Raw genomic sequence first — 115,343 nt, 5'->3', positions numbered from 1 at the left:
TCGACCTGGCCGGGTCGGTGATTCCGGCGCGTTATGCCGAAGGGCGCATGGCCACGGTGGCGGTCAATGAATTTATTTTCAAGCAGCCGGTGCGGGTCGGGGACATCCTGTCGTTCTTTTCAGAATTGACGCGGGTGGGCCGGACGTCCATGACAGTCAAGGTCGAGGTCTACGCCGAGCGCTTTCGCTCGCAGGGGCGCTACATCAAGGTCACCGAAGCCAGCCTGACCTATGTGGCTATCGACGACAACGGCCAGCCGCGGCCGGTGCCGCCCTCCTCGTTGCCACGTCCTGCTTGAGGGTTGCTATATTTTTTATAGCTGAGAGCGCAGGCACTAAAAGGGCCAGCGGCCATTTTTGTTCCTAAAACTCGCCGTGGCGGCCCTGGCCGCCGGCAAAACGTGTGGCGCCGCGCAATCCCTCATCCAGACAGGCTTTGCCGCGGTCCCACTCCTGCTTGAGCGCCTGCGCCATGGGCAGATCCCATTGGGTGTACGCGCTTTGCCGGTCAGCCAGCATGGTGATTTGCGGAAATGCCGCCAACTGATGGGCCAGTGCCACTGCCGCGTCGCGCGCCGAGCCGCTCGCAACCACCCGGTTGCACAGGCCCATCTGCAGCGCCTCAGCGGCTTCAACTCTGCGGCCCGTGAGGATCAGGTCCATCGCGTGCCCCATCCCGATCAGTCGCGGCAGGCGCACCGTGCCGCCATCGATCAGCGGCACGCCAAAGCGCCGGCAGTACACGCCAAAGTAGGCATCCTCGTCCATCACCCGCATGTCACACCACAACGCCAGCTCCATACCGCCCGCTACGGCCGCACCACTGATGGCAGCGATCACAGGTTTGGACATATGCAAGCGGGACGGCCCCATCGGTCCGGGCGGCTGGCTGTCCGTGGCCTGAAAGTCAAGGTCGGCAAACACCTCTGCCCGGCCCTCCGGTGCGGCCCGCAGCATTCTGGCGCCGGCCTGCAAATCCCAGCCCGCGCAAAAATGACCGTTGGCGCCGTGAAACACGGCGACCCGAGCTGAGTCATCGGCGTCAAACGCCAGGAAAGCTTCGTACAAGGCGCGCGCATGGTCGCTGTCCACAGCGTTGCGCACATCGGCCCGGTCCAGCGTTACCACGGTCACATCGCCGTCTTTTTCAACATGTACTGTCATGAGTTCTCTCCCCACCAGCCGACTCGCGGCGTATTCAGGCATTGCGCCAGCTCATCGTCGCTGACATTGATTTCCATGCGCAGCAAAGCGGCCGCCATGGACTTGCCCAGGTTATCCAGACGAAGGTTTCGTGCGCCGCCACCCTGCAGTGCATCGTGCAGCACCAGCTTGACAGCCAGGATGTTGGGCAGGCACCAGCAATCAACCTGCCCCGGCAACCAGGGCGCAAAGTGCGCCTGCACTCGCGCAGCTGTGACCTCACGAGCCAGTACGGCGTAACCCGCTGCATTCCAGGCAAACACGCCAAAGTCCACCCAGTCGGCCTTGTCACCACTGCGCGCATGCGCGAGTTTTGCCAGCTGGATTTTTTGGGTGGGGGCCGTCATGTCTGCACCATCTCTACCTGCGTCTGTGATTCGACAACGCTTCTGTCTATCAAGGCCGGCCAGATGCCCAATAGTTCACTGGTGTTGTGCAAGCCGTGAAAGCCGCAGCTGTAGGCCGGGCCACTCAAGCCCATCCACGGGAAGAGTCGGCCAAAACCATCAGCGGCCTTTTTGTCATTGGTGCGCAGCACCATGCGGACCCACACCTCGTTCAGATCAGCCAGCGCCTGCGCATCCGGCATGGGCGCCAGTGCGCCGTGGGCGGAGTTGAGACCCGGAAGTTCGACAAACAGCGCTTCATGCGGTACAGCCTTGTCGGCAAGTTGTGTCTTGACCATCCCGATTGCAGCCAGAGCCTTGTCATACGCATCGGGCCAGCTGAAGCCCCAGGTAACCTCCGCCTTGAATCCGTCGCGGTATCCGCCCACCACCTTGAGCTGCTCAGGACGCGGATGGCCCGTAGCACCTGTCACGCGGACCTGGTCTTGTCCCAGATCTTCCAGCTTGATGGTAGACAGGTCCAGCACCACATCGGGAGATAAATAGGCATGCGGGTTGTGCACTTCGTAGAGCAACTGCTGGCGCACGGTGTCAAAGTTGAGGCGCCCACCGGTACCCGGGGCTTTGGTGATCAGTGCCGTGCCATCCCCGTCCACTTCCGCAATCGGGTAACCAATATGCGCCAGATCCGGAATGGCCTTCCATGCCTGCAGGCTGCCGAAGTTGCCGCCGCTGCCCTGGCCCGAGCATTCCAGCAGGTGGCCCACGGCAAGCCCCTGCGCGAGCCGGTTGAGGTCAGTGGGCGTGGCGCTGCTATCGCCGTCCCCCAGGTTCCACTTGAACTCATGCACCAGCGGCCCAAGAAACAAGGCGGCATCCGCCACACGCCCGGTAATGACAATATCGGCGCCCTGCTCCAGGGCCGTCACGATAGGCCGCGCACCCAGATAGGCGTTGGCAAAAACCATGCGATCGCTGACCGAATCGAACGGCGCACCGTTAAACATATGCGCCGGCGCCAGCATTTTGAGTTGCGGCAACACGCCATTTTCTGTCACCACGGCGACGCGCGCCTGCCAGCCTTTTGCCAAAAAAGCGGCCTTGATTGTAGCGGCGGCACCCGCCGGATTGAGGCCCCCGGCGTTGCAAATAAATCGCACCCCCAGCCTCTTCATCGCCGGCCATAAATGGACCAGCATGGGCACCACGTCCCTAGCGTAGCCGAGGGAAATATCGCGTTGCAAATCCTTCTGCAAGATGGCCAGCGTGAGCTCGGAAAGGTGGTCGCTGGCGACGTACTGAACACCCCCTTTTTCGATGCTCGCAAGCACCGGTTCCCACGCGTCTCCGTAGAAACCCAACCCGGCACCAATCCGGATTGATTTTTTCATTGAATGCAGCTCATGATCTACACCGTCTGGATTACACAAACCGGACCTCAGGGTTAAACCGGATCAAAAATCCGCGCTCCCCGCATCCCAAATATTTAATTATTTTCACAAAGCATGTGCTTTGTGAAAATTGATTGTGGAGCAAAAGTGCAGGTATTGCAATTAATCATCAGCGGCATAGCGCAAGGCTGTATCTACGGGCTTATTGCCCTGGGTTTCGTTCTCATCTACAAAGCCACGGAAACCGTCAGCTTCGCCCAGGGCGAGCTGATGATGCTGGGCGCCTTTGGCGGGCTGGCATGCATGACCATGCTGGGCTTTCCGTACTGGCTTGCCGTGGTGAGCTCAATCATCGGCATGGCTCTCTTCGGCGTGCTGCTGGAGCGGCTGGTCATTCGGCCCATCCTCGGTCAGCCGGCCTTTTCCATCGTCATGCTGACCATAGGCGTGGGCTACACCGCACGCGGACTGATCACCATGATCCCCGGCATTGGCACCGAGACCCACACCCTGCCCGTGCCCTACAAAGACCAGATCTGGAACGTGGGTGCCCTGGTTCTCAATGTGGAGCAGATGGCCGTCATCGGCAGCACGGCCTTGTTATGCCTGGTGCTGTTTGCATTGTTCAAATACAGCAAGCTCGGCATCGCCATGCAGGCGTCATCGCAAAACCAGCTGGCCGCCTACTACATGGGCATCCCGGTCAAGCGGCTCAACGGTCTTGTGTGGGGTCTGGCCTCAGCCGTCGCGGCCATCGCCGGGCTGCTCCTCGCACCTATTACCTTTGTCCACGCCAACATGGGTTTCATCGGCCTGAAGGCCTTCCCGGCAGCAGTTGTGGGCGGCTTCGGCAGCCTGCCCGGCGCCATCGTGGGCGGCCTGGTTATTGGCATCGTCGAGTCGCTGGCCGGTTTTTACGCGCCTGACGGCATCAAGGACATCGCTGCCTACGTGGTGGTTCTCATCATGCTGATGGTCAAGCCAAGCGGCTTGTTCGGCGAAAAATTGCGGAAAAAAGTATGAATGTGGCCCCCACGCTTGTCGCTTCGCGTACTACGCTGCCCTTTCATCAAAAAAGCGGGGCTCGTTTCCTAGGGGCGGCCCGTCGGAAAATTGTTCGCACTCACCTTTGCAGAACGCATAACAAATCATGAGATTCATTTTCAAAACTGACTACGGGCAAGACATCAATCTTGCCAAACACGGCGGACACTTGTTCTGGTACGGCGCACTCCTGCTCCTGCTGATCGCCGCCCCCTGGCTGTTTGCCGAGTATTGGCTGGCACAGCTGACTTTCATCATGATCTATTCGATCGCCGGCCTCGGACTCATGCTGCTTGCCGGGTTCACGGGTTTGTTCTCACTTGGCCATGCAGCCTTCCTCGGCGTTGGCGCCTACACGCAGGCGGTGATGACCAACGCCGGCGTTCCCTTCCCGATTGCACTGGCGTGCGCAGCAGGTTTATCCGCCGCGGTCGGCCTGGTAGTCGGTTTGCCGGCGCTGCGCGTCAAGGGCATTTATCTCGGCATGGCCACGCTGTCGTTTGGTTTTATTGTTGAAGAAGTGTTTGCCCGCTGGGAAAGCGTCACCGGCGGGAACTCGGGCATCCACATCAAGGCGCCCGACATCTTTGGCTGGAAGCTCAGCAGCGGCGAAGAGTTTTATTTCCTCTGTCTGGTGCTCACCGTCGGCTCGACGCTGGTCATCCTGAATCTTTTGCGTTCTCCGACCGGACGGGCCTTTGTCGCGATTCGCGATTCCGAGATTTCGGCGCAAAGCATGGGCATCCATCTGGCCCGCTACAAAACGATGTCGTTTGCGCTGTCGGCTGCACTGGCGGGTATCGCCGGCGCACTGTATGCACACAAGTTGCAGTTCATCTCGCCGGATCAGTTCAACATCCTGCAATCGATTGAGCTGCTGCTCTTGATCGTGGTGGGCGGTGTCGGGTCGGTGCATGGCGCTTTCCTGGGAGCCATCTTTTTGATTTCGATGCCGCAAGCCATTGCGTTGACCAAAGACTATTTGCCCGCCGCCATCGGCCAGGCGCCAGGTTTGCAGGGCGTGGTCTACGGCATGGTGCTGATCGCTTTTGTCTTGTTTGAACCGCTGGGTCTGTATGGCCGCTGGCTGAAAGTGCGGACCTATCTGCAGACCTTTCCGTTCTACCGAAAAGGCATGTTCAAGCGTCAAAAGTCCTTCCAGAAATCAGAGCGCCTGAAATGAGTGAAATCATCCTCTCCGCAAGAAATCTCAGCGTCCGCTTTGGCGGTGTGCTGGCCGTCAACAATGTCAGCTTCGACGTCAAGCAGGGCGAAGTCTTCACCCTGATAGGCCCGAACGGCGCCGGCAAGACCACGGTCTTTAACCTCATCAGTCGCATCTACACGCCCACCACCGGCGAGATTGACTACATGGGCGCCAAGCTGACCGATCAGCAGCCACACCAGATCGCATCGCTGGGCATTGCACGCACTTTTCAAAACATTGAACTGTTTGAACATGCAACGGTGTTGCACAACCTGCTGATCGGGCGGCACACACACCGCAAAACCGGACTGTGGAGCGAAATCTTCTTTACCAAAAAGACCCGCGATGCGGAGTTGCAGGCGCGTGAAAAAGCCGAGCAAATCATCGACTTTCTGGACCTTCAGCACTACCGCGACTCTTACGTCGCCGGCCTGCCCTACGGTGTCCGCAAGGTGGTGGAGCTGGCACGGGCCCTGTGCACCGAGCCCAAACTGCTGCTGCTGGATGAACCCTCATCCGGCCTCAACGTTGAAGAAACCGGCGACATGGCCTTCTGGATTCAGGACATCAAGAATGAATTGGGAATCACCGTGCTGATGGTCGAACACGACATGACCCTGGTCTCTAAGGTGTCGGACCGCGTGCTGGCCATGAACCAGGGCGAAGTGCTGGCCATGGGCACACCACGTGAAGTGCAAAACGACCCCGGCGTGATCGAAGCCTACCTCGGCTCCATTGACGATGTGTCATCCCTGCGGAGGAAAGCAGCATGAGCGCCTTGCCACCTCCTGTCAGTGATCAGCCTGTGCTCAAGCTGCTGAATGTTGAAAGCTCGTATGGCCCCATCAAGGCCATACGCGGCGTCAGCCTGCAAGTGCGGCGCGGAGAAATCGCCACCGTGTTGGGCTCCAACGGTGCAGGCAAATCCACCATTCTCAAAACCATTTCCGGGATCATTGACCCGCGCAAGGGCTCGATCGAGTTCAAGGGCGGCAACATCACTGCGCAGGACCCGGCTTACATCGTGCAACAAGGGCTGAGTCATGTGCCAGAGGGGCGCGAAGTATTCCCGTTGCTGAGCGTGCGCGATAACCTCCTGATGGGCGCTTACACCCGCAAGGACCGCGACGGTGTCGCACGCGACATCGAGGCCGTGTATGGCTACTTCCCCATCCTTCGCGAGCGTGCGCTGCAGGATGCCGGCCTGCTGTCGGGCGGTCAGCAACAGATGTTGTCGATCTCCCGCGCGCTGATGGCCTCGCCCGACCTGATTCTGCTGGACGAACCCAGCCTGGGCCTTTCGCCCAAGCTGACCAAGGAGATCTTCGAGATTGTGGTGCGCATCAACCGCGAGCGCGGCACCACCATTCTGCTGGTCGAGCAAAACGCCAACATGGCGCTGAATGCCTCCGACTACGGTTATGTACTGGAGACCGGCCGCATCGTGATGGAAGACACCTGCGCCCGTCTGCGCGAGAAGGACGACATCAAGGAGTTCTACCTCGGCATGAAAGAAGACGGTGTGCGCAGCGAGCGTCGCTGGAAGAAGAAGAAAAATTGGCGGTGATCATGTACCCACGAGCTGAATTTTCCTGCCTGTGTCATTGCGGACTGAATCCGCAATCCACGTCCCCTGAACCACATTTGCACGCGCGGCATGGATCCCGGATCAAGTCCGGGATGACAGCCCTGTGGAGAAACGTATGAGCAATCTTTGGGATCTTTCCCACATCCAGCCTGAAACCCGCGTGGTGCTCGAAGGTGAAACCATTCCCGCCTTGTTCTGGAACGGCGTCAAGCAACGTCAGGACAAGGTCTGGATGCGGCAGAAAAAACTGGGCATCTGGCGCAGCTGGAGCTGGAACCAGACAGGTGAGGCGGTGCGGGAAATTTCCGCCGGGCTGATCGGTCTGGGCTTTGCACCGGGCGAGTGCGCCTCCATTCTCTCCAACACCGTGATCGAATGGGTGCTGGCCGATCTGGCCGTGCTCAGTTGCGGCGGTGTTGCCAATGGGATTTATCCCACCGACGCGGCGTCTCAAGTGCAGTACCTCTGCACAGACTCGCGCACCACCGTGCTGTTTGTAGAAGACGATGAGCAGCTCGACAAAGCGCTTGAAGTGCGCAGTCAACTACCCGGCCTCCGCAAAATTGTGGTCATTGACATGGAAGGCCTGCGCGATCTGAATGACCCGGATGTCATCAGCCTTGCTGCTTTGCGAGCTTTGGGCCGCGACCATCTGGCCAAGCATCCCGATGCGGTTGAAGCGCGTGTCAAAGCTTGCCGTCCTGAAGACCTGGCTATCCTGGTCTACACATCAGGCACAACCGGCAAGCCCAAAGGCGCCATGCACAACCACAAGGGCCTGGTCTTTACCGCGCGCGGTTACAACACACTGGTGGCTCAGGACGAAAACGATGAGCGCATGTGTTTTCTGCCGCTGTGCCACATTGCCGAGCGCATGGGTGGTGAGTATTTCGCGCTGTACACCGGTGCCAGACTCAATTTTGTCGAAAACCCCGAGACCATCCCGGAAAATGTGCGGGAAATCGCGCCCACTGTTTTTACTGCGGTACCCCGGGTCTGGGAAAAGTTTTACTCGGGCGTGATGATCTCGCTTAAGGAAGCCAGCCGCCTCCAACAAGCTGCCTACGCATGGGGCATTGGGGTTGGCAGTGAGATTGCTGACCTGGTCATGGCCGGAAAGTCGGTGAGCGGCGTGCTGAAACTCAAGTTCACGATTGCGCGCTGGATCGCGCTGGACAATGCGCGCAAGTTGATTGGCATCCACAGAGCCCGCTTCTGCGTGACTGGCGCCGCGCCCATCTCGCCGGAACTGGTCAAGTGGTACATGTCACTCGGGGTCCCCATGCTCGAAGTCTGGGGCATGACCGAAACCTGCGGCGCTTCAACCGGCGTGCCCGCAACCCGCATGAAACCCGGCTCCATCGGCCCGGCTGCGGGCTTTAACGAAGTCAGGCTGGACCCAGCCACCGGCGAAATTTTGGTGCGTGGGCCCAACGTGTTCATGGGTTATCTGAACCTGCCTGAAAAAACCCGGGAAACCATTGACGCGGACGGATGGTTGCATACGGGCGACGTTGGCGTGATGGATGAGGAAGGGTTTTTTCGCATCACCGACCGCATGAACGACATCATCATCACCGCTGGTGGCAAAAACATCACGCCGAGCGAGCTGGAAAACGAACTCAAGTTTTCGCCCTACATCACCGATGCGGTGGTGATTGGCGACAAAAAAGCCTATCTCACGGTCATCATCATGATTGACCAGGAAAACGTGGAGAAGTTTGCACAGGACAGTGACATACCGTTCAGCAACTATGCGAGCCTGACCAAAGCGCCGCAAGTGCAAGAGCTGATCCAGACCGAGATAGACCGTGTGAACAAAAAGTTTGCACGCGTTGAGCAAATCAAGAAATTTTTCCTGCTTGACACCCAGCTATCCGCTGAGGATGAAGAGCTCACGCCAACGATGAAGCTTAAACGCAAGCTCGTGCAGCAAAAATACGCGCCTCAGATCGAGGCCATGTACCGCTAGTCTTTCGCATCTCTTCTTCAACCCTCGTCACAGAAATACCCTTATGAAATTCAAATCAACAGCTGTTGTGGTTGCCCTGACCCTGGGCGCCACCTTGTCTTTCGCCCAAACGCAGGGCGTGACCAAAACCGAAATCACCCTGGGCTCAATCCAGGATTTGTCTGGGCCGGTTGCCGGTTTTGGCAAACAGATTCGCTCCGGCATGCAGATGCGCGTCGATGAACTCAACGAGCAGAGCGGCGTCAACGGCCGCAAAGTCAAACTGCTGGTTGAAGACTCCGGTTACGACCCGAGGAAAGCGATCCTGGCCGCTCAAAAGCTGGTTAACCAGGACAAGATTTTCATGATGGTGGGCCACATCGGTACCGCGCAAAATCTGGCCGCGATGCCTGTCCAGTTTGAAAAGAATGTGATCAACTTCTTCCCGATCACGGCAGCACGCGAGATGTACGAGCCTTTTCACAAGCTCAAGTACGCCTTCGCAGCAACGTACTACGACCAGATCCGCATTGCCGCGCCCAAACTGGCGAAAGACAGAAACATCAAAAATGCCTGCATCATTTACCAAGACGACGAATTCGGGCTGGAAGTGCTTCGTGGTGCCGAGGTGGGACTCAAGACCATAGGCTTGGAGTTTGTAGAGAAAACTTCCTTCAAGCGCAACGCCACTGACTTTTCATCCCAGGTTGCCAAGATGAAGGCTTCGGGCTGCGAGATGGTGGTCCTCGGAACCATTATTCGGGAAACCATTGGCACGATCGGCGAGTCGCGCAAAACCGGCTTCAACCCCTTGTTCCTGGGTTCCAGCGCTGCCTACACTGACCTGATTCACAAATTGGGCGGTAAGGCTATGGACGGTCTGTTTGCAACCATGACCTCCCAGCACCCGTACCTCGACGCCGCTGAGCAGCCCGTTCGCCATTGGGCCAACAAATACAAGACCAAGTTCAACGAAGATCCGACCGTGTTCTCCGTGTATGGCTACGCAGCCATCGACGCCTTCCTTCGCGGAGCCCAAAAAGCGGGTAGCGACCTGACGACCGAGAGTTTTATCAAAGCCATGGACACCATGGTGGTCCCGCGTGACATGTTTGGCACTGCTGAGGCAACGTTCAGCCCAACCAAGCGCCTGGGCAACAACTTTTCCCGGCTTTCGCAGATTCAGGACGGCCGCTGGAAAGTGGTGTCCGAGTATGTTGCGTTCAATGGTCTGCGCGTGGTGCAGCAAAAAGACGGAAGCTTCAAGATGTCGGCTGATCAATTCAAGAATTAAGACCATTGACCTTCGTCCGCAGCATCAGGTGCAACCCTGATGCTCGTGCGGGCTACGCGAGAAAAAGACCGCACTGGAGCGGTCTTTTTTTTCGCACCTTTGCCAGACCTTTACACACTCGTTAGTGAATACGCCAGCTTGACACCGGCGGGCGAACGTTAAGAATACTTGGTGCAAACCCATTCGTTCTACAGGAGACATCCATGAGTTTTAAATTCACCGTGGCACTTGCCGCACTCGCGCTCAGCGCTGGTCATGCAAGCGCCCAGCAGGGCGTGAGCAAAACCGAAATTAAGCTGGGCTCAATTCAGGATCTGTCGGGCCCGATTGCCGGCTTTGGCAAACAGGCCCGTCTGGGCATGCTGCTGCGCGTTGACGAGATCAACGAGCAAGGCGGCATCAACGGCCGCAAGCTGAAAATCATTGTGGAAGACTCCGCTTATGATCCGAAAAAAGCTGTGCTTGCCGCGCAGAAACTGGTCAACCAGGACAAGATTTTCATGATGGTGGGACACATCGGCACGGCGCAAAACCTGGCCGCCATGCCGGTGCAGTTTGACAAAAACGTGATCAACTTCTTTCCGATCACCGCCGCGCGCGAAATGTACGAGCCTTTTCACAAGCTCAAATATTCATACGCCGCCACTTACTTTGACCAGATGCGCAACGCAACGCCAAAACTGGTCAAGGAAAAAAACCTGAAAAAGGTTTGCACCATGTATCAGGACGACGAGTTCGGCCTGGAGGTCATGCGGGGTGGTGAGGCCGGTCTGAAATCAATTGGTATGGAGTTCGCCGAGAAGACAACGTATAAGCGCGGCGCCACTGATTTTTCTTCGCAAGTCGCCAAAATGAAATCGTCTGGCTGCGAGATGGTGATCCTGGGAACCATCATCCGCGAAACCATAGGCGCTATCGGGGAATCGCGTAAAACTGGTTTCAACCCAGTGTTCCTAGGCTCCAGCGCCGCTTATACCGATCTGATCCACAAGCTGGGCGGCAAGGCGATGGACGGACTGTACGCCGCCATGACGGTGCAGAACCCCTACCTTGATGAAGCTTCACAACCTCTGCGCTTTTGGGCCAACAAGTACAAGACCAAATTCAATGAAGACCCAACCGTGTTCTCGGTTTACGGCTACAGCATCATTGATGCCTTTGCCAAGGTGGCACAGAAGACCGGCAATAACCTGAACACGCAAAGTTTCATCAAGGTGATGGATACCACCACCATCCCACCGGATATTTTCGGCAGCGCGCCGCAGACTTTCTCGCCTACCAAGCGCCTGGGCAGTGATGTGTCACGTCTGTCACAGATCACCGACGGCAAATGGAAGCCGGTGTCTGATTACATGAAATAAGCGCCTGCCTGGCGCTTGCCAAGAGAAGCCACCTGCGGGTGGCTTTTTTCATGACACGATGTACGCACCCGCCCCGGTTGAGAGCAGCTTGCCGTCTGCTCCTACAAACTCCATGCGTGTGCTGGCTACCCGCGACCCCAGGCGCATGACCTCGGCGCGCAACTCGAAATGCGTACCTATTCCGGGACGTAAATAGTCCACGCGGAGGTCAATGGTTCCGAGTTTCCCGAAACGGTGCAGACGTTGCTCGATGGTGTCGTCCATGTGGCGCGCGCCGATGGCGGCCATCACGGCGAGACCGCCCATGGCGTCGAGCCCGGCGCTGATCACCCCGCCGTGGATGCGGTTGTGGGCGTAGTGGCCTATCAAATGTTCCGCCATGGCGATGCGTGCCGTCACGCGATCGGGCTTGAGCGAAGTGATGGTTAAACCAAGAACCTTGTTGAAGGATATTTTCTCTTCGAAGACCAGCTTCAGTCCGGCGATGAACTCGGGTTCAAATTCGACAGGCAGCGCTGCTCCCGTTTGCGATGATTTGGTCATAGGCCCAATTGTCGTGCAGCCAGGTCTTTCATGATTTCCTCGGCACCGCCGCCTATCATCATGACCTTGACCTCGCGGTAAATACGTTCGCTTTTGGTGCCGCGCATAAAACCCATGCCGCCCAGGATTTGCACGGCCTGATCCGCGCAAAACTGCATGGTTTGCGTCGCGTGGTTCTTCAGCATGCAGACATGCGCAATCCAGTCAGATCCCTGATCCCCTGCGTCAGCCCTGTCAGCCACTGCGTCCACCCAGGCCTGGGTCGAAGCGATGCGCATCTGCATGTCCACCAGTTTGTGACGAATCACCTGGTGCTCCACCAATGCCCGGCCAAACGTTTTTCTTTGGCGCGCCCATTCTGCTGCTTCGTCGTAACAGGCCTGCGCAAAACCCAGCGACGCCGCTGCCAGCGCCAGACGTTCCCCGTTGAAATTGCCCATGATGATTCTGAACCCGGCGCCCTCTTCACCCAGCAAATGGCTTGCTGGCACGCGCACGCCGTCAAACCGCAGCTGCGCTGTGTCGGAGCACCACCAGCCCATCTTTTTCAAAGGGCTCCGGGTCAGTCCTGCGCTGTCACCTCGCACAACCAGCATGGAGATACCGCCAGAACCTTTGGTGCCAGCCTCACCCGTGCGCACAGCAACCGTGATGAAATCGGCGCGCATGCCAGACGTGATAAACACCTTTTCGCCATCGATCACGTAGTCATCACCCTCGCGTCGTGCGGTGGTGCGCAGGGCAGCCACGTCCGAACCCCCGCCCGACTCGGTGATTGCCAGCGCGGCAATTTTTTCGCCGCGCAGCACGGGCGTCACCACGGCCTGCTGTAGCGCCGCGGATCCAGAGGCCAGTACCGGGGGCAGGGCGATGTTGTGCGAGAAGAGGCTGGCCATCACGCCGCCGCTGCCGCCATAACGGCACAAGGCCAGCGTCATGGCAATGCGTAACCGCCACGACGCAGGCGCACCACCCAGTGCCTCCGGATAGCCCAGGCCGAGCAAACCCAGTTCAGCCGCACGGCCATAAAGTGCCAGCGGAAACTCCCCTGCTTCATCCCACTTTTCGACATGAGGAGCGATTTCGCTCAAAGCAAAGCGCTTAACGGTCGTGTAGATATCGGCTGCCAGGCCAGGATCCTCTGTTGGCTCGTGCGTGTGATCATTCATGGCTCAAACCTCAGCAAAACCTGGCCGGTCGCAACCTGTTGCCCGAGCTCAACGGAGATGCCGGCCACAACGGCGTCATGCGTTGCGCAAATGGCGTGCTCCAGTTTCATGGACTCGATCACCAGCAAGCTGTCACCGCGCCGGACCGTCCCGCCGACATCTGCTTTTAGCGCAATCAGTTTGCCATTAAACGGCGCCCTGAGGTCCAGTGCCTTGCCGCCCGATGCTGTGCCCGCGGGTGGTTTGAGGCTGACGTCACTCAAGCGCAAATCCGTTATGCCAGTTTGCACATGCCAGGTCCCGCGGCCGACCTGGACACCCTGCACCAGATGACGAACTCCATCAACACAGACCATTACCTGGGCATCGGCCAGACGCTGGCAACTGGCGGAATGTTCCTGAGCGTCAAACAGGACATCCAGCAAGCCTCCGCCTGTTTCTGTCACCCTCAAGGCATGCACCTGACCGTCATGCTCGACGCGCACCGCCCGGGTAAAAGGCGCGGGCAAGCTCACCGCGGCACCAGCGCCGTTTCCAAAGTGTGCCGCGAGAGAAGCAGGCAGCAGTACGTGTACTTGCCGCTCTTTCACCGACGCACGGATCTCGCCACCGTGCACGGCCAAAAAGGGAATCAGGGCACTACCATCACGAAAAACTGGATGGTCCAGACAAGTGGCCAGCAATGCGCGGTTTGTCGGCAGGCCCAACACCTGCGTACCGGCCAGCGCGGTCAACATCTGTTCAACAGCTTCGCCCCGGGTGGAAGCGTGCACGATCAATTTTCCGAGCATGGAATCGTAAAACGGTGTGACCTCTTGCCCCGCATAAATCGCATGGTCGAAGCGCGCGTGCAGCGGTTCGGAAAAGTGCAGCACCCGCCCGGCGTGGGGCGAAAAGTCGTCGTCTTCAGCGCATAGGCGCACCTCAACCGCGTGGCCGCGAAAGACCACGTTATCCTGACTCAGCGGCAACACTTCCCCCTGCGCTACCCGCAACTGCCACTCGACCAGATCCAGACCTGTCACAGCCTCAGTCACCGGGTGTTCAACCTGCAATCGCGTATTCATCTCCATCAAAAAGAAGTCGCCGGTTTCGTCCAGAAGAAATTCGACGGTTCCCGCACCCACGTACCCAGCGGCCTTTGCCAGGGCCACTGCGCAGTCGCCCATGCGTTTGCGCAAGTCAGCACTGACAGCCGGACTCGGTGACTCTTCAATCAATTTCTGGTGGCGCCGCTGCAGCGAGCAATCACGCTCCCCCAAATGGATGTAATTGCCGTGGGAATCAGCAAACACCTGCACCTCAACGTGGCGGGGTTGGAGCAGTGCGCGCTCCAGCAGCAGCTCGCTGCTGCCGAAAGACGACAGGGCTTCTGACCGAGCACTGTCAAGTGCCGTCTGCAAACCCGTGGCGTCCATCACCAGTCGCATACCCCGGCCGCCGCCGCCCGCCGTGGCCTTGACCATCAATGGATAACCGATAGCCTCAGCCTCGGTTATCAGGCGCAAATCAGACTGGTCTGCGCCTTGGTAGCCAGGCAGGCAAGGCACCTTCATTTGAAGCGCAATGTCCTTGGCGCCGGCCTTGTTGCCCAAGGCGCGAATCGCTGAAGGTGGAGGACCGACCCAGATCAAGCCGGCGTCGATCACGGCTTGCGCAAAATCCGGGTTCTCGCTCAAAAAACCGTAGCCCGGATGAACCGCGTCTGCGCCGGATGCCTTCGCAGCTGCCAGCAACTTGTCGATGCGCAGATAGGAGTCAGCAGACAGAGAGCCATCTAGTGCCACCGCACTGTCCGCTTCCTTCACATGCAAAGCCTCTTTGTCCGCATCGGAATAAACCGCCACCGTTGGCATGCCCATGCGCCTGGCGGTGCGCATGATGCGCCGCGCGATCTCGCCGCGATTGGCGACCAGTAAACGGCGTATGGTTGAAGACGTCATGCCGCCCACCCCGGCTTGCGCTTGCCCGAAAAGGCAGACAACCCTTCGGCTGCTTCGGGATTTCTGAGATTTGCTACGAATTTGATAGCTGCTTGCGCCTGAAAATCATGGGCGGAAGGCCGATTCAGCATATAAAGCAAGGCCTTGGTATGCGCTACGGCGCCCGGCGCTGCACGGCGTAAAGCGCTGATGCGGCCAGCTACTGCGGTTGGCAGGTCATCGTTCACCTCATCGACCAGCCCCATCGTCATCGCCTGCTGCGCTGAAAGTTTGTCACCGGACAGCATCAACTGACGTGCTGCCCTGTCGCCCAGGCGCTGGTGTACAACCGGTGCAATCTGGGCGGGCACCACCCCCAGGGTCACCTCCGGCGCGGCAAACACGGCTGCCGGTGTGGCCAGCACAAAATCAGCGCAACACACCAGTCCCAGCCCGCCGCCCATGGCAGGCCCGTCGACCGCGACCAGCAGTATTTGCGGCAAGGCGCACAGGGCGTTGAGCAGGGTGCCAAAACCTTCGTTGATGGCGATCAATGGATCGGTCTGGCCGTGGGGCATCGCCCGGCCTATGGCCGAAGAAAAATCGCCCAGACTGCCGCCTGCGCAGAATGAGCCACCCGCGCCCTGCAAAATGACAAACCTCAATGCAGCGTCTTTGGCGGCACGTTCACATGCGGCAAGCAGTTCTTGCGCAAGCTCCTGGGTCAACGCATTTCGCGTGGCTGGGTCATGAAGCGTCCAGTGTTCAATCTCACCGGCCCGATGTATTTGCAGCTTGTCATTCATGGGTCATTGACCTCAAGCTGCAGGCTTTTTGGTCTTTGCCAGGCCCATGTACTTGGCAATGATGCCCATCATCACTTCGTCGGCGCCGCCACCTATGGATGCAAGCCTCCCGTCCCTGAACATGCGTGCCACCTTGTTTTCGAGGGTGTAACCCATGCCACCCCAGAACTGCAGGCAGGTGTCGGGCACCAGGCGGTTCAGGCGCCCGGCCTTGAGCTTGGCCATGGAGGCCAGCTCGGTGACGTCCTGCCCCTGCACATACAGCTCGCCGGCACGGTGGGTCATCGCGCGCAGGCTCTCCACTTCGGTTTTCATCTCTGCGAGTTTGAACTGCACCCATTGCTGGTCTGCCAGGGTCGCGCCGAAAAGCTGTCTTTCGTGCGCCCACTCCACGGTCCAGTCCACACAATTGGTCAGGGACTGGATGCAGCTGGCCGCGCACCACAGGCGTTCCTCCTGAAACTGCATCATCTGGTACATAAAGCCCGATCCCTCGGCACCTATCAGGTTGCGCTGGGGCACACGCACCTCGTCAAAATAGATCAAGCCCGTGTCGCTGGAGTGCATGCCGATTTTCCGGATCTTTTTGCCGACCTCTATGCCTTTGCGCAGTTTGCCGTTCTCACGCATGGGCACCATCACGAGGCTTTTGTTTTTGTGGGACGGGCCTTCACCTGTGTTGACCAGCATGCACATCCAGTCGGCCTGCAGGCTGTTGGTGATCCACATTTTTTGCCCGGTGATGACATAGTCGTCGCCGTCCTTGCGCGCATGGCTTTTGATGGACGCCACGTCGCTCCCTGCCCCGGGCTCGCTCACGCCAATGCAGCCGACCATATCGCCGGCAATGGCAGGGGCGAGAAACTCGCGCTTGAGGTCTTCACTGCCAAACCGGGCGAGCGCCGGGGTGCACATGTCCGTCTGCACACCGATGGCCATGGGCACGCCACCACAATCAATATGGCCCAATGCCTCAGCCATTGCCATGCTGTAGGAATAGTCCAGCCCGGCGCCGCTGTACGCCTCAGGTTTGGTCAGGCCCAGCAGACCCAGATTCCCGAGTTTTTTAAACACTTCGTGCGCCGGGAAAATTTCGGCGGCTTCCCACTCGTCGACATGGGGGTTGATCTCTGCGTCGATGAAACGCTTGAGCGTCTTCTGGATTTCAAGGTGTTCGTGGGTGTATTGCATTTTCTTTGTCTCCTGTATGGGTTGTCATCCCGGACGCGATCCGGGATCCATGGTGGTGCACCCACATGGATGCCGGGTCGAGCCGGCATGACAACTGATGTCTCACATTCGCGCGACCCCAAACTGCATGGGCCTGAGTTGACGCGCGTCTGCTTCTGCACACATGGCCAGGCACTGCCCCAACACAGCGCGCGTATCACGCGGGTCAATCACGCCGTCATCGAGCAACAACCCCGAGGTGTAGAAAGCATCGGCCTGCGCTTCAAACAAGGCCACGATCTTGTCGAACTGGACCTGCGACTGCGCCGCATCAATGGCGATGCCTTTGCGGGTCATGGCGGCCTCGGTAACGATCTGCATGGTCCGTGCAGCCTGCTCGCCACCCATCACCGCCGTTTTGGCGCTGGGCCAGCTGAACAGAAAGCGCGGTGCATAGCCGCGACCACACATGCCGTAGTTGCCTGCGCCAAACGACGCGCCGCACTGAATGGTGATTTGCGGGACCGTGGCGTTGGTCACCGCCTGGATCATCTTGGAGCCGTGTTTGATCATGCCGCCCTGCTCGCTGTCCTTGCCAACCATATAGCCCGTGGTGTTCTGCAGGTAAACAATGGGCTGGCCCAGCTGGCAGCAACGCTGGATGAAATGTGTCGCCTTGTTGGCGCCAGCCACGTCAATTGGGCCGTTGTTGCTGATGATGCCCACGGCATGGCCGTTGATCGAAGCCTGGACGCAGAGCGTGGCCGCGCCGTACAGCGGCTTGAATTCCAGCATGTCAGAGTTGTCCACCAGCCGCGCTATCACCTCGCGCATGTCCACCGGCTGGCGCAGGTCGTCAGCCATCAAGCCAAGCAGCTCGTCCGCGTCAAATGCGGGTGGCAACGGCATCACTCCTGAATGAATAGCAGAAGATGTCCATCCCAAATGGGCAACATGCTCTTTTGCCAGACCAATGGCATGCCGGTCGTCCTCAGCCAGGCTTTCGCCCAGGCCCGACACCGTGGCATGCATCTCTGCGCCGCCCAGTTCTTCTTCGGTTGCGACTTCGCCAGTGGCCGCCATCAACAGAGGTGGCCCAGCGAGGAAAGCACGCGAACGGCCGCGTACCAGAACTACAACGTCGCTCAAGCCCGGCATGTAGGCGCCGCCTGCGGTGCCCGAGCCGTGCTGAATCGTCAGCACGGGAATGCCAGCCGCTGACAAGCGGGCCAGGTTGCGAAACAGTGCGCCGCCATGCACAAAACCTTCGACCCGGTAACGCATCAGGTTGGCGCCAGCGCTTTCCACGAGATGAATAAAAGGCAGTTTGTTCTGCAGCGCAATCTCCTGCACACGCAAAATCTTCTCCAGTCCCATGGGCTGGATGGCTCCCGCTTCAATACCCGAGTCGCTGGCCACCACCATGCAACGCACGCCTTCGATAAAGCCGATGCCCGCAACCACGCCTCCACCAGGGATGGACTGCGCAGGATCCGTGGTGTCCTGCATGAAGCCGGCGAGCGAGCAGAGGGGCAAATAGGGTGCGCCCGGGTCCAGCAAAAAACCCACCCGCTCGCGCGGCAAAAGCTGTCCGCGTTTGTCGAACACGGCGCGGGATTTGGCTGAGGCTTGCGCGGCGTGCGCTTCAAGACTGCGCAGCGCGGCGATACGCTCCAGCATGGCATGGCGCCGCTGCTGCGCCAACGCGCCCTGTGCATTCCAGCTCGACTGAAAAATACTCACGACGAAAAAACCCTGGGCGTGGTCGCCAGGTGAAAGCCGTCAAACGGCCTGATCGCTTCACGTTGCAAAGCTTCTGCATCCGGCAAACGCATGGGCCAACCCATACGTGCCTGCGGCCTTGCACCATCCACACGCAACACGCTGCCGCTGATGAAACTGGCCGCCGGGCTGAGCAAAAACACAATCGCCGCAGATGCCTCTGCCTCTGTGCCAAAACGGCCCAGCGGTACGGTTTTGCGCATCTCGCGCAGCATTTCGCCCGCTTCAGGCGGGTAGTGGTCCATGCCGCTGGACGCAATGTAGCCGGGCGCCACCGCATTGACCCGCACGCCGCTGTGCGCCCACTCGGCCGCAGCCGTCTCGGTAAAACTGACCATGCCTGCACGCGCCGCGCCACTGTGGCCCATGCTCGGCATCGACCCCCAGATGTCGGCCACCATATTGACAACACTGCCGCCGTGCGCGGCCATGGACTGCAAATAACATTCACGGGCCATCAAAAACCCGCCGGTCAGGTTGGTATTGATGACCGCCTCCCACCCTTTGGCACTAATTTTGTCCAGCGGGGTGATGTATTGGCCGCCAGCATTGTTGACGAGTCCGTCAACGCGACCATGCGCGGCGACGATCGCCGCAACCGTGGTTTGTACCGATGCCTCCTGACGAATGTCACAGGGGTGAAAACTTACACGCCCACCGCCGGCAACAATTTCTCCGGCCACGTCGTGAAGCTTTTCAAGCTTGCGCCCGATCAGCACCACGTCCGCACCCAGCGCAGCCAGCTCATGCGCGGTGCAGCGGCCTATGCCGGAGCCGCCGCCTGTGACCACCATTACCTTGCCAGCAAACAGCCCGGGCGCAAATACGGAACGGTAAGTCATGGTGTGTGCTTTCTGGTTGCTTTCAGCTCGGGAGCGCTGGCCATGAAGAGTGACATGGCCGCCTCGGCGAGTTCATCTAGTGAGGCACCCTTTTTGGCGTCAAACCATTGCACGGACCAATTCAGAGCACCAAAGATCAGCAGGCGGGCCAGCTTGACGGGCGCCTTGAGCTGCCCCTGCTTGTGCAACGCCTGCAACACAGGCTCCCAGCGCGCCTCATAGTCACCCTGCAAACGCGCCAGCGCGGTGCGCTGCTTGGCAGTGATTGAGCGTGACTCATACAGCATCACCGGAATGAAATCGCTGCCTGGCCCGAGCAGAACATCAAAGTGATTGCGGATCAACACCTGGAGCAGCGCCAACGCGTCGGGTGCCGAGGCGGCTGCGACGTCCAGCGCCGCCGCCTGCCGCGCGATGGCGTTGCGCATGCCTTCGTCCATGACCGCATGCAACAACGCGCCCTTGCTTTTGAAGTGATAAAAAGGTGAGCCGCTGTGCATGCCCACGGCCGCGGCAATGTCGCGTGTGCTGGTCGCCTCAAAGCCCTTGCGACGAAACAAGCGCGCTGCGGCATTGACCAGCTCGACCCGGCGGTTGCCATCGTCGCGCTCATCGATCGTCTTGCGCGGTCGGCCGCGCGGCCGCTTTTCGGCGGCTGGCGCGGCAGATGCAGCGGCAGTAGGGGTGCGGTCGGCAGCGCGGCTGCGCGCAAGGGGTTTTTCCATGGACAAGACCATACCAAACCCGGCTATTTTTAGCAAGCACCTGCTTTGTAAAAATAGAAGTGCCGTAGGCGTGAGCCGTAGTGCCCTGGCTGGTAATGGATTGCAGGCGCCGGCGGGTGACTACACTGGAGCCATTCCCACATACCAACCCAGAACGATTGATGGACTTTTTCATGATGGCGCTGCTGATCGCAGTCGGCGCATACGCACTCAAATCGGGCTACGAACGCAAACGTATCGCCTTGCTTGGCCGGCATCTTGGCCAATATGAGATTGAAAAGCTCATGGAAAGCCTGACCGAGGGTTACATGCGCGCGCTTAACGAGAAAGACCCGCAGCGCCGGGATAGCATATGGAACCTGCAGGCAGCGACTGAGACCAAACTATGCGAACAGTTCAACAACTTCGTCGCCGGCTTTTCTCAAGTGGACGGCGCCGATGCGCGCGTGAGCAAGCTGCCGGTGAATTTTCCGTATGCAGAGCGTCTTTTTCCGGCACTCACCTTCGATTTGCGCCTGGGCCTGCTGGTTCATGCCGAGGGGATCACCCGCGCCGCGCAAAACAAAGCTGAGCAGCCCTTCAAGACCAAGGCCTTTACCCTGTCCGCCGAAATGTTTTTGATGCAGCACACCTGCCACTGGTTTTGCAAATCCAGAACCGTTGCTTCAGCCCGCTTGCTGGCCCGCCACCAAACCTCGTACGCACAGGTACTGGCCTCCGTGGCACCCGAAACGCGCCGGGCCTATCTGGAACTGACGGAGTCATAAGGCCTGCGTGTTCCCAAGCAGGCGCTCAGTTTTCAACGGCCTGCTCATGACTGCCGTATTTATGGCGCGACCAGGCCACCAGGGCTTTGCCCGCCAGGCCTTTCAGCCCCTCCTGCTTCCACGGCGCATAGGCGTCCTCCGGGCCGCGCCCCAGACGCGACTTCTGCAAACGCTCGCCACGTCCGTAAAACTCTCTGAAACTCATGAGCAAGGGATGCCAGCGGTCAGGATCTACCCGGTGCTCATGCCCGTCCATGAGGATGTCCGGGTGAGCATGCACCTTCACGATGCGCACTTCAACACACACCGCAGGCACACCCATGCGCGGGTCCTTGCGCGCGAAAGGACGGATGTCCTCAACCACAGCTTCCAGTTGGACCGGGCACTCCTGCGCACGCAGGGGCGCAACAGCCTCCGATGCCTGCGGCGTCAAACCGCTGGCAGCAAACTTGTTGTTCTCATGGCGATAGCCCAGCAGCTTTTTATGTACGGGCACCGAGTGGCTGCCGGTGGTGAGCGCAAGCCGGTTGACGGCCTCCACCATGCTGTCGCTCGGCAGATTCAGCACACACTGCCCGGAGCGCCGGAGGTTCCCGGTTGTTTTTGAGCTGGCATCCAGGCCCAGCATGCAACTCCAGCCCAGCCACCAGGCCGAAGACATAGGCGCGAGGTTGCTGCTGCCGTCTTCATTGAGGGTACTGATCAGCACAACGGGCGTGCCCCAGTACTGGATGGCGGGTTCTATGAGGTGATGCATGGCGGTGTCCATAAAGCTTGCAAAAGGAAAAGCGCAAGCTTAGGTTGCCACCGTCAGATCGACTCGCTGCTTTCGGACCTGTTGTTGCAAACCTCAGCTCAGCCCGCGAGCCCGCACCAGCAGCAGCTCCCGTTCACGAACATTACGCGCCATTGCCGCAGCCCGCTCAAACTCTGCCCGCGCCTCATCGTTGCGGCCCAGTTTGGCGAGCAGGTCGCCCCGCACACTGGGCAGCCATTGGTAAGCCTGTAGCGCCGGCGCGTCGCGCAAGGCGTCAACAATGGCAAGCCCGGCGGCCGGACCTTGCGCCATACCGACAGCGACGGCGCGATTGATCTCCACCACCGGCGAAGGCGCCACATGCGCCAGCTCTCCGTACAGGGAAGCGATGCGCGCCCAATCCGTTGCGTCCCCCGTGGGAGCGCGCGCATGGCAGGCAGCGATTTCAGCCTGCAGCACATAAGGACCACGTGCGCCCCCCAATGCAGCGGCACGCTCCAGCGCACGCAAGCCGCGACGGATCAACAGGCGGTCCCAGCGGCTGCGGTCTTGATCAAGCAGCAGTACCGGGCGGCCCGCTGCGTCAACCCGCGCTGCGGTACGCGACGCCTGCAATTCCATCAACGCGATCAGCCCCAGCGCCTCGGCCTCGTCGGGCGCAAGCTCTGCCTGCATGCGGCCCAGGCGCAGCGCCTCGTCGGTGAGCGCGGGGCGCATCCAGTCGTCCCCCGCGGTGGCGGTATAACCTTCGTTGAAGACCAGGTAGACCACCTCGAGGACAGAAGCAAGGCGATCGCCCAGGGACTCAGCACGCGGCAGCTCGAAAGGCACCTGCCCATCCTTCAGTGTGCGTTTGGCGCGGGTGATGCGCTGCGCGATCGTCGGCTCTGGCACCAGAAACGCGCGCGCAATTTCATGGGTGGTCAGCCCACCCAACAGCTTCAGGGTGAGGGCTACACGGGCGTCTGTAGAAAGCACCGGGTGACAGGCGGTAAAAATCAGCCGCAGCAGGTCGTCACAAATGTCATCCTGCCGCGCCGCATCAAGGGCGTCTACAAAATCTGGCACCACGGTAGCCTCCAGTGCCTCCATGTCGCTTCCAATCTGCTCCAGCTTGCCTTGCAAGACCTTGTCGCGGCGCAGCCAGTCCAGCGCACGGTTTTTGGCGGTGGCTATCAACCAGGCTCCAGGGTTATCTGGCACGCCGTCCGTGGGCCAATGCTCAAGCGCAGACACTAGGGCGTCCTGCGCCAGCTCTTCAGCCAGGCCAATGTCACGCACCATGCGGGCCACCACCGCAACGATCTTCGCTGACTCCATGCGCCAGACCGCTGCAATCGCCTGGTGCGTGGCCGAGTGCATCAGGCTTGCTGCGGCGTGGCCGGTGCGGCGGACATGTCCATGTATGCAAGCTCCCAGATATGTCCATCGAGGTCCTCAAAACCATGGGCGTACATGAAGCCGTGGTCCTGCGGCGCGTTGGGCGCTTTGCCCCCGGCAGCCAGCGCCTTGCGCACCATCTCGTCCACGCCGGCACGGCTTTCGCACGAGAGGCACAGCAGCACTTCTGTGGTCTTGCTGGTGTCGGCAATCGACTTTTTTGTGAATGTCTGGAAAAAACTTTCGACTAGCAGCATCACGTAGATGCTGCCCTCCTGCACCACCATGCAGGCGCCCTGCTCGTTGGTGAACTGTGGGTTAAAGCTGTAACCCAGCGCGCCGAAAAAGGCTTTCGAACGCTCCATGTTCTTGATGGGAAGATTGATGAAGATTTGCTGTGACATGTGAATTCCTTGTAAGTGTGAAAGAGCTATCTGGATTTTCTTAAGCCTGACTCAGGGCATCAATCTGGCGAAATCGCTCAACCTGCGCGCCTGGCTCAAAGTCGTCCAGCTCATAAAGCTGGCGCACCTCAATCACAGCCGACGCGTTTTCGCCCACCGGATTGGGGTAGCGGCGGGACCATTCCAGAGCCTCCTCGCGCGACCGGACCTGGATCGTCGTGAAACCCGCAATCAACTCCTTGGATTCTGTAAATGGGCCATCAATCACCGTTCGTTTCTGGCCCGCGTAGTGAATGCGCCAGCCCTTGCGGCTGGGTTGCAGGCCACTGCCGTCCAGCAGCACGCCGGCCTTGGCCAACTCTTCGTGGTAATCGGCCATGGCGGCCATCAACTTTTCGTCTGGTGACTGCGGTGCCGTTTCCGCCTCAAATTCGGGCGTGGACTTGATGATGATCATGAATCGCATAAGGTGCTCCTTCGTTGGGTTTGGAAAAGACTAAAAACCGGTCTTCACTCCCACGACGAACAGCTTCGGGCGAAATCGACATCGCCCCGCGAAGAAAACGTAACTAGGCGAAACACGGCCCGAGCGCACGCACCTCCACCGTCGCCCATTCTGCCGCCGGGCATTGGCTGGCAATGGCCAAGGCCTCCTCCCGCGTCTTGCAATCCAGCAGGAAAAATCCGCCCACCATCTCTTTGGCTTCGGCGAACGGGCCATCCACCACCTGCGCCCTGCCCGCACCGACCTGCACCCGCGCAGCGCCACCGTCCTGCGACGCAAGGGATTCGGCCGCCACCAACAGGCCCCGCTGTTTTAAATCTGCAGCAAAGTCCATCATGCGCCCATAGACGGCCCGTCCTTCTGCTTCTCCTCTGGTCTGCCTTTGGCCAACGGGTTCGTGAATCAGCAGCATGTAGCTCATGGGGCATTCTCTCGTTACTATGAATTTGATAGCAATGTATCGATATTCCGTCTGGGCAAACCAGCTATTTCATCATATTTTTTATGTGCGCACTGACATGGCAGGCCCGTTGATCCTGCCACGCGGCGCCCACTGTCGGATCTAGTTTCGCAGGCTTGAGCTTGCGTCCATCGGTATGCGGACGAAAAAGGCAGTTTCACCATCTTCGCTGCGGGCGCCGATATCTCCGTTATGTGCCCTCGCTACCTGGCGGGCGATATGAAGCCCCAATCCAAGCCCTACATCTGCGCTTAAACCGCTGTTGAGGCCGCTGTTGAGGCCGCGCTTCAGGGGATCAAACAGTCCCTGCAAGGTAAGAGTGTCCAGCGGTGCGCCTTCATTGCGGACTTCGAAGTGGATTTCGTCGTCCTCGCCTGACAACGCGATCACGATGGGAGCGTCTGGCTTGCCGTATTTGATGGCATTGACCACCAGGTTGCTCAAAAGGCGTCGCAGACTCGGGCCATCCCAAATGCCTTTAGTGGGTCCCTGCACAACCACGTCCAGCTGTCTCTCGGGGTAGGCCGCACGGAGCTGTTCCACCTCGTCGGCAAACAGGGTCGCCATGTTCTGCGGTGACGGCGCCAGAACCAGCCCGAGGCCCAGGGTGGCCCGGTTGTACTCAATCAGGTCGTCCAGCAAGTTCTTCATGCGTGACCCGCTGTCAATCAGGCGCCGGGCGGCGGCGGAAACGGACTCACCAGCGTTCAATCTCAACAGGTATTGCGCAGTCAGTTGCATGGCCTGCAGAGGTGTGCGCATGTCATGGCTCAAGGTGCTTAAAAACAGCCGGCGGCTTTCTTCCAGCCTTTCAGCGAAAAATTTGATGGACTCGGCCAGTGCCTGGTCTATGGCTTCGTTAAACCTGATCACGTCGCCCAGATCGGGGGCGTCGGGATGCAAGGCCTCCATCCACAAACGCAGCACACTGGCGCGCAAGGCTCGGTACTCGCTGGCCATCTGTCCAATGTCAAACCCGCTCTTGGCCCGCAACCAGCCGTGTGTTTCTGCGGCTGTCTCGGAAGCTTCTGGCAGCGCGGGCGCATCGCCTAAAGACTTTTCATCCCGCTCGGCGTCGGATTGGGGCGCCGCAATGTCTTTAAGAACCGCTTCAAGGATCTGGCGCGCGTGGTCTCTCAGCAATAGATCATTCATGCTGGCCGCGGCGGGCACACGGGTACGAGCGAATTTTTCCCATTCAACCAGGATCGCTTCCATGTTCTTTTCGATGAATGTGCTGAGCCTCATGTCTGTAATCTACCTATTGTTTTTCGCTTGATGAATCCGGGGGGTTTATGGACCCTGGAAGCTTTGATTTGACCCTGTCAATGTATTCAAAAGAAGCGGTAGAACCGGATGCTAACCCGAGCGACCCGACGTAGGAAAACGTAGATTTCTTAAGTAAGTATCGCTGTGCAACCATTTGTAAAACCGGTGCCCCAAGACCCAATTCCAGTCGAGTTTGCTTTTCCATGGGACTCCCTTGCTACTATCACTTTGATAGCGAGACATGACTGCCACTCAAGGACAAGCTGGCGTTTTGATTACCTCAAAGAGTGGGTCTCATCGACGATGAAAAACTGTCCGGCCTCGTGATTGACTTTGACGTTGTGTTTCGGTAGCTGCGAGCTACGCGGCAAAACGGATCGTTTCCGATTACTTTCAAGAAGCGAAAAGAGGAAGCCGTAAGGAGTGTCGCGAACGAACTGCACGCGATAACCGTGGTTCAGGCACCGCGAAGGAGGTGCAGGGCTTTGCGCTAGACAGGAATCAATGCCCGCAACGCTTGATTGAAATTGATTCCTAGTCGATAGCCAAGCAGTGCATGGGCAGCTTGCTCACGCGTGATTCCACCCAATTCAATTTCACGCGTATATGCCCGCACTTCAGCGGCAAGGCGGAACTTTCTAGATACCAGATAGAAAAGCACCCACACCGGCATGATCCACGCCTGTTCTCTGTAGTGGACCAATTCATGTTCAATCAGGGCTTTATCGTTGCGGTACTCGGGTCGCACAAAGATGAATGGCCACAGAGAGAAGGCGGCGAAGCCTCTGAAAATCAAGTTTGTAGAGATGATCATGGCGACTCACATCCATCTGATTACGACAGCGAGAGCGTGGGCGGCAGACGAAGTTGAAAACATAGGGTGAATCCTAAAAGCCGGAATCGAAAAAGTCCTTATAAATCAACGATCTATAAGGACTTTTACCCATGGCGGAGAGGGTGGGATTCGAACCCACGGTACCTTGCGGTACGCCTGATTTCGAGTCAGGTACATTCGGCCACTCTGCCACCTCTCCTGAGTGAAGCCGAGATTCTATCAGGGCTGCAATTCCGCCGGGACCCTCACGGTGCCGTCTTCGCACTGATAGTTTTAGTTTCGGCCGCTCCGCTTAACTTCGCTGTGCGACGCTTAGCCTCCACTGAAATTATCCGTGCGACGGTGCAAGCACCGTGATGCCGCCCATATAGGGCTGCAAAACTGCCGGCACCCTCACGGTGCCGTCCTCGCCCTGATAATTTTCAAGCACCGCCACCAGCGTGCGCCCGACTGCCAGGCCGGAGCCGTTCAGGGTGTGGACGAATTCGTTTTTGCCCTGGGCGCTTTTGAAACGTGCCTGCAGGCGGCGGGCCTGGAAGGCTTCGCAGTTGGAGACGGAGCTGATCTCGCGGTACGTGTTTTGCGCGGGCAGCCAGACTTCCAGGTCATAGGTCTTGGTCGCGCCGAAGCCCATGTCGCCGGTGCAGAGCAGCATCACGCGGTAAGGCAGGCCGAGCTTTTGCAAAATGGCTTCGGCGTGGCCGGTCATCGCTTCGAGTGCTTCGTAGCTCTGCTCCGGATGAACAATTTGCACCATCTCGACCTTGTCAAACTGGTGCTGGCGGATCATGCCGCGGGTGTCGCGGCCGTAGCTCCCTGCCTCTGACCTGAAACATGGCGTGTGAGCTGTGTACTTGAGCGGAAGCGCGGACTCGGCCACGATCTCGTCGCGCACAAAGTTGGTCAACGGCACTTCGGATGTAGGAATCAAATACAGCGCTGCGTTTTCGCTCACCTCGTCATTTCCGCCTTCCTGGCCGCCTTTTTTGGCTGCAAACAGGTCTTCTTCAAACTTGGGCAATTGGCCGGTGCCGCGCAATGAGTCGGCGTTGACGATGTAGGGCGTGTAGCACTCGGTGTAACCGTGTTCTGCGGTCTGGACGTCGAGCATGAACTGCGCCAACGCGCGATGCAAGCGAGCCAGGGGGCCCTTCATGACAGTAAAGCGTGAGCCGGTGAGCTTGGTGCCAAGCTCAAAGTCCAGCCCCAGTGGCTGGCCCAGGTCCACATGGTCCTTGACCTCGAACGCGAAGGCCGGCGGCTCACCACCCAAGCCTTCCACCGGGCTCCACTTGCGTACCTCAACATTGCCGGCTTCGCCCGTTCCCTGCGGCACGCTTTCATGCGGGAGGTTGGGCACGGCCAGCAGCAGGGATTGCATTTCGTTCTGGATGACTTCCAGCCGCACAGCACAGCTGTCGAGCTCGGCCTTGAATGCCGTGACCTGGGCCATCACGGGCGCGGCGTCTTCGCCTTTTGCTTTGAGCTGACCAATCTGCTTGGACAAGGTGTTGCGCTGGTTCTGAAGTTCTTCGGTGCGAATCTGCTGCGACTTGCGCTCGGCCTCCAGCGCCTGGAAAGCCTCGACATTGAGAAAGGCTTGCGGGTTCTTGCGGGCTTGCAGGCGGGCGACGACCGAAGTGAGGTCTTTGCGGAGCAGGTTGATGTCTAACATGGGGTCATTGTATTTAGTGACGCGGGCGTGCTCAGTTCAGGCTCGCCGGATCAAGGTTGGCGCCGCAAATGATGAGGCAGATTTTTTCATCTGCGCGCGGCACATAGGCACCACTGTGCAAAGCAGCCAGTGGCAGCGCCGCGGCGGGCTCCACGGCGAGTTTGAGTTCTTTCCACAACCAAAGCTGCGCGCTGCGTATGGCTTCGTCGCTGAGCAGCAGTGCATCGCGCACATGCGCCTGTGTGGCGGCCCAGCCCAGGTTGCCAATGCGTTTAGCGCCGAGTGAATCGGCAGCGATGCCACTGACGGGCACATCCACCGGCTGACCCGCTTCACGCGCTTTGTACAGCGTGGGCGCCAGCGCAGGCTCCAGTGCCACGACGCGGGAGCGCTGTTCAAACCAGCTGGCAATGCCCGCTATCAACCCGCCCCCACCGACACTGACCAGGACGGTCTCTGGCAGGCCAGCCTGCTGCTCGATCTCCAGTGCCAGGGTACCGGCGCCAGCCACCACCTCAGCTTGGTCGTAAGCGTGCGTCAGCAGCGCGCCGGTTTGCTGCTGGCGCGCCAGGCAGGCCTGTAGCGCATCCGAGTACGCGGCGCCCGTTACCACCACTTCGGCACCCAAGGCCGCCAGCCTGGCGCGTTTGGCGGGGCTGGACACCTCGGGTACATACACCTCACAGCGCACACCCAGCTCCCGCGCCGCAGCGGCCGTCGCAATACCGGCGTTGCCGCCCGACGCGACGATCACACCACTGTCGGGAATCGGGTTGGACAGCAGGCGATTGAGCATGCCGCGCGCCTTGAAGCTGCCGCCGGTCTGCAAGTGCTCCAGCTTGAGCCAGACTTCCGCGCAACCCACGCCCAGCGCTTTGCCGGGCAATTTCCATAGTGGAGTCTCAAGGATAAAGTGCCCGTAGCCCTTTTGGAACGTGCGATAGCAGCTCTCAATTTCATATTGACTGGTCATAGGTTCACGGTTCGCCGTGCAGGCCACTGTCCAGAGCGTCCAGCGTTTGGGTGTCCAGCTTCAGGCCTTTGGGCAATGGGAATTTGATGGTTTCTTCAATACCCGCCATCTTGCGCACCGACACGGCGCCCAACGCCTTGATACGGTCTATCACCTGCTTGACCAGAATCTCCGGGGCCGAAGCGCCAGCCGTCAAACCCACGCGGCTCTTGCCTTCAAACCACTCGGGCTTCAGTTCACTCGCGTCGTCCACCATGTACGACTCGGTGCCCAGTTTCACAGCCAGCTCGCGCAGGCGGTTGCTGTTGGAGCTGGTCGGGCTGCCCACCACGATCAGGATGTCAACCTGCGGGCTCATGACCTTCACCGCGTCCTGTCGGTTTTGTGTGGCGTAGCAAATGTCCTGCTGCTTGGGCTCGCGTATTTGCGGGAAGCGCGCTTTAACCGCGGCGCTGATCTCTGCGGCGTCGTCCACACTCAGCGTGGTTTGGGTCACCACTGCAAGCTTTTCGGTTTGCCCCGGGTTGATGCGGGCGACGTCGGCCACGTCTTCCACCAGGTGGATGCCACTGTCGAGTTGGCCCATCGTGCCTTCGACCTCGGGATGGCCCCTGTGGCCAATCATGATGAATTCGTAGCCTTCCTTGTTCAGCTTGGCCACTTCCACATGCACCTTGGTGACCAGGGGGCAGGTAGCGTCAAAGATCCGGAAACCCCGCCGCTCGGCTTCACGCTCGGTGGCCTTGCTGACGCCGTGCGCGCTGAACACCAGCGTAGCGCCGGTCGGCACGTCGTCCAGGTCCTCGATGAAGATGGCGCCCTTATTCTTGAGATCGTTGACCACATAGGTGTTGTGCACGATCTCATGGCGCACATAAATCGGTGCGCCGAACTTGGCTATGGCCCGCTCGACAATTTCAATCGCCCGGTCAACACCGGCACAAAAACCACGCGGCTCCGCGAGAATGATTTCCTGGGGACTGGTCATAGGACACCGATCAACTGCACTTCAAAAGTCACCGGCTGGCCAGCCAGCGGATGGTTGAAGTCAAACTGCACACCCCTGCCCTCTGCCACCTGCAGCACCACGCCAGCAAACTGTCCCTGGCCGTCTGGCGTAGGGAACTGCACCGCGTCACCCGGTGCATATTGCTCGTTGGGGTCACCCAGGGATTTAAGTTCCTTGCTGGACAGCCACTGCTGCATATCAGGGTTGCGCTCGCCAAAGGCGGCGCCCGCAGGCAGGTCAAAGGTGCTGCGCGTGCCCTCTTCCATTCCGATCAGGCAGCTTTCCACCGCGGGGGAAAGTTCACCCGTGCCCATGGTCAGCGTGGCGGGTGGCCCACCAAAGGTGTTGATCACATCCCCCGCCGGGCCGCTCAGGCGGTAGTGCAGGGTGAGGAAGGAGCCAGGTTCAACGCAGACAGGCGTGGCAGTCATAAATGTCCCAATTAACTAGACGCCATTGTAGAAAGTCGCACATACCGTCGGCCACGCCAGCATTTATGGAAACGCATCGAAGAAAATGCCGTACAATGCGTCGAAATGATTAAACGAATGATCTAAAGGCCTGACACATGGCACACAACGAGATCACCCTGGAAGACGTGCTGCTCAGCTTCAGGGCATGTGCGCCCATCTTCAATGCCTTGGGCGACAAGTATCGGCAGGACATTGTGATGTTGTTGGCGCAGGACGAACGGTTAAACGTGAACCAGATTGCCGAGCGTATGCCGCTGTCCCGCCCTGCCATTTCGCACCATCTCAAGGTGTTGCTGCAGGCAGACTTAATCACGCTGGAGCGCGTGTCACGAGAGAACTTTTACAGCCTGACGCTGGATACGGCCCTGGCCGATTTGCGCAAGCTGGTAGAGCAAGCCGAGGTGTCCTGCACATAAGACACGCCGGACTTAACCCGGAAGGCACTTCTGTGCCATTTTTTGAAATCAATCCGTCCATAGGATTAAACCAGTAGGAGTATTTACATGAACCGAACGACCACTAAAACCGCCCTCATCACTGGCGCCTCATCCGGCATCGGCAAAGCACTGGCCGAGAACTTTGCCAAGGATGGCTACAACTTGGTGCTGGCCGCACGCGGCTTCGCAAAAATGCAGACGTTAGCCGACGATTTGCAAAAGCGCTACAAGATCAACGCCACGGTCATAGGCGCTGACCTGGAGACCAACGACGGCGCAACCGAACTCCATGCCGACATCAAGGCGCGCGGCATCACCATCAGCGCTTTGGTCAACAACGCGGGATACGGCAGCTTTGGCGAGTTCAAGGACTCTGCCCTGCCCACCGAAATGGCCATGATGCAACTCAACATGAACACGGTGGTGGTGCTCACCAAGCTGTTCATGCCTGACTTGATCGCCACGCGTGGCAAGATTCTCAACACTGCATCTACAGCGGCCTTCCAGCCAGGGCCTTACATGGCGGTTTACTACGCCACCAAGGCTTTTGTACTGAGCTTTTCGGAAGCAATTGCTGCGGAGCTTGAAGGCACCGGTGTAACCGTAACCGCCTTGTGTCCCGGCCCGACAGCGTCCGGCTTTCAGGACAAGGCCGACATGCAGGCATCCGCTTTGGTCAAAGGCAAAAAACTTCCATCGTCTGAAGACGTCGCAGTCGCAGGGTATCGGGCCATGCAAAACGGCCAACGCGTGTTTGTTCCAGGTTTCATGAACTGGGTCATGGCGCAAAGCGTGCGGTTCACACCCCGCAACATGGTGACCGCACTGGTCAAGCAGATGTCTAAACCCGCAGCCGCTTGAGTCGCACGCCGAACCACCCCGCGGGAGAGGCCCACATGCAAAGCAAGGCACCCTATTACATCTACCGCTTCAAGCCCGGCATCGCGAGAGCCCCGGGACAATGACAGGGTGGCGATGTCACTACACTTGGCATCTCCATGCCTCTCAAAGATCTTCCTGCCGATGCCCGACCGCGTGAAAAGCTGCTGGCACGCGGCCCCGGCGCTTTAAGCGACGCCGAGCTCCTGGCCCTGCTGCTGCGCACCGGCATCAAGGGCAAGGGCGTGTTGCAGATGGCGGATGAGCTGCTCCACCTCAAAAATGATAGCGCCTCGGGCAGTATTGACGGTGGCTTCGACGGTATTTCAGGCTTGCTGCACGCCACGGCGGATGACTTGAAACGGGTCAAGGGCCTGGGCCCGGCCAAACGCGCTGAGCTGGTTGCGGTGCTGGAGCTGGCGCGCCGCGCGCTGGCGCAGCAGCTCAAGACCAAGCCGGTGTTTGACACCCCGCACGCCGTGCGTGATTACCTGCAACTGCAGTTGGGCAGTCGGCCCCATGAAATATTTGCGGTGCTTTTTCTCGACAGCCAGAACTGCCTGATTGCGCTGGAAGAGCTTTTCCGCGGCACGCTGACGCAGACATCCGTTTACCCGCGTGAGGTGGTGGTGCGCGCACTGGCGCTGAACGCCGCCAGCGTGGTGCTGGCCCACAACCACCCCAGCGGCGCAGCGCAGCCATCGCGCGCTGATGAGGCCCTGACGCAGACCCTCAAGGCAGCGCTGGGCCTGGTTGACGTTCGGGTTCTGGACCACTTTGTCGTCACGCGCACGCAAGCGGTGTCGATGGCAGAGATGGGGCTGCTCTGATGCCTGCCAAGCCTGCGCCCATCCGCGACTTGAAGGGGCTTAAAGCCGTCAAGCTTGAAATTGAAACCCGTGCCCGCCTGGAAGCTGAGCTGAAGGCCGCGCGCGCAGCTGCAGCTGCCAAAGCCAAGGCTGAGAAAGAACTGTTTTCGCGCGCCATCGGCCCTGTGAAAGCCTTGCCCGCCAAACATTTGCCGGGCCGGGTGGCGCAGCTCGCCCCTGTTCAGCCCGCGCCGATTCCGGTGCAACACCAGCTGGACGAACTTGCAGTCATGCGTGAGGCGATTTCCGATGGTTTTGACGTTGAAAGCCTGCTGGACACGGATGAAGCGCTGAGCTTTCGCCGCCCCGGCATGGGACCAGACGTGGTGCGCAAGCTGCGCCGCGGCGGCTGGGCCATTCAGCGCCAACTGGACCTGCACGGCCTGCGCCGTGAAGACGCGCGCGATGCCCTGTCGGCATTTATCCGCGAAGCACACAAGGTCGGGGTGCGCTGCGTGCGCGTGGTGCACGGCAAGGGGCTTGGCTCGCCGGGCAAGACCCCGGTTCTCAAGGGCCGGGTGCAAAGCTGGCTGATCCAGAAAGCCGAGGTGCTGGCTTTTGTGCAGGCACGACCCGCCGAGGGTGGCGCGGGCGCGCTGGTGGTGCTGCTGGCGCCGGGGTGACGCCATCACGTTTGCTATATTTTGTATAGCAATCTCCGCCCGCAGATATTGGGCAAAGTGCCAATTTCATTCACAAGTTAAAGTGAATCAGCCGTTTTGGGGCTTTCCCGATAATGGGAGCGCAGCCACTGAGAAAGAATCACCATGGATTTACGCCAGCTAGGCTACTTTGTTGCCACCGCTGAAGAGCAGCACCTGGGCCGCGCCGCGGAGAGGCTGCACCTCTCGCAGCCGCCCCTGACCAGGCAAATCCAGGCACTGGAAAAAGAGCTGGGCGCGCAGCTGTTTGAGAGAACGCCGCGCGGCATGCTGCTGACGCCGGCGGGCGAGGCCTTGCTGAAGGACGCGCGCGATATTTTTGGTTTTGTCGAGCAGGCGACGGACCGCGTGCGGCGCGTTGGCAGCGGCATGACGGGCCGCATCGACGTGGGTCTTCATGGGTCTGCCATGTTCGGGGTGGTTCCCCAATTTCTCTCCCAATTCACGGACCTCAACCCGGACGTTGAGGTCTCCTTGCATCCCGCGCAGGCGCCCCAGCAGATCGTCGCGATTCGCCAGCGCCGGATTTTGATTGCCTTCGAGCGCATGGTGCCTTCCGAAAGCGACCTAGCGGTGGAGCTTGTGGCCAGAGAGCGCTTGCTGGTGGCGATGAGCACGAAACATCCGCTCGCCACACTCGAGGCCATTCCCGTGGCGCTGCTGAAAGACCAACCCATCGTGACCGCAGCGTCACGAACAGGCCCAGTCATCACTTTACGCCTGTGCAGAAGCGCGGGCTTTGAGCCCCGATTTGCCGCACAGGCAAGTGACCTGATCATGGCGACTCTGATGACCGGCATCAGCAAACAACTCGCTCTGGTGCCCGAGTCCATGGCCAACCTGCAATTGCCGGGGGTGACCTACGTACCTCTTCAAACGGATGCTGAAAACGCCCACATGGAGGTGCACTGCTTCTACCGCAAGGAGGAGTCTTCGCCCGTCCTGCAAAGAATGCTCGAAGCCGTGCGCGAGTTTAGAAACCACGGTTTGAAAGCGCGTTAAGCCCCACAAGGCCGGCGTGCGCGATACCGGCAGGGTATCGAGTTGAACCAATTTGGAATTGGACATTTGGTGGGGGCGAATCGAGACTACGGCTTTGGCGGCTCTACAGGGTGCAATCCGCATCCTTAAAAGCAACGCCACACCGTAATCGATGAAACACACACTACCAAGCCCAGATTCCTGTTTCGGACGTGCCGAATGATCAAGTTCGCCGTCATTGGAATTGATCATCGCCACGTCTTCGAGCTGATCGAGGGCCTGACCAGCGCTGGCGCGACTTGTGCGGGCTACCTCTCAACCACGTCCGATGCCAGGGTGCTGCAAGGCATCGAAAAGCGCTTTCCGCAGCTCAGGGCGGTTGATAATGCCGACGAGTTTCTGCAGGACCCAACCATCAACCTGATCGTGACTGCCGGCGTCCCCTCCGAGCGTGCGCAAATTGCTATCTCCGCAATGAAGCATGGCAAGGACGTGTTGAGCGACAAGCCCGGTGTCACTAGCCACGAGCAACTTGAACAGTTGCAGGCAACGGTGCGTGAAACAGGGCGTCTTTTTGCCATCTGCTTTTCCGAGCGGATGACCGTGCCTTCTGTCACCACAGCGCAGAGGCTTATTGCCGAAGGCGCCGTGGGCGAAGTCATCCACACCCTGGGCATGGGGCCGCACCGGCTGAACCGGGCCATCCGCCCTGCTTGGTTCTTCGACAAGAAGTATTACGGTGGAATTCTGGCGGACATCGCATCGCACCACGTCGATCAATTTTTGGTGTTGACGGGCTCAACAGATGCAGAGATTGCGCACGCTTCGGTGGCGCATTTTGGCAAGACCACGGCAAACGACTTTCAGGACTTCGGAGAGCTTTCGCTTGTTTCAACAACCAACCGGGCGCGTGGCTACTGCCGCGTTGACTGGTTCACGCCGGACGGCTTGCCCACCTGGGGCGACGGTCGGCTCTTCATCGCGGGCACGGAAGGCTCTATCGAGATCCGCAAGTACCTGGACATTGAGGGCCGCGCGGGAACAGACCATTTGTTTCTTTGCGACCGCAGTGGCACGCGCCACGTCGACTGCACCAACGAACCCATCACCTTCTTTGCGAAGCTGGTAAACGACGTCCAAAATCGCACGCAATTGGCCGTGTCGCATGAACACACATTTACCGTGTGCAGGCTGGCACTGGATGCGCAAGCACGCGCAGAGCAGGTGCAAAAGCCATGAAAAAAATTGGCATCGCCCTCATCGGGGTGGGCCCAGGCTCACAGCCGCATCTTGCAAGCTTGAGAGAGTTGCAGGACCGCGTGGAGCTGCGCTGGGCCGTGACGAAAAGCGACTTTGAACGTGCGCGGGCCGCTGTGCCCACGCACACGCGGGTAACGACCATCCTGGACCATGTGCTGCAGGATGCAGCAGTGGACGCAGTGATCGTGGCCACACCCGCACACACCCATCTGGACATCGCAAGACAAACGCTGGCAGCAGGAAAACACACGCTGGTTGAAAAGCCGCTGGACATCAGTCTGTCCAAAGCGGAGGAGCTGGTCAAATTTGCGGACAGCACGGGCTTGCGCTTCGGCGTGGTGCTGCAGCACCGCTTCCGGCCAGGCGCGGTGCGGCTCAAGCAACTGGTTGCGTCCGAAGCGCTGGGTAAGTTACAGGCAGGTGTTCTGCAAGTCCCCTGGTGGCGATCGCAAACCGGGTATTACGACCAGCCAGGGCGCGGCTCGCTGGCGCGTGACGGTGGCGGCGTGCTGCTGACACAGGCCATCCACGCGCTGGACTTGTTTCGCAGCCTCGTGGGCGTGCGCGGCGTGGTCGCTTCAAGCGTGAGGACGACAGACATTCACCGTATCGAGACCGAAGATTTTGCCGCGGCAATTCTGACCCTGGGCAACGGTGCGCCGGGGGTTCTGATGGCGACAACGGCGATGTACCCCGGCCGTGCTGAATCACTGGAGCTGGTGTACACCAACGCAACCGTTTCGCTGACAGGCGGCACCTTGCGCGTGTTGTTTCATGACGGGCGCACAGAGGTCGTCGAAGGCGAAGCGAAGACCGGCAGCGGCGACTCCATCATGGACTTTTCCCCCGCGGCCCACATCGAGCTGCTTCGCGACTTCCTGGACGCGATCACGCATGGCCGGGCGCCCACAGTCAACGGCAGTGAAGCACTTGAGACTCACCGCCTGATTGAAAAAATCATTGCCGACAGCCGGTGAATGAGACGAGTAGTAGCAGAAGAGAGAGACACGGTATTTCCACCAACTAACCAACCGGAGACAACGACATGAAAAAGATATCAAAACTATTGGCAGTGCTTGCAGCAGTCACGTGGACAGCAACAGCCCTTGCGCAGGATTTTCCAAGCAAGCCGATCAAGATCGTGGTGCCCTACGCACCCGGTGGCACCACCGATGTGCTGGCGCGCTTTCTGGGTCAACGAATGTCCGCCAGCCTTGGGCAGCCTGTTGTCATCGACAACCGTCCTGGTGCGGGCGAGGCGGTCGGCGCTGGCATGGTCGCCAAGTCTCCCGGGGACGGCTACACCCTGCTGATCTCCACGATGACAACTCAGGCGATCAATCCCACGCTGTTCCCCAAACTTTCGTTTGACGCGACAAAAGAATTGACGGCCATTGGCCGCATCGCCGATGTACCTGCCATGGTTGCAGTGCACCCATCAGTGCCAGCGCAGAACATGGTCGAATTCCAGCGTTACCTGAAGGCGAACCCGAACAGAAGTTATGCATCGCCCGGAACCGGCACCCCCAATCACCTCGCGACTGAGCTGTACAAAAAAGGTGCCGGCGTTTTCGCTGTTCATATCCCCTATCGCGGTGGTGCACCCGCCGTGCAGGACCTGATGGCAGGTCAAGTTGATTTCATGCTCATCCTTGCCCCTGAAGCCATGCCACTGGCGAAGGCCGGCAAGCTACGCACGCTGGCGATCACGACGCAGCAACGCTCACCCATGTTCCCTGACATGCCCACCGTGGCAGAAGCCGGTATCAAGGGTTTCGAGTTGGTGGTTTGGTACACCTTGCTCGCTCCTTCCACAACGCCGAAGGACGTGGTCGCCAAATTGAACAGGGCCTTGAACGCGGTTCTGAACGAAAAGCAAACCAAAGACAAACTTGCCGAACTGAGCATCAAGCCCACTGGCGGCACGCCCGAAGAAGCCATGGCTTTTGCAACAAGCGAAGCTGTCAAATGGAAAAAGGTGATTGAAGACGGCGCCATCAAGGCCGAGTAATCGGCAGATCAGTGGCGCCGCTGACGCAGTAGTCTTGCTACTATTTATATAGCGGACTGTTCTCGTCCTTAAAGGGCCAATGGGCGATTTCCCTTAAAACTCCTGGTGAGTCAAGCAGTTTCAGGCCGGTTTTGCCCGCTTTTTGCGAGCGAAATCGGCCTTTTGCCCTTGCGGGACGGGCGCAATCAGCTATCAAAACAGGAGCAATCTCACGTTGGCGAGTTGCGCATCCAGTCCGCAGTCTGAAAAAACGAGTCCCGCAGGCGCGCGCGCAGGTCTTCGTCGACGCCGGTCTCACCCATCGCCTGATCCATGCAAGCCAGCCACTGGTCGCGCTCCGCAACGCCGATGACAAAAGGCATGTGACGCGCACGCAGCCGGGGGTGGCCAAAACGCTCGGTGTAATGTTGCGGTCCGCCCAGCCAGCCGCACAAAAACCAGAACAGGTGCTGGCGCGCTTTGACCAAATCGCTGCCGTGCGCGGCGCGTAACGCTGCGTAGCCCGTTTCGAGATCCATGAGATCGTAGAAGCGCTCGACCAGTGCTTTGACTTTTTCTTCGCCGCCTATCCAGTCGAAGGGGGTGTCGAAGGGAGGCGTGCCGGGTGGTTTTTCTTCTATCTGCATTTGGTCTTAATTCTCTGTCATCCCGGACTTGAGGAGCCTGCCCCGGACTTGATCCGGGGGATCCATGTCTGCAAAACGCAAGCCGTCGGGTCAGCGCGGCATGGATTGCGGATCAAGTCCGGAATGACAACCGGGGAAACTTATTGGGCCTTGCGCAAGGTCTCCACCACCGGCGTATTCAGCACCGACCGCAAGCCCCACCAACCCGCCGCCAGCGCCAACGCAGCGCCCGCCAAGCTGCCCATTAGAGGCACAGTCCACGAGCCGGTCCAGTTGAAATCAAACACATATCGCGCCAGGCCCCAACCGACGGCCAGTGCGACGATGGACGCGAGAAAACCGGCCAGCAGACCGACGCCTGCAAGCTCTGCACGCTGCACCTGACGCAGCAGCGACGCACGGGCGCCCACGGCGCGCATGATGGCAAATTCCCTGGCGCGTTCTTCACGCGTGGCGGTGATGGCGGCAAACAGCACCACCAGGCCCGCCGCCAACGTAAAGCCAAACAAAAACTCCACCGCGCGTATCACCTGGTCCAGCACGCGTTGCACCTGGGCGATGGTGCTGCTCATGTCAACGTTGGTGATATTGGGAAAGGCTTTGACCAGTTCGTTGTCAAAGCTGCGCGGTTTTTCTCCGTTGATCGCGGCCACGCGCTCAGGCGCACGAAACGCGCTGATGTAAGACACCGGCACATCGGTTAACTCGGACACCGGGTACATCGCAAAAAAGTTGACGCGCATGGATCCCCAGTCGACCTTGCGCAAGCTGGTGATCTTCGCCACTTTGACCTGGCCGCCAATGTCAAAGCTCAGCGCATCACCCATCTTGAGGCCCAGTGTGGTCGCAATGCCATCCTCGACACTGATGGCGTCTTTTTCATCAGGTGTCCATGTGCCGGCAACCACCTGATTGTGTGAAGGCTGCTGCGCGCTGTTGGACAAATTGAATTCGCGGTCCACCAGGCGCTTGGCGCGGTCGTCTGTAAAGTCTTCAGGCGTCACCGCCTTGCCATTGACGGCCACCAGACGTCCACGAATCATCGGGTACCAGTCAAACTTTTGAACGCCGCCGTCGCGCAGAGCCTTTTGGAAGGCATCGCCCTGCTCGGGCTGCACGTTGATGACAAAACGATTGGGCGCATCAGGCGGCGTAGCCTTGCGCCAGCTGCTGATCAGGTCGGTGCGCAGCAACACGAGCAACATCAGCGCCAGCAGGCCGACGGCTAGCGCGCTGACCTGCACCACCGCATAAGCCGGGCGCGCCGAGAGTTGACGCGTGGCCAGGACCATCCAGCGCGGTGCGGTGGCCTCATTGACACTGGCCCGCAGCAGCTTGACGGCGCCAAAACTGGCTGCTGCAAATACCAGCACCGCAGCGGCAAAACCACCAACCGCAATCAAGCCAAGCTTGAGATCACTGCTGGCCGCCACCAGCAAGGCGGCAAAACCCGCTACGCCCACCAGCAGCACCGCCAGCGAAGCCGGCCGCAGGTTACCGACATCGCGGCGAATCACCCGCAGCGGCGGTACCTGGGCCAGCTGCAAAACGGGTGGCAGGCCAAAGGCGAGCAGCAGGGTCAGCCCCATACCCATGCCAAAAGCTACGGGCCAGAAAGTGGCCGCAGGCAAAACGGTTTCCACCAGGCCAGCCAGCAGCAGCACAAAACCGTAATGCACGCCGTAACCGATGAGCACACCCAGGGCGCTGGCCAGCATGCCGGCCAGCACAAATTCAAAGGTGTAGGCCAGCGCGATGGTGCGCTGCGGCTGACCCAGCACGCGCAGCATGGCGCAGTCATCCAGATGCTTGGCGGCAAAACCGCGCGCCACAATGGCCACCGCAACGGCGCTCAGCAAAGCCGCCAGCAAGGCCACCAGGTTGAGAAATTTTTCGGCGCGGTCCAGCGTCTGGCGCATTTCGGGGCTGCCGCTCTCCAGCGACTCCAGCCGCACGCCGCGAATGCCCGATTGCTCTGCAGGTTTTTTGATCTCGTCCGTGGCCCACCTGACGTATTCCTTGACAGCGGCCTCAGGGCCGGCAACGGCAAAGCGATAGTTGGTGCGGCTGGCCGGTTGAATGAGGCCAGTGGAAGCAAGGTCAGCGCTGTTGACCATGACCCGCGGTGAAAAATTAATGAAGCCAGCGCCACGGTCGGGCTCCTGCACGATGACGCGCGTGAGTTTGAATTTGGCGTCGCCCATCAGCAGCGTCTGGCCCACCTGAATCCCCAAGGCATCCAGCAGGGACGCATCAGCCCAAGCAGTGCCGGGCGCGGGGATGTCACGCGTTTTTTCGCCAACACCGTCCACGCTGTCTGCCACGCGCATGTCGCCGCGAAGCGGGTATCCGGCAGGCACGGCTTTAAACGCCACCAGCTTGCTGGCCCCGCCGTCCTCATCACGCGCGCGGCCCATGGTTGGGAAGGTGACGGTGGAGATAGCCTGCAAGCCAAGGGCTCGGGCTTTGGCGGCAAAAACCTCAGGCGTGACGCCGTCGCTGCGCAGCACAGCGTCCCCACCGAGCAGCTGCCGCGCATCCCGCTGCAGGCCGCCCTTGAGTCGGTCCGCAAAAAAACCAACCGCAGTCAACGCCGCCACGGCCAGCGTGACCGCAACGATGAGCAAACGCAGCTCTCCGGCGCGCAGATCACGCAGCAAGGTGCGCCAGCCCAGTTTGAGAAAAAGTGTGTTCATGTCAGAGCTTGTCTATAAGTGACCGACCATACCGTAAAGCTTCCGCCCTTAACGGTTGAGCGGGTTTGGCCTCAGCGTAGCTTGCTCCACCACAGCTCGTTGGAGCGGGGTTTCCCAAGGGTGAGCACCTCCCCGATGACCGGGGTTGCCAGGTCAATCCTGTTTTGAGCCGCCAGAGCAGCCAAACGGTCCATCGGCTCGCGCCAGGGGTGAAACGCCAGGTCAAAGGTGCTGTTGTGAACGCCGTACAAGGTTTTGGCCTTGAGGTCCTGAAAAGCGCGGATGCTTTCTTCGGGCGTCATGTGCACCGCAGGCCAGTAGGGGTCGTACGCGCCGTTTTCCATCAGCGCCAGGTCAATGCCGGGGAAGCGCTCGCCTATCTCTTTGAAGCCCGGGAAATAGCCGGTGTCTCCGCTGTAGAAAATCCGCTCCTCGCCGCTCTGAATCACCCACGAAGCCCACAGGGTTGAATTGCGGTCAGTCAGCGTGCGACCCGAAAAATGCTGCGACGGCGTAGCGGTGAGCTGCACACCCGCATGTGTGCCTGAGTCCCACCAGCCAAACTCCTGGATGCGAGCGGCTGGCACCAGCATGGTCTGCAACCGCGCGCCCACGCCAGTAGGCACGAAGTAGCGGTTCACTTTCAGCGCCAGGGCTTCAATGGTCGCCCGGTCCAGGTGGTCGTAGTGGTCGTGCGACAGGATCAGGCCTTCGATGGGCGGCAATTCATCAAGGGCGATAGGCGAAGGATGGAAACGTTTTGGCCCGGCCCACTGGACGGGCGAAGCACGCTCGCTGAACACCGGGTCGATCAGCCAGTATTTGCCTCTTAGTTTGAGAAGATGCGATGAGTGTCCGAGCCGGATCACATGATTGGCATTGACGTCCAGCGCATCCAGCGTTGCACGGTTTAACGGACGCAACGGCACCGGATCAACGGGCACCGTACCGACTTTTTCCGCCACGAGAAAACGCCACCAGATCTTGAACGCGCCCTGCGTAGGCTGGACCGCCGGATTTTCCAGGTTCTGAAAACCCGCTGATGTGGCGCAAGCGGCCAGCGCCAGTGCGCAGGTAAAAAGCAGGAGACGGCGAGACAGACGATTCATCGATGGCGGCCCAGTGTTACTTTAGCGAGACGCAGGCTCTGACGCTGGAGGACGGGCCGGAGGTATCGCTGCCAGACGCTGCTCCAGGGCCGCGAGGACGGGCCCGATGTTGCCGCCCACTCTGATCTGAGGATTGGAGAAACCGTCATCCTTACCGGCGTCAATTTCGCGCTGCTTGATCAGAGGCACGGCGGCGGCAAAGGCTTTCTCAAACGAATGGGTTTTGCGCAACTGCTCGTCAAAAAGCGCACGGCCGAAAAAAGTGAGCTCGGAAAGCCGTCCGCATCCGTAGGACGTGTGGGTGGCGTCAGCCGCGGTCATGACCAGGGTGTTGTCGCCTGCCAGGGTGTCAACCCAACCGCCTGAATAACAGGCGGACACGGCAATCACGCGGTGGCGAATGCCCGCCTGGTCCAGCGCCCTGCGCAACTCAATGGGGCTGAGCGGATCCACCTCCAGCGGCCAATGCGAGGCGGCGAGTTTGAAGTCTCTCGCGCCGTGTGAGGTCAGATAGACCACCAGCACATCGTTGTCACGGTCCATGCGCTGCGCCAGGGCATCCACAGAGCGCTGAAGGTTGGCGGGCGTGGCCCAGGCATGGGTTTTGGCCGTGCTTCCATGGTTGAGAAGATGCACCAGGCGGCCTGCGGCGTCGAAGCGATCGGCCAGCACGCTGCTGACCATGCTGCTCTCGCGAATGAAAACATCCTCAGTGGCATAAGGCGCAAACACCAGCCCGTAAACATCAGTCACGCCCGGGCGGTCTGGTGTGATGGCATTCAGGGTGGTTTGCAAGAGGGCCTGCTGCTCCTCAAAAGCCTGCTGGCTTAGCTGCAGCCTGGGTTTAGGATCCTCTGTGTTGGTAGCGGCGGCATAGTCGCGCTCCCAGGTACGCGCATCAAACTGCCATGCGGTCACCCCCGTGGTGGCGGCCATGGTCAGTACAAACACCACCGCACGCCAGGTGCGGCCGGCAAAACGCACAATCAAAAACGCGGTGACAGCGACTGTCCACGCCATAAGCACTACGTAAAAGGTCCAGTAAAACCAGGGGGACGTAAAAGCCTTGGCTGTGAGCCAACCCTGCATGGTGGCAACTGTCCAGGCCGCATACACCAACGCATATGGAATGGACGCTGCAATCGACAGCACAACGCAGGTGCCAACACCCGACAGGGGTGGGCGCACTTCTTTCTCCGCGAATTCACCCCCTGCGTGCGCTGGAGGGAAAGCCCACCACGCCAGACCGATAAAGACCAGCAGAGTCCAGAAGCCCGACAACCAGGCCTGAAGGTCAAAGCGGGCAGGCCCGTCCACCTCGGTGCGCAGCGCGACAAGCTCTATCGCGAACACGACAATGGCGACGATGGCAATTTGCCAAGGCGCTGGTGATTTGCCGACGACACGCGGAGAAAGAAAGACGCCCGCACGCAGGCCTTCCAGGATCCAATGAGGGGTCGGCAGAAAAGCGCGGGCCTCGGGGCCTTGCGTCAGGTTCTCCGGCATGTTGGCCAGCACGGGCTGAATTTGCGAATCACTCATGGCGGCATCATGCCACGGCAGATTCAGGTCTCTGTGACAACGGCGCGAGGCTTGGGGCCCGCAAGTTCAGGCTGCAGTTTGAGCCGTTGGGGATGGGCGTAACAGACAAAACGCTTGTTGGTGGCGCGGCCGATGGCGCACAAACCGACCGCTTGCGCCACCTGGTGTCCCATCTGCGTGATGCCACTGCGCGACACCACAATCGGCACACCCATTTGGGCAGACTTGATCACCATCTCGCTGGTGAGACGCCCTGTGGTGTAAAAAACCATGCTCGCATTGGCGAGCCGATCGCCCTGCATCCAGATCCAGCCTGCAATGGTGTCAATGGCATTGTGGCGGCCCACATCTTCAACAAACAAAAGCATCTCAGGCTCAGCACCGGCCATGTCAAACAACGCACAGGCATGCACTGAGCCCGCAGACTTGTAGGTGGTCTCCTTGAGCCGTATGGTGTTGACCAACTCGTAGAGCTGACTTTGCGTGATCTGAGCATCGGCAGGCAGGACGATCTGGTCCACCTCGTCCATCAGACCGCCAAACACACTGCCCTGACCGCAACCGGTAGTGACGACCCGTTTCGCAGTTTTCGCCTCAATGTTTTCAATGCCGTGATGCGTCTTCACTGCGGCGGCACCGACGTCCCAGTCAACCGTGATCGACGCGATGTCTGAGGCTGAGTCAATGAGCCGCTGGTTGCGCAGGTAGCCCAGTACCAGCAACTCGGGGTGAGCACCCAGTGTCATGAGGGTGACCAGCTCGCGTTTGTCCACATAAACGGTAAGCGCCCGCTCGGCCGGTATGGCTACTTGAAGCGACTCGCCATATTCGTTGAGCGCATCGATTTCGCAGGTGAGAGGCGCACGCGCCTGGGTAAGGAAAGGCAGGGACATCAGGAAAGGCTACACCAGAAACGCATTTGGGGGACATGCCGAAGAACCGCTACCCCATGGGTAGTCGGTGCGCTCAGGCAAGAAAGCTCAGGGTTTTTTGGCGGGGTTGATAACCGCGTCAGGCTGCTTGGTGCTGGGAGGACTAACCGCTGTGGCGGCTGGCGAGTGTGCCCCCGCTGCCTCGATCGGCTTGGCGGCCTCCGGCGGAGCGTAGGCAAACGGGCCGGGGTCTGCGCAGGGCGGCGTGGCGGCCGCCGGCTTGGCATCTTTGCCAGCAGCCTTGGCGGTTTTGAAATAGCTCGCAGCTACTTTGTCTTGCGATTTGCACAGCAAATAGCCATCGACCTTGCCGGCCCACGCCGCTTTGGCCGCAGCCTCTGCAGCCTTGGCCTTGGCCTCGTCAGTCAGCGCGGGCAGCTTGGCCGCAACCATGCATGATGCAGAAATCAGGAAGCTGGCAATGAGAAGTTTTTTCATACAAATTTCCTCGGCGTGTCTTGATCAAACCTGCACGGTCTGACTAGGCGAATGGGGTGAAAGGGGTGGAGCGGTCTCGCTGCGCTGAACAGGGATCTTGCCCGCCTTCACATCGTCATACCAGTATTCGTGATGTTCTTTGGCCCAGGTCTCGTCGACATACCCGGTTTTCATGCCCTGGTAGGCGCCCTCCATGCCAATGGTTCCCAGATAGATGTGCCCGAGGAACATGGCCATCATCAGCACAGTGGCAGCTGCGTGCACCATGTGCGCCACTTGCATCGTCGCCCGCTCGTAAAGCAAACCGGGCAGCAGTTTGTCCAGCACCAGGCCGGAGGCCACCACAATCACGCCCAGAAAAAACACGCCGCCCCAAAAAATCAATTTTTCGCCAGCATTGAAGCGGTGCGAGGGCACTTCTTTTCCGGAGAGAAGACCGCCGCCCTTGAGAATCCACATCAGGTCACCGCGGCTGGGCAGGTTGTCGCGGAGAAAAGTGAAAAACACAATGACCAGTGACACCGCAAACAGCGGGCCAGCAAAGTTGTGCGCGGTCTTGAGGACGTAAGTCAGCCAGCCGAACAGTGTGAGGCCCATAACCGGCAGAAGGAAAAACTTGCCAAACGCCATGACGATCCCGGAGATGGCCAATATGGAAAAAGCAATGGCGTTTGACCAGTGCGCCGCGCGCTCGAACGGTGTGAAGCGCTCGATCTTGCGTCCTGTCTCGCCGCCGTGCAGTTTGATCGTGCCTTTGCCAAAATAAAACAGCGCAATGGCCAGAGCAACGATTAGAAGGAAGGAGCCGCCGTAAGGGATCAACCAGTTGTTGCGCACCTGCCGCCAGGCCTCGCCCGCATTGGTCAAACGTGAACCCGGGTATTGCACAAAAGGCTGGATCAGGTTGCCGGCCTCCGGCGCTTCACTTTTGGGCAAACTGGTGTAACCGGAAACACCGGCACCGACCTGACGCCACATGGGCGCGTTGTTGCCGGGCTGGACCCTGGCGCGCTCGCCATTGGTCTGGTTGGCATAGCCAGGCAACTCGCTGGCATCGGGTTTAACCTCGAGAATATTTGCGCTCTGGATGCCGCCGGGGGCCGGGGCCACGACTGAAGGAGCGGGTACAGCCGCAGCGGGCGGCGCGGCTGGGGCTGCGGTCTGTGCCACCGCACTCGTCGCCCAGCCAAGGGCTGATAAAACTAAAGCCGCCAGTACGCGTGATGGGCCATGCATGGGAACCCCTGTTATTTGACGCGGTTGTATTCGTTTTGCCCGCTTTGCGCACGGGTCTTGAGCTGCTGCTCCCAGGCAGCCTTGTCGCCCGCCTTCCACCCCGGCACGTTGTACGCGTTGCCCGGACCGGTCACGCCCTCATAGGCGGCCGCATCACTTTTGACACCGCCGGCGCTTTGCGGCTTGTCGCCGCAGGCGGCCAGCGCCAAAACGGCCGTTGCCCACAACACATGCCGCATCATGATTTCACTCCGTTGGCTGGAGGCTGACCGGCTTGCCTCGAGCCATAGGCGGTTCCCCAACCCCAAGCCTCGGCGCCTTTGCCGCGTTGCACGACACGGGTACGGAAAATGTCCGCCACCACATCGCCATCGCCTGCAATCAGCGCCTTGGTCGAGCATTGCTCTGCGCAGGCTGGCAGCTTGCCTTCGGCCAGCCGGTTGCGTCCGTACTTTTCAAACTCAGCCTGGCTGCCGTGCGCCTCGGGTCCGCCCGCGCAGAAGGTGCATTTGTCCATCTTGCCGCGCACACCAAAAGTGCCTTGCGAGGGGAATTGCGGTGCGCCAAACGGACAGGCATAAGAGCAGTAGCCGCAACCGATGCAAACATCCTTGTCATGCAGCACCACGCCTTCTTCGGTGCGGTAAAAGCAGTTGACCGGACACACCGCCATGCAGGGTGCATCGCTGCAATGCATGCAAGCCACCGATATGGATTTTTCGCCGGGAACGCCGTCGTTGAGCGTCACCACGCGGCGGCGGTTCACACCCCATGGGACTTCGTTTTCGTTTTTGCAGGCGGTCACACAACCGTTGCATTCAATGCAGCGCTCGGCGTCACAGACAAATTTCATTCTTGCCATGGTTATGCCCTCTCCACATTACAAACGGTTGTTTTGGTCTCTTGCATCATCGTCACGCTGTCATAGCCGTAGGTCGTGGCCGTGTTGATGGCTTCGCCGCGCACCACTGGCGCAGCGCCATTGGGGTAATAAGCCAGCATGTCCTGCCCCTGCCAGCGGCCGGAGAAGTGGAAAGGCATAAACACCGTGTCGGGTCCGACCCGCTCGGTTACCAGCGCCTGCACATTCAGGCGTGCGCCTGTCAGGGTGCTGACCCAGGCGCGCTCGCCATTACGGATGCCTTTGTCGGCCGCCACCTTGGGGTTGATTTCGATAAACATTTCCTGTTGCAGCTCTGCCAACCAGGGGTTGGAGCGGGTTTCTTCGCCACCGCCTTCGTATTCAACCAGGCGGCCCGAGGTCATGATCAGCGGGAATTTCTCGTGCACCTTGTCTGCAATGTTTTTCTGCTGAATCGTTTTGTACAAGGTCGGAAGGCGCCAGAAGGCTTTCTTGTCATCGTGTGTCGGGTACTTGGCCATCAGGTCAGGCCGGTTGCCATACAGAGGCTCGCGGTGCTGCGGAATCGCGTCGGGAAAATTCCAGACCAGGGCGCGCGCTTTCGCATTGCCAAAAGGATGGCAGCCGTGGCCCTGCATAAAGACGCGGATCATGCCGCCTGACGGATCGGTTTTCCAGTTCTTGCCTTCTGCTGCGGCTTTTTCGGGCTCGGTCAACTCGTCCCACCAGCCGAGCTTCTTCAGCAGCGTGTGGTCCAGCTCCGGATATCCGGTCTGAATGTCGGCGCCCATAGAGTGGGAGCCGTCTTCGGCCAGCAGGTTGACGCCATCTTTCTCAACGCCGAAGTTGGCGCGGAAATTACCGCCGCCGTCCATGACGTGTTTCGATGTGTCGTACAGGTTGGGTGAACCCGGGTGTTTCATTTCCGGCGTGCCGTAACACGGCCATGGCAGACCGAAATAATCGCCCGTGGTGTCGTAACCGGTTTCCTTGTCTTTTCCGCCTTTGGACTTGAGTGTCTTGACATCAAACAGGTGCATGTTGCGCATGTGCGCTTTCAGACGCTCGGGGCTCTGGCCGGTGTAGCCAATCGTCCAGCAGGTCTTGTTGATCTCACGCAGGATGTCCTCGGGTACGGGCTCGTCCATGCCCTTGACCTTTTGCATCTTGTAGTTCTTGGACAGCTCTTTGGCAAAACCGAGTTTGTCGGCCAACTGATGCATGATCATGTGGTCGCTGCGGCTTTCCCACAGGGGCTCAATCACCTTTTCGCGCCACTGGATGGACCGGTTGGAAGCCGTCACCGAACCGCTGGTTTCAAACTGCGTCGCCGCCGGCAGCAGATACACGGCACGGTTGGCGTTCAGGTCTTCAGCCTTGCCCGGCATGGCCGCCATGGCGGCAGTGGCCGACGGATAAGGATCAATTACCACCAACAGGTCGAGCTTGTCCATGGCCCGCTTCATTTCCAGTCCACGGGTCTGCGAGTTGGGTGCATGACCCCAGAATACGACCCCGCGAAGGTTGGGATCCTGGTCAATAAACTCGTTTTTCTCCATCACGCCGTCAATCCAGCGCGAGACCGTGATGCCGGGTTTGCCCATCATGGCGGGGGAGGCGTACCGCCCCTTGATCCAGTCAAAGTCCACACCCCAGGTTTTGGCGAAATGTTTCCACGATCCTTCAGCCAGGCCGTAGTAGCCGGGCAGCGAATCGGGGTTAGGGCCGACATCCGTGGCACCCTGCACGTTGTCGTGACCTCGGAAGATATTGGTGCCGCCGCCGGACACACCCACATTGCCCAGCGCGAGCTGAAGAATGCATGATGCGCGAACCATGGCATTGCCAATCGTGTGCTGGGTTTGGCCCATGCACCAGACGATGGTCGATGGCCGGTTTTTGGCCATCATTTCAGCGGCTTTGTAGACCTGCGCTTCCGGCACGCCGCAGGCTTCTTCCACCTTGTCGGGTGTCCACTTGGCGAGCACGTCTTCTTTGACCTTGTCCATGCCATAGACACGGTCGTTGATGTACTTGGTGTCTTCCCAGCCGTTCTTGAAGATGTGATACAGCATGCCAAACAGGAAGGGAATGTCGGAGCCGGAACGGATGCGAATGTAGTCGTCGGCCTTGGCTGCGGTCCGCGTGAAGCGTGGATCCACCACAATCATCTTGCAGCCGGTCTCTTTGGCATGCAGCATGTGCAGCAAGCTGACAGGGTGGGCCTCCGCGGCGTTGGATCCGATGTACAGGGCGACCTTGCTGTTTTGCATGTCGTTGTACGAATTGGTCATGGCGCCGTAGCCCCAGGTGTTGGCAACACCAGCCACAGTCGTGGAGTGGCAGATACGCGCCTGGTGATCGCAGTTGTTGCTGCCCCAGAAGCTCACAAACTTGCGCATCAAATACGCCTGCTCGTTGTTGTGCTTGGACGAACCCACCCAGTACACCGAGTCTGGCCCGCTGGTCTTGCGCAGGTCCAGCATCTTTGCGCTGATCTCATTGAGCGCCGTGTCCCAGCTGATGCGTTCGTATTTGCCGTTGACCAGCTTCATGGGGTAGCGCAGGCGGTACTCGCCGTGGCCATGCTCGCGCAGCGCCGCACCCTTGGCGCAATGCGCGCCCAGGTTGATGGGGGAATCAAACACTGGCTCCTGCCGGACCCACACGCCGTTTTCAACAACAGCGTCTACCGCGCAACCCACTGAACAGTGCGTGCAAACCGTGCGCTTGACTTCGATTTTTCCGGTGCCGTCACCTGCCCCCGGCGTGGCCGCTTTCGCCTTTTTAACCAGCGTCAATTGCGTAGCAGCCAGACCGACGCCAACCCCCAGGCCCGAGCGGCGCAGAAAAGCCCGGCGGTCCATGGTGGGCAGGGCGTTGGACAGCCCGCGCGAAAGGCTTTGCACAAATCGTGCAGAGCTGCCGCGATGCGCCTGGCCGACGGAAGTACTGTGAATTTTTTTCGTGAGCAGCATGAAGCTCTCCGTAAGAATGAAACCGGGATGGGTTCGAGACTAGAAGCTCTTGGCGCTAGATGCGCGTGGTGCGGTAGTAGTGCTTGACGTGTTCCGAGAGGCTGTAACCGCCGCCTTTTTCCGGCGCTGGTTTGGCCTCTGGAGCGGAAACATCCGGCGCTTGCATTCGCGGGAGTGCTACCACCGCTGCTGCGGCTGCACCCGTAGCGGCGGCGCCGAAAAAGAAACCCCGACGCGAGGGTTTTGGCTGGCTGTCCTGCATGTTTGTCTCCATGGGAGCTTGGCTGTTGTGAAATGCTCTGGCTAGCTTACGCCAGTACCCGCGTGCCGACAATGACCTGCAGGCCGCCAAAGGCCAAGCGTAGGGGAAAACGATAGGAAAGATAAGTAAACTTAGCTTTTACCAAACACACACCAATCGCCCCTGCTCACCTGAAGTGTCTCTTTTTGCGACACCGTGGCGTCTCCACTCAGCCAAGCATGTCAAAACCCTGGGTTTCCACGCTGATGAAAGCCTGGGTGAAGCCGGCCACGCTGCGATAAAAATCAGCTTTGGGGTGGATCGCAATGGCCTCGCACAGCGCCAGAGCCCAAGGCTGCAGATGGCGCGCAAAGAATTCGCGCTGCCGCGTCAGGTTGGCCACCGCTACGTCCTCACCCGCAATCAGGTAGCGCATGACTTCGCACAAATAGGCCACATGGTCTTCGGTCTCCGACATGGCATCGTCGCGCTCCAGGCCAAGCGCAGCCAGATCCGTGCGCAAGGCGGCCAGGGGCTTTTCATTGAGAAAGCCGCTAAGGTAGTGAGAGCCAAACAGGTACACCTCGGGCTTGCCCACACCACCAAACAGGGCGTCGTATTCACGGGCAATGTCGTCGTTGCGCAGCTTGCGCGCAGACTCAACCAGCTCACTCCATGGGGCCTCAAGCAATGCCCCGGCGGCAGGCGCTTCAGTAACCGCCACGCGAAGCTGGTCCAGCAGCGCGGCAGGAGGTGCGTAATACAACGCGGACAGCAGGCCATATACCTCGGCGCGCGCGGTTTCTTCGTCAAGCGCAGAGGAAACGAGTTGGGCTTGTTCAGTCATGGGCAATGGCCTCAGCGGATGTCGGTGATCTTCACTTCGTTGTCGGCAGAATAAATGTCGATGACGCGGCAGTCGCTGCACATCTTCAGGCGGTCCGCCGCCGCGCCCTGAAACATCGCATGCCCTGCCAGCTTGCCGAGCATGGACTCGATGGCCTTCAGCGTGCCAAAGGGCTTGCTGCAGCGAATGCACTGGTAGGGCTGGCTTTCGTTGAGCACACGTGCCTCCTTGCGCTGGGGTGTCAGCAAGAGGCGCGGCTGCAGTGTGATGGCATCTTCCGGGCAAGTACTGGCGCACAGGCCGCATTGCACACAGTTTTTCTCAATGAACTTGAGCTGGGGCAGCTCCGGGTTGTCCTGCAAGGCACTGGACGGACAGGCGCTGACGCAACTCAGGCACAGGGTGCAAGCGTCCTTGTCGACCAGCAGGCTGCCAAATGGTGAGCCGTGCGCGGGCAACGCAATCGCTTCCGGCAGCGGCGCCCGGGCTTGCGACATGAGGTGATCCAGCGCCATGTCCAGGGTGCTGCGCTTTTCCTGCGCCACCGCATAACGTGCCGGGACGGCAGGAGCCACCGTCTGGTTGCGGGACAACTGCTGCAGCTTCGCATCCAGTGCCAGCGTGTCCTCGCCGTTTGCGTGCAGCAAATGGAAATGGGTGCCTGTGTAGCCCATGCCGTGCAGAATTGCCTGCGCGACGGCCATTTGTTCACCCAGACCGGCCAGATAGGCAGGCGCTTCTTCACCTGTCACCAGCACCGCAACCTGTGAGGCGCCAAACGCGATAGCGCTGAGCCAGAGGTCCAGCCCCACACTTGCGGTATGCCACAACGGTTGTGCGATCACGTTGGCCGGGACGCCCTTGACGACTTTGTCCAGGCGCGCGGCGCGGCCCAAGGCCTCAACAGCCTGCTGACCGGCGCCCTGGCTATGAAACAGCAATGCGGCGGTTTTGCCGCCCGCCTTGGCGTAGGTACCCAGCAGCGTTTTCAGCCGCACGCCCTGCTCGCTGGCGCGCGGATAGGCATAGGTCAGCGCACCTGTCGGGCATACCGTGGTACAGGCACCGCAACCCACACACAGGTTGGGATTGACCACAATCTGCTGGCGATCATTTTCGCTGCTGATAGCACCCGCCGAGCAGATGTCAATGCAGGCATGGCAGCCCACTGTCTCGTTGCGGCTGTGGGCGCAGATTTTTTGTTTGTACGAAAAGAACCTGGGCTTTTCAAATTCGCCCACGAGGTCACGCAGCTTGACGATCGTGGGGAGCAGTCCCACGGACGCCAGACCACTGGACGCATTGACCGCAAAATAGCCTTGCGGCGGCGCGTGCAGCGTGATCAGTGGGTTGGCGCCGAGATCCAGCACCAGATCAAATGTTTCGGTCACGGACTGCGGCTCGCGGCCAAAATCAATCGCACCCGCCACCTTGCAGACCGCCACACAGTCACGCTGCGACGTGCACTTTTCGCTATCAATCTGATAGCTTAGATCGACCGCACCTTCAGGGCAAATAGCCAAACAGGCGTTACAACGGGTGCACAGATCGAGGTCGATCGGGTTGCTCTTTTGCCAGGAGGCTTCAAACGCACCCAGCCAGCCCTTGAGCTTGAGCCCGCCACCGCTGATGACCGGGTATTTACGCTCCTGCATCGGAAAACCCGGCGTGGGCTGGCTGGAAACCCCTTGCGCAAAAATCGTCACGTCCAGCGTATCGGCAAGCAATGCTGCCACCTGTTCAGCCTGATCCAGCGTGCCCACAATCAGTAAACGCCCGGCGCTTTTGTACGTAACAGTGGCTACTGGCTCTGCATCGGGTAAATGGGCTGCAGCCAGCAGAGCCGCGATTTTGGGCATGGCGCTGGCCGCGTCTTTGCTCCAGCCGCCAGTCTCACGAATATTGACAAACTTGATGACCGACGTAGCGCCCGCTGTTTGTTCCCCAACCTCCGCAAACAGGCGTTTTTCCTGGGTGCAGGCCACCACAACATCGTCACCCGATTGAATGGCTTTTTGAAACGCCCCGGCTTCACGCCGACACAGCGTTGAATGCAGGGTCAGATTTTCGTCAAGTGCTGCGCCCAGCGCCTGGGGCTGAAGCGGCATGGTCTGGTTGCAGTCGCAAATCAGTGTGGGCATGGTTGTTTTGGCTGGCGCCGGTGTCGGTCAGTGACTCGGACTGGCTTGGCTGTTCGGGACGAATCGTGTCCGGTGTGGCGGGAGGAGGAGTTTCGTCCGACTGTGCCACGCTTTCATCCGTGGGGTTATTCGCACTTTCCCGTGGGGCAGCATCAGCCAACTTTTGTTTATCTGCAGCTTCCTCATCGTCATCAAACAGTTTCAGAAATTTGGCGCTCGCCATTTGCCGCAGCATGGACTCGGGAATTGGATCGGATTTGGAATAGTCGTCGATGTAAATATCCAGCCCGTCCATTACATTGAATTGCGGGTCGGCAAACAGCTTTTTCATCGCAGCGTTACGTACTTCGGGTGCCACGTTACCCGCCATGAAAGGTTTGAAGTCGGACTGCGGGGTGAGGGCTTGGGCATCCTGAACAGTCAGCGGTGGCGGCGCGTCGACGGGCAGTGTGGTCCCTGAAGCTTCCACAGAATCCGGCTGCGGGGGCGCATCAGGGACGGCAATTTGTAGAGGTGGGGGTACCGGCTCAGCCTCAACTGCTTTACCTTCTTCTACTTGCCGCTTGCGCTGGGACCAGCGCCCCAGAAAGCCCTCAGCCATTTCCGCCTCCGCCGAACTTCTTGTCGGTGCTGACACGCGCCGGATTGCCAAAGCGGTCGGTCAGTGGTTTGAAACTTTGCGGGCGCTGCCGGCGTTTGGCTTCAAGCACATAGTTCGCGTCGACAAAGTCCTGCATCCACGCCACCACATTGCGCGGCGCTGCAAGCTGCTCCACGGTTTCCTGTGCGTCCAGCCAGCGGCCGGCATCGTGATAACTCAAGGTCACGGTCTGGGGTACAGCAACGGGTTCATCGGCCAGCGCGGCTTCTTCTTCCATGCGCCAGACCACCCAAAAGCAGGGGTGCTCTGTAGTGACGTTGAGGTAGTAGCCCTCCGCGTCGTCGGTAAAGAGTTCAACCTTGAAGCCCGGGTGCAACCAGCATTCTTCGTTATCGTCTTTGAGCAGCAGGCGCGGCAGAAGGCCAAAGCCCGGCTCCTGCGGCACGATGTCGGCGAGCGACCAGCGCCAGGGCTGCCACGCGTTGTTGATGCGCTCGCGCCGCATGACGACAGCCACATCCATGCAGGGACGACGAACGCCCTCATCAGCATCAGGGGACTGCATCAGAAAGTCAGACATGGTCGCAGTGTACGGCGACGACTGGCCAGCATGGAATAGCCTTGATACCGACGCGCCGCGTCAATGGCTTGCAGAAGTCTGCGTACCGTAACCAGCCGTCACCGCTGGCTGGCCGCCGCGGCGGATAGCCACTGCGCAGTACTTGAACTCCGGAATCTTTCCGAACGGGTCCAGCGCGGCGTTGGTCATCAGGTTGGCCGCCGCCTCGTAATAGGCAAACGGAATGAACACCGCGCCGCGTGGCGTGCCGTCATCCTGCCGCACATGAATCGCCACCTGGCCGCGCCGCGACTGCACCGTGATCACGTCGCCCGGCTGCAGGCCCAGCGACTGTAAATCCGCGCCGCACAGGGAAGCAGTAGCCATCGGTTCAATCGCATCGAGCACCACGGTGCGGCGTGTCATGCTGCCGGTGTGCCAGTGTTCAAGCTGACGCCCGGTGATCAGCACAAAGGGGTAATCCACGTCGGGCCGCTCGTTGGCCGGAATGATGTCGGCGGGCACCAGCTTCACGCGCCCGTCTTCGGTGGGGAAATGGTCGAGGAACACCGTCGGTGAACCCGGATCGTCTGCGCTCAGGCAAGGGTAGGTCACGCTGGATTCGCGCTGCAGCCGCTCCCAGGTGATGCCCGAGATGGCTGCGTGCATGGCCTGGCGCATTTCCTCATACACCGCAGCCACACCCGCGTGTTCGCCTTCGTAGTTCCAGTCAGGCCGAGCCGCGTCGCCGGGCCGCCCCAAGGCGCGGACGGCCCCCTCGGGGGGCAGCGGAGCGTGGGGGCCCATTATTTTGGCGAGTTGTTGAATGATCCACAAGTCAGGCTTGGCCTCGCCGGGCGCATCAATTGCCTGCTTGCCCAGTTGCACCATGCGGTCGGTGTTGCTGACGGTACCGGTCTTTTCGGGCCAGGCAGTGGCTGGCAGCACCACATCGGCAAGCCAGGCGGTTTCGGTCATGAAAATATCCTGCACCACCAAGTGCGACAGGCTGCCCAGTGCGTGGCGGGCGTGGTTCAGATCGGGGTCGCTCATGGCGGGGTTCTCACCCATGATGTACATGCCGCGCACCTTGTGCGGGTCGCTGTCCGGGGCCAGCGCCTTGTGCATGATTTCAACCACGGTGTAGCCGGGCTGGTCATCAAGTTTCGTATTCCAGAACTCTTCAAACCACGCATGCGCCGCCTTGTTGGTCACGCGCTGATAGTTTGGGAACATCATCGGGATCAAACCGGCGTCGCTGGCGCCCTGCACATTGTTCTGGCCGCGCAGCGGGTGCAAGCCGGACCCCGGTTTGCCAATCTGGCCCGTTACCGTGCTGAGCGCAATCAGGCATCGGGCGTTGTCGGTGCCGTGCACATGCTGGCTGATGCCCATGCCCCACAAGATCATCGCGCCCTTGGCTTTGGCAAATTCGCGGGCCACCTCGCGCAGGGTTTGGGCAGGGATTCCGCAAATCGGCTCCATGGCTTCGGGGCTGTAGCCTTTGACGTTTTCCTTGAGTGCCGCGTAGTTGCTGGCACGCCGGCTGATGAAATCCTGGTCGGCCAGGCCCTCCTCGATGACGGTGTGGATCAGCGCATTGAGCATGGCAACATCGGTGTCGGCCTTGAACTGGAGGGTGCGCCAGGCATGCTGGCCAATGTCAGTGATGCGGGGATCAGCCAACACAATCTTCGCGCCCTTTTTCGCCGCGTTTTTCATCCAGGTGGCGGCCACCGGGTGGTTGGACGTAGGGTTGGAGCCGATTACAAAGATCAGGCCCGAATGCTCGACGTCATTGACCTGGTTGCTGACCGCACCCGAGCCCACACCTTCAAGCAGCGCCGCCACGCTGGACGCATGGCAGAGCCGCGTGCAATGGTCCACGTTGTTGCTGCCAAAACCGGTGCGCACCAGTTTCTGGAACAGGTAGGCCTCTTCATTGCTGCCTTTGGCCGAGCCAAAGCCGGCCAGCGACTTGCTGCCGTGCGTGTCGCGCAGGCTCTTGAGCGTGCCGCCGGCGAGCGCCAGCGCTTCTTCCCAGGTCGCCTCGCGGAACACCCCCGACCAGTCGGCGGTGTCGCGGTTGAGGTGCTGCAGGGCTTCCGGGTCCTTGGGAACGCCGGCCTTGCGGATCAGCGGCACCGTCAGGCGCTGCGGGCTGTGGGCGTAGTCAAAACCGAAGCGGCCTTTCACGCACAGTCGCGAATGGTTGGCCGGTCCGTCGCGGCCATCGACGCTGATAATTTTGTTGTCCCTGACGTTGTAAGTGACGAGGCAACCCACACCGCAAAACGGACAAACCGAATCGACTTTCTTGTCGACCACCTGTGAACCAACTTGCGTCTTTGGCATGAGAGCGCCCGTGGGGCAGGCCTGCACACATTCGCCGCAGGCCACACAGCTGCTGTCGCCCATCGGGTCATTCAGGTCAAACACAATCTCGCTGTGCGCGCCGCGCAGCGCGAAGCCAATCACGTCGTTGACCTGTTCTTCACGGCAGGCACGCACGCAGCGATTGCACTGGATGCAGGCATCCATGTTCACGGCCATAGCGGGATGGGACATATCAGCCGCGGGCTGCTCGCGGCGCAGCGCTTTTAATTCGGGGCGTACCGCCACGTCCATGCGCGCGGCCCATTCGCTGAGTTCGCCGTGTTGGCCCACCACCATGGATCCCGGATCAAGTCCGGGATGACAAGACGCTGTCATTGCGGCCCCCGAGCCGCAATCCATGCCCCGCTCACCGTCGGTCCACTTGTAGCCCACATCCGGCATGTCTGAGAGCAGCATCTCCAGCACCATTTTCTGGCTCTTAAGGGCGCGCTCGCTCTGCGCCTGCACTTCCATGCCGGCCGTGACACTGCGGCAACAGCTCGGAGCCAGGGTGCGCTCGCCCTGGATTTCCACCACGCAGGCGCGGCAGTTGCCGTCGGCGCGGTAGCCGTCCTTGTAGCAAAGATGTGGAATGTCCACGCCATGGCGCTGCGCGGCCTTGAGGATTGTTTCGCCCTCAAAGGCGTTGATGGTTTTGTCGTCGAGCCTGAACTCGACGGTTTGCGGCAGCACTTCAACAAGTTTGGCCGGAGCGTTCATGCGGCAGCTCCAATTTCATCTGGGAAATATTTCTGGACACAGCGCACCGGGTTCGGTGCCGCCTGCCCCAAGCCACAGATTGACGCGTCGGTCATCACCACATTCAGGTCTTCCAGAGTGGCGTTTTCCCAGACCGGGGCCTCCATCAAACGTGCGGCCTTGTCCGTGCCGACGCGGCACGGTGTGCACTGGCCGCAGCTCTCGTGGGCGAAAAATCGCATCATGTTCAGCGCGGCATCGCGGGCTTTGTCATGCTGACCCAAAACGATGACCGCAGCAGAACCAATGAAGCCGCCATGCGGTTGCAGGGTGTCGAAATCCAGCGGCACATTGGCGAGACTTGCCGGAAATATGCCGCCCGACGCCCCACCGGGCAAATAGGCGTAAAGGGTGTGCCCGTCCTGCATGCCGCCGCAGTACTCGTCCATCAGCTCTTGCAGCGTGATGCCGGCAGGCGCCAGCTTGACGCCGGGCATCTTCACCCGGCCACTGACGCTGAACGAACGCAGGCCCTTGCGGCCGTGGCGGCCAAAGCCGCTGAACCACTGCGGGCCTTTTTCCACAATGTCGCGCACCCAGTACAGGGTCTCAAAGTTGTGCTCCAGGGTGGGCCTGCCGAACAGGCCGACCTCGGCAATGTAGGGAGGCCGCATGCGCGGCTCGCCGCGCTTGCCCTCGATGCTTTCGATCATTGCGGACTCTTCACCGCAAATATAGGCACCGGCGCCGCGCCGCAGTTCAATCAGCGGCAATTCGCACGGCGGGTCGGCCTGCAACTTGGTCAATTCCGCTTCCAGCAGTTCGCGGCAGTCATGGTATTCGTCCCGCAGGTAGATGTAGCAGGCCTGCACGCCCACCACCTGGGCCGCAATCAGCATTCCTTCCAGGAAACGGTGCGGGTCGCGCTCCAGGTAGGTCCGGTCCTTGAAAGTACCGGGTTCGCCCTCGTCGATGTTGACGGCCATCAGCCGCGGGCCAGGCTGGCCCTGCACGATGCGCCATTTGCGCCCCGCCGGAAAGCCCGCGCCGCCCAGACCCCGCAGGCCGGAGTCCTCCATGGCCTTGAGGATGGGCTCCGCATCTTCCTCGCCGTTGACCACGGCGGCGGCCAGCGCGTATCCGCCGTTGTCACGGTAGGTGGCGTAATCGGTGCAGGCCGGCAGATTGCCGGAGCGGTCCACTTCGATAGATTTTTCGGCCCGCTCATTTGCTACAAAATTAATAGCTGCTCGCGCCCGCCGTTGTTGGGCTGGAGGCATATTTTCTTCTTGAATGGCAACCTGGAGTATCTCCAGCGTGGCGAATGGCACGGCGCGCTGATGCACGGCCGCTGCGGGCGCCTGCTCGCACCGGCCAATACACGGCGCAGCCACCACCCGAACGTCCTGCTGGCCCAGCAGTGCGGGCAGCCGCGCCAGCAAATCTTTTGCGCCAGCGAGCTCGCATGACAGCCCGTCACAGACCCGCACGGTGAGCCCCGGCGCCGGGTCATCCCCCCGCACCACCTCGAAGTGGTGATAGAAAGTGGCCACCTCGTAAATCTCGGCCATCGGAAGCTTCATCTCTTTGGCAAGCGCCACCAGATGCCGGTCGTGCAGGCAGCGGTAAGCATCGTTGAGCTTGTGCAGATGTTCTATCAACAGGTCACGCCGGTGCCCGGCCTCGGGACGCGGACCTATCAGGGCGCGCACCTCGTCCAGAGAAACGTCGTCCGGCTGACGCCCCTTGAGTCTGCTTTTGCGGCGAATGCGTTCCCGCATTTCATCTGCAGTGGCAAGCGCCACAGCCTTGACTTCAGAACGCTGACCGGGATGATTCATGGTGACTTGCCGATGACCGCGCACGTTTGGCGCGGCGGTTGGTTTCAAAAAGGACGCCTACCTCAGGCAAAAAACTTTGCCACACTTTGCAGCGTGCGGTAGACACCCCACGCCAGCGGGATCCCCACGGCCAGCCATGCCATCGCAACGATGGCGGGGCTCACACTGTCTGCTCCACCGCCTGTGCGGACAACCACGGCGGCTGCACTTTTCTCGTGCGCAAGGCGCTTTTCTTCGGCCAGCTCGGCATCGCTCATGAACCATTTCGGGTTCAGCGGCTTGACCAGAAGATTGCAAATCAGCCCCACCACCAGCATGCCGACAAGGATGTACATGGTCTGGTTGTACACCTGCTCGCGTGGAATGCCCAGCCCGAGTTGATATTCGCGCATGTAATTCACCACCACCGGGCCGAGAATGCCCGCTGTTGCCCAGGCTGTCAGCAGGCGGCCATGAATGGCGCCAACCATCTGCGTGCCAAACAGGTCCGCCAGGTAGGCCGGTACGGTGGCAAAACCCCCGCCATACATGCTCAGAATCACGCAGAAGGCGCCGACAAAAAGCACGATGCTGCCCGCGGCGGCACTCCCCGGAACGCTGAAATACATCAAGCCGCCGAGGACAAAGAAAACAATGTAGGTCATCTTGCGACCCAGCTTGTCGGACAGGCTGGCCCAGAAAAAGCGGCCGCCGATGTTGAACAGGCTGAGCAGCGCGGTGAAGCCGGCAGCAACGGTGGCAATGGCCGCCAGCTGGGTTTTATCGAGTTCGCCAAATTTCGTGTCCACACCGATCAAGGAGCCGCCAAAGACTTCCTGCAGCATCGGCGAAGCCATGCCGATCACACCGATGCCTGCGCTCACGTTCATGCACAGCACCATCCAGATCAGCCAGAACTGCGGAATGCCCCAGACCCTCTTCACGTGCACATGACGCTGGGTGATCATGGCGTTGCTGGCCTGGGCTGGCGGTGGTGTCCACCCCGCTGGCTTCCAGCCGGTTTCCGGCACGCGATAACCAAAAGCACCCGCCATCATGAAGGCAAAGTACACGAGGGCCATGACGACGAAGGTCTGCATCACGCCCACGCCCGTGGGGATGCGAAGTATTTCATCAGGTCGGCGGCGAGCGGCGAGCCAATCATGGCCCCGCCGCCAAAACCCATGATGGCCATGCCGGTTGCCATGCCGCGGCGATCGGGGAACCACTTGATAAGGGTCGAGACCGGGGAGATGTAGCCGAGGCCAAGCCCGATGCCGCCGATCACGCCGGATCCGAGAATCATCAGCCAGAACTGGTGCAGATAGATGCCAAGTGCAGAAATGAACATGCCACCGCACCAGCAGGCGGCCGCGACCACGCCGGCCTTGCGCGGCCCGGCACGCTCCAGCCAGCCACCCCAGGTGGCGGCGGCCGTCCCCAGCAGCACGAAGAACAAGGTGTACATCCAGCCCAGCGTGGAAATTTGCCAGTCGCAAGTGGTGGTGAAGAGCTGGCCAAAAAAGCCAACCTCAGGCCCGCATTTAATGGCTTCCTTGATGCCCAGCGCTTTGGACAGGGGAAGCCAGAACACAGAAAACCCATAGGCCATGCCAATGCACAGATGAATGGCCAGCGCGGCCGGCGGTACCAGCCACCGGTTAAAACCCGGGCCAGCAATGATGCGTTCTTTATCGAGGATTCCTGACATGCTTGTCTCCGCGTTCTACGTGTTGTTCGTGTATCGGCCCGTTACAGGCTGCGCGGAGTGTCAGGGAGCTTTTCCGGTCGGTCAAATTGAATCGAAACATGTATTGATTCAAAAACTAAATGGCCCCCACGGTCACTCACGTCGTGTAGCGCCCTGCCCCGCGAGGGCCGCTGCGCCTGCAGCCCCGGCTGGAATGGGAGAGTCCCCCGGAGAGGGTGGTGGTGAGCTAGACGCTGAGCAAACCGCTGTGGGCTGCGGCATGGCGCAGCCAGCCGGCATCTTCTGCCAGCGCCAGCGCCGCCTCAAGCGTGCGCGACGGGCGGTCGCCGCCTTGCGCCATGAAGCCAATCGCAGTTCGTACTTCGGGGCCCACCAGCGGCAGCGCTTCCAGCTCCTGGTAGCCGCGTAACGCGCCGACCAGTGCGCCCGGCATCACGGTGCAAACGCTACCCTCCGCCACGGACAGCGCCAGCGTCAGAATGGAGTTGGTTTCCATGCGCGGCTGGCTCACCACCCCCGCGCTGCGAAAGGCGTTTTCCACAATCGTGCGGTTGTGCATCTCGCGTGTCAGCAGGCAAAGCGGATGTTTGGAGGCGTCCGCCCAGGTGATGTTGGGACCGATTTGCAATAAGCCCCGTTTGGTTTTGCTTGCCCGCCGGACAAAAAAGTAGTGCTCTGTGTACTGTTTGATCTGCTGAAGACCAGGACCGTTCTCACGCAACCTGTCGGTGTAGCCCAGGCCCATGTCCAGCGACAGGCTCTCCAGACCGGCTTCCAGTTCGTTGGAACTCATGGACAAAACGGTAGGGGCGATGCCGGGGTAACGCGCCTGCAGCTGTGCACAAAACCGCGCGGCAATCGGCACCGCCGTCGGCACGGCGCCCACCCTCAGGCTGCCCTGAGGCTTGCCAATTCCACTGTCAAGCTCCTGCTGCAGCAGCTCACGCTCGTGCAGCATGCGCTGCGCACTCAGCAGGACGCGCGCGCCTTCCGGCGTGAAACCTTCAAAATTGCGCCCCCGCCTGACAATGACCGTGCCGAACTCTTCTTCCAGCGCGCGCAAAGCATTGGACAGCGCCGGCTGCGTAATGTGGCAGGCCTGCGCCGCACGACCGAAGTGCTTGTGCTCGTCAAGCGCGGCCAGATACCGCAGGGAGGCCAGAAGGTTCATGAACCCCTTCGATCAGGTGTCTTTGGAAATCTTGATGGTCGGGAACTTGGCGGAAAAGTCTTTGGCCTTGGCCGCGATGGTGATGGCCACCTGACGTGCCACAGCCTTGTAAATGCCCGCAACTTCACCATCAGGATCGGCCACCACGGTGGGGCGACCGCTGTCGGCCTGCAGGCGGATCTGCATGTCCAGCGGCAGGGCGCCCAGGTAGTCCATCTTGTAATCAGCGGCCATTTTTTTGCCCCCGTCAGCGCCAAAGATGTGCTCGGTATGCCCACACTGGCTGCAAATATGCACCGCCATGTTTTCGACGATGCCCAGAATCGGCACGCCGACTTTTTCGAACATCTTGATGCCTTTTTTGGCGTCCAGCAGCGCAATGTCCTGCGGCGTGGTCACGATGACTGCACCTGTCATGGGCACGCGCTGACTCAGCGTGAGCTGGATGTCACCAGTGCCTGGCGGCATGTCGACGATCAGATAGTCCAGGTCCTTCCAGTTGGTCTGGCGCAGCAACTGCTCCAGTGCCTGCGTGGCCATGGGGCCGCGCCAGATCATGGCTTCGTCCTGCGCCACCAGGAAACCAATGGACATGACCTGGATGCCGTAGTTCTCCATCGGCTCCATGTTCTTGCCGTCCACGCTTTCGGGCCGGCCCTCGATGCCCATCATCATGGGCTGGCTGGGGCCGTAGATGTCGGCGTCGAGCAGGCCCACCTGCGCACCCTCGGCTGCCAGAGCCAGCGCGAGGTTGACGGCGGTCGTGCTTTTGCCGACGCCACCCTTGCCAGAGGCAACAGCCACGATATTCTTGACGTTGGGGAGGAGCTGCACTCCGCGCTGCACACTGTGGCTGGCAATTTTGAAGCCCACATTAACCGACACATTGCCCACGCCCGGCACCGCTCTGGTGGCCGCGATCAGCGTCTTGCGGATGCCCGCGATCTGGCTTTTGGCCGGGTAGCCCAGCTCAACCTCAAAAGACACATCACCATCGGTGATCTGCAGGTTTTTCAGCGCCTTGGTGCTGACGAAATCCTTGCCCGTGTTGGGATCAAGCACACCCTGCAAGGCACTGAGGATTGCCTGTTGTTCTAAAGCCATCTGGGGAAGTCTCCGATTGAATCTGTCTGGACGGGCCGGCTGCCATCCTTGCCCAAAGTCTAACGCCGCAGGGGGCCACGGCGCCGCAGTAGGGGATTGCCCATTGCAAGGGACTTAAAATCACGGGTTACCACCAGAGCCCCACCATGTCACAGCGCCAGCTTTTCGTCACCACCGCCCTGCCCTACGCCAATGGCAATTTCCACATCGGCCACATCATGGAGTACATCCAGGCCGACATTTGGGTGCGCTTCCAGCGCATGCAGGGCCACGCGGTGAACTTTGTAGGCGCTGACGACGCACACGGCGCGCCCATCATGATTGCGGCGGACAAAGCGGGCAAAACGCCGCAGCAATTTGTGGCGGACATTGCAGCCGGGCGCAAGCCCTATCTGGATGGTTTTCATATCAGTTTTGACAACTGGCATTCCACGGACGGCCCGGAAAATCACCAGCTCGCCCAGCAGATCTACGTGGATCTGAAAAAGGCGGGCCTGATCGAGACCAAGACGATTGAACAGTTCTTTGATCCTGAAAAGAACATGTTCCTGCCGGACCGCTACATCAAGGGCACCTGCCCGAAGTGCGGGACCAAAGACCAGTACGGGGACAACTGCGAAAACTGCGGTGCGGTGTATGCACCTACGGACTTGATCAACCCCTACTCGGCACTCACAGGTGCCACGCCCGTGCTGAAAAACTCCGAGCACTTTTTCTTCAAACTGTCCGACCCACGCTGCGTCGAGTTTCTGGAAAAGTGGACGCAAGACGGCAAGCTGCAACCGGAAGTGGCCAACAAGGTCAAGGAATGGTTCAGCGTTCGCACCAACCCCGACGGCAGCCAGAGCGAAGGCCTGGGCGACTGGGACATCAGCCGTGACGCGCCCTACTTTGGTATTGAGATCCCGGACGCACCGGGCAAGTACTTTTATGTGTGGCTGGACGCACCTGTCGGCTACCTTGCCTCCCTGAAAAACCTGCTGGAAAAGCGCGGCGAAAGTTACGACGCCTACATGGCGGCTCCGGGGCTGGAGCAATACCACTTCATCGGCAAAGACATCGTCACCTTCCACACCCTGTTCTGGCCAGCCATGCTGCACTTCAGCGGCCGCAAGACACCGGACAACGTGTTTGTGCACGGCTTTTTGACGGTGAACAACGGCGAGAAGATGAGCAAAAGCCGCGGCACCGGCCTGGACCCACTCAAGTACCTGAGCCTGGGCATGAACCCGGAATGGCTGCGTTACTACCTGGCCGCCAAACTGAATGCCCGCAATGAAGATATTGACTTCAATGCAGATGACTTCATGGCGCGGGTGAACAGCGATCTGATTGGCAAGTATGTGAATATCGCCAGTCGCGCTGCGGGGTTCTTGACAAAACGCTTTGACGGAAGCTTGCTAACCCATTTTGGCAAAGATGGCACTGACCTGCTTGAGCGCCTTCATGCATCGAAGGATGCCATCGCGGCGCTATACGAGCAGAGAGAGTTTGGTAAAGCGATTCGTGAAATCATGCTACTCACGGATGCTGTCAATGTTTATGCAGACGCCACGAAGCCCTGGGAGCTTGCAAAGAAAATTGAAGACAAAGATCGTCTGCACGAGTCGTGTTCCGTGTTAATTAACTGCTTCGCTGTTCTGACGCGTTACCTTGCACCAATCCTTCCCAACGTTGCAAAATTTGCAGAAGGTTTTGTTGGATCGTCAATGAAGGAGTGGAGTGCCGTAGGAGTGGTTGCAAAGATATCGCCATACCAACACCTGATGCAGCGCGTCGACATCAAACAACTTGATGCACTATTTGAGCCTCCAGCCCAGGATGTACCTGCGCAAGCAGCTACAAATTCGATAGCAGAGACAACTTCGCCCGGCGGCGAAGAGCTCGCCCCCACCATCACGATTGACGACTTCAGCAAGATCGACCTGCGCATCGCAAAAATCGTCAACTGCGAAGCGGTCGAAGGCTCAACCAAACTCCTGCGCCTGACGCTGGATGTTGGCGAAGGAAAAATGCGCAACGTTTTCAGCGGCATCGCGTCGGCCTACAAACCTGAAGACCTGATCGGCAAACACACGGTCATGGTCGCCAACCTGGCGCCGCGGAAAATGAAGTTTGGTGTCAGTGAAGGCATGGTCCTTGCTGCAAGCCATGCCGATGACAAACAACTCCCCGGTATCCACGTGCTGGAACCCACCTCAGGCGCACAACCCGGCATGCGCGTCCGATAGGGCAAGCAACCCGCGCCCGGCCAGCAAGTCATGAATCTGCCTGCTTACCTGGCTCCCTTTCGCCCCCGGATTGTTGCGGCACTGGCTGACTACACCCGCGCCCGCTTCGGCAAAGACGTGGGCGCTGGCTTGACGGTTGGTATTGTTGCGCTGCCGCTGGCCATGGCCTTTGCCATCGCGTCCGGTTTGCCCCCGCAAGCCGGCATCTGGACGGCCATCATTGCCGGAGCGATCGTCTCGCTGCTGGGCGGCTCGGCCGTGCAAATCGCAGGACCAGCTGGCGCTTTTATCGTCATCGTCTACGGCATCGTCGAGCGGTATGGGTTGGCCAATTTGCTCATCTCCACCGCATGCGCCGGCGTGTTGCTTTTCCTGCTGGGCCTGTTCAAGTTGGGTACGCTGGTGCGTTACGTGCCGGTCAGCATTGTGGTGGGTTTTACCAACGGCATTGCGGTGCTGATCGCGCTGTCCCAGGTCAAGGATTTGCTGGGCCTCAGCATCGCCAAAATGCCTGCGGATTTTTTCTCGCAGCTCAAGGCCATTGGCAGCAATCTGGAATCTTTGAATGCCTATGCGCTTGGGCTGGGCCTGGCATGTTTTCTTGGCTTGTTCATCTGGCCCAAGCTGTTTGTGAGCAGTTCACGCTCCGCCAACGGTTTTGCTGCACGGCTGATCAAGCTGGCGCAGGCTGTGGAAGGTGTGCAGATGCTGCGCGCCACCCGTGTGGCCTCGCGGATGCCAGGGCCCATCGTGGCACTCATCACGCTGACAGCCTTTGCCTACTTTCTCAAATTGCCGGTAGAGACGATTGGCACGCGTTTTGGCGGCATTGCACAGTCGCTTCCCGTTTTTGAGCTGCCAGCTTTTTCGTGGGACACAGTGCGCCTGCTGTTTGCGCCGACTTTAACCATTGCCATGCTGGGCGCTGTTGAGTCCCTGCTGTGTGCCCGCATCGCGGACCAGCTTTCGGGCTTGCCCAAACACGACCCCAATCAGGAATTGATGGCCCAGGGCGTGGCCAATTTCATCGTGCCGTTTTTCGGTGGCATGCCGGCAACCGGCACCATTGCCCGCACTGTGACCAACGTCCGGTCTGGTGCCACCTCGCCAGTTTCAGGGCTGGTGCATTGCATGGTGCTGGTGCTGGTCGTGCTGCTGGCAGCACCCCTGGCCGAGCACGTACCTCTGGCGGTGCTGGCTGGCATTTTGTTATACGTAGCCTGGAACATGGGCGAGTGGCACGAGTTTTTGCGTCTGCGCCAGCACAGTCACCATTACGCCCTGCTGATGCTGGGCACCTTCTTTTTGACAGTGGTGCTGGATCTGACGGTTGCGCTGCAGGCTGGACTGCTTCTGGCCTGTGTGCTGTTTGTACGGCGCATGAGCTCGCTGTTTCAGGTCGTGGAAACCGACCGAACCGACACCTCAATCAATTTCCAGCTCTACGGTTCACTTTTCTTCGGGGCGGTGGCCAAGATTGATCCTGTTCTCTCGGCCGTGGAAAATTCACCGCAAGGCTTGCTGGTAAGGCTGGACGTGCAGTCGCTTCAGTCGCTGGACGCATCGGGCCTGGATGTGCTGTCGCAGTTGCACAGGGCAATCGTGTTGCGCGGGGGCCGGCTGGTCATCTCGGGCCTGAACGCCCAGCCCCGCCAGGTGATGGAGCGCTCGGGTTTTCTGGCCAAAGTGGAAGAGCTTTAAAATCAGCGGATTCCATCTCTCAGGCAGCGCCACCCCATGTCCATCTTCGCCAGACCGCATTACACCTCTGACACCACACAGTTCATTGAAGAACTCAAGGCCAAAAAGCCCACACTGGAGGCCGAGCAGCGCCAGGGACGCGCCTTGCTGTGGGACAAAAAGCTGGACTTGAGCGAACAGGCCGACTACCAGCAGGCCAGCGTGGCGCAAGCCCCGTATGTCTACGGCACCAGCGGCCACCCCAATAGCAAATAGGCAATTCAGCATCAAAAGTGCTTGCCGCCCTTTATAAACGGGCGTAGCCAGCTATCACTTTTATAGCCACCCGCTTTCAGAATCCTCCCCCATGTCTTCCATCACCGAGCTGCCCTCGTCACCGTCTGAGACGGGCCAGTCCACCGACGCGCTGGCACTGCCGGGCATGCCCGGGGTAATTGACCAAGTAGCGCTGGCGCGGCTGTATGGTGAGCCGCTGTTTGCCATGCCGCAGGATTTGTACATCCCGCCGGACGCGCTGCAGGTGTTTCTGGAGGCGTTTGAGGGCCCGCTGGACTTGCTGCTCTACCTGATCCGCAAGCAAAACTTCAACATTCTTGACATCCCCATGGCGGCGGTCACCCGCCAATACCTGGTGTACGTCGACGAGATCCGTGCGACCAACCTGGAGCTGGCGGCAGAGTACCTCTTGATGGCAGCCATGCTGATTGAGATCAAATCGCGCATGCTGTTGCCGCCCAAGAAGACGGCAGACGGCCAGGAGCCCGAAGATCCGCGCGCCGAACTGGTGCGCCGGCTGCTGGAGTACGAGCAGATCAAACTGGCCGCGCACAAACTCAATGAAATTCCGCAATTTGGCCGCGACTTTTTGCGCGCCCAGGTTTATGTGGAGCAAGCACTGCAGCCACGCTTTCCGGACGTCAACGTGGTTGACCTGCAAGACGCCTGGCGCGACATCGTCAAACGCGCCAAGCTGGTGCAGCACCATGTGATCTCGCGCGAAGAGCTCTCCGTGCGAGAGCACATGAGCATCGTACTGCGCAAGCTGCAGGGGCAAAAATTTGTCGAGTTCGAAAACCTGTTTGACCCTGCGCGCGGAATGCCCGTGCTGGTGGTCAGCTTCATCGCCTTGCTGGAGCTGTCCAAAGAAGGTTTGATTGAGGTCACGCAGGCTGAGGCCTACGCACCCATCTACGTGCGGCTGGCATACACGCCCACCTGACTCCGGCTTTTCGCCTTCGCCTCAACACCCTCGGGGCACTTTTTACCATCCGCCGCGAAACGGCGCTCTTTTACGAGCCGTCCATAGTGCGCGCCCCTTGGTTTGTTGTGCAAACCATACAGCGCAGCCCGCCATCCAGACATCCTGATGTGTAACAAGTACACCGTGGGAAAGCCGGCAAAAGGCCCCTGACTTCCGGAGTCACCTCGGCGGACGCTGGGGGGAGCCAGCGTAGCGCGGGAGCAAACCCATGATTACGCCAGCCCGTTGGTGAGGGTGCTTTGCAAAGAAATGGAGGGATTGACCTAGATCAAGTGCTGACTTCTGCGTCATATCATGAGGCGTTGTCCTACACTGAATCAGGCATGTCACTGCGCTAATACAACATGACGTTGAAATAGTCGTCGAGCGGCAAATGCGGGTGGCCGAATCCGATCTATAACCAGGAAACTTGATGCTGCAGAACAAAATATTCCCGATAGCCTTGCTAACACTCAGCCAAAGTGTGCTGGCCCAACAGCTTCCAGGCGCCGGAAGCCAGATCCAGCAGCTTCCCCCTGTCCCCGCTCCCCAGAAGGCGGCGCCGGCAGTTCGAATACAGCAAGGTGGGGCTCCGGCCAAATCGGCGCCAAGTACCGCAAAAATATTGGTGAAAAGCCTACAGGTAACGGGCTCAAGCGTGTTTAGTGAAGCCGAGCTTCTGGCTCTCACCGGTTTTGTGCCCTCCACCGAACTGACACTTGGCGAGCTGCAGGCTATGGCCGACCGGATCACCGACCACTACCGGAAAAACGGCTACTTTGTGGCCCGCGCTTTTCTGCCAGCGCAAGACGCCAAAGACAACGCCCTCATCATTGCGGTGAGCGAAGGGCGATACGGCAAGATCGTTCTCAACAATCAGACCAATCTGTCAGACGCTCTGGCCCTCAACATTCTGAGCGGCATCAACAACGGCGACGCTATCACCAATGACCCGCTGGAGAGCCGGTTGCTGTTGCTGTCGGACCTGCCAGGCGTCAACATCAAGTCAACCCTGGTGCCCGGCGCCACGCCTGGCAGCTCTGACCTCGTGGTCGACATCACGCCCGGCAAGCGCGTCAGCGGGAGTGTGGACTTCGACAACAACGGAAACTACTACACCGGGGAATACCGCCTGGGCGGTACGGTCAACCTGAACAACCTGCTGGGCCAGGGCGATGTCTTCAGCCTGCGGGCGATTACCTCGGGTTCGGGCCTCAACTATGGCCGCGCGTCTTACCAGATGCAATTTGGCAAAGCCACAGCGGGTGTGGCCTACAGCCGGCTCGGCTATAAACTGGGCAAGGAATTTGCGCCGCTGAAAGCCAACGGCACGGCAGAAGTCGCCAGCGTTTACGGCAGCTACCCGCTGATCCGATCACGCAACACCAACCTGAACGCAGGCCTCAACTTCGACCATCGGACTTTTCAGGACCGCATCGACGTTATCCCCTCGGTGACCGACAGGAAGGCGAACGTCCTCACCGGAAGCCTCTATGGCAACCACAGAGACAACTTGGGTGGGGGCGGCATCAGCGCCTTCTCGCTCGGGCTGTCTGCTGGAAATCTGGACATTGAAACCCCGGTCGCGCGGGCTTTGGATGCGGTCACCGCCCGCACCAACGGCTCTTACGGCAAGCTCGCTTTTAATGCCAGCCGGCTGCAGCGCGTAACCGACACGCTTTCCCTTTTCGCAGGTGTCAACGGACAGCTGGCCTCCAAAAACCTGGACTCGTCCGAGAAGATGTCTCTGGGCGGCATGGATGGGGTGAGGGCTTACCCGCAAGGCGAAGCCCCGGGTGACCAGGGATATCTGGTCAACCTGGAAGCACGTCTGCTGCTGCCAAAACCGGAAAAACTTCCCGGACAGCTTCACCTGATTGGCTTCGTGGATGGCGGCAGCGTGACCATTAACAAAAATCCCTGGGTGGCTGGCAACAACCACCGCAATCTCGGCGCCTTCGGCATCGGCCTGACCTGGGTCGAAACCGACAATTTTGCGATCAGGACCTACTACGGTCGCAAGATTGGTGACTCCGCCGCCACCGCCGCGCCAGACAAATCCGGACGGTTCTGGATTCAGGCCGTCAAGTATTTCTAAGCCCGGCAGACCGCCCACTCCTGTAACGAACAAGCTGAAGGAACCCTTATGAACCGCATTTACAGAACCATTTGGAGCGCGAGTTCGGGCACCTGCGTAGCCGTCGCCGAGAACGCCGGAGGCAAAAGCCGGGACAAATCGAGCTGCGTTGATGGTGGAGCACGCCCGTCCCGATTCGCCGTGAATCTGTTGTCAGCCTGTTTGATGCTGACTTTCGGGACCATGGCCCATGCCCTGCCCACCAACGGCGCGGTTGCAGCCGGCTCGGCCACCATTAGCACCACGGGATCGACCACAACGATTAACCAGTCCACATCCAACGCGGTGATCAACTGGCAAAGCTTTGGCATAGGTGCCGGGCAAACCGTGCAGTTTGTGCAGCCCGGCAGCACCTCGGTGGCACTCAACCGCGTTCTGGGGACCGAAGCGTCAAGCATCATGGGCAATTTGTCGGCCAACGGCAGGGTCTTCCTGCTGAACCCGAATGGCGTCCTATTCGGCAGCGGTGCACAAGTCAATGTGGGTGGCTTGGTAGCCTCCACCATGAGCTTGAGCGACGCCAAATTCATGTCCGGCGACTACAGCTTTTCCGATGCCGGAAACGGATCTGTTGTGAACCAGGGCACGATCAACGCAGTCAATGGCGGACATGTGGCCTTGATGGGCAAAACGGTCAGCAATCAGGGCGTGATCAATGCGCAACTGGGAAGCGTGGCACTGGTCGGTGGGCAAGCGGCCACACTGGACCTGGCGGGCGACGGATTGCTCCGTGTGTCGGTGGCCCAGGGTGCGGTCAACGCATTGGTTGAAAACGGCGGCATGATCCGCGCAGATGGCGGTCGTGTCCTGCTGACCGCCCAAGCGGCAGGTGATCTGCTGCACACAGCGGTGAACAATACCGGTGTGATTCAGGCACAGACCATAGGCAGCCGCGACGGCACGATTTTATTGCTGGGCGACATGACCACGGGCACGATGAGCGTAGGCGGCACACTGGATGCCAGCGCGCCCAACGGCGGCAACGGCGGGTTTATCGATACTTCTGCAGCAAAGGTCATCGTTCGGGAAGACGTGCGTGTCACAACCAACGCGCCTTGGGGGCTGATGGGCACCTGGTTGATCGACCCACAGGACTTCATAATCGGCCCCGGCGGCAACATCTCCAATACAACGCTTGCTGCGCAGCTGGTGAACAATAACGTGAACATCACGACGGCACCTGGACCCGGCAACGGAGATATTTTTGTCAATGGTGCGGTGGAATGGACGGCCGCGGGAACGCCGACCACCTTGACCCTGACGGCGGACCGGGACGTGAACATCAACGCCGCCATCTCCGCCACTGAGGGTAACCTGGTGGTGTGCTGCGGTCGAGATATCAACGTGAACGCGCCCATCACTATGGTCCGCGGAAGCGCCTCCCTGAGTGCCGGTCGCAATGTGAACCAGAATGCCACTATCACGGTTACCGACGGCAACCTCATGATGTGTGCCGCCAATGATGTGATCGTCAATGCGAAGATCACGCTGACACGAGGCACTTCGATTCCTTCGCGCAGCCTTGGCCTGCCACTCGGCCTGACCCTCACGGCGGACACCGACGGAACCGGACCTGGCGTGGCCGGCGGCACGGTCATTCTCAATGTCAGCGGCGCAAACCGACCCACCGTGACCGGCCCGAACGCGCCCGTCACCATTAATTACAACCCAACCTCTTACTCTACGCCCACAGACTACTCGCCGCAGTTTATTCTGACCGACAGCACCCTGACCCAGCGCATGCTGGTGTTTCCTGAAGTGACCAAGCCTTTCGACGGGACCACCTCCGCAACCCTTGTTTCGCTTAAAGGCAATCCGCCAGATGTAAGCTTGATTGCCGATCCTGGCAGTACCGCCGTCTTCAACAGTGCCGAGGTAGGCACCAACAAAATCGTAACGTTCACGGGCTACAGACTGGGCGGGGCCAACGCCAGCCGGTTCGCCCTTCCGGCTTCATGCTGCGCCCCGATAGTCGGCAGGACACTCGGGACGATTACGGCAGCCGAAGCGGCAGCCCTTCTGGCCACCGTTGCACCGGCTTCAACCACCGTGCGGCCGGTCTCAACCACCGTTGCACCGGCTTCAACTGTAGTGGCGAGCCTTGCGCCTATCGGCCTATTTTTGCCCACCACTTTTTTTGATACCCCTGATATTTTCCTCTCCCTGGCAGAAGAGGAGGTAGTGGTGGCGCCTCCTCCCCCGTTCGTCCCACCTCCACCATATGTGGCGCCCCGCTACGCTCCCAAAGCCGGGCGCAACTAGTTTGAGGTACAGGCATAACGCACAGGTACGCCTCAGTTTCAGGAAACTCTCGGCGCCCGGCATTTAAATCGCTGGCCGTGCAGGCTTGGTATGCCTGGGCTGGTGGCGATGATCGCGACCAACACAGCAGCAGCGAATCCTACTCACCAACGAGGTTCGTTCCGTAGCGCGTCGCCCCGGAGCCCTGCTCGCAGGGAAACGTGCACCTTTCGGTCAATACCTGTGTCGAGAGAGGTCTTCGGTCGAGCTTCATGGATTGTCGGCTCAGCGCACGCCCAGGGCGTGCCCTTTATGGTGGTGGACAAAGTCAAGCACTGCTGTGGATACTGACGGGCGGCTAAATGACGCAGCGCCGAGCCTCCTTGGCCTGGCGTGGGGAGACGACCCGGCCTGGCATTAGCAATCGAGGTTACCCAGCGTCGAAGCCCTCCCGTTGTGCCCTACACCCTGCAGGCGCAAACGCGACGCTGGTCCTGTTTCCGATGCATCCCCGGGCCCACCGAGACACATAGGTCTCTGCCGGATAATCCCCCCAAGAGACAAGGATTTTTGACCCTCCATATTCCCCATGCGGGGCGGCTGGTTGATCCTCCGTGTGAACAATCGGCACACCCTGCCAAGTTTCAAGGGAAAAAATGATCGCCCCCATGCCTGACCGTGCAACCCATGTCGCCGCCGACGGGACTGCCACCGCCCCTGGGGCGATGCAATACAACTTCGACGTACTGATTGTTGGCAGCGGCCTCGCAGGCTTGACCGCTGCATTGCAATTGGCGGATACACACCTTGTGGCAGTACTGACCAAGCGGACCATGAGCGACGGCTCAAGCGGCTGGGCGCAAGGCGGTATTGCTGCCGTGCTGGAAGAAGGCGAAAAAGGCGACAGCTTTGAGCACCATATTCATGACACCCAGGTCGCCGGCGGCTGGCTTTCTGATGACGCAGCAACGGCGCAGGTGGTGGAAGGCGCGCCAGCCGCGATTGCCTGGCTGCAGGCGCAAGGCGTGGTTTTCACGCACGAGGCGCAGGCACTGCACCTGACCCGCGAGGGCGGCCACAGCCACAGACGCATTGTGCATGCTACAGATGCCACCGGCGCCGTGGTGCAGAAAGCGCTCATCGCCTCGGTGCTGGCTCACCCCAACATTCAGGTGTTTGAACATACCACTCTGGTTGACCTGATCGTGCAAAACGATCCGGCAAGCGGCAAGGCAAGCTGCGTCGGCCTGTATGCACTGGACGGCCGCGCAGGCGGCAGCACCGTTCACACCTTTGCAGCCGGGCATACCGTGCTGGCCACGGGTGGCGCGGGCAAGGTTTACCTCTACACCAGCAACCCCGACACCGCCACGGGTGACGGCATTGCGGCGGCCTGGCGCGCGGGTTGCCGCATCGGCAACATGGAGTTCATCCAGTTTCACCCCACTTGCCTGTACCACCCGGACGCAAAGTCATTTCTGATCAGTGAAGCGGTGCGCGGTGAAGGCGGCATCCTCAGGCTGCCCGAATCCGCAGGCGGTACCCGCTTCATGCCCGAGCATGACGAACGCGCCGAGCTGGCACCACGCGATGTTGTGGCCCGCGCAATTGACTTCGAAATGAAAAAGCACGGCGTTGATTGTGTGTACCTGGACATCTCGCACAAAGGCGAGGCGTTTGTGCGGGAGCACTTTCCAACCATCCACGCGCGCTGTTTGTCACTGGGCATTGACATCGCACGCCAGCCCATACCAGTCGTGCCAGCCGCGCACTACACCTGCGGCGGCGTGCTGACCGACCTGGCTGGCCGCACCGACATCACAAATCTTTATGCCGCTGGCGAGACCGCCTACACAGGCTTGCACGGCGCCAACCGGCTGGCGAGCAACTCGCTGGTCGAGTGCGTGGTGTTTGCGCAGCAGGCGTCAGACGCTATTAAATCAGTAGCACCTCCCGCCCGTCATCAAAAGGCGGACGGCCAAAAAGATCAACAAATCCGTTTGAAACCCTGGGATGACAGCCAGGTGACCGACGCGGACGAACAGGTGGTGATTTCCCACAACTGGGACGAGTTGCGGCGCCTGATGTGGAACTACGTGGGCATCGTGCGAACCAACAAGCGGCTTGAGCGGGCTGCTCACCGTATTGAACTGCTGCAGAGCGAGATTCAGGAGTTTTACGCCAACTTCCACGTCACGCGCGACTTGCTGGAGCTGCGCAATCTGGTGCAGGTCGCAGAGCTGATCGTGCGCTCAGCACAATCCCGCCACGAGAGCCGGGGCTTGCATTTCAGTCGGGATTATCCGCAGACGGACTCGGTGGGGGTGCCGACTGTTCTGGTACCGCCTGAGCGGCGGGGCTCTTAGTAGTTTTTCTTCGGGATGGTTGGGTTTGCCTGCAAGCCGGGTCTCGCCCCGGCGGGCGACTCACTTTCTCTTGCTTCGCCAAGAGAAAGTAAGCAAAGAGAAGGCGACCCGATGGTCCGGGTCCCTCCGCTTCGCTACGGGCAACCTGCGGTGCTCGGTAAAAGCGGGGTCTCGCAGAACTCGCCTTCGGCTCAGACAGCTGCGAGCCCTGATCCGCTTTGACCTGCGCTCCTCGGCCCGGCCCGACGGGGTTGGGGGAGAAGGGCAAAACCAATACAAAACCCAATTCGGGGAGGCAAGGCCGCGCAAAGCGCGTCCTTGCCGGAGCCCGCTCCCGACTCCGTTCCCCACCCCTTCTGTATGCGCCGAGGAGCGGAGGTTCAGCCGGATGAGGGCTGACACTTGTTTGAGCCGAAGGCGAGTTTGTGTCAGACCCCGGCTGGACCGAGCACCGCAGGTTGCCCCGGAGCGAAGCGCAGGGGACGCAGACAGCGGCGTCGCCTTTTCTTTGCTTACTTTCTTTTGGCGAAGCAAAAGAAAGTGAGTAGCCGCCGGGCTACCCCCGGCTAGCAGGCACACTACCAAAGCTCGAAGCAAAGACAGAAGGATCGCGAGCATGGATCCCGGATCAAGTCCGGGATGACAAAGCCCCTACTAAGCCGCCCCAATCCGCGGAACCAATCCCCCAACAGGCTGGCCAGCTTTCAACGCCGCCGTAAACGCCAGCATCCTGTCTATGGGCAACCGTGCCCTAAGCCCCAGCGCAGGATCCACCTGGACCTCGGGCCCCATGGTTTGCAAAGCATGCGCCAGACCGGCGAGGCCGTTCATCGCCATCCAGGGGCAATGCGCGCAACTCTTGCAGGTGGCGCTTTCGCCAGAGGTTGGTGCCTCGATAAACACTTTGCCCGGATTGAGGGTGCGCAGCTTGTGCATCATGCCGTTATCGGTGGCAACAATAAATTCGCGCGCATCCATTTCCTGCGCCGCCCGCAAGATGGCCGAAGTCGAACCCACGGCGTCAGCCAGCGCAATCACATCCGCCGGCGACTCAGGGTGCACCAGCACTTTGGCCTTGGGGTGCTCCTTTTTTAAAGCTTCAAGCTCGAAGGCTTTGAATTCGTCGTGCACGATGCAGCTTCCGTTCCACATCAGCATGTCGGCACCGGTTTCACGCCGGATGTAGTCACCCAGGTGTTTGTCGGGTGCCCACAAAACTTTTTGGCCCTGGTCCTTTAGTGCCCGCACGATGTCGAGAGCGCAGCTAGAGGTGACCAGCCAGTCAGCGCGCGCCTTGACGGCAGCGCTGGTGTTGGCGTACACCACCACGGTGCGGTCCGGGTGGGCATCACAAAACGCTGAGAACTCATCAACCGGGCAGCCCAGGTCCAGCGAGCAGGTCGCTTCCAGGTCTGGCATCAACACGCGTTTTTCAGGCGAGAGAATTTTCGCGGTTTCGCCCATAAACCTCACACCGGAAACCACCAAAGTGGTCGCTGCATGGTCGCGGCCAAAACGCGCCATCTCCAGCGAGTCACTGACAATGCCGCCGGTTTCTTCGGCCAGATCCTGCAGGTCCGGATGCACGTAGTAGTGCGACACCATGACGGCGTTGCGCGCCTTGAGCAGTTCACGGATCTGCGCCTTGAGCGCTACACGCTGGTCTGGCGGAGGCTCCACGGGCACACGTGCCCAGGCGTGGCGGGTTGGGCACGCTGGCTGCTCATAGTCAACCCGAACCAATGGGTGAACAGTGGGAGAAGTTGTTGTTGTCATGACCAGCTTACAGTTCCTGAAAACGCATGGAAAAATCAATCGCCTTGACGTCTTTGGTCAAGGCACCAATGGAGATGCGGTCCACACCCGTGGCAGCAATGCCGGCAACCGTGTCCAGGCTCACACCGCCGGAGACTTCAAGAATGGCGCGGCCAGCCGTGATGCGCACCGCTTCGCGCAGTTGCGTCAGGTCCATGTTGTCCAGCAACACCATCTTTGCCCCCGCTCCCAGCGCCTCGTTCAACTGGTCCAGGGTTTCAACTTCGATCTCTACAAAGCTGGCTGCTTGCGCCACTTCAGCGGTGCGCTGCAACACGGCGGTTACGCCGCCTGCCGCCGCAATGTGGTTCTCCTTGATGAGCACAGCGTCATAAAGTCCGATGCGGTGATTGCTGCCGCCTCCGCAGCGAACGGCGTATTTTTGCGCCAGCCGCAGGCCGGGCAGGGTTTTGCGGGTGTCAACGATCTTTGCCCGATTGCCCGGCACGCTTTGCACAAGCTGAACATACGTCGCGGTCTTGGTGGCAACAGCGCTGAGCACCTGCAGAAAATTAAGCACGGTGCGCTCGCCGCTGAGAATGGCGCGTGATTGCCCCTTGATCTCCAGCACCACCTGGTTGGGCTCGCAGGTCTCGCCATCCCGCACGTGCCAGATCAGCTCTGCCTTGGGGTCCAGTCGCTGCAGCGTCGCTTCAGCCCAGGGCACACCGCAAATAACGGCGCCTTCCCGTGCCAGCACGCGGGCGTGGCTGCGTCGCTCTGAGTTGATCAGGCCGGCGGTCAGATCGCCAGCACCAATGTCTTCGGCCAGTGCGCGGTCAACGTCTGCCAGGGCAAGCGCAGCGATGCTGGAGGGAGAAAAGTCAAATACGTTATTCATTTTTTTAGCGTGATTTCAGCGGGGGTGGCGGCAAGCATAGCGCGTTACCACCACCATATGAAAATGGGCCCCCAAAGACCTCGTGGACTAGAATGCAATGGCTCCGGGGTGCTGCCGGGCCATTGTGGCCTTGCAGCTGAGATGGCCAAACCAAACCCGTGAACTTGAATCGGTTCGTACCGACGTAAGAAGAGCTGACTGCTGCCTCCGGGTTGCAGTCACTGACCATAACCACAGCACTGGTTTTGGCCGCACCTTCGGAGCACTTTGTGTAGAGCTACACCAAAAGGATGCCCCGATGAACGCCCCCGACAAATTTGCCCAGCTGCTGTCCCTGACCCGCGAGCCATTTCCAGCCTCGCGCAAAATTTATGTCCCCGGACAAACACATGCCGACATTCGCGTGCCCATGCGCGAAGTTTCGCTGAGCAATGGCGAGTCCGCCACGCTGTACGACACATCCGGACCCTACACCGACCCGACGGCAGACATTGATGTGCGGCGCGGGCTCGAAGCCCTGCGCACGCCGTGGATTGAAGCGCGCGGCGACACCGAAATTTACGCAGGCCGCGCCGCGCAAGCCGTAGACGATGGCACCCGCCGTGAAGACCGCACCGACCCCTCGGATCCTGAAGCCCAGCGCATTGCCGCCCTGCGCGCCCAGGCCGCGGGCCTGCAACGCACACCGCGCCGCGCCAAGGCCGGCGCTAACGTGAGTCAGATGCACTACGCACGCCGCGGCATCATCACCCCCGAGATGGAATACATCGCGCTGCGCGAAAACAGCAAGCGTGAATGGATGAGCGAATACCTGGGTGACGCAGAGCGCGCGCAGCGCCTGCGCGGCAACCCGATGGGCGCTCAGCTGCCCGAGTTTGTGACACCGGAGTTTGTGCGCGACGAAGTGGCGCGTGGCCGGGCCATCATTCCCGCCAACATCAACCACCCCGAAGTCGAGCCCATGATCATTGGCCGCAACTTCCTGGTCAAGATCAACGCCAACATCGGCAACTCGGCGGTCACCTCCAGCATCGAGGAAGAAGTTGAAAAACTGGTCTGGGCCATCCGCTGGGGCGCAGACAACGTGATGGATTTGTCCACCGGCAAAAACATCCACACCACCCGCGACTGGATCATCCGCAACTCGCCGGTACCCATCGGCACGGTGCCGATTTACCAGGCGCTGGAAAAAGTCGGCGGCGTGGCCGAAGACCTGACCTGGGAAATCTATCGCGACACACTGATCGAGCAGGCGGAGCAAGGTGTGGACTACTTCACCATTCACGCCGGTGTGCGCCTGCCATTTATCCCGATGACGGCCAAGCGCCGCACCGGCATCGTCTCGCGCGGCGGCTCCATCCTGGCCAAGTGGTGCATGTCGCACCACAAGGAAAACTTTCTGTACACGCACTTCGAAGACATCTGCGAGATCATGAAGGCCTATGACGTGAGCTTCTCGCTGGGTGATGGCCTGCGGCCTGGCTCCGGTGCGGACGCTAACGACGAAGCGCAGTTTGCCGAACTGCGCACCTTGGGCGAGCTGACAAAGATCGCGTGGAAGCACGACGTGCAAACCATGATCGAAGGCCCTGGCCACGTGCCCATGCACATGATCCAGGCCAACATGGAAGAGCAACTCAAACACTGCCACGAAGCGCCCTTCTACACCCTCGGCCCGCTGACCATCGACATCTCCCCCGGTTACGACCACATCTCCAGCGCGATTGGCGCGGCGATGATTGGCTGGTTTGGCACCGCCATGCTGTGCTACGTCACGCCCAAGGAACACCTGGGCCTGCCCGACAGCAAGGACGTCAAGCAGGGCATCATTGCCTACAAGATTGCCGCGCATGCCGCCGACGTGGCCAAAGGCCACCCCACTTCGCGGGCGCGCGACGAGGCGCTTTCAAAAGCGCGCTTTGAATTCCGCTGGCACGACCAGTTCAACCTGTCGCTGGACCCTGACACTGCGCGCGAGTTTCATGACGAAACCCTGCCCAAGGAAGTCAGCAAAGTGGCGCATTTCTGCTCCATGTGCGGGCCAAAGTTCTGCTCCATGAAAATCAGCCAGGAAGTGCGCGAATTTGCGGCGCAACAGGGGCTGGACGAAGCCGCCGCGCTGACCCAGGGCATGGATGAAAAATCCGCCGAGTTCCGCGAAGGCGGCAGCGAGATCTACATCCCCATCCACAAGGCCTGAGACAAATCATGCACATCGGCATCGCTGGCGCGGGTTTGCTCGGAAGGCTGCTGGCCTTTGAGCTGACGCGCGCTGGCCACACGGTGGAGGTCTTTGACCCCGCGCCGGGGCCGCTGCCGCCTGTTGATTCAAGGACACCTTATGCGGCGGGCTGGACGGCGGCGGGCATGCTCAGCCCCACTGCCGAGCTGGAATCCGCTGACGCCAATGTGTTTGAACTGGGCCTGCGTTCGCTCGCGCTGTGGCCCGGCATCGTGGCTGCGCTAGGACTGCCGGTGGAGCTGCAGCAGCGCGGCAGCCTGCTGCTGGCGCATCGCGGTGATGAGGGTGCGGCAAAGCGCGTGGTAGACCTGCTGTTGCACAAAGCACCGGCAGGGCATGCACCCACAGCGCTGACCATGGCTGAGCTGGCAGGACTAGAGCCCGACATGCATGGCGCGGCCCATGCCTGGCTGCTTCCGCACGAAGGGCACATCCACACGGTGCCGGCCATGACAGCACTGGCTGACACCGCCACAGCGAAGGGCGCGGTGTGGCATTGGGGTGTGGCCGTGCAGCGTCTGGCTGCGGGCGAAATCCACATCGCAGGCAAGGTTCACCACTTCGACTGCGTGTTTGATGTACGCGGAACCGGCGCTCGGACTGCTGGAGACAGCGGCGAATGCCTGGGTCGTGATGTGCGTGGCGTGCGCGGCGAAATCATCTGGCTGCACGCGCCCGGCGTCGCCCTGCAGCGGCCAGTGCGCCTGCTGCATCCCCGGCACCGGGTTTACCTGGTGCCACGCGAAGGCGACCACATCGTGGTGGGAGCCAGTGAAATTGAAAGCGAAGACCGCTCACCGATCTCGCTGCGCAGCATGGTGGAGCTGCTGGCTGCGGCGCACAGCATCATGCCCGGCCTTGCCGAGGCGCGCATCGTACATACCGAAACAAACCTGCGCCCGGCTTTGCCCGACAATTTGCCACGACTCGTGCAAGAGCCGGGGCTGGTGCAGATTAATGGCCTGTTTCGCCACGGCTGGCTGATCGCGCCTGCACTGGTTGAGCAAGCAATGGAAAACCTCGCGCCCCACTCGGCGTGTCATCCCGACCTGATCGGGGATCCATGCCACATGAACCAGCGTCGGGGCCCGCCAGCATGGATTGCCGGTCAAGCCGGGAATGACATATAGCTCATGAGCAACATCACCATCACAGTGAACGGCGAAGAAAGACAGGTGCCAGACGGCAGCACCCTCGCCGATGTATTTGAGGGCGACGACCAGCCCGCGCAAACCTTCGCCACTGCCCTCAATGGCGATTTTGTTGCACGTGGCGCGCGTGCAACCACCGTATTGACTGACGGCGATGCCGTCTTCACCTTTCAAGCCATCACCGGAGGCTAGACATGTCTTTTACGATTGCAGACACCGTACTGGGAAGCCGTTTTTTCCTCGGCACTTCCGGCTACCCGTCTCCACAGGTTTTGCAGCAAGCCATTGCAGCATCGGGGGCAGAAGTCGTTACCGTTGGTCTGAAGCGGCAGCTTGCTGCAGGCGGGGGAACACAAAACGAATTTTTTAAACTCATCCAGGCCAGCGGCGCGCGCCTGCTGCCCAACACAGCCGGCTGCCGCAGCGCGCGTGAAGCCGTGGCCCTCTCGCAAATGGCGCGCGAGTTGTTTGACACCAACTGGATCAAACTGGAAGTGGTGGGTGATGAACACACGCTTCAACCCGACCCCTTTGAGCTGGTAGCCGCCGCGAACGAGCTCGCGCGGGATGGCTTTGAAGTGTTTCCCTACTGCACCGACGATCTGGTCACCTGCCAGCGCCTGCTTGATGCAGGTTGCCGCATTCTGATGCCTTGGGGCGCGCCGATTGGCTCTGGCCAGGGCCTGATCAACCCTTGGGCCTTGCGTACGCTGCGCTCGCGCCTGCCGGGTGTGCCGCTGGTGGTGGACGCCGGTATTGGCTCGCCCGCCGACGCGGTGCAGGCCATGGAGCTGGGTTATGACGCCGTATTGCTGAACTCTGCAGTGGCCCATGCGCGCGATCCGGTTCAAATGGCGCGGGCTTTCAAGCTGGGCATTGAATCCGGTCGTCTCGCCTACGAGGCCGGCATCATGGCGCAGCAGGACATGGCCGTGGCTTCCACGCCGGTCACAGGCCGGCCTTTCACCCTATGAATGCCCCACGCCAAACCGAGGTCTGGACGACTGCAGCCAACGCAGCGCAGTTGCAAGCGCTGATGAAAGGCCAGCCCCTGCCCCCATCCGCGGGACGTGTGTTGCTCTGTCTGTCAGGCGAAGAAGCATCGAAACTGCTTGGCGTTCCCACGCTGGACACGCGTGATGCCATCGAACTGGGCGCAAGCGTCTTGCAGGCACGCTCGGGGCAGGAGTTGGTCATCCTCAGCGATGAAGAGATGTACGCACATACACGGCAAGCGCAAGGCTGGCTCGATGCAAGGGGGCCGGTGTCGCCCGTTTTTCTTGCCGCTGCTGAAGCCGCCCTTGCCTCAGGTTTTGTGGCGATGGAAGCCATTGTGCTGGGATGCATGGCCAACAGCCACGCCTTGCACCACGGCGACCCGCGGGACCACAAGGTGAGCCGCCCTGACTTTGCGCAGCAGATCCGCAACCTGCCGCATTTCAGCCTGCCACAGCCCACCACGGTCAGCGGTTTTGCCCCCCTCAGTGATGCGGACCTGGGCCTGTATGCGGTGGTGGACAGCGCCGCGTGGGTAAAGCGGGTGGTGACCGCCGGTGTACGCACAGTACAACTCCGCATCAAGGACTCGGGCCACCCCGAACAAAGCGAGTTGATTCGCCATCAAGTTCGCCAGAGCATTGCCGCCGCCACGGCCGCAGGCGCGCAGCTGTTCATCAATGACCACTGGCAAATAGCTGTCGAAGAAGGCGCATACGGCGTGCACCTGGGCCAGGAAGACCTGCATGTCGCCGATCTCAGTGCGATAAAAAAAGCCGGTTTGCGGCTGGGCATCAGCACCCACGCCTACTGGGAAGTCTGCCGCGCCTGGGCTCTGCGTCCCAGTTATATCGCGTGCGGCCCCATCCATCCCACTCAGGCCAAGGCCATGCCGTGGATTCCGCAGGGCAACGACAACCTGGCCTACTGGTGCAAGTTACTGCCCACTCCGGTGGTGGGCATTGCCGGCATGGACGCGCTACGCACCGAGCAGGCGGCGCAATGCGGCGCAGCTGGCGTGGCGGTGATCAGCGCCATCACCGCAGCCGCGTCACCGGAGGCGGCCGTCGCGCAACTTCAACAGGCAATACACGACGGCAGACGTTTGCCGCGGGTGGAAGCACCGCTTCTGCCAAAATCGACCCTTTCGCCCACTGTTTGAATTCAAGACCACCATGCAACGCACTTTATTAGCCGGAAAAATCCACCGCGCCACGGTGACCCAGTGCGAATTGCACTACGAAGGCTCCTGCGCCATCGACGACGACCTGCTGGACGCCTCGGACATTGCCGAGTTTGAACAGGTCCACATCTGGAACATCAACAATGGCGCGCGCTTCGTCACCTACGCCATCCGCGCCCAGCGCGGCAGCGGCACCATCTCGGTCAACGGCTCTGCGGCGCGCCACGCTGCGCCTGGCGACCTGATCATCATCGCGGCCTTCGGTCAGTTGCCGGCAGACCAGGTGGCCAGCTTCAAACCGAAACTGGTGTTTGTTGATGCGGACAACCGCATCAAGGAAGAGCGCGCCAGCATTCCGGTACAGGTCCGCTGAGCAACGTCGGGCCAGCATTGGGCTAGACTGGCCCACCCATCGGGATTGCAGCGCCAATCGGACTGATAAACAGGTACAACACAGGTATCGCTTTGCAAGGAAACCACATGTCCAGCGTTTTAGATCAACCCATCAGCCTGCACCGCCCTCGCCAGGCCAGCCCGGCCCCGTCGCCCGTGCGCTGGAGTGTCGACGCCATCGAAGCGCTGTTTGACTTGCCTTTCCCCGAACTGATGCATAGGGCGCAAACCGTTCACAGAGAAAACTTCGACGCCAGTCGGGTCGAATTCGCGACCCTGCTGTCCGTCAAAACCGGGGGCTGCCCTGAGGACTGCAACTACTGTCCGCAAGCAGCCCGCTTTGACACCGGCGTGGAAGCCACCAAGCTGATGGCGCCTGAAGAAGTGCGCGTGGCTGCGCAGCGCGCCAAAGACGCCGGCGCCACCCGCTTTTGCATGGGTGCGGCCTGGCGCGCGCCCAAAGACCGCGACATTGAAAAAGTTGCCGAGCTGGTGCGCACCGTCAAGGCTTTGGGCATGGAGACCTGCGCCACCCTGGGCATGCTGGAAGACGGCCATGCACAGACGCTGCAAAGCGCGGGCCTGGACTACTACAACCACAACCTGGACAGCGCGCCCGATTTTTATGGCGACATCATCACCACACGCGAGTACCAGGACAGGCTTGACACCCTGCAGCGCGTGCGTAGCGCGGGCGTCAAGGTTTGCTGCGGCGGCATTGTGGGCATGGGTGAAACCCGGCGCCAGCGCGCGGGGCTGGTCGCCCAGTTGGCCAACTTGACGCCCTACCCCGAGTCGGTACCTATCAACAACCTGGTCAAGGTGCAGGGCACGCCACTGGCTGATCAAGCCGACCTGGACCCGTTTGAATTTGTGCGCACCATCGCGGTGGCGCGCATCACCATGCCGACAGCGCGTGTGCGCCTGTCGGCCGGTCGCCAGCAAATGGGCGACGCGGTGCAGGCCCTGTGTTTTCTGGCCGGGGCCAACTCCATCTTTTATGGCGACAAGCTGCTCACCACCGGCAACCCGGACACCAGCGCCGACGTCGCGTTGTTGCAGCGTTTGGGCATGACCCGCTCAGCCCCGGGAGTGCAGGCATGACCGCCCCAGCCGCAAGCCCCTACGGCACACTGCCAGCAGTACCGCCACCTGCTTCACGCAAGCCCATCAGCCTGCCGCGCCTGCGCGAAATGCATGCACAGGGCGACAAAATCACCATGCTGACCGCCTACGACGCGACCTTCGCCGCTGTGGCAGATTCTGCGGGCGTCGAATGTATTCTGGTTGGCGACTCGCTCGGCATGGTCTGCCAGGGCTTGGCCAGTACCGTGGGCGTGTCTCTGGAAGCCATGCGCCACCACACTGAAGGCGTTTCACGCGGACTGCACCGGGCACAGGCCACCGCCTGGCTGATTTCCGATCTGCCTTTTGGCAGTTACCACGAGTCAAAAGAACAAGCCCTGCGCAGCGCCGTGGTGCTGATGCAGGCAGGCGCCCACATGGTCAAGCTCGAAGGCGGCGGCTGGACGGCGGACACCGTGCGTTTTCTGGTGGAGCGCGGCATCCCGGTCTGCGCGCACCTGGGCCTGACACCGCAAACAGTTCACTCGCTGGGCGGTTACCGCGTGCAGGGGAAATCTGATGAAGCCGCCACGACACTGAGAGCCCACGCCCATGCACTGCAAGACGCTGGCGCCGCAATGGTGGTGCTGGAAATGGTGCCGGCCGCGCTGTCAGCAACGCTGACAAAAGAACTCACCCACTGCGCGACCATTGGCATTGGGGCGGGCGTCGGTACGGCCGGCCAGGTGCTGGTGTTGCATGACATGCTGGGCATGAACCTGGGGAAAATGGCCAAGTTTGTGCACAACTTCCTGGCCGAAGAAAACAGCGTGCGCGGCGCCATGCAGGCCTATGTCAAAGCCGTCAAAGAGGGCCGTTTTCCCGTGGACGCAATTCACGCCTGGTGATCTCAACATGAAGATCGTTCATACCATTGCCGACCTGCGCACAGCGCTGGCTCCTTTTCAACGCCCCGCTTTTGTGGCCACCATGGGCAACCTGCACGACGGCCACATCGCACTTGTAAAGCAGGCCAAGCCCCTAGGCGACGTGACGGTGGCGAGCATCTTTGTGAACCGCCTGCAGTTTGCGCCGCATGAGGACTTTGACACCTACCCCCGTACCTGGGAAGCAGACTGCAGCAAGCTGGAGGCAGCCGGCTGTGATGTGCTGTTTGCGCCGCGGGAGACGGATCTTTACCCGGAGCCGCAAACCTACAAGGTGCACCCGCCCGCCGAGCTGGCCAATATTCTGGAAGGCCACTTTCGGCCCGGTTTTTTTGTTGGCGTTAGCACGGTGGTCATGAAGCTCTTCATGTGCGTGTTTGCCGGCAAGCCCGCAGGCGTGGCCATGTTCGGCAAAAAAGACTACCAGCAACAAATGATCATCAGGCGCCTGGTGCAGCAGTTTGCCCTGCCGATCGAGATTGTTGGTGGTGACACGCTGCGCGCGGCTGACGGCTTGGCATTGTCATCGCGCAATGGATACCTGAATGAGCAAGAGCGTGCGGAAGCCGTGCAGTTGTCTCAGGCATTAAAAGCGCTGGGCGCGGCGGTCAAGTCGGGCCCCATCGGCGACAGGGAGCAACTTGAAGAGAACGCCATGCAAGCTCTCGCCGCGCGCGGCTGGAAACCCGACTACCTGACGGTGCGGCGCCGCACTGATTTGCTGCCACCGGAAGCCAGCGATGCAGCAGCGCCGCTGGTGGTTCTGGGCGCCGCCAAGCTCGGCACCACGCGCCTCATAGACAACCTGGAAATTTGAGCAGGATTAGCTCAGCAGCCTGTCCCCGGCTGTCATCCCGGACGAGATCCGGGATCCATGCTGGCATGCCGCAAACGTAAGAAGTCAGCGTAGCATGGATTGCGGGTCAAGCCCGCAATGACATCCTGTTCACCCCCCCGGCCCCTCTGCCTCATCCCCCTGCTCTGACAATTCGTCATGCCGACGGATAAACCACTGGTAACCCTTCCACGCCAGCAGGCCCGTAGCCGCAGCGACCAGTGCGTACTTGAGTAAAGGACGGCGCGCGCCCGACAAAGCCAGCAGCAACACCGGCTTGATCAGCGGCAAGCGCTTGAGCAGCGACAAGGCGAGCGGAATCCCTTTAAACAAGGCCAGTCCAGAAACGGCCATTTTGGGGAAAGTCACCGCTTGTCGCGCAGCGCCCCAGGCTTCAGCCATTTCGGCTCGTTCCGTGGCAGCGCGCATCAGCAACAACTGCTTTCTCAATGCGCGCTCGGTTGCTGCGTCCCTCATGGCGAAGGCTCCTTGTGCGTTGCGGCGTGCAAGGCATCGCTGTCTTTGGCCATCTCTGCCAGTGTGGCTTGCAGAAACGGCGGTCTGGTCGCCAACTCACGCTTGATACGCCACAAGGCCCAGCCCCCAGCACCGAGGTAGGCCACGGCGAACAGGGCGAGCACTGCGACGCGTTGCCCCGGATCAACAGCCAGCACCACCGCCAGCGTCAGCATCACCAGCCCCAGCATGCCAAACACCAGCACGCCCAACACGCCCAGCATAAGGCCTATCAAGCGCTGCAATTCCTCCTCAAGCTCCAGCCCCGCCAACGCCAGACGGGTATGCGCCATGCCCGTCACTGTAGTGAGCAGTTGTCGCAGTGACGCAAAGAGGCGGGGCGGGTGTTCTGGGTCAGACTGGCTGGTCATTCGGCGTCAGTCCCGGCTACCTGCGGTTCATCAACAAGCCAACCAGAAAGCCGGCCGCTGCCGCCACACCGACCGCCTTCCAAGGGTTGGAATGAACGTATTCATCCGTCACTTTGGCAGCCTCTTTGCCTTTGAGCAGCGCCGCCTCCTGCAAACCTGTCAGCTTTTCGGTCGCTACTTTGAGCTTGACAGAGGCTTTTTCCCGCAGCGCCAGCGCGGTGTCGCCAGTGGACGCAGCGGCAGACTTGAGCAGGTCTTCCACATCGGACAACACCACTTTCATGTCAGTGATCAATTTGTCTTTGCTGGTGTTTTCCATGAAATGCTCCCAAAAATATGTTGGATGAAAGGCGGGCGAGACACGAAACATGCCCACCTGCCGGGACAGATCAGGTTACCCAAAAATGCAGACAAGGTCAAAAACAATCTGCCGTCAATATGTCCACAAGCAGGCAGGGCGTGGGATTCGGCACAATAGCCCGCAAATCAACCTCCACATCAAAGGCACCATGGAAGCCAATCTTTTGACACCAATGTTCACCCTGCTGGGCACCCTGGTGGGCGGGCTGGTCACCTTTGCGGTGAACCGCCAGCAGTTCAAACACCAAATCAAGGCGCTGCAGCAGCAGTACAAAACCGAATACATGGCCGAAGAAACGGCGCGCCATTTTTTGAGCCATAAAAGCTTTACCGACCGGTCTTTTGACGTTCTCAAAAAACACCTGGGCGGCTTTGAAGACGACGAGCTGCGAAAAATCCTGGTGCGCGCCGGCGCTGTACGCACCTACCGCGAGGATGAGGGTGAATGGTGGTACCTGCTGTCTCGCACCGGCGAGCGGATCGAAAAGTTTCAGCAGCGCGGATAAGCGGCGTGCCACGCTGTCACCCCGGACTTGATCCCGGGATTCATGCGTTCACTCCTATTTGAATAGCAAACTATTTCCGTCGCTAAAGGGCAAGGTGCCGATTTGGCTCCTAATCATCAGCGAAATTACCTCCCACGACATCAATACGGAGACATTTTCGAATCAAATAGCCAGCCTGCCCTTTAACGGCGGGAATAGTTTGCTATAAAAAACGTAGTGAGCTGCAAGCCACCCAGCGAAGCATGCAGCAGTGACGACGATGACACCGGTAAAAGGCAGCCCGGAAGAGGCTGAAGTTATAGTGCAGCTACCGGCCCGGCCTTGCCGGGTTTCAAGAAATTTTTGTGCCTAAACAAATATAGACAGCAAGGGTACCTGCAAACGCAGCAGGCAAGCTGCTTACGGGAGGTTTCGATGTTCAGGTTAAACCGCAGTCGCCAAGTTATACCGCAGGTTTTGCGGTCTAAATTGCCTTAGAGCTCATGCACCTGCGCCTTCTTCTACTCGCCCTCGGACTTGTTCTCGTCGGAACAGCAGCCGCCGACGTCATTGGTCCACCGTCAGTCAACATTTCACTCCATGCCTGCATCGAGTTCGACGGTGCTTCCCCCACCGCGGCAGGGTCCAAGGCTCTCGAAACCCTGATGAGCGCTGTGCCGCCTGATGTGCCACTGTATTCCGCGATCGTTTCAGTGAAGTCCAAATCTGTGGAGGAGATGTCCCGAGACCTCACGCACACCATTTCGTTGCTGCCTGCGGTACGGAACGCGAGACTTGACTTGCGCGACCTGCATGTCATGCAGACATATCGGGAGGGGCATCAATCCCCAGAAATGTGGGCTTGTCCAATAGGTCAGCCGAAAGTGATGCTGTTCTTTCCAAGGAAGCTGGTCAAGCCCGAGATCTGTGGCCGGCACTGGGGATGCAGCGTAAATTGTTCTGGAGCAAGTTGTGCTGTGGTTAACTGAACGCTCCAACTGGTCGCTCGAATCAGACCCACAACTGCCGAAGGCGGCTTCGCCGCAACGGTTGCGGTACGACGATCTCCGGCGTTAGTCGCTGGGCCACCCTCCCTCGAAAGCACACCGTGTTCTCACACACCTTTGTCGGCGTCACCGACTTCAATCGCGCTCTTGCGTTCTACAACCCCGTGATGGCCGCGCTCGGCATCAAACCTCGCTTCTGCGATCCGGAGCGGCCTTGGGCGGGTTGGCAATCGGCGCCTGATCCGAGGCCGCTGTTCCTCATTGGCAAGCCACATGACGGGCAATCGCATGAGCGCGGCAACGGTCAAATGATTGCGTTCCTTGCAGAGAGTCGAGCTGTTGTTGACAATGCCTACGCCGTGGCGCTTGCCAACGGCGGTACATCAGAAGGCCCACCCGGCCTGAGGCCCCAGTACCACGAGCACTACTACGGCGCTTACTTCAGGGATCCGGATGGAAACAAGCTCTGTGTCGCCTGTCACGTGGCGCCAGGCTAGAACAAAGACAAAGAGCGGCGCTTTTGCTCGCCATGACGCTTTATCTCCTGACACGGCAGCTCTTTCAATAGGACCAGGTTCCCAGCGCTTCTAGGCCCTCCAGCCCCGCAACAAAACCCACTGGCATGTTGCCGCGCCCAACACCAGCAAGGTGTAACTCGCCATCTTGCCGTCGCGCCCAAAAATCACCAGACCGGCGAGCAGGAGCACCGCAGACACTACAAAAACGATAGCAAATTGTTGCCGTATGGAAAGGGCAAACTGCCGTTTTGTCTTGAAAAACCGGGCGAAAAACCTGCCAAGCAGCACCATGACCAGCGCAACAAATGCCGCAGGAGCCAGGAAATTGAGCAACTGATTGGTGAGGTTAAGTGCGGTCATGGAAAGCGGACGCTATGGGCCGTGCAGCCACGGTAGAGATCGAAATGAAGGTGATTGAACAATTGTCAACCTTTGACCACCCCTTCAATTTTATAATCCTCAGATGTCAGTCTGGGCCTTAGGCATCAACCATACCACTGCCCCGCTCGATTTGCGTGGCCGGTTTGCCTTTGCGCTGGACCAGATTGAGCCCACGCTCAGGGGCTTGCGCGAATCGCTGGCGCGCCAACCCGAAGCGACGCTGCTGTCCACCTGCAACCGCACCGAGATCTACTGCGCTGGCGACAGACCCGACCTGAACCACACCCTGGAATGGCTGGCGCACCACGGCGGCGTATCACCGGGCCTGTTGCGCGACCATGCCTACACGCTGGAAGACGACCACGCCGCGCGCCACGCTTTTCGGGTCGCCAGCGGGCTGGATTCGATGGTTCTCGGCGAGCCGCAGATTCTGGGACAGATGAAAGACGCGGTGCGCGCCGCCGAAGACGCCGGCGCCATGGGCAGCACGCTGCACCAGCTGTTTCAGCGCTCGTTTGCCGTGGCCAAAGAAGTTCGCACCAGCACCGAGATAGGCGCGCACAGTATCAGCATGGCGGCGGCTTCCGTGCGCTTGGCGGGTCAGTTGTTTGAAGACCTGGGCGATATCCGTGTGTTATTTGTCGGCGCTGGCGAGATGATTGACCTGGCCGCCACCCACTTTGCTGCCAAAAAACCAAAAACCATGACCGTGGCCAACCGCACGCTGGAACGCGGCGAAAAGCTGGCCAGCCGCTTTGGCGCCGAGGTCATGCGTCTGGCGGATCTGCCAAGCCGTCTGCATGAGTTTGACGCGGTGATCAGTTGCACCGCCAGCACGTTACCCATCATTGGCCTGGGCGCGGTAGAACGCGCCGTCAAGCTGCGCAAACACCGCCCGATGTTCATGGTGGACCTGGCCGTGCCGCGCGACATCGAGCCCGAGGTCAAGGGTTTGCCGGATATCTACCTGTACACGGTGGACGACCTGGCCCAGGTGGTGCAGACCGGCAAGGACAACCGCCAAGCCGCCGTAGCGCAAGCCGAGGTGATTATTGACGCGGGCGTGCAGAATTTCATGCACTGGCTGGGGCAACGACGCACCGTGCCTTTGATTCAGCAGCTGAACGCACAAACAGACGAGTGGCGCGCGGCCGAAATTGCGAGAGCCAAAAAGCTGCTCGCAAAAGGTGAGCCGGTTGACGCAGTGCTTGACGCATTGTCGCGTGGCCTGACACAAAAAATGCTGCATGGTGCACTGGCCGAGTTGCGCGCGGGTGATGTGCACAGCCGCGAAGCCACCGAAAAAGCCGTATCACGCCTGTTCCTGCGCGGCGATCTGCCTAAAGACCAACGGGAGCGTTAGCGCCGCTCTTGCTGCCGCGGGGCCGGGCTTTGGCGTCCACCGATTTTTTTGTGGGCCAGTCCTGCATCCATGTCCGTGAGCCCACCCGCATCGCACCGCGCCACCATGGATGCCGGGTCAAGCCCGGCATGACAATCAAAACCGAAATTTCTGCTCTTTCCGATGAAACCTTTTCTCCGCCAAACCCTGGACCGCCAGATCTTCCGCTTGCATGAGCTCGACGCCCTGCTGTCGGCCAGCGACGTGGTCAGCAACATGGACCGCTTTCGCAGCCTGACGCGCGAGCACTCCGAGGCCAGTGTGGTGGTTACCCAGTACCAGCAACTGACGGCGCGCGAGGCCGACCTGAACAGTGCGCAAACCATGTTGGCAGAAGCCAAGGACGACCCCGAAATGGCTGCAATGGCCGAAGAAGAAATCACCCTCGCGCAGGCCGACATCATCCGCCTCGACGAAGCGTTGCAATTAATGTTGATTCCGAAAGACCCGGACGATGCGCGCCCGGCTTTTATCGAGATCCGCGCGGGCACCGGTGGCGACGAGTCCGCGCTGTTTGCCGGTGACTTGTTCCGGCTCTACACCCGGTATGCCGAGCGCATGGGCTGGCGCAGTGAAATCATCAGCGAGTCGCCCAGCGAACTGGGTGGCTACAAGGAGGTGGTGTTACGTGTGGAGGGCCCGCTTGATGGCACGGGCGTTGGCGTGTACGGCAAGCTGCGTTTTGAGTCAGGGGGCCACCGCGTGCAGCGTGTCCCAGCTACCGAAACCCAGGGCCGCATCCACACCAGCGCCTGCACGGTGGCCGTGCTGCCCGAGCCAGACGAGGCGGTGGCGATCCAGATCAATCCGTCGGACCTGCGCATAGACACCTACCGGGCCAGCGGCGCAGGCGGCCAGCACATCAACAAAACCGACTCCGCGGTGCGCATCACCCACCTGCCCACCGGCATCGTGGCCGAATGCCAGGACGGCCGTAGCCAGCACAGCAACAAGGCGCAGGCGCTCAAGGTGCTGACCGCCCGCATCCATGAAAAAGACCGGTCTGAACGGGCTGCCAAAGATGCCGCCACCCGCAAGGGACTGATAGGCAGCGGCGACCGCAGCGACCGCATACGCACCTATAACTTTCCACAGGGACGGCTGACCGACCACCGCATCAACCTCACGTTGTACAAACTGCTGACCATCATGGAAGGCGACCTGGACGACGTGGTGACCGCCCTCCAGGTGGCGCGCGGCGCCGAACTGCTAGCAGAACTGGAAACGGCCTCAAATGGCTGAGGCGGCGGATTTATACAAAGAAAGTGGCACTTGGCCCTTTAACAACGGCAATAGTTTGCTACTTATTTCATAGTGCATTGAATCGCATCGGGTTTCATTCTTGACCTCCCTCACCTGCACCCAAGCCCTGTCTGCGGCCCAAACCCTGGGCCTGGAGCGCCTGGACGCCCAGTTGCTGCTCCTGCACGCTTTGGGCAAACCCGCCACCGACAGGGCCTGGCTGACCTCGCATGACCAGGATGTGTTGTCCGAGGATGTGGACCGGGAGTACCGGCAGTTAAGTCAGCGCCGCGCCGGCGGCGAGCCGCTGGCCTACATCGTCGGCCACCAGGAATTTTTTGGTCTGAAGTTATGGGTTGATGCGCGGGTGCTCGTGCCGCGGCCCGACACCGAGACCCTGGTCGAATGGGCTCTGCAATGCGCGGCCGAAGCCGATACAAACGCTTCTGCCCGATTGCTGGACCTCGGAACCGGCAGCGGTGCCATCGCACTGGCCCTGAAAAAGAACATGCCCTCCTGGGACGTCACGGCTGTCGATGCCAGCTCCCAAGCCCTTGCCGTGGCCCTTGCAAACGCCTTGCAACATGGGCTGGATGTTCACTTCATGGAAAGCAACTGGTTTGCAAATGTAAGCGGCCACTTTCACCTGATTGTCAGCAATCCACCGTATGTGGCGGACGATGACCCCCATTTGATCGCCTTGATGCATGAGCCCCAGACGGCGCTGACCGCTGGAGCTGACGGCCTGAGCGATATTCGGCAGATCGTGGCGCGCGCTCAGGGCTACCTGCAACCCGGAGGCTGGCTGCTCCTGGAGCATGGATACGACCAGGCTGAGGCTGTGTGCGAGCTGTTGCGCCAAACCGGCTTCCTCGATGTGCAGAGCCGGTGCGACCTCGCCGGCATCAAGCGATGTTCGGGCGGGCGACATCTGGGCCGCCAGGACGGCTAGGGCAAACCGCAGGATAATCAAGCACTAGATTTTTCAGTTTGATCCCCACTTACAGATGGTCAGGCCCGCCAAAGATGCTGGCGGTGCATGGCTCCACCCAAAGGACTCCAAATGAGCGATACCCAACAACGCATTGACCAGATCGTCAAATCCAGTGACGTGGTGCTCTTCATGAAAGGCACGGCCCAGTTCCCCATGTGCGGTTTTTCAGGCCGCGCGATCCAGGTGCTCAAGGCCTGCGGCGTGAACAAGCCAGAGACCGTAAACGTACTGGAAGATGAAGAAATCCGCCACGGCATCAAGGAATACAGCAACTGGCCGACGATTCCCCAGCTTTATGTCAAAGGAGAGTTTGTCGGCGGCTCGGACATCATGATGGAGATGTACCAGAATGGTGAGTTGCAGCAGATGTTGGGCACGCCCGCGGCCTGAGGCGGCCCCCCCTTTCACGGACAGCCCGCCAGGCGCGGCGCGTGACTAGCGGGTGTATCCCGTGCAAGCCCCTGCATTCACCCCGCCTTTGCACTCCCGCTTGAGCCGGGTCGCCCGATCCTTGGGCGACTCTTGCGAGCCGGGAATGAACTTGACGCTTTTAGCCTGAGAAGGCGTTTTCGTTTTCTTGCTTTTGTTCGAACCAGCTACTGCGGGACTGGTTGCCACGCCAAGAAGCAAAGCCGCGGTTCCCAGCAAAGCGACTGCGCGGCGAATGTGTGTTGAACGCATCATTTCCCTCCTCCTTGATTCTTATAGCCGCATCGTCTGGCAACTATTGCAATTTGGCGTCGCCGTAAACCTGATCGTCAGGCGGTGCATCAGCGGGCAGCCGAAATCCTTCGCTCGCCCACGCACCCAAATCCACGTTCTTGCAGCGCTCGCTGCAAAACGGCCGGAAGCGATTGTCAGGCGCGTACACGCTGGGCCCGTTGCAGGTGGGGCACACCACCATTTTCGGCTTGGGCGTCTCTGAGTTGATCGACAAAGCGTCAGTACCCTGGGGACTCAGGAGCAAAGAGTTACTTCAAAAGCAGAATCATCCGCCGATGGGTGCAGCCTGTCGTCACTTTCATGCCGCATCAGCCGCACGGAAGTGATGAGCCGGTTGCCACTGATCTCGGGGATCAAACCCAAACCGGGGTCGATGCGCAGGCGAAGCAACTGGAAAGTACGCCCTTGCGGCAAGGTCTGCTGATACTGTCCACCCGTTGCCACCACTTTTTGCGGCAAACCGGAATCACGGACCAATTTGAGCAGCACCTGAATCGACTCGGCCAAAGGCACCAGCGTCGCGATCCAGCGTTGCAGGTCTGCCTGCCGCGTCGCTGCGTCCAGATGCTGCCAGGCAAAGTAGGCGGGCAAATCGAACTCGCAGGTTCCGCCCGGAATGCCCACGCGGCTGCGAATACTCATCAGCCAGTCGTTTTCAGTCAAGGATTGGCCAGCTTTACCCGGCAAGCCATTCAGCGCCGCAAAACACTGGTCAAGTTGCCCGGTGACCTCGTCCAGCACAGCCTCGGAAATCGCGGGATTGCCGCGGTAACCGTTGAGAACATGTTTTTGCTTGTCGAGGTCTTTCAAAACGTCTGTTTTCAGATCGGCCCGGGCAGCAACGTCCATCACTTCAAAGATCGTCGTGATGGCGTAGTGATGGTCGGTAGGGTGCTCCCGCACGGCCAACTCGCCGAGACGGTGGAACAGATGCTCAAGCCGCAAATAGGTGCGTATGCGTTCGTTGAAGGGATACTCGTAAAGGATCACTGCGGTATCTTTATCGGCTGGTTGTTTGTCTGCGCATCATAGCCCGAAGCGCTGCGCCAGCAGACCCACCTCCAGCGTCAACGCATCAAGCGACAGCGAAGCATCGTTGTAGATGCAGATATCAGCGGCTGCGAGCCGCTGGCTGCGGCTGGCCTGACCAGCCATGACCTGCACAACCGCTTCGCGCGTCCAGCCGTTACGCGCCATCACCCGACTGATCTGGGTCTCTTCGCTGCAATCGATTACCAGCACTTGGTCAACCTTCTGCCGCCAACGCCCCGACTCAACCAGCAAAGGCACGTCAAAAACAATGCACGCACTGCTGGCCTGTGCTGCCTGCTTCGCTGTCTCAGCTCCCACCAAGGGGTGAACAATTTCTTCAAGCTGCTTTCTGGCTGTGGCATCGCTGAATGCCAGTTGCCGCATCAGGTCCCGGTTCAAAGCTCCCTCGGGCGTGATGAAACGGGCGCCAAATTGCGCGCTGATCAAATCAATCGCCGCACCGCCCGGAGCCGTGACCGCGCGTGCAATCGCGTCGGAATCAATGACAGCAGCGCCGCAGGCGGCGAGCATGTTGGCAACTGTACTTTTCCCGCTGCCTATGCCGCCGGTCAGGCCTACCCGCAGCGCGCCCATGCCTATAACCCGATGACCCGGAGAATGGACTGAGGGCCAAACATCATGGCAGTAAACCCCGCGCCTGCCAGGAAGGGGCCAAAAGGAACGTAACCCCCCTCCCGCAAACCGCTGGAGAACTTCATTGCAATGCCAACCACAGCACCTATGACCGAAGCCATGAGGATGATCGGAACCAGGGCCGACCAACCGAACCAGGCACCCAGAGCTGCAAACAGCTTGAAGTCTCCGTAGCCCATTCCCTCTTTGCCCGTGACCAGCTTGAACGCCCAGTAAACCAGCCACAGCGAAAGGTATCCGGCCACCCCACCCCACAGAGACTGGCTCAGGGCGACGGACGGGTTCCAGCCCAGCGCGGAGACGATCATGCCTGCCCAAAGCAGTGGCAGGGTGATGTCATCCGGAAGGAGCGTGGTATCCCAGTCAATCACCGCCAACACCAGCAGTGCCGCCGAAAAACCGCACCAGGCAAGACCCGTGGCAGTCAGGCCCCAACGCCAGGCGCAAAAGAAGAAAAGGGCGCCGGTTGCCAATTCGATCAGCGGATACCGAAGGCCGAATTTCGTCCCGCATGTCGAGCACTTTCCCTTAAGGAAAATGTAACTCAGCAAGGGGATGTTTTCATACCAGCGAATCACGTGCCCGCAACTGGAGCAACGCGAGCGCGGAACCATCAAGTTGAATTTGTCGACCGTAGGCGTTTCATTGCCAGCGAGCTCGGCGCATTCCGCCGCCCATTGGTGCTCCATCATTTTTGGGAGGCGGTAAATCACGACGTTCAGAAAACTGCCAACTAGCAGCCCTAGGCCACTGACCAAGGCGGCATTGATTTCGGGGGATAGGCCGAACCCCGGTCCAAGCATCAAACCACTGCACCCAACTTGAAGATCGGCAGATACATGGATACCACAATCCCGCCAATCAAACTGCCAAGAAACACAATGATGATGGGCTCCATTAGGCTGGAGAGGCCGGCGACCATTTCGTCAACTTCGGCCTCATAAAAATCGGCGGCCTTCCCAAGCATGTGGTCTACCGACCCGGACTCCTCGCCAATGGCACACATTTGCAACACCATGGTGGGAAACAGGTTGGCGTTGCCCATTGCCGCGGTCAGACTGGTCCCAGTGGAGACTTCCTGCTGAATTTTTACCGTGGCATCGGCATACAGGGAATTGCCTGACGCCCCACCCACGGAATCCAGTGCCTCAACCAATGGAACACCGGCGGCAAACATGGTAGACAAGGTGCGAGTCCAACGTGCTATGCATGATTTCTCGATAAGAGCACCAAAAACGGGCACCTTCAGCAACGCCCGATCCATGAAACGCTGCACCTTTTCATTGCGCCTCCACGCCTGAAAGAAAAAATAGAATCCGCCGCCGATGCCGCCAAAAATTAGCCACCAATAAGCCACAAAAAACTCGCTGATGGCAATTACGATCAACGTCGGTGTAGGTAAGTCCGCTCCAAATGACGAAAAAACTGACTTGAAGGACGGGATAACAAAAATCATGATGACTGCCACCACCACAAACGCCACAACCACCACTGACGCTGGGTACATCAACGCGGATTTTATTTTGGATTTGATCGCCTCGGTTTTTTCCATATAAACGGCAAGACGATCAAGCAGTGCCTCCAAAATACCTGCCGCTTCCCCGGCCTCAACAAGATTGCAATAGAGGGTATTGAAATACAAGGGGTACTTGCGAAAGGCCGCACTCAGGGATGTCCCAGTTTCCACATCTGTGCGCACATCGTTGAGCAGTTTGGTGACGCTGGCGTTGGCGTTGCCCCGACCGACGATGTCAAATGCCTGCAGCAGAGGCACGCCAGCCTTCATCATCGTTGCCAACTGGCGCGTGAAAATGGCAATATCCCTCGGCTTGATGGACTTGCCGGAGCGCATGCTGCGCTTTTTGATTTTTGTTGGAAAGACGCCTTGCCGGCGCAGGCTTGCCTTAACCTGGTTCTCGCCAACAGCACGGGTCTCCCCCCGCACCTGCTTGCCATTGCGATCCTTGCCTTCCCATTCGAAGACGAATTCCTTGACGGTTGCTGCAGTTGCCATGGTGCCTTTTTGCTAATGCCGTGATGGAAACGCTTTTATCGCATTCCGAGAAGAGGTAATTCTCTTGCGAGCCTCAAACGTTGGTGCAGCCAAGAACCTCTTCCAGCGAAGTCATGCCGATCTTAACTTTTTGCAGCCCCGCGCCGCGCAAACTCTTTACGCCCTCGCGTTCGGCTTGCTCGGCGATGTCCAGCGCGCTACCGTCGCGCAGGATGATGCGCTGGATCTCGTCGGTGATGGGCATGACCTGATAGATGCCCACCCGGCCCTTGTAACCGTTGTTGCACATGGAGCAGCCGACGGGCCGGTAAGGCGTCCACGACCCATCCACATCTTCCTCCTTGAAGCCGGCGTCAAGCAGTGTCTCGCGCGGAATGTCGGCGGGAGCCTTGCAATTGGGGCATAGCCGCCGGGCAAGACGCTGGGCAGTGATGAGAATCACGCTCGATGCGATATTGAACGGCGCAATACCCATGTTGCGCAAACGCGTCAGCGTGGCAGGCGCGTCATTGGTGTGCAGCGTCGACAGCACCAGGTGGCCCGTCTGAGCGGCCTTGATCGAAATCTCGGCGGTTTCCAGATCCCGGATCTCGCCGACCATGATGATGTCTGGATCCTGGCGTAGAAAGGCTTTTAATGCGACAGAAAAATTCAAACCAGCCTTGTCATTCATGCTGACCTGATTGACACCTGGCAAATTGATCTCGGCCGGGTCTTCAGCAGTGGCGATGTTGACGCCCGGCTTGTTCAGAATATTCAGGCAGGTGTAGAGCGAGACGGTTTTCCCGGAACCGGTCGGCCCGGTGACCAGGACCATTCCATAAGGACGCTGCACTGCATTGAGCAGGCGCTCTTTTTCGATCGGCTCATAGCCCAGCGCATCAATGCCCAGCTTTGCACTGCTCGGATCCAAAATACGGATCACGATTTTTTCACCAAACATGGTGGGCAGTGTGCTGACGCGAAAATCGATCACACGGTCAGGCCCGATCTTGAGCTTCATCTTCCCGTCTTGGGGCACCCTTTTTTCAGAGATGTCCATTTTCGAGATGACCTTGATGCGCGATGCAAGCTTTTCCTTGATGGCGACAGGTGGCGAAGCAATCTCGCGTAACTCACCATCAATACGAAAGCGCACACGATAGGTATGTTCGTACGGCTCGAAATGCAGGTCAGAAGCGCGCATGCTGAAGGCATCGAGCAGCATCTTGTGCAAAAACTTGACGACCGGCGCATCTTCAACCTCGGCGACGCCAGTGTCGTTGTTATCGACACTCGCCGCTTCTGCTGTGGACTCATCAAACTCAAAGTCGTCGCCGATGATGCTGTCCATCGCCTCGGAGGCCGTCGTGGTAGCAGCCTCCACCAACTTGGTCAGCTTGTCGTACTCAGCGATCACCCAATCAACCCCCATCTGAGTGGAGAACTTGATTTTTTCGGCCGCCTGCTGGTCAGAAGGATCGGCCGTTGCAACGATCAAGCGGTTACTGCGCTTGCTCAGAACAACGATTCGGTAAGCCTGACAAATCTTGGCGTCAAGCAGGCCCTTGGGCAGGCGCTGGGTATCGATAGCGTCCAGATCAAGAAGTGGGGCCGCGAAAGCGGACGACATGGTGTGCGCCAAGTCCGATGGCGAAACCGCACCGGAGCCAGTCAGCTCGGCAATAAAGCTGGTACGCCCGGTCTGTGCTTTGCGAAAGATATCTTCTGCGGCCTTCTGACCGAGCTTGCCGGCCATGACCAAAGCCCGACCAAGTCCGGGCAAGGCAACCGCGGGAGGCGGGTTAATCACAGTATCGACAGCAGCCATAGTCCTGTGAATCTACCTCAAATGCCCATGAACGCCAATAGCGCGCCCCGGCCCAAGTCGAATCGCAGTCACATCGCATGCCCAAATGGTCGGTTGAGAGGATTCGAACCTCCGGCCCCTAGTCCCGAACGGAGCGCGCAACCAGGCTAAGCTACACCCCGCCCGCAAATCCGCCTTCATGAGCGACGCTGCAGCAATTGAGACGCCAGCTCCAGCAAGGCAGCGCGATAGGAATTGTGCGCAATCAGGTCCAGAGCACGCACCGCCCTCTCAGCCTCCGCGGCCGCAGCTTCGCGGGTAGCGTCCAGAGCGCCGGTCCGCCTTACGATGGCGACGATCTCCGTCAGCTGCTCCGCCCCTCCGCCTTCAATGGCCCGATGAATGACCTGGCGCTCCGCACTGGTGCCGCGCTGCATGGCAATGATCAGCGGCAAGGTTACCTTGCCTTCGCGCAGGTCGTCCCCCAGGTTCTTCCCCATTTCCGCTGCGTCACCGTCGTAGTCGAGCAAGTCATCAATAACCTGAAAGGCGGTGCCCAGCGCCTGACCGTATTCTGCGCAGGCGGACTCGACTTTAGCCGTCGCCCCTGCGAGCAAGCCGGCCAGGCGTGCGCTGGCTTCGAACAGCTTGGCGGTCTTCGATCGGATGACACGCAAGTAGCCTTCTTCCGACAAACCCGCGTCGTGCATGTTCATGAGCTGCAGAACCTCGCCTTCGGCGATGACATTGGTCGCCTCGGCCAGGGTTTGCATGATGCGCATATCGCCAGCCTCGACCATCATCTGGAAGGCGCGGGAATACAAAAAATCTCCCACCAGCACGCTGGCCGGGTTGCCAAATGACGCGTTGGCGGTAGCCCGGCCGCGGCGCAAGGTGGACTCGTCCACTACGTCGTCGTGCAGCAAAGTGGCCGTGTGTATGAATTCCACCACAGCTGCTAAATTGAAGCGCTGCTCACCCCGGTAATCCAGCGCGCCGCACATCAGGAGTAAAAGAGCGGGGCGCAGCCTTTTTCCACCGGCCGCGATGATGTACTGGGACACCTGGCTGACAAGGAGCACTTCAGAGCTGAGACGGCGTTCAATTACCGTATCCATGGCCCGCATATCGTCGGCAATCAGGGCAAGTGCGGCAGCGGTACTAGAAGAATTGGCAGTCAAGGCAGTCCAGACAAAAGATTGGGCAGATTATAGAAAGCCACTTCGCCTTCAGGCCCCAGGACCGCAATTTACCGGCTCCGTGCTAGAATCTAGGGCTCTGTGGAAATCCGTCCGCAGAACTCAATTTACGAGGTCTCACATGTACGCGGTCATAAAAACCGGTGGCAAACAATACAAAGTTGCTTCTGGTGAAAAAATTAAAGTAGAACAGATTGCTGCGGACGTAGGCCAAGAGATCGTTATTGACCAGGTTTTGGCTGTCGGTGAAGGCAGTTCGATCACGGTTGGTACGCCCTTGGTGTCCGGCGCGACTGTCACAGTCACAGTTCTTTCCCACGGCAGGCACGACAAAGTGCGCATTTTCAAAATGCGTCGTCGCAAGCACTACCAAAAACGCCAGGGACACCGGCAAAACTTCACTGAACTGCAAATCGGCGTTATCGCTGGTTAAGCAGGGACGTACCAGGAGTATTAGAAAATGGCACAGAAAAAAGGCGGCGGCTCTACGCGAAACGGGCGCGATTCGCAGCCCAAGATGTTGGGTGTCAAGAAGTTTGGCGGCGAAGTGATCAACGCAGGCAGCATCATCGTGCGCCAGCGTGGCACCAAGTTCCATCCAGGCGTCAATGTCGGCATCGGCAAAGACCACACCTTGTTTGCGCTGGTGGACGGTTCGGTCTCATTTGCCATCAAAGGCGCGCTGAACAAGCACACCGTCAATGTGACCCCGGCGTAAGCTGATCACTTCGATGGCATCGAAGCCCCGCTTGGTCGGGGCTTTTTTGTTTGAGTCTCCTTATTTAAACTAATACCGGGCTGGGCGTTTCGGCTTACCCTTTAAACCATGAAATTTGTTGACGAAGCCTATATTGACATCGCCGCGGGCGATGGCGGGAGTGGCTGCGTCTCCTTCCGCCACGAGAAGTACAAGGAATTTGGCGGGCCCAATGGTGGTGACGGTGGAAGGGGCGGCCACGTGTATGCGTTGGCCGACGTCAACCTCAACACCCTGGTGGATTTCCGGTTTTCGCGGCGCCACGAAGCCCGCAATGGCGAGCACGGCATGGGCTCCGATATGTTTGGTGCCAAGGGGGATGACATCATCCTCAAAATGCCGGTGGGAACCATTCTGACGGATGCCGAAACAGGCGAAGTCCTGTTTGAACTGCTGGTTCCGGGCGAGGAAGTGCTGATCGCCAAGGGGGGCGACGGTGGCTTCGGCAACCTGCGCTTCAAGAGCTCCACCAACCGCGCGCCGCGCAGCAAAACGCCTGGTTGGCCCGGTGAGCGCAAAAGTCTCAAACTGGAATTGAAGGTTCTGGCTGACGTCGGCCTGCTGGGCATGCCCAACGCCGGAAAATCCACCTTCATCACCGCCGTGTCCAATGCAAGGCCACGCATTGCCGACTATCCGTTCACCACCCTGCACCCCAACCTTGGCGTTGTGCGGGTCGGACCCGAGCAGAGTTTTGTGGTTGCCGACTTGCCGGGCCTGATTGAAGGCGCGTCCGAAGGCGCGGGTCTGGGCCATCTGTTTTTACGGCACCTGCAACGCACCCGCCTGCTCCTGCATATCGTGGACATGGCACCGTTTGACGACAGCGTGGACCCGGTCGCTCAGGCAAAAGCGATTGTTGGCGAGCTGAAAAAATACGACGAGTCCTTGTACGACAAACCACGCTGGTTGGTGCTCAACAAGCTCGACATGGTGGATGCTGACAAGCGCGCCGCATTGGTCAAGGATTTTGTCAAGCGCTTCAAGTTCAGGGGGCCCGTGTTTGAAATATCGGCATTGACACGTGAAGGCTGCGAACACCTGGTCAAAACGATCTACCAGCACGTCAAGTCAGTGCAAAAAAGCGAGCAGGAGCCCGAAGAAATCGACCCGCGCTTCGTCGACATGCCGGCTCAACCGCCTGTCGCTGACTGAACGCTTCACTTATTTGCTATTTATTTAATAGCTGACTGTGCCCGTGCTTAAAGGGCGGAATCGCAAAATTATCTGTCTATGCAAGCCACAACAGGTTCAAAGGTTCTCCTCAACGCCAAGCGCATTGTGGTCAAAGTTGGCTCCAGCCTTGTCACCGATGAAGGCCGAGGGCTGGATGCCCTGGCCATTGCCCAGTGGTGCGAGCAACTGGCGGAGCTGGTCAAAGGCGGTCGCGAAGTCATCATGGTCAGCAGCGGCGCTATTGCCGAGGGCATCAAACGGCTCGGATGGGCCACCCGTCCAAAGGCCATTCACGAGCTGCAGGCCGCTGCCGCCGTCGGCCAGATGGGACTGGTCCACGCCTATGAAAGTCATTTGCGCGAAAACGGCGTGCGCAGCGCGCAGGTCCTGTTGACCCATGCTGACCTGGCCGATCGAGAGCGTTATCTCAACGCCCGCTCTACCCTCCTCACGCTGCTTCAGCTCGGCGTCGTGCCCGTCATCAATGAAAACGACACCGTGGTCAACGATGAGATCCGCTTCGGGGACAACGACACTCTGGGTGCACTGGTCGCCAATTTGGTCGATGCCGATGCATTGATCATCCTGACCGATCAGCGCGGCCTGTACACCGCCGACCCACGCAAAGATCCTGACGCCCGTTTCGTCGATGAGGCGATGGCTGGCGACCTTGCTCTTGAGGCCATGGCAGGCGGCGCTGGCTCCAGCATTGGCAAGGGCGGGATGATCACCAAGATACTGGCCGCCAAACGCGCCGCGGGCTCGGGGGCCTCAACTGTCATTGCCTGGGGGCGTGAACCTCAGGCACTTATTCGCCTGACACAAGGTGAGGCATTGGGCACTCTGCTGGTCGCCCAGACCCCCAAAAACCAGGCTCGCAAACGATGGATGGCAGATCATTTGCAATTGCGCGGCGCTGTTGCGGTGGACGCTGGTGCCGCAGCCAAGGTGCGCGACGAGGGCAAAAGCCTGCTGCCGATTGGCATGGTGTCCGTGCAGGGAGAATTTTCCCGGGGCGATGTCATTGCCGTGCACGGCGCCGATGGAAAGGAAATTGCCCGCGGTCTGGCAAACTATTCCAGCACGGAAGCCCGGTTGATATGCCGCAAGCCTTCGCAGGATTTCGAAAAACTGCTGGGCTATACCGGTGAATCAGAAATGATTCATCGCACCAACCTCGTTCTTACCGGGTAATCCGGTTGGTTTTGAGGTTGTGCACCATTTCGTCGACGGTCCGGGTCGGCGCGGTGTTGTCGCATGCCGCCGTCTTTGCAAACTGAAGCACATGCCTGGCGCCAGCATTGTTAAAAACGGAGCGCCATTCCGGATTGGACACCTTGTTCCACACGCCTTCGTTGTTCTGCCGCGCATAGGTTTTGTACTCCCCGGTCGCGCAGCGAATGCCTTCATAAAAGACGTTGCGCACCCCCGTAGGGCTGGTGGCCACGATCACGTAACGCACGACTTCGTCTTCCCCAATGCTGATGGACGCCGGATCTACGCCGAACGTCAAAGAGGAAGCCTTCAAAACGTCAAAGGTAAGCAGCTTATTCACATTGAAGGCAGGCGGCGGCGGTGCCTCCACCTCTTTCCAGTCGAGCAAGCTGTCGGACGCATAGGTCTGCGCCCAACTCGTCAGGGACAGACTCAACAGCATCACAAAGGTCAGGGTTTTAAATCTCATGCTTCTCATTGGTTGGGCCTGCAATCATGCCGGTTTGCGGATCGGGTTCGAAAGTTGCGCCGGGTGGGAGTTCAAAAGAGGCGCCCGGTGATCTGGTCTCAGCCGACTCGCCCGCAGCGAAATCGCGTTGACGCATGCCCCCCCGCAGATAGCGGTTGCGGTGATCGGGGCGCGGCTCAAACCGATTATCGAAGCGCGGAACATAGCGCGACAGCTCGGTCAGCGCCATTTCGTAAACACCACGCTTGAACTCAACGACGACATCGAGCGGCACCCAATAGTCGTTCCAGCGCCAGGCATCGAATTCCGGATGGTCGGTGGCGCGCAGGTTCAAATCCCAGTCGTGACCAACCAGTTGCAGCAGAAACCAGATTTGTTTCTGCCCTTTGTAATGTCCCCGTGCATCACGGCGGATAAACCGGTCAGGCACCTCATAGCGCAACCAGTCCCGGGTCCGGGCGAGCACCTGCACATGTTGCGGCATCAGTCCCACCTCTTCGTGCAGTTCGCGAAACATGGCCTGCTCGGGATTTTCACCCCGGTCAATGCCACCCTGCGGAAACTGCCAGGAGTGGGTACGGATACGCTTGCCCCAAAATACCTGACTTCTCTGGTTGAGCAAGATGATCCCGACGTTAGGCCTGAAGCCGTCCCGGTCGAGCATAATCAAACCTCAAATTTTTTAAACTGAGTCCATTATGCACAGCGAAGGCGTTCTAGCCAAGCTTCTGCCAAGCCGTTGCACGCGCCTTCCAGCGACTCAAGCCCCCTACCTGAATAAATAGCCCATGAAAGCTTCCCAGTTCTTCATTTCCACCCTCAAGGAAGCCCCCGCTGATGCCGAGGTCGTGAGCCACCAGTTGATGACGCGTGCTGGCATGATCAAGAAACTTGGAGCCGGCATTTACACCTACATGCCCATGGGGCTGCGCGTAATTCGGAAGGTCGAAGCCATTGTTCGGGAAGAAATGAACCGCGCGGGCTCCGTAGAACTGACGATGCCGGTAATCCAGCCCGCAGAGTTATGGCAGGAGACTGGGCGGTTCACGACCAATGGCCCTGAACTCTTGCGCATCAAAGACCGCCATGAACGCGACTTTGTGGTCCAGCCCACCAGCGAAGAAGTGATTACGGACATCGCACGCCAGGAAATTAAAAGCTACAAGCAGTTGCCGAAAAACCTGTATCAGATCCAGACCAAGTTTCGTGACGAGCGCCGCCCCCGTTTCGGCCTGATGCGCGGGCGCGAGTTCACGATGAAGGATGCCTACAGCTTCGATCGCGATCTGGACGCTGCCAAAAAAAGCTACGACGTGATGAGTGAGGCTTACCGCCGCATTTTTGACCGCTTTGGGCTGCGTTACCGCGCAGTTGCCGCCGACAGCGGTCCCATTGGCGGCGACCTCAGCGAAGAATTTCAAGTGATTGCCGACACCGGCGAGGACGCGATCGTGTACTGCCCTGACAGCAGCTACGCCGCCAACATGGAAAAGGCCGAAGCGTTGGCGCCCGCCGGTCCCCGCGGTGCGGCGACCCAGCGGCTCGCCCAAACCCCTACGCCGGGCAAGAGCACATGCGAGGATGTGGCCAAGTATCTGAACGTTCCGTTGTCCACAACCGTCAAATCACTGGTATTGGCCACCGATGTGCTGAACGAAAGTGGCGCGGTTGTGAAGACCCAAGTCTGGCTACTGCTGCTACGCGGCGACCATGATATGAATGAGGTCAAAGTGGGGAAGGTGGCCGGCTTGGAAGGGTTTCGATTTGCCAACCCTCTGGAAATTCAAGAATGCTTTCAGTGCATTCCGGGCTACTTGGGGCCAGTCGGCTTGACGCGACCAGTCAAAATCGTCTCAGACCGGGAAGTCGCGATCATGGCCGACTGGGTCTGCGGAGGGAACCAACCAGATCTCCACCTCACGGGCATCAACTGGGGCCGCGACTTGCGCGAACCAGATATGGTGGCAGACATTCGCGATGTCGTTGTCGGCGATCTATCGCCCGATGGCAAGGGCGTGCTGAACATCGAGCGCGGCATAGAAGTGGGCCACGTATTTGTATTAGGCACCAAGTACAGCAAGGCGATGAACGCCACCTTTCTTGATGAAAATGGCAAGCCACAGTTCATGGAGATGGGCTGCTACGGCATTGGAATCACGCGCCTGCCTGCTGCGGCTATTGAGCAAAATCATGACGAGCGCGGCATCATCTGGCCCGATTCGATTGCACCATTTACGGTTGTGCTCTGCCCTATCAGCCCTGACCGCTTTCCCGACGTAAAGGCTGCCGCTGACAAGCTGTATGCGGACCTGCTGGCCGCTGGTGTAGACGTGATTCTTGACGACCGTGGCGAGCGTCCCGGTGCCATGTTTGCTGACTGGGAACTGATTGGCGTGCCGCACCGCGTCACGATTGGCGACCGTGGGCTCAAGGATGGGCAGCTGGAATATCAGCACCGCCGCGATGCCGCGTCTACCAAGATCGATGTAGTTGGCGCGCTGGATTTCCTCAAAGGAAAACTTCCACCAGCCGCCTAAGCGCCTGCGTGTTCATGACCACTACACCGATCCTCAAGCCGGCATCAGGGGAATTTTCGAGAAGAAAATGCCTCTTGTCCTTACCGTTACTCGCGGGGCCGCTATTGTTTTCAGAGCAAGCCGCCGCCGGGGCCCAAATCGAAGAGCCGCTGATTGACTCCGTGCGCACAGCGCTCAGTTCAGCTGTCGCCAAGCAGGCACCGCCGATTCCCGAATTCCGGGACACCGAAAGCCGGCTGGCCTATCTGCGCTGGCTGGGGGCCATGAGTGACCGCCTGCGAAAAAAGAAACCCGACTGGCAGACACGCAAGGAATTTTTGCAGACCGTCTGGTACGAAAGCAAACGCGCCGGGCTGGACCTTGCGTTGGTGCTGGGCCTGATTCAAGTTGAGAGCAATTTCCGCAAATTCGCCGTCAGCCCGGTGGGCGCGCGCGGCTACATGCAGGTCATGCCTTTCTGGACGCGTGTCATCGGTGACGGCGATGCGACCAAACTGTTTCACATGCAAACCAACCTGCGCTTTGGCTGCGTGATCCTGCGTCACTACCTGGACCGTGAAAAGGGGGACCTTTTCATGGGCCTGGGCCGCTACAACGGCTCGCGTGGCAAAGCGGTCTATCCCGATGCGGTGCTGGGTGCGAAGAAGCAGTGGGAGTTTGGCTGACAACTGTTCGGGTTATTCAACAGGGGTGCCGTCAGATCATTCATGGCTTGCCGCTCTCAAAACGGGCCGTATACCGGAAATTTCAAGGAAAAAGGCCGTTTGCCCAGGTAATACGGGGGAAGTGCGCTACCAATACAGTAGCAATCAATCAAGCAAATGGGTGGACCCTGAAAAGTCCCGCTCGCCGGCAAACCAGGCCAAGACGGGCAGCGTACCAGGCAAGACGGGTTTCACCGTGACAGGCAGCCCCTGCCAGGCACATTGCTGACCTTCCCGCATCTGCAACTCACCCGTCCACTCAAACACCTTGCAGAAATTGAGCCGCACCAGCGCGTGGGGATAGTCGACCATCTCGACCTTCCAGGGGTGCACGCCAGCGATGGTGATGCCAATTTCCTCGTGTAATTCGCGCCGCAGAGCTTGCTCTACGGTTTCACCCGCCTCAAGTTTGCCGCCGGGGAATTCCCAGTAGTGTTCATAAACCTTTCCGGGCGGGCGTGACGTCAGAAGGAAGTCGCCATCAGGCCTGATCAACACACCAACAGCCACGTCAACCACCTTGCGGTCTGCACCGCCCTCGCGTGGACGCGAGCCGTCGGCGACCAGCACCTTCATGTCGAATGGTCTGGGGCTTGGTCGCTCTGCTCTGGCGACGCGGCAGCAACTGCCCCTGGCCGCTCATAGGCGCCAATGACAGGCGCCGTTACCGGACGGCTATTGCTGTCGCGGCCGGCATAGTCGCGAGCAAATTGATAGGCCACACGCCCGCTGCGAGAGCCGCGCTCCAGCGCCCAGACCAGCGAAGCGGGCTTCGCCGCCGCAATTGCGTCCTGCCCCACACCAAAAGATGACAACCACTGCGCAACGATGGTGAGGTATTCGTCCTGGGTAAAAGGATAAAAACTGACCCACAGGCCAAACCGTTCTGACAGGGAAATTTTTTCCTCCACCACCTCACCCGGATGCACCTCGCCGTCTTCACCGTGGGAGTAGGTGAGGTTCTCTGTCATGTACTCGGGCAACAAGTGGCGCCGGTTGCTGGTCGCGTAGATCAGCACATTGGGCGTGGCCGCAGCCACCGAGCCGTCCAGAATAGATTTCAACGCTTTGTAGCCCGGCTCGCCTTCTTCAAAGCTGAGATCGTCACAAAACACAATGAATTTTTCGCTCAAGCCGGACACAACGTCCACGATGTCTGGCAAGTCCACCAGATCGGCCTTGTCGACTTCTATCAGCCTCAGGCCGCGCGCCGCATATTCATTCAGGCAGGCTTTGATCAGTGAGGATTTTCCCGTGCCACGTGCGCCGGTCAGCAACACGTTGTTGGCCGGCTTGCCCAACACAAACTGCTCGGTGTTGCGCTTGATTTTTTCTTTCTGGTCCTCGATTTCCTTGAGGTCGCCCAGGCTGATGCTGCCAATGTGCCGCACCGGCTCCAGCGAGCCATGGCCCGAGCTGCGCTTGCGGTAGCGGTAGGCAATCGAGGAGGTCCAGTCGGGTGCCGACAAAGGCTGCGGCAGCACGGATTCGATCCGAGCCATCAGGGATTCGACCCGGGTGATCAGGCGTTCAAATTGCTCGTTCATGCCTGCGCCTGTCTTCTGTTTGTTAGCTGCGGTAATCGGCGTTGATCTTGACGTAGTCGTATGACAGGTCGCAGGTCCAGACCGTATCGACTGCATCGCCTCGGCCAAGCAGCACGCGCACCGTGATTTCGCTTTGTTTCATCACGCGCTGACCGTCAGCCTCGACATAGTCTGGATGCCGCCCGCCGTTTTTGGCCACCAGCACATCGTCGAGGTACAAATCGATTTTTGTCTGCTCAAGATCAGCGATGCCAGCATAGCCCACCGCGGCGAGGATACGTCCGAGATTGGGATCGCTCGCGAAAAACGCCGTTTTGACCAAAGGTGAGTGAGCGATCGCATAAGCCACTTGCCGGCATTCTTCGCCGGACTTACCGCCTTCAACCCTGACGGTGATGAACTTGGTAGCGCCCTCGCCGTCACGTACGATGGCTTGCGCGAGTTGGCGTGCGATGTCCAGCATGGCAGTCAGCAACAACTTGCCGTCTGCGCTGTCCAGTGAGGTGACCGGTGCGTGTTTGGCCTGGTTGGTCGCAATGACCACAAAGGAGTCGTTGGTGGAGGTGTCGCCGTCCACCGTCACGCGATTGAACGAGCCCTCGGCCAATTCCTTGGCCAACTGCGCCATCAAGTCCTGAGAGATACAGGCATCGGTTGCCATGAAGCCCAGCATGGTCGCCATGTTGGGGCGGATCATGCCAGCGCCCTTGCTGATGCCGGTGATGGTGACGGTTGCGCCGCCCAGTGTAATGCGGCTGGAAAACGCCTTGGCCACGGTGTCGGTGGTCATGATGGCTTGGGCCGCATCTGCCCAGTTGTCGGCCTTGGCGTTGGCCAGCGCAGCAGGCAAACCCGCCGCGATGCGGTCATGCGGCAGCGGCTCCATGATCACGCCGGTTGAAAACGGCAAAATTTGCTCTGGCGCCACATTGAGCTCTCGGGCCAGCGCAATGCAACTGGCATGAGCACGGCTCAGACCATCGGCACCGGTACCGGCATTGGCATTGCCGGTGTTGATGAGCATGGCGCGTATGCCCAGGCTCTTGCCCGAATTTTTGGCGAGGTGCTCGCGGCAGATCTGGACAGGCGCAGCGCAAAAACGGTTCTGCGTGAACACGGCGCCCACCGAAGCGCCTTCATCCAGCAGCATCACAGACAGGTCTTTGCGGCCCTGTTTGCGGATGCCCGCTTCGGTGATGCCCCAGCGCACACCTGGTACCGGGTAAAGATCAGCGGCGGGCGTAGCGACCAGATTGACGGGCATATTCTTGTGACTTTAAAGAGAGAGGGAGGGTGGCATGTTTTTCCGACGGGCCGCCCCTAGGAAAAATGCACCCCCTTGGGGGGCAGAGAGTTACACGCAGTGAACGAACGTGGGGGCATCAGCTCAGTTTGCCGTGGCAGAGTTTGTATTTTTTACCCGAGCCGCAAGGACACGGATCGTTGCGGCCTACACGCGGGACCGTACCGTCCGGCAAGGTCTGCCTGCGTACAGCCGTTTCTTCATCAACTGTGGTTTCCACGCCGCCGGTTTCGGTCGGCGCGGTATAGGTCACGTTGGCGATGTTCTCGGCGCGGGCTTCCATGTCTTCGGCCGCCTGATCCAGCTGTTCGCTGGACTGCACTTGCACGGTCATGAGGGTTTTGGTGACTTCGTTCTTGACGCTGTCGAGCAACTGGCCAAACAGTTCAAACGCTTCACGTTTGTACTCCTGCTTGGGCTGCTTTTGCGCATAGCCACGCAGGTGAATGCCCTGGCGCAAATAGTCCAGCGCGCTCAGATGTTCGCGCCAGTTCGAATCGATGCTTTGCAACAGCACAATCCGTTCAAACTGGGTGAAATTTTCTTCACCGATACGATCAACCTTGGCGGCAAACGCTGCATTGGCCGCTGCGATAACTTTTTCCAGCAGGTCTTCGTCCGTGATGGCGCTGGCGGCCTGCACTTCAGTCTGCAAGTCCAGACTGATCTGCCACTCGTCGCGCAGCGCTTTTTCAAGTCCGGCAATATCCCACTGCTCCTCAACGCTCTCAACCGGGACATACTGCCGGGTCAAATCGGTAAAGCAGCCTTCGCGAAGGGAAGCAATTTGCTCCTGCAGGTTGGCTGCGTCCATGATGTCGTTGCGCTGCTGATAAATCACCTTGCGCTGATCGTTGGCAACGTCGTCGTACTCCAGCAACTGTTTGCGAATGTCAAAGTTGCGCGCCTCTACCTTGCGCTGCGCAGATTCGATACTGCGCGTGACGATACCGGCTTCAATGGCCTCGCCGTCAGGCATTTTCAGCCGCTCCATGATCGCCTTGACCCGGTCGCCAGCAAAAATGCGCATCAGCGGATCGTCCAGGCTCAGGTAAAAGCGCGATGAACCCGGGTCGCCCTGCCGACCAGAACGACCGCGCAACTGGTTGTCAATGCGGCGGGACTCGTGGCGCTCAGTGGAGATGATGCGCAGGCCTCCGAGGGCCTTGACCTGCTCGTGCTCGGTAGACCACTCAGCGCGCAGACGCGCTATCTCAGCGTCCTTGCCTTCCTGGGGAGCGGTTTCCATGGCCTGCACAGCCTCCCCCATTTTTTCAATATTGCCGCCCAGCACAATGTCCGTACCCCGACCGGCCATGTTGGTGGCAATCGTGATCATCTTCAGCCGGCCCGCCTGCGCCACGATATCGGCCTCTCGCGCATGCTGCTTGGCGTTGAGCACCTGGTGGGGCAAGTTTTCCTTTTTGAGCAGCTGATCGATGATTTCCGAGTTTTCAATCGAGGTCGTGCCCACCAGAACAGGCTGGCCGCGCTCATGGCATTCGCGGATGTCCTTGATCGCCGCTTCGTATTTTTCGCGCGTGGTTTTGTATACGCGGTCCAGCTGGTCTTCACGGCGGCTTGGCCGGTTGGGTGGGATCACCGTCGTTTCGAGTCCGTAGATTTCGGAGAACTCGTACGCTTCGGTATCGGCCGTGCCGGTCATGCCGGCCAGCTTGCTGTAAAGCCGGAAGTAGTTCTGGAATGTGATCGAAGCCAGCGTCTGGTTCTCCGCCTGGATCTGCACGCCTTCCTTGGCCTCCACGGCCTGATGCAGGCCCTCGCTCCAGCGGCGTCCTGACATCAGGCGACCGGTGAATTCGTCGACGATGACAACTTCGCCATCCTGGACCACGTAGTGCTGGTCACGGTGATACAGGTTGTTGGCACGCAACGCAGCGTACAGATGATGCATCAGCGAGATGTTGGCCGGGTCGTACAACGTCGCGCCTTCGGGGATCAGGCCCAGACCGAAAAGAATGCGCTCTGCATTCTCGTGGCCCTGCTCGGTCAGAAAAACCTGGTGCGTTTTTTCGTCGAGTGTGAAGTCACCGGGCGTGATGATGCCTTCGCCTGTACGGGGATCGGCTTCACCTTCCTGACGCTTGAGCTGCGGCACGACCTTGTTGATGGCCATGTACATCTCGGTATGGTCTTCAGCCTGTCCGCTGATGATCAGGGGCGTACGGGCCTCATCGATCAGGATGGAGTCCACCTCGTCAACGATCGCAAAGTTGAGGCCGCGCTGCACACGATCCGCCACCTCGTAGACCATGTTGTCCCGCAAGTAGTCGAAACCGTACTCGTTATTGGTGCCGTACGTGATGTCGGAACGGTAGGCGTCCTGCTTTTCAGCACGCTCCATATTGGGCAGGTTGATGCCCACGGTCAAACCGAGGAAGTTGTACAACTTGCCCATCCAGAGCGCATCGCGGTTGGCGAGGTAATCATTGACCGTGACCACATGCACACCTTTGCCGGTCAGCGCATTGAGGTACACGGGCAAGGTTGCGGTCAGGGTTTTGCCCTCACCGGTCCCCATCTCCGATATCTTGCCGTTGTGCAGCGCCATGCCGCCCAGCATCTGCACGTCAAAGTGACGCATCTTCATGACACGTTTGCTGCCTTCGCGAACCACGGCGAAAGCCTCGGGGAGGATCTCATCCAGCGTCTCGCCTTTGGCAACGCGGTCAATAAATTCGCGGGTCTTGGCACGCAGCTGCTCGTCGTCGAGTTTTTCGAACGGTGCTTCCAGGGCGTTGATGCGCTCTATGGTTTTGCGATAGGTTTTGAGCAGCCGGTCGTTGCGGCTGCCGAAGATTTTGGTCAGGAGATTGGAAGCCATAAATGCGGGGCCGCACAGGCAGCTCGTCAGAGAGCTGTCTGTGCGGCCGAAATCCCTTAATTGAGTAACGACTTAGGTGTGGGCGCTTGCAGCCAGTTCAACAGAGCGCGAATCGCAGATTTTACCTCTGCCGGGTGACTATTTTGGCCGGGGCACTTGCGAGGGCTGGTTGACCGGTAACCGGGCTGCAGCCACTGCATTTGCAGTCGGTGGCAATTTTTGGCCCGCATTCAGGAATTTCTGCGGATCCTGATACACCCCTTGAACCAGAACCTCAAAATGCAGATGAGGCCCGGTTGAGCGGCCGGTGGTGCCAACCTCGGCGATTTTTTGTCCGCGCTTGACGATGTCACCCTTTTTGACCCACACCTTCGATGCATGTGCATAACGCGACACCAGATCATTGCCGTGGTCTACCTCCACCATGTTGCCGTACGCGGGATGCACCTCCTGCGCCACCACCACCCCACCTGCCGCAGAGAGGATGGGGGTGCCCGGTTCGGCAGGAAAGTCCAGCCCGGTATGCAAGGCAGAGCGGCCATTCAAAGGATCGATACGCCAGCCAAAAGCTGAGCCCAGAATGCCCGACGCCACCGGTTGCTGGGTGGGCACCATCATTTTCTTGATCTTCTGGTCAAACAGGCGTGACTCCATCACGGTCATCAAGTCCACGCGTTGATCCGTCAATTTATCGAGGTCAGCCAGGGTGGCTTGCAGTTCTTCCATGGTCAGTGATCGACCCGTCACCAGTGCGCCGCCTCGGCCAGGTGTCGTTTTGATGTCGTTGGGATTGACACCCGCCAGACCGGACACACGTTCCCCCAGGGCTTCGAGCTGCATCATCTTGGCCTGCATCTCACCCAGCCGTTTGGCCATCACGTCAAGGTTCTCGCGCAGAAAGCGGTCGCGTTGTTCAAACTCGTCTTTCACGACCAGCTTCACCAAAGTGCCGACCACCGGCCACCCCTCACGTGCGCCTTTGAGAAAAACCCAGTGGTACATCCCTGCAGCCACCAGCATCAGACCCAATGCCGCTACGAAACCGGCAACGACCAGTTTGGTGCCACTCAAGTAGATGG

At 59.7% G+C, this 115,343-nt stretch carries 107 protein-coding genes, 1 tRNA gene, 1 pseudogene and 1 riboswitch (2 of these 110 only partly in view); of the genes and pseudogenes, 45 read left to right on the top strand and 64 right to left on the bottom strand.

Annotation, left to right across the window (positions count from 1 at the left end; all coding sequences use genetic code 11):
* Nucleotides 1–299, top strand: partial view of an acyl-CoA thioesterase gene (locus VE934_RS05820; RefSeq protein ID WP_324885249.1) — the 3' portion only. It extends 142 nt beyond the left edge of the window; the window shows 299 of its 441 coding nt (coding positions 143–441); the start codon falls outside the window, past its left edge; it ends in the stop codon at nt 297–299.
* Nucleotides 300–363: 64 nt separating this feature from the next.
* Here the strand turns inward: VE934_RS05820 and VE934_RS05815 are convergent, their stop codons facing one another.
* From VE934_RS05815 to VE934_RS05805, 3 genes are read right to left on the bottom strand one after another with little or no spacing between them, the layout of a single operon-like run.
* Nucleotides 364–1,164 carry a crotonase/enoyl-CoA hydratase family protein gene (locus VE934_RS05815; protein WP_324885247.1) on the bottom strand — a complete coding sequence of 267 codons (801 nt, stop codon included), beginning with the start codon at nt 1,162–1,164 and terminating at the stop codon, nt 364–366.
* Nucleotides 1,161–1,550 carry an AtuA-related protein gene (locus VE934_RS05810; protein WP_324885245.1) on the bottom strand — a complete coding sequence of 130 codons (390 nt, stop codon included), beginning with the start codon at nt 1,548–1,550 and terminating at the stop codon, nt 1,161–1,163. Before VE934_RS05810 ends, VE934_RS05815 begins: the two co-directional genes overlap by 4 nt.
* Nucleotides 1,547–2,941, bottom strand: a complete 1,395-nt coding sequence (locus tag VE934_RS05805) for an acyclic terpene utilization AtuA family protein (protein ID WP_324885243.1) — start codon at nt 2,939–2,941, stop codon at nt 1,547–1,549. Before VE934_RS05805 ends, VE934_RS05810 begins: the two co-directional genes overlap by 4 nt.
* A 147-nt stretch (nt 2,942–3,088) precedes the next feature.
* Here VE934_RS05805 and VE934_RS05800 point away from each other — a divergent pair, with 147 nt between their 5' ends.
* From VE934_RS05800 to VE934_RS05770, 7 genes are all read left to right on the top strand, one after another.
* Nucleotides 3,089–3,964: a branched-chain amino acid ABC transporter permease gene (locus VE934_RS05800; protein WP_324885286.1), complete on the top strand. Its 876-nt coding sequence runs from the start codon at nt 3,089–3,091 to the stop codon at nt 3,962–3,964.
* A gap of 127 nt (nt 3,965–4,091) precedes the next feature.
* Nucleotides 4,092–5,168 (top strand): branched-chain amino acid ABC transporter permease, encoded by a 1,077-nt coding sequence (locus VE934_RS05795; protein WP_324885241.1) that lies wholly within the window; start codon nt 4,092–4,094, stop codon nt 5,166–5,168.
* Nucleotides 5,165–5,965, top strand: a complete 801-nt coding sequence (locus VE934_RS05790; RefSeq protein WP_324885239.1) for an ABC transporter ATP-binding protein — start codon at nt 5,165–5,167, stop codon at nt 5,963–5,965. Before VE934_RS05795 ends, VE934_RS05790 begins: the two co-directional genes overlap by 4 nt.
* Nucleotides 5,962–6,759: an ABC transporter ATP-binding protein gene (locus VE934_RS05785; RefSeq protein ID WP_324885238.1), complete on the top strand. Its 798-nt coding sequence runs from the start codon at nt 5,962–5,964 to the stop codon at nt 6,757–6,759. Before VE934_RS05790 ends, VE934_RS05785 begins: the two co-directional genes overlap by 4 nt.
* A gap of 136 nt (nt 6,760–6,895) precedes the next feature.
* A complete protein-coding gene (locus VE934_RS05780) occupies nt 6,896–8,752 on the top strand; it encodes a long-chain fatty acid--CoA ligase (protein WP_324885236.1) in 1,857 nt (618 codons plus the stop codon).
* Nucleotides 8,753–8,795: 43 nt separating this feature from the next.
* Complete coding sequence (locus VE934_RS05775) at nt 8,796–10,025, top strand: ABC transporter substrate-binding protein (protein WP_324885234.1); 1,230 nt, start codon at nt 8,796–8,798, stop codon at nt 10,023–10,025.
* A 203-nt stretch (nt 10,026–10,228) separates the two neighbouring features.
* The gene (locus VE934_RS05770) at nt 10,229–11,386 is read left to right on the top strand and encodes an ABC transporter substrate-binding protein (RefSeq protein ID WP_324885232.1); all 1,158 of its coding nucleotides are present in this window, start codon (nt 10,229–10,231) and stop codon (nt 11,384–11,386) included.
* A gap of 48 nt (nt 11,387–11,434) precedes the next feature.
* Here the strand turns inward: VE934_RS05770 and VE934_RS05765 are convergent, their stop codons facing one another.
* From VE934_RS05765 to VE934_RS05730, 8 genes are all read right to left on the bottom strand, one after another.
* Complete coding sequence (locus VE934_RS05765) at nt 11,435–11,929, bottom strand: thioesterase family protein (protein ID WP_324885230.1); 495 nt, start codon at nt 11,927–11,929, stop codon at nt 11,435–11,437.
* Nucleotides 11,926–13,098 (bottom strand): acyl-CoA dehydrogenase family protein, encoded by a 1,173-nt coding sequence (locus VE934_RS05760; protein ID WP_324885228.1) that lies wholly within the window; start codon nt 13,096–13,098, stop codon nt 11,926–11,928. The genes VE934_RS05765 and VE934_RS05760 overlap by 4 nt, the downstream gene beginning before the upstream one ends.
* Nucleotides 13,095–15,026, bottom strand: coding sequence for a biotin carboxylase N-terminal domain-containing protein (locus tag VE934_RS05755; RefSeq protein WP_414693818.1), 1,932 nt, complete (start codon nt 15,024–15,026; stop codon nt 13,095–13,097). Before VE934_RS05755 ends, VE934_RS05760 begins: the two co-directional genes overlap by 4 nt.
* 11 nt (nt 15,027–15,037) lie before the next feature.
* Nucleotides 15,038–15,826, bottom strand: a complete 789-nt coding sequence (locus tag VE934_RS05750; protein WP_324885224.1) for an enoyl-CoA hydratase/isomerase family protein — start codon at nt 15,824–15,826, stop codon at nt 15,038–15,040.
* A 12-nt stretch (nt 15,827–15,838) separates the two neighbouring features.
* The gene (locus tag VE934_RS05745; protein WP_324885222.1) at nt 15,839–17,017 is read right to left on the bottom strand and encodes an acyl-CoA dehydrogenase family protein; all 1,179 of its coding nucleotides are present in this window, start codon (nt 17,015–17,017) and stop codon (nt 15,839–15,841) included.
* Nucleotides 17,018–17,119: 102 nt separating this feature from the next.
* Complete coding sequence (locus tag VE934_RS05740) at nt 17,120–18,739, bottom strand: acyl-CoA carboxylase subunit beta (protein WP_324885221.1); 1,620 nt, start codon at nt 18,737–18,739, stop codon at nt 17,120–17,122.
* Nucleotides 18,736–19,620, bottom strand: coding sequence for an SDR family oxidoreductase (locus tag VE934_RS05735; RefSeq protein ID WP_324885219.1), 885 nt, complete (start codon nt 19,618–19,620; stop codon nt 18,736–18,738). Before VE934_RS05735 ends, VE934_RS05740 begins: the two co-directional genes overlap by 4 nt.
* Nucleotides 19,617–20,345: a TetR/AcrR family transcriptional regulator gene (locus tag VE934_RS05730; RefSeq protein WP_324885217.1), complete on the bottom strand. Its 729-nt coding sequence runs from the start codon at nt 20,343–20,345 to the stop codon at nt 19,617–19,619. The genes VE934_RS05735 and VE934_RS05730 overlap by 4 nt, the downstream gene beginning before the upstream one ends.
* A 161-nt stretch (nt 20,346–20,506) precedes the next feature.
* Between VE934_RS05730 and VE934_RS05725 the strand changes: the two genes are divergently transcribed.
* Nucleotides 20,507–21,112, top strand: coding sequence for a hypothetical protein (locus tag VE934_RS05725; protein WP_324885215.1), 606 nt, complete (start codon nt 20,507–20,509; stop codon nt 21,110–21,112).
* Between the two features lie 25 nt (nt 21,113–21,137).
* Here the strand turns inward: VE934_RS05725 and VE934_RS05720 are convergent, their stop codons facing one another.
* From VE934_RS05720 to VE934_RS05665, 12 genes are all read right to left on the bottom strand, one after another.
* A complete protein-coding gene (locus VE934_RS05720; RefSeq protein WP_324885213.1) occupies nt 21,138–21,869 on the bottom strand; it encodes a flavin reductase family protein in 732 nt (243 codons plus the stop codon).
* Between the two features lie 93 nt (nt 21,870–21,962).
* Nucleotides 21,963–23,231, bottom strand: a complete 1,269-nt coding sequence (locus VE934_RS05715; RefSeq protein WP_324885211.1) for an RNA polymerase sigma factor — start codon at nt 23,229–23,231, stop codon at nt 21,963–21,965.
* The gene (locus VE934_RS05710) at nt 23,231–23,653 is read right to left on the bottom strand and encodes a VOC family protein (RefSeq protein WP_324885209.1); all 423 of its coding nucleotides are present in this window, start codon (nt 23,651–23,653) and stop codon (nt 23,231–23,233) included. The genes VE934_RS05715 and VE934_RS05710 overlap by 1 nt, the downstream gene beginning before the upstream one ends.
* A gap of 40 nt (nt 23,654–23,693) precedes the next feature.
* The gene (locus VE934_RS05705) at nt 23,694–24,119 is read right to left on the bottom strand and encodes a YciI family protein (protein WP_324885207.1); all 426 of its coding nucleotides are present in this window, start codon (nt 24,117–24,119) and stop codon (nt 23,694–23,696) included.
* Nucleotides 24,120–24,222: 103 nt separating this feature from the next.
* A complete protein-coding gene (locus VE934_RS05700; RefSeq protein ID WP_324885205.1) occupies nt 24,223–24,579 on the bottom strand; it encodes a YciI family protein in 357 nt (118 codons plus the stop codon).
* 141 nt (nt 24,580–24,720) lie between these two features.
* Entirely contained in the window at nt 24,721–25,866 is a 1,146-nt protein-coding gene (locus VE934_RS05695; protein ID WP_324885203.1) for a sensor histidine kinase, read from the bottom strand.
* Between the two features lie 511 nt (nt 25,867–26,377).
* Complete coding sequence (locus tag VE934_RS05690) at nt 26,378–26,701, bottom strand: hypothetical protein (RefSeq protein ID WP_324885201.1); 324 nt, start codon at nt 26,699–26,701, stop codon at nt 26,378–26,380.
* Nucleotides 26,702–26,833: 132 nt separating this feature from the next.
* Nucleotides 26,834–26,921, bottom strand: a tRNA-Ser gene (locus VE934_RS05685).
* A 129-nt stretch (nt 26,922–27,050) separates the two neighbouring features.
* Nucleotides 27,051–28,397 (bottom strand): serine--tRNA ligase, encoded by a 1,347-nt coding sequence (serS, locus tag VE934_RS05680; protein ID WP_324885199.1) that lies wholly within the window; start codon nt 28,395–28,397, stop codon nt 27,051–27,053.
* Nucleotides 28,398–28,428: 31 nt separating this feature from the next.
* On the bottom strand, nt 28,429–29,370 hold the full coding sequence (locus VE934_RS05675) for a threonine/serine dehydratase (protein ID WP_324885197.1): 942 nt from the start codon (nt 29,368–29,370) through the stop codon (nt 28,429–28,431).
* A gap of 4 nt (nt 29,371–29,374) precedes the next feature.
* Entirely contained in the window at nt 29,375–30,358 is a 984-nt protein-coding gene (ispH, locus tag VE934_RS05670; protein WP_324885195.1) for a 4-hydroxy-3-methylbut-2-enyl diphosphate reductase, read from the bottom strand.
* Entirely contained in the window at nt 30,355–30,810 is a 456-nt protein-coding gene (locus tag VE934_RS05665; protein WP_324885193.1) for an FKBP-type peptidyl-prolyl cis-trans isomerase, read from the bottom strand. The genes ispH and VE934_RS05665 overlap by 4 nt, the downstream gene beginning before the upstream one ends.
* Before the next feature lie 137 nt (nt 30,811–30,947).
* On the opposite strand from VE934_RS05665, the gene VE934_RS05660 reads away from it, so the two are divergent.
* The 8 genes from VE934_RS05660 to VE934_RS05625 all read left to right on the top strand — a co-directional run bounded on the left by VE934_RS05660 (nt 30,948) and on the right by VE934_RS05625 (nt 37,951).
* On the top strand, nt 30,948–31,268 hold the full coding sequence (locus tag VE934_RS05660; RefSeq protein ID WP_324885191.1) for a metalloregulator ArsR/SmtB family transcription factor: 321 nt from the start codon (nt 30,948–30,950) through the stop codon (nt 31,266–31,268).
* Nucleotides 31,269–31,355: 87 nt separating this feature from the next.
* Entirely contained in the window at nt 31,356–32,150 is a 795-nt protein-coding gene (locus VE934_RS05655; protein WP_324885189.1) for an SDR family oxidoreductase, read from the top strand.
* Between the two features lie 137 nt (nt 32,151–32,287).
* The gene (gene radC / locus VE934_RS05650; RefSeq protein ID WP_324885187.1) at nt 32,288–32,998 is read left to right on the top strand and encodes a RadC family protein; all 711 of its coding nucleotides are present in this window, start codon (nt 32,288–32,290) and stop codon (nt 32,996–32,998) included.
* Entirely contained in the window at nt 32,998–33,660 is a 663-nt protein-coding gene (locus VE934_RS05645) for a Smr/MutS family protein (RefSeq protein WP_324885185.1), read from the top strand. The genes radC and VE934_RS05645 overlap by 1 nt, the downstream gene beginning before the upstream one ends.
* A gap of 144 nt (nt 33,661–33,804) precedes the next feature.
* Nucleotides 33,805–34,701 (top strand): LysR substrate-binding domain-containing protein, encoded by an 897-nt coding sequence (locus tag VE934_RS05640; RefSeq protein ID WP_324885183.1) that lies wholly within the window; start codon nt 33,805–33,807, stop codon nt 34,699–34,701.
* A gap of 198 nt (nt 34,702–34,899) precedes the next feature.
* Nucleotides 34,900–35,919 (top strand): Gfo/Idh/MocA family oxidoreductase, encoded by a 1,020-nt coding sequence (locus VE934_RS05635; protein WP_324885182.1) that lies wholly within the window; start codon nt 34,900–34,902, stop codon nt 35,917–35,919.
* The gene (locus VE934_RS05630; RefSeq protein WP_324885180.1) at nt 35,916–36,917 is read left to right on the top strand and encodes a Gfo/Idh/MocA family oxidoreductase; all 1,002 of its coding nucleotides are present in this window, start codon (nt 35,916–35,918) and stop codon (nt 36,915–36,917) included. The genes VE934_RS05635 and VE934_RS05630 overlap by 4 nt, the downstream gene beginning before the upstream one ends.
* A 68-nt stretch (nt 36,918–36,985) precedes the next feature.
* The gene (locus VE934_RS05625) at nt 36,986–37,951 is read left to right on the top strand and encodes a tripartite tricarboxylate transporter substrate binding protein (RefSeq protein WP_324885178.1); all 966 of its coding nucleotides are present in this window, start codon (nt 36,986–36,988) and stop codon (nt 37,949–37,951) included.
* Between the two features lie 209 nt (nt 37,952–38,160).
* Here VE934_RS05625 and VE934_RS05620 read toward each other — a convergent pair whose 3' ends face one another.
* The 20 genes and pseudogenes from VE934_RS05620 to apbC form a co-directional block, all read right to left on the bottom strand.
* Nucleotides 38,161–38,577: a group II truncated hemoglobin gene (locus tag VE934_RS05620; RefSeq protein WP_324885176.1), complete on the bottom strand. Its 417-nt coding sequence runs from the start codon at nt 38,575–38,577 to the stop codon at nt 38,161–38,163.
* A 140-nt stretch (nt 38,578–38,717) separates the two neighbouring features.
* On the bottom strand, nt 38,718–41,273 hold the full coding sequence (locus VE934_RS05615) for an ABC transporter permease (protein WP_324885174.1): 2,556 nt from the start codon (nt 41,271–41,273) through the stop codon (nt 38,718–38,720).
* 71 nt (nt 41,274–41,344) lie between these two features.
* Nucleotides 41,345–42,382: an MBL fold metallo-hydrolase gene (locus VE934_RS05610; RefSeq protein WP_324885172.1), complete on the bottom strand. Its 1,038-nt coding sequence runs from the start codon at nt 42,380–42,382 to the stop codon at nt 41,345–41,347.
* 21 nt (nt 42,383–42,403) lie between these two features.
* The gene (locus tag VE934_RS05605) at nt 42,404–43,924 is read right to left on the bottom strand and encodes a C13 family peptidase (RefSeq protein ID WP_324885170.1); all 1,521 of its coding nucleotides are present in this window, start codon (nt 43,922–43,924) and stop codon (nt 42,404–42,406) included.
* 23 nt (nt 43,925–43,947) lie between these two features.
* Nucleotides 43,948–44,817 (bottom strand): formate dehydrogenase accessory sulfurtransferase FdhD, encoded by an 870-nt coding sequence (gene fdhD / locus VE934_RS05600; protein WP_324885168.1) that lies wholly within the window; start codon nt 44,815–44,817, stop codon nt 43,948–43,950.
* A gap of 87 nt (nt 44,818–44,904) precedes the next feature.
* Nucleotides 44,905–45,294: a hypothetical protein gene (locus tag VE934_RS05595; RefSeq protein WP_324885166.1), complete on the bottom strand. Its 390-nt coding sequence runs from the start codon at nt 45,292–45,294 to the stop codon at nt 44,905–44,907.
* Nucleotides 45,295–45,318: 24 nt separating this feature from the next.
* Nucleotides 45,319–46,530: a formate dehydrogenase subunit gamma gene (locus VE934_RS05590; RefSeq protein WP_324885164.1), complete on the bottom strand. Its 1,212-nt coding sequence runs from the start codon at nt 46,528–46,530 to the stop codon at nt 45,319–45,321.
* Between the two features lie 11 nt (nt 46,531–46,541).
* Entirely contained in the window at nt 46,542–46,772 is a 231-nt protein-coding gene (locus VE934_RS05585; protein ID WP_324885162.1) for a hypothetical protein, read from the bottom strand.
* A complete protein-coding gene (fdh3B, locus tag VE934_RS05580; RefSeq protein ID WP_324885160.1) occupies nt 46,769–47,392 on the bottom strand; it encodes a formate dehydrogenase FDH3 subunit beta in 624 nt (207 codons plus the stop codon). Before fdh3B ends, VE934_RS05585 begins: the two co-directional genes overlap by 4 nt.
* 2 nt (nt 47,393–47,394) lie before the next feature.
* Nucleotides 47,395–50,370 (bottom strand): formate dehydrogenase subunit alpha, encoded by a 2,976-nt coding sequence (locus VE934_RS05575; RefSeq protein ID WP_324885158.1) that lies wholly within the window; start codon nt 50,368–50,370, stop codon nt 47,395–47,397.
* A 55-nt stretch (nt 50,371–50,425) separates the two neighbouring features.
* Nucleotides 50,426–50,632, bottom strand: a complete 207-nt coding sequence (locus VE934_RS05570) for a formate dehydrogenase (RefSeq protein ID WP_324885284.1) — start codon at nt 50,630–50,632, stop codon at nt 50,426–50,428.
* A 208-nt stretch (nt 50,633–50,840) separates the two neighbouring features.
* Nucleotides 50,841–51,458, bottom strand: a complete 618-nt coding sequence (locus VE934_RS05565) for a TorD/DmsD family molecular chaperone (protein WP_324885156.1) — start codon at nt 51,456–51,458, stop codon at nt 50,841–50,843.
* An 11-nt stretch (nt 51,459–51,469) separates the two neighbouring features.
* Complete coding sequence (locus VE934_RS05560; RefSeq protein WP_324885154.1) at nt 51,470–53,599, bottom strand: 4Fe-4S binding protein; 2,130 nt, start codon at nt 53,597–53,599, stop codon at nt 51,470–51,472.
* Nucleotides 53,529–54,200: a DUF3306 domain-containing protein gene (locus tag VE934_RS05555; protein WP_324885152.1), complete on the bottom strand. Its 672-nt coding sequence runs from the start codon at nt 54,198–54,200 to the stop codon at nt 53,529–53,531. Before VE934_RS05555 ends, VE934_RS05560 begins: the two co-directional genes overlap by 71 nt.
* On the bottom strand, nt 54,193–54,780 hold the full coding sequence (locus tag VE934_RS05550) for a DUF3305 domain-containing protein (RefSeq protein WP_324885150.1): 588 nt from the start codon (nt 54,778–54,780) through the stop codon (nt 54,193–54,195). Before VE934_RS05550 ends, VE934_RS05555 begins: the two co-directional genes overlap by 8 nt.
* A gap of 60 nt (nt 54,781–54,840) precedes the next feature.
* The gene (locus VE934_RS05545; RefSeq protein WP_324885148.1) at nt 54,841–57,855 is read right to left on the bottom strand and encodes a molybdopterin-dependent oxidoreductase; all 3,015 of its coding nucleotides are present in this window, start codon (nt 57,853–57,855) and stop codon (nt 54,841–54,843) included.
* The gene (locus tag VE934_RS05540) at nt 57,852–59,675 is read right to left on the bottom strand and encodes an NADH-ubiquinone oxidoreductase-F iron-sulfur binding region domain-containing protein (protein ID WP_324885146.1); all 1,824 of its coding nucleotides are present in this window, start codon (nt 59,673–59,675) and stop codon (nt 57,852–57,854) included. Before VE934_RS05540 ends, VE934_RS05545 begins: the two co-directional genes overlap by 4 nt.
* 62 nt (nt 59,676–59,737) lie before the next feature.
* Nucleotides 59,738–61,365: pseudogene (locus VE934_RS05535) on the bottom strand (OFA family MFS transporter).
* 226 nt (nt 61,366–61,591) lie between these two features.
* The gene (locus VE934_RS05530) at nt 61,592–62,536 is read right to left on the bottom strand and encodes a LysR family transcriptional regulator (RefSeq protein ID WP_324885143.1); all 945 of its coding nucleotides are present in this window, start codon (nt 62,534–62,536) and stop codon (nt 61,592–61,594) included.
* A 12-nt stretch (nt 62,537–62,548) separates the two neighbouring features.
* Nucleotides 62,549–63,640, bottom strand: coding sequence for an iron-sulfur cluster carrier protein ApbC (gene apbC / locus VE934_RS05525; protein WP_324885141.1), 1,092 nt, complete (start codon nt 63,638–63,640; stop codon nt 62,549–62,551).
* A 146-nt stretch (nt 63,641–63,786) separates the two neighbouring features.
* Between apbC and metG the strand changes: the two genes are divergently transcribed.
* The 7 genes from metG (at nt 63,787) to nadB (ending at nt 75,556) form a co-directional block, all read left to right on the top strand.
* Nucleotides 63,787–65,871: a methionine--tRNA ligase gene (metG, locus tag VE934_RS05520; RefSeq protein ID WP_324885139.1), complete on the top strand. Its 2,085-nt coding sequence runs from the start codon at nt 63,787–63,789 to the stop codon at nt 65,869–65,871.
* Between the two features lie 30 nt (nt 65,872–65,901).
* The gene (locus tag VE934_RS05515; RefSeq protein ID WP_324885137.1) at nt 65,902–67,572 is read left to right on the top strand and encodes a SulP family inorganic anion transporter; all 1,671 of its coding nucleotides are present in this window, start codon (nt 65,902–65,904) and stop codon (nt 67,570–67,572) included.
* Between the two features lie 36 nt (nt 67,573–67,608).
* Nucleotides 67,609–67,827 (top strand): DUF3460 family protein, encoded by a 219-nt coding sequence (locus VE934_RS05510; RefSeq protein WP_324885135.1) that lies wholly within the window; start codon nt 67,609–67,611, stop codon nt 67,825–67,827.
* Nucleotides 67,828–67,918: 91 nt separating this feature from the next.
* On the top strand, nt 67,919–68,791 hold the full coding sequence (locus VE934_RS05505) for a segregation and condensation protein A (protein WP_414693816.1): 873 nt from the start codon (nt 67,919–67,921) through the stop codon (nt 68,789–68,791).
* 649 nt (nt 68,792–69,440) lie between these two features.
* Nucleotides 69,441–70,910, top strand: a complete 1,470-nt coding sequence (locus tag VE934_RS05500) for a ShlB/FhaC/HecB family hemolysin secretion/activation protein (protein ID WP_324885133.1) — start codon at nt 69,441–69,443, stop codon at nt 70,908–70,910.
* Nucleotides 70,911–70,958: 48 nt separating this feature from the next.
* Nucleotides 70,959–73,211, top strand: coding sequence for a filamentous hemagglutinin N-terminal domain-containing protein (locus VE934_RS05495; protein ID WP_324885131.1), 2,253 nt, complete (start codon nt 70,959–70,961; stop codon nt 73,209–73,211).
* A gap of 704 nt (nt 73,212–73,915) precedes the next feature.
* Nucleotides 73,916–75,556, top strand: a complete 1,641-nt coding sequence (gene nadB / locus VE934_RS05490) for an L-aspartate oxidase (protein WP_324885281.1) — start codon at nt 73,916–73,918, stop codon at nt 75,554–75,556.
* Between the two features lie 654 nt (nt 75,557–76,210).
* Here the strand turns inward: nadB and nadA are convergent.
* Both nadA and nadC read right to left on the bottom strand, forming a co-directional pair.
* Entirely contained in the window at nt 76,211–77,332 is a 1,122-nt protein-coding gene (gene nadA / locus VE934_RS05485) for a quinolinate synthase NadA (RefSeq protein ID WP_324885129.1), read from the bottom strand.
* 7 nt (nt 77,333–77,339) lie between these two features.
* Entirely contained in the window at nt 77,340–78,212 is an 873-nt protein-coding gene (gene nadC, locus VE934_RS05480) for a carboxylating nicotinate-nucleotide diphosphorylase (RefSeq protein ID WP_324885127.1), read from the bottom strand.
* A gap of 94 nt (nt 78,213–78,306) precedes the next feature.
* Nucleotides 78,307–78,420: riboswitch (TPP riboswitch) on the top strand.
* A gap of 90 nt (nt 78,421–78,510) precedes the next feature.
* Here nadC and thiC point away from each other — a divergent pair.
* The 9 genes from thiC to panC all read left to right on the top strand — a co-directional run bounded on the left by thiC (nt 78,511) and on the right by panC (nt 87,006).
* The gene (gene thiC, locus VE934_RS05475) at nt 78,511–80,412 is read left to right on the top strand and encodes a phosphomethylpyrimidine synthase ThiC (protein WP_324885125.1); all 1,902 of its coding nucleotides are present in this window, start codon (nt 78,511–78,513) and stop codon (nt 80,410–80,412) included.
* A gap of 8 nt (nt 80,413–80,420) precedes the next feature.
* Entirely contained in the window at nt 80,421–81,584 is a 1,164-nt protein-coding gene (locus VE934_RS05470) for an FAD-dependent oxidoreductase (RefSeq protein ID WP_324885123.1), read from the top strand.
* Between the two features lie 3 nt (nt 81,585–81,587).
* Entirely contained in the window at nt 81,588–81,797 is a 210-nt protein-coding gene (thiS, locus tag VE934_RS05465; protein ID WP_324885121.1) for a sulfur carrier protein ThiS, read from the top strand.
* A gap of 2 nt (nt 81,798–81,799) precedes the next feature.
* Nucleotides 81,800–82,579 carry a thiazole synthase gene (locus VE934_RS05460; protein ID WP_324885119.1) on the top strand — a complete coding sequence of 260 codons (780 nt, stop codon included), beginning with the start codon at nt 81,800–81,802 and terminating at the stop codon, nt 82,577–82,579.
* Complete coding sequence (locus VE934_RS05455) at nt 82,576–83,763, top strand: thiamine phosphate synthase (RefSeq protein ID WP_324885117.1); 1,188 nt, start codon at nt 82,576–82,578, stop codon at nt 83,761–83,763. The genes VE934_RS05460 and VE934_RS05455 overlap by 4 nt, the downstream gene beginning before the upstream one ends.
* Before the next feature lie 13 nt (nt 83,764–83,776).
* Nucleotides 83,777–84,157 (top strand): aspartate 1-decarboxylase, encoded by a 381-nt coding sequence (gene panD, locus VE934_RS05450; RefSeq protein ID WP_324885115.1) that lies wholly within the window; start codon nt 83,777–83,779, stop codon nt 84,155–84,157.
* Nucleotides 84,158–84,264: 107 nt separating this feature from the next.
* A complete protein-coding gene (gene bioB, locus VE934_RS05445) occupies nt 84,265–85,281 on the top strand; it encodes a biotin synthase BioB (RefSeq protein ID WP_324885114.1) in 1,017 nt (338 codons plus the stop codon).
* Complete coding sequence (panB, locus tag VE934_RS05440) at nt 85,278–86,150, top strand: 3-methyl-2-oxobutanoate hydroxymethyltransferase (protein ID WP_324885111.1); 873 nt, start codon at nt 85,278–85,280, stop codon at nt 86,148–86,150. The genes bioB and panB overlap by 4 nt, the downstream gene beginning before the upstream one ends.
* 7 nt (nt 86,151–86,157) lie before the next feature.
* Entirely contained in the window at nt 86,158–87,006 is an 849-nt protein-coding gene (gene panC / locus VE934_RS05435) for a pantoate--beta-alanine ligase (RefSeq protein WP_324885109.1), read from the top strand.
* Between the two features lie 129 nt (nt 87,007–87,135).
* Here panC and VE934_RS05430 read toward each other — a convergent pair whose 3' ends face one another.
* Genes VE934_RS05430 through VE934_RS05420 form a run of 3 tightly spaced genes read right to left on the bottom strand, consistent with a single transcriptional unit; the run spans nt 87,136 to nt 88,230 of the window.
* Nucleotides 87,136–87,501, bottom strand: coding sequence for a hypothetical protein (locus tag VE934_RS05430; RefSeq protein WP_324885108.1), 366 nt, complete (start codon nt 87,499–87,501; stop codon nt 87,136–87,138).
* Entirely contained in the window at nt 87,498–87,911 is a 414-nt protein-coding gene (locus tag VE934_RS05425; RefSeq protein ID WP_324885106.1) for a phage holin family protein, read from the bottom strand. Before VE934_RS05425 ends, VE934_RS05430 begins: the two co-directional genes overlap by 4 nt.
* Before the next feature lie 16 nt (nt 87,912–87,927).
* A complete protein-coding gene (locus VE934_RS05420; RefSeq protein ID WP_324885104.1) occupies nt 87,928–88,230 on the bottom strand; it encodes a DUF883 family protein in 303 nt (100 codons plus the stop codon).
* Between the two features lie 190 nt (nt 88,231–88,420).
* On the opposite strand from VE934_RS05420, the gene VE934_RS05415 reads away from it, so the two are divergent.
* Together VE934_RS05415 and VE934_RS05410 are read left to right on the top strand one after the other, a co-directional pair.
* Nucleotides 88,421–88,777 (top strand): hypothetical protein, encoded by a 357-nt coding sequence (locus tag VE934_RS05415; RefSeq protein ID WP_324885102.1) that lies wholly within the window; start codon nt 88,421–88,423, stop codon nt 88,775–88,777.
* 1,087 nt (nt 88,778–89,864) lie between these two features.
* Nucleotides 89,865–90,260, top strand: coding sequence for a VOC family protein (locus VE934_RS05410; protein ID WP_324885100.1), 396 nt, complete (start codon nt 89,865–89,867; stop codon nt 90,258–90,260).
* A 90-nt stretch (nt 90,261–90,350) separates the two neighbouring features.
* Here VE934_RS05410 and VE934_RS05405 read toward each other — a convergent pair whose 3' ends face one another.
* Entirely contained in the window at nt 90,351–90,641 is a 291-nt protein-coding gene (locus tag VE934_RS05405) for a hypothetical protein (protein ID WP_324885098.1), read from the bottom strand.
* 103 nt (nt 90,642–90,744) lie between these two features.
* On the opposite strand from VE934_RS05405, the gene hemA reads away from it, so the two are divergent.
* The 4 genes from hemA (at nt 90,745) to grxD (ending at nt 94,690) form a co-directional block, all read left to right on the top strand.
* Complete coding sequence (gene hemA, locus VE934_RS05400) at nt 90,745–92,025, top strand: glutamyl-tRNA reductase (RefSeq protein ID WP_324885096.1); 1,281 nt, start codon at nt 90,745–90,747, stop codon at nt 92,023–92,025.
* A 162-nt stretch (nt 92,026–92,187) separates the two neighbouring features.
* On the top strand, nt 92,188–93,306 hold the full coding sequence (gene prfA / locus VE934_RS05395; RefSeq protein ID WP_324885094.1) for a peptide chain release factor 1: 1,119 nt from the start codon (nt 92,188–92,190) through the stop codon (nt 93,304–93,306).
* Nucleotides 93,307–93,406: 100 nt separating this feature from the next.
* Complete coding sequence (gene prmC, locus VE934_RS05390) at nt 93,407–94,258, top strand: peptide chain release factor N(5)-glutamine methyltransferase (RefSeq protein WP_324885092.1); 852 nt, start codon at nt 93,407–93,409, stop codon at nt 94,256–94,258.
* A 111-nt stretch (nt 94,259–94,369) separates the two neighbouring features.
* Nucleotides 94,370–94,690, top strand: coding sequence for a Grx4 family monothiol glutaredoxin (grxD, locus tag VE934_RS05385; RefSeq protein WP_324885090.1), 321 nt, complete (start codon nt 94,370–94,372; stop codon nt 94,688–94,690).
* Nucleotides 94,691–94,735: 45 nt separating this feature from the next.
* Here the strand turns inward: grxD and VE934_RS05380 are convergent, their stop codons facing one another.
* From VE934_RS05380 to VE934_RS05345, 8 genes are all read right to left on the bottom strand, one after another.
* Entirely contained in the window at nt 94,736–94,984 is a 249-nt protein-coding gene (locus VE934_RS05380) for a hypothetical protein (protein WP_324885088.1), read from the bottom strand.
* A 40-nt stretch (nt 94,985–95,024) separates the two neighbouring features.
* On the bottom strand, nt 95,025–95,204 hold the full coding sequence (locus VE934_RS05375; RefSeq protein WP_324885279.1) for a DNA gyrase inhibitor YacG: 180 nt from the start codon (nt 95,202–95,204) through the stop codon (nt 95,025–95,027).
* Nucleotides 95,205–95,257: 53 nt separating this feature from the next.
* On the bottom strand, nt 95,258–96,013 hold the full coding sequence (gene zapD / locus VE934_RS05370) for a cell division protein ZapD (RefSeq protein WP_324885086.1): 756 nt from the start codon (nt 96,011–96,013) through the stop codon (nt 95,258–95,260).
* A gap of 36 nt (nt 96,014–96,049) precedes the next feature.
* Nucleotides 96,050–96,649 (bottom strand): dephospho-CoA kinase, encoded by a 600-nt coding sequence (coaE, locus tag VE934_RS05365; protein WP_324885084.1) that lies wholly within the window; start codon nt 96,647–96,649, stop codon nt 96,050–96,052.
* A gap of 2 nt (nt 96,650–96,651) precedes the next feature.
* Complete coding sequence (locus VE934_RS05360) at nt 96,652–97,512, bottom strand: A24 family peptidase (protein ID WP_324885082.1); 861 nt, start codon at nt 97,510–97,512, stop codon at nt 96,652–96,654.
* Nucleotides 97,512–98,723 carry a type II secretion system F family protein gene (locus VE934_RS05355; RefSeq protein ID WP_324885080.1) on the bottom strand — a complete coding sequence of 404 codons (1,212 nt, stop codon included), beginning with the start codon at nt 98,721–98,723 and terminating at the stop codon, nt 97,512–97,514. The genes VE934_RS05360 and VE934_RS05355 overlap by 1 nt, the downstream gene beginning before the upstream one ends.
* A 73-nt stretch (nt 98,724–98,796) precedes the next feature.
* Nucleotides 98,797–100,533: a type IV-A pilus assembly ATPase PilB gene (pilB, locus tag VE934_RS05350; protein ID WP_324885078.1), complete on the bottom strand. Its 1,737-nt coding sequence runs from the start codon at nt 100,531–100,533 to the stop codon at nt 98,797–98,799.
* A 176-nt stretch (nt 100,534–100,709) separates the two neighbouring features.
* Nucleotides 100,710–101,693: a polyprenyl synthetase family protein gene (locus VE934_RS05345; protein WP_324885076.1), complete on the bottom strand. Its 984-nt coding sequence runs from the start codon at nt 101,691–101,693 to the stop codon at nt 100,710–100,712.
* Between the two features lie 139 nt (nt 101,694–101,832).
* On the opposite strand from VE934_RS05345, the gene rplU reads away from it, so the two are divergent.
* The 4 genes from rplU to proB all read left to right on the top strand — a co-directional run bounded on the left by rplU (nt 101,833) and on the right by proB (nt 104,838).
* Entirely contained in the window at nt 101,833–102,144 is a 312-nt protein-coding gene (gene rplU, locus VE934_RS05340) for a 50S ribosomal protein L21 (protein ID WP_324885074.1), read from the top strand.
* 27 nt (nt 102,145–102,171) lie between these two features.
* Entirely contained in the window at nt 102,172–102,429 is a 258-nt protein-coding gene (gene rpmA / locus VE934_RS05335) for a 50S ribosomal protein L27 (RefSeq protein WP_091998773.1), read from the top strand.
* A gap of 108 nt (nt 102,430–102,537) precedes the next feature.
* On the top strand, nt 102,538–103,623 hold the full coding sequence (cgtA, locus tag VE934_RS05330) for an Obg family GTPase CgtA (protein ID WP_324885070.1): 1,086 nt from the start codon (nt 102,538–102,540) through the stop codon (nt 103,621–103,623).
* Nucleotides 103,624–103,701: 78 nt separating this feature from the next.
* Nucleotides 103,702–104,838 (top strand): glutamate 5-kinase, encoded by a 1,137-nt coding sequence (proB, locus tag VE934_RS05325; protein ID WP_324885068.1) that lies wholly within the window; start codon nt 103,702–103,704, stop codon nt 104,836–104,838.
* Here the strand turns inward: proB and VE934_RS05320 are convergent.
* The gene (locus VE934_RS05320; protein ID WP_324885066.1) at nt 104,828–105,328 is read right to left on the bottom strand and encodes a CNP1-like family protein; all 501 of its coding nucleotides are present in this window, start codon (nt 105,326–105,328) and stop codon (nt 104,828–104,830) included. The two genes, proB and VE934_RS05320, sit on opposite strands and share 11 nt — an antisense overlap.
* The gene (locus VE934_RS05315) at nt 105,318–105,992 is read right to left on the bottom strand and encodes an RNA pyrophosphohydrolase (RefSeq protein WP_324885064.1); all 675 of its coding nucleotides are present in this window, start codon (nt 105,990–105,992) and stop codon (nt 105,318–105,320) included. Before VE934_RS05315 ends, VE934_RS05320 begins: the two co-directional genes overlap by 11 nt.
* A gap of 124 nt (nt 105,993–106,116) precedes the next feature.
* Between VE934_RS05315 and VE934_RS05310 the strand changes: the two genes are divergently transcribed.
* Nucleotides 106,117–107,865 (top strand): proline--tRNA ligase, encoded by a 1,749-nt coding sequence (locus VE934_RS05310; RefSeq protein WP_324885062.1) that lies wholly within the window; start codon nt 106,117–106,119, stop codon nt 107,863–107,865.
* Nucleotides 107,866–107,879: 14 nt separating this feature from the next.
* Nucleotides 107,880–108,530 carry a lytic transglycosylase domain-containing protein gene (locus VE934_RS05305; RefSeq protein WP_324885060.1) on the top strand — a complete coding sequence of 217 codons (651 nt, stop codon included), beginning with the start codon at nt 107,880–107,882 and terminating at the stop codon, nt 108,528–108,530.
* Nucleotides 108,531–108,674: 144 nt separating this feature from the next.
* Here VE934_RS05305 and VE934_RS05300 read toward each other — a convergent pair whose 3' ends face one another.
* The 5 genes from VE934_RS05300 to VE934_RS05280 form a co-directional block, all read right to left on the bottom strand.
* Nucleotides 108,675–109,145: an NUDIX domain-containing protein gene (locus VE934_RS05300; RefSeq protein ID WP_324885058.1), complete on the bottom strand. Its 471-nt coding sequence runs from the start codon at nt 109,143–109,145 to the stop codon at nt 108,675–108,677.
* Entirely contained in the window at nt 109,142–110,116 is a 975-nt protein-coding gene (locus tag VE934_RS05295; protein ID WP_324885056.1) for an ATP-binding protein, read from the bottom strand. The genes VE934_RS05300 and VE934_RS05295 overlap by 4 nt, the downstream gene beginning before the upstream one ends.
* Before the next feature lie 22 nt (nt 110,117–110,138).
* Nucleotides 110,139–111,380: a bifunctional glutamate N-acetyltransferase/amino-acid acetyltransferase ArgJ gene (gene argJ / locus VE934_RS05290; RefSeq protein ID WP_324885054.1), complete on the bottom strand. Its 1,242-nt coding sequence runs from the start codon at nt 111,378–111,380 to the stop codon at nt 110,139–110,141.
* A gap of 118 nt (nt 111,381–111,498) precedes the next feature.
* Nucleotides 111,499–114,264, bottom strand: coding sequence for a preprotein translocase subunit SecA (gene secA / locus VE934_RS05285; RefSeq protein WP_324885052.1), 2,766 nt, complete (start codon nt 114,262–114,264; stop codon nt 111,499–111,501).
* Between the two features lie 138 nt (nt 114,265–114,402).
* Nucleotides 114,403–115,343, bottom strand: partial view of a M23 family metallopeptidase gene (locus VE934_RS05280; protein ID WP_324885050.1) — the 3' portion only. Its footprint extends 43 nt past the window's final position; the window shows 941 of its 984 coding nt (coding positions 44–984); the start codon falls outside the window, past its right edge; it ends in the stop codon at nt 114,403–114,405.

Source organism: Polaromonas sp. (assembly GCF_035638815.1).
Classification (GTDB): Bacteria; Pseudomonadota; Gammaproteobacteria; order Burkholderiales; family Burkholderiaceae_C; genus Polaromonas.
This window is presented reverse-complemented; position numbering and strand designations above follow the sequence as displayed.

Bases quoted from the DNA above. Each gene is read 5' to 3' on its own strand.
- VE934_RS05360 (WP_324885082.1), bottom strand. From the start codon at position 97,512: ATGCTTGGACCGGGGTTCGGCCTATCCCCCGAAATCAATGCCGCCTTG.
- VE934_RS05730 (WP_324885217.1), bottom strand. From the start codon at position 20,345: ATGGAAAAACCCCTTGCGCGCAGCCGCGCTGCCGACCGCACCCCTACT.
- VE934_RS05645 (WP_324885185.1), top strand. From the start codon at position 32,998: ATGCCTGCCAAGCCTGCGCCCATCCGCGACTTGAAGGGGCTTAAAGCC.
- VE934_RS05625 (WP_324885178.1), top strand. From the start codon at position 36,986: ATGAAAAAGATATCAAAACTATTGGCAGTGCTTGCAGCAGTCACGTGG.
- VE934_RS05305 (WP_324885060.1), top strand. From the start codon at position 107,880: ATGACCACTACACCGATCCTCAAGCCGGCATCAGGGGAATTTTCGAGA.
- metG (WP_324885139.1), top strand. From the start codon at position 63,787: ATGTCACAGCGCCAGCTTTTCGTCACCACCGCCCTGCCCTACGCCAAT.
- VE934_RS05720 (WP_324885213.1), bottom strand. From the start codon at position 21,869: ATGCATCACCTCATAGAACCCGCCATCCAGTACTGGGGCACGCCCGTT.
- panD (WP_324885115.1), top strand. From the start codon at position 83,777: ATGCAACGCACTTTATTAGCCGGAAAAATCCACCGCGCCACGGTGACC.
- VE934_RS05550 (WP_324885150.1), bottom strand. From the start codon at position 54,780: ATGTCTGACTTTCTGATGCAGTCCCCTGATGCTGATGAGGGCGTTCGT.
- VE934_RS05585 (WP_324885162.1), bottom strand. From the start codon at position 46,772: ATGATGCGGCATGTGTTGTGGGCAACGGCCGTTTTGGCGCTGGCCGCC.
- VE934_RS05810 (WP_324885245.1), bottom strand. From the start codon at position 1,550: ATGACGGCCCCCACCCAAAAAATCCAGCTGGCAAAACTCGCGCATGCG.
- VE934_RS05540 (WP_324885146.1), bottom strand. From the start codon at position 59,675: ATGAATCATCCCGGTCAGCGTTCTGAAGTCAAGGCTGTGGCGCTTGCC.
- VE934_RS05660 (WP_324885191.1), top strand. From the start codon at position 30,948: ATGGCACACAACGAGATCACCCTGGAAGACGTGCTGCTCAGCTTCAGG.
- VE934_RS05775 (WP_324885234.1), top strand. From the start codon at position 8,796: ATGAAATTCAAATCAACAGCTGTTGTGGTTGCCCTGACCCTGGGCGCC.
- VE934_RS05415 (WP_324885102.1), top strand. From the start codon at position 88,421: ATGGAAGCCAATCTTTTGACACCAATGTTCACCCTGCTGGGCACCCTG.
- VE934_RS05765 (WP_324885230.1), bottom strand. From the start codon at position 11,929: ATGACCAAATCATCGCAAACGGGAGCAGCGCTGCCTGTCGAATTTGAA.
- VE934_RS05455 (WP_324885117.1), top strand. From the start codon at position 82,576: ATGAATGCCCCACGCCAAACCGAGGTCTGGACGACTGCAGCCAACGCA.
- fdh3B (WP_324885160.1), bottom strand. From the start codon at position 47,392: ATGGCAAGAATGAAATTTGTCTGTGACGCCGAGCGCTGCATTGAATGC.
- VE934_RS05805 (WP_324885243.1), bottom strand. From the start codon at position 2,941: ATGAAAAAATCAATCCGGATTGGTGCCGGGTTGGGTTTCTACGGAGAC.
- VE934_RS05530 (WP_324885143.1), bottom strand. From the start codon at position 62,536: ATGAACCTTCTGGCCTCCCTGCGGTATCTGGCCGCGCTTGACGAGCAC.
- VE934_RS05655 (WP_324885189.1), top strand. From the start codon at position 31,356: ATGAACCGAACGACCACTAAAACCGCCCTCATCACTGGCGCCTCATCC.
- VE934_RS05780 (WP_324885236.1), top strand. From the start codon at position 6,896: ATGAGCAATCTTTGGGATCTTTCCCACATCCAGCCTGAAACCCGCGTG.
- VE934_RS05710 (WP_324885209.1), bottom strand. From the start codon at position 23,653: ATGTCACAGCAAATCTTCATCAATCTTCCCATCAAGAACATGGAGCGT.
- VE934_RS05675 (WP_324885197.1), bottom strand. From the start codon at position 29,370: ATGACCAGTCAATATGAAATTGAGAGCTGCTATCGCACGTTCCAAAAG.
- VE934_RS05470 (WP_324885123.1), top strand. From the start codon at position 80,421: ATGCACATCGGCATCGCTGGCGCGGGTTTGCTCGGAAGGCTGCTGGCC.
- VE934_RS05560 (WP_324885154.1), bottom strand. From the start codon at position 53,599: ATGCCCACACTGATTTGCGACTGCAACCAGACCATGCCGCTTCAGCCC.
- VE934_RS05380 (WP_324885088.1), bottom strand. From the start codon at position 94,984: ATGATGCGTTCAACACACATTCGCCGCGCAGTCGCTTTGCTGGGAACC.
- VE934_RS05555 (WP_324885152.1), bottom strand. From the start codon at position 54,200: ATGGCTGAGGGCTTTCTGGGGCGCTGGTCCCAGCGCAAGCGGCAAGTA.
- VE934_RS05355 (WP_324885080.1), bottom strand. From the start codon at position 98,723: ATGGCAACTGCAGCAACCGTCAAGGAATTCGTCTTCGAATGGGAAGGC.
- VE934_RS05375 (WP_324885279.1), bottom strand. From the start codon at position 95,204: ATGGTGGTGTGCCCCACCTGCAACGGGCCCAGCGTGTACGCGCCTGAC.
- VE934_RS05310 (WP_324885062.1), top strand. From the start codon at position 106,117: ATGAAAGCTTCCCAGTTCTTCATTTCCACCCTCAAGGAAGCCCCCGCT.
- thiC (WP_324885125.1), top strand. From the start codon at position 78,511: ATGAACGCCCCCGACAAATTTGCCCAGCTGCTGTCCCTGACCCGCGAG.
- VE934_RS05665 (WP_324885193.1), bottom strand. From the start codon at position 30,810: ATGACTGCCACGCCTGTCTGCGTTGAACCTGGCTCCTTCCTCACCCTG.
- VE934_RS05405 (WP_324885098.1), bottom strand. From the start codon at position 90,641: ATGACCGCACTTAACCTCACCAATCAGTTGCTCAATTTCCTGGCTCCT.
- VE934_RS05515 (WP_324885137.1), top strand. From the start codon at position 65,902: ATGAATCTGCCTGCTTACCTGGCTCCCTTTCGCCCCCGGATTGTTGCG.
- secA (WP_324885052.1), bottom strand. From the start codon at position 114,264: ATGGCTTCCAATCTCCTGACCAAAATCTTCGGCAGCCGCAACGACCGG.
- VE934_RS05570 (WP_324885284.1), bottom strand. From the start codon at position 50,632: ATGCAGGACAGCCAGCCAAAACCCTCGCGTCGGGGTTTCTTTTTCGGC.
- ispH (WP_324885195.1), bottom strand. From the start codon at position 30,358: ATGACCAGTCCCCAGGAAATCATTCTCGCGGAGCCGCGTGGTTTTTGT.
- serS (WP_324885199.1), bottom strand. From the start codon at position 28,397: ATGTTAGACATCAACCTGCTCCGCAAAGACCTCACTTCGGTCGTCGCC.
- rplU (WP_324885074.1), top strand. From the start codon at position 101,833: ATGTACGCGGTCATAAAAACCGGTGGCAAACAATACAAAGTTGCTTCT.
- argJ (WP_324885054.1), bottom strand. From the start codon at position 111,380: ATGCCCGTCAATCTGGTCGCTACGCCCGCCGCTGATCTTTACCCGGTA.
- VE934_RS05315 (WP_324885064.1), bottom strand. From the start codon at position 105,992: ATGCTCGACCGGGACGGCTTCAGGCCTAACGTCGGGATCATCTTGCTC.
- VE934_RS05795 (WP_324885241.1), top strand. From the start codon at position 4,092: ATGAGATTCATTTTCAAAACTGACTACGGGCAAGACATCAATCTTGCC.
- VE934_RS05760 (WP_324885228.1), bottom strand. From the start codon at position 13,098: ATGAATGATCACACGCACGAGCCAACAGAGGATCCTGGCCTGGCAGCC.
- nadA (WP_324885129.1), bottom strand. From the start codon at position 77,332: ATGACAACAACAACTTCTCCCACTGTTCACCCATTGGTTCGGGTTGAC.
- cgtA (WP_324885070.1), top strand. From the start codon at position 102,538: ATGAAATTTGTTGACGAAGCCTATATTGACATCGCCGCGGGCGATGGC.
- VE934_RS05690 (WP_324885201.1), bottom strand. From the start codon at position 26,701: ATGATCATCTCTACAAACTTGATTTTCAGAGGCTTCGCCGCCTTCTCT.
- VE934_RS05595 (WP_324885166.1), bottom strand. From the start codon at position 45,294: ATGAAAAAACTTCTCATTGCCAGCTTCCTGATTTCTGCATCATGCATG.
- VE934_RS05425 (WP_324885106.1), bottom strand. From the start codon at position 87,911: ATGACCAGCCAGTCTGACCCAGAACACCCGCCCCGCCTCTTTGCGTCA.
- VE934_RS05505 (WP_414693816.1), top strand. From the start codon at position 67,919: ATGTCTTCCATCACCGAGCTGCCCTCGTCACCGTCTGAGACGGGCCAG.
- VE934_RS05745 (WP_324885222.1), bottom strand. From the start codon at position 17,017: ATGCAATACACCCACGAACACCTTGAAATCCAGAAGACGCTCAAGCGT.
- VE934_RS05575 (WP_324885158.1), bottom strand. From the start codon at position 50,370: ATGCTGCTCACGAAAAAAATTCACAGTACTTCCGTCGGCCAGGCGCAT.
- VE934_RS05610 (WP_324885172.1), bottom strand. From the start codon at position 42,382: ATGAATCGTCTGTCTCGCCGTCTCCTGCTTTTTACCTGCGCACTGGCG.
- VE934_RS05565 (WP_324885156.1), bottom strand. From the start codon at position 51,458: ATGACTGAACAAGCCCAACTCGTTTCCTCTGCGCTTGACGAAGAAACC.
- VE934_RS05705 (WP_324885207.1), bottom strand. From the start codon at position 24,119: ATGCGATTCATGATCATCATCAAGTCCACGCCCGAATTTGAGGCGGAA.
- VE934_RS05785 (WP_324885238.1), top strand. From the start codon at position 5,962: ATGAGCGCCTTGCCACCTCCTGTCAGTGATCAGCCTGTGCTCAAGCTG.
- VE934_RS05295 (WP_324885056.1), bottom strand. From the start codon at position 110,116: ATGAACGAGCAATTTGAACGCCTGATCACCCGGGTCGAATCCCTGATG.
- rpmA (WP_091998773.1), top strand. From the start codon at position 102,172: ATGGCACAGAAAAAAGGCGGCGGCTCTACGCGAAACGGGCGCGATTCG.
- VE934_RS05725 (WP_324885215.1), top strand. From the start codon at position 20,507: ATGGACTTTTTCATGATGGCGCTGCTGATCGCAGTCGGCGCATACGCA.
- VE934_RS05630 (WP_324885180.1), top strand. From the start codon at position 35,916: ATGAAAAAAATTGGCATCGCCCTCATCGGGGTGGGCCCAGGCTCACAG.
- VE934_RS05420 (WP_324885104.1), bottom strand. From the start codon at position 88,230: ATGGAAAACACCAGCAAAGACAAATTGATCACTGACATGAAAGTGGTG.
- VE934_RS05770 (WP_324885232.1), top strand. From the start codon at position 10,229: ATGAGTTTTAAATTCACCGTGGCACTTGCCGCACTCGCGCTCAGCGCT.
- VE934_RS05790 (WP_324885239.1), top strand. From the start codon at position 5,165: ATGAGTGAAATCATCCTCTCCGCAAGAAATCTCAGCGTCCGCTTTGGC.
- VE934_RS05735 (WP_324885219.1), bottom strand. From the start codon at position 19,620: ATGACTTACCGTTCCGTATTTGCGCCCGGGCTGTTTGCTGGCAAGGTA.
- fdhD (WP_324885168.1), bottom strand. From the start codon at position 44,817: ATGTCCCTGCCTTTCCTTACCCAGGCGCGTGCGCCTCTCACCTGCGAA.
- VE934_RS05460 (WP_324885119.1), top strand. From the start codon at position 81,800: ATGTCTTTTACGATTGCAGACACCGTACTGGGAAGCCGTTTTTTCCTC.
- VE934_RS05715 (WP_324885211.1), bottom strand. From the start codon at position 23,231: ATGCACTCGGCCACGCACCAGGCGATTGCAGCGGTCTGGCGCATGGAG.
- VE934_RS05605 (WP_324885170.1), bottom strand. From the start codon at position 43,924: ATGAGTGATTCGCAAATTCAGCCCGTGCTGGCCAACATGCCGGAGAAC.
- pilB (WP_324885078.1), bottom strand. From the start codon at position 100,533: ATGGCTGCTGTCGATACTGTGATTAACCCGCCTCCCGCGGTTGCCTTG.
- VE934_RS05700 (WP_324885205.1), bottom strand. From the start codon at position 24,579: ATGAGCTACATGCTGCTGATTCACGAACCCGTTGGCCAAAGGCAGACC.
- apbC (WP_324885141.1), bottom strand. From the start codon at position 63,640: ATGGCTTTAGAACAACAGGCAATCCTCAGTGCCTTGCAGGGTGTGCTT.
- thiS (WP_324885121.1), top strand. From the start codon at position 81,588: ATGAGCAACATCACCATCACAGTGAACGGCGAAGAAAGACAGGTGCCA.
- VE934_RS05615 (WP_324885174.1), bottom strand. From the start codon at position 41,273: ATGAACACACTTTTTCTCAAACTGGGCTGGCGCACCTTGCTGCGTGAT.
- VE934_RS05495 (WP_324885131.1), top strand. From the start codon at position 70,959: ATGAACCGCATTTACAGAACCATTTGGAGCGCGAGTTCGGGCACCTGC.
- coaE (WP_324885084.1), bottom strand. From the start codon at position 96,649: ATGGGCGCGCTGCGGGTAGGCCTGACCGGCGGCATAGGCAGCGGGAAA.
- bioB (WP_324885114.1), top strand. From the start codon at position 84,265: ATGTCCAGCGTTTTAGATCAACCCATCAGCCTGCACCGCCCTCGCCAG.
- nadC (WP_324885127.1), bottom strand. From the start codon at position 78,212: ATGAATAACGTATTTGACTTTTCTCCCTCCAGCATCGCTGCGCTTGCC.
- VE934_RS05510 (WP_324885135.1), top strand. From the start codon at position 67,609: ATGTCCATCTTCGCCAGACCGCATTACACCTCTGACACCACACAGTTC.
- VE934_RS05590 (WP_324885164.1), bottom strand. From the start codon at position 46,530: ATGCATGGCCCATCACGCGTACTGGCGGCTTTAGTTTTATCAGCCCTT.
- panC (WP_324885109.1), top strand. From the start codon at position 86,158: ATGAAGATCGTTCATACCATTGCCGACCTGCGCACAGCGCTGGCTCCT.
- hemA (WP_324885096.1), top strand. From the start codon at position 90,745: ATGTCAGTCTGGGCCTTAGGCATCAACCATACCACTGCCCCGCTCGAT.
- VE934_RS05545 (WP_324885148.1), bottom strand. From the start codon at position 57,855: ATGAACGCTCCGGCCAAACTTGTTGAAGTGCTGCCGCAAACCGTCGAG.
- VE934_RS05300 (WP_324885058.1), bottom strand. From the start codon at position 109,145: ATGAAGGTGCTGGTCGCCGACGGCTCGCGTCCACGCGAGGGCGGTGCA.
- grxD (WP_324885090.1), top strand. From the start codon at position 94,370: ATGAGCGATACCCAACAACGCATTGACCAGATCGTCAAATCCAGTGAC.
- VE934_RS05695 (WP_324885203.1), bottom strand. From the start codon at position 25,866: ATGAGGCTCAGCACATTCATCGAAAAGAACATGGAAGCGATCCTGGTT.
- prfA (WP_324885094.1), top strand. From the start codon at position 92,188: ATGAAACCTTTTCTCCGCCAAACCCTGGACCGCCAGATCTTCCGCTTG.
- radC (WP_324885187.1), top strand. From the start codon at position 32,288: ATGCCTCTCAAAGATCTTCCTGCCGATGCCCGACCGCGTGAAAAGCTG.
- VE934_RS05640 (WP_324885183.1), top strand. From the start codon at position 33,805: ATGGATTTACGCCAGCTAGGCTACTTTGTTGCCACCGCTGAAGAGCAG.
- VE934_RS05750 (WP_324885224.1), bottom strand. From the start codon at position 15,826: ATGAATGACAAGCTGCAAATACATCGGGCCGGTGAGATTGAACACTGG.
- VE934_RS05620 (WP_324885176.1), bottom strand. From the start codon at position 38,577: ATGCAGATAGAAGAAAAACCACCCGGCACGCCTCCCTTCGACACCCCC.
- proB (WP_324885068.1), top strand. From the start codon at position 103,702: ATGCAAGCCACAACAGGTTCAAAGGTTCTCCTCAACGCCAAGCGCATT.
- VE934_RS05815 (WP_324885247.1), bottom strand. From the start codon at position 1,164: ATGACAGTACATGTTGAAAAAGACGGCGATGTGACCGTGGTAACGCTG.
- VE934_RS05635 (WP_324885182.1), top strand. From the start codon at position 34,900: ATGATCAAGTTCGCCGTCATTGGAATTGATCATCGCCACGTCTTCGAG.
- panB (WP_324885111.1), top strand. From the start codon at position 85,278: ATGACCGCCCCAGCCGCAAGCCCCTACGGCACACTGCCAGCAGTACCG.
- VE934_RS05320 (WP_324885066.1), bottom strand. From the start codon at position 105,328: ATGAGATTTAAAACCCTGACCTTTGTGATGCTGTTGAGTCTGTCCCTG.
- nadB (WP_324885281.1), top strand. From the start codon at position 73,916: ATGCAATACAACTTCGACGTACTGATTGTTGGCAGCGGCCTCGCAGGC.
- VE934_RS05430 (WP_324885108.1), bottom strand. From the start codon at position 87,501: ATGAGGGACGCAGCAACCGAGCGCGCATTGAGAAAGCAGTTGTTGCTG.